This is a genomic window from Pseudomonas sp. GW821-FHT01C01, assembly GCF_059422645.1.
In genome coordinates this window covers 115,344-230,686 of record NZ_JBWKXF010000004.1, presented here as the reverse complement: position 1 = coordinate 230,686, position 115,343 = coordinate 115,344, and the positions used below count along the sequence as shown (strand labels likewise).

At 59.9% G+C, this 115,343-nt stretch carries 96 protein-coding genes, 1 tRNA gene and 1 pseudogene (2 of these 98 cut by a window edge); 53 read left to right on the top strand and 45 right to left on the bottom strand.

Features of this window, described 5'->3' with window-relative positions:
- The 3 genes in view from trpC to AC07XF_RS04720 are tightly spaced (at most 9 nt apart) and all read right to left on the bottom strand, a layout consistent with a single transcriptional unit that may run on beyond the window.
- Positions 1-820: the 5' portion of an indole-3-glycerol phosphate synthase TrpC gene (gene trpC / locus AC07XF_RS04730; protein WP_495025590.1), read on the bottom strand. Its footprint begins 17 nt before the window's first position; only the first 820 of its 837 coding nucleotides appear in the window; the start codon lies at positions 818-820; its stop codon lies beyond the left edge, outside the window.
- Positions 817-1,866 (bottom strand): anthranilate phosphoribosyltransferase, encoded by a 1,050-nt coding sequence (trpD, locus tag AC07XF_RS04725; RefSeq protein WP_495025589.1) that lies wholly within the window; start codon positions 1,864-1,866, stop codon positions 817-819. Before trpD ends, trpC begins: the two co-directional genes overlap by 4 nt.
- Positions 1,867-1,875: 9 nt before the next feature.
- Entirely contained in the window at positions 1,876-2,469 is a 594-nt protein-coding gene (locus tag AC07XF_RS04720; protein WP_007980194.1) for an aminodeoxychorismate/anthranilate synthase component II, read from the bottom strand.
- Between the two features lie 408 nt (positions 2,470-2,877).
- On the opposite strand from AC07XF_RS04720, the gene estP reads away from it, so the two are divergent.
- A complete protein-coding gene (gene estP / locus AC07XF_RS04715) occupies positions 2,878-4,788 on the top strand; it encodes an esterase EstP (protein ID WP_495025588.1) in 1,911 nt (636 codons plus the stop codon).
- Between the two features lie 170 nt (positions 4,789-4,958).
- On the opposite strand, the gene trpE is transcribed toward estP, so the two are convergent.
- From trpE to AC07XF_RS04665, 10 genes are all read right to left on the bottom strand, one after another.
- A complete protein-coding gene (trpE, locus tag AC07XF_RS04710) occupies positions 4,959-6,440 on the bottom strand; it encodes an anthranilate synthase component I (protein WP_495025587.1) in 1,482 nt (493 codons plus the stop codon).
- Between the two features lie 69 nt (positions 6,441-6,509).
- Entirely contained in the window at positions 6,510-7,328 is an 819-nt protein-coding gene (locus AC07XF_RS04705) for a phosphoglycolate phosphatase (RefSeq protein ID WP_495025586.1), read from the bottom strand.
- Positions 7,325-7,999: a ribulose-phosphate 3-epimerase gene (gene rpe / locus AC07XF_RS04700; protein ID WP_150725211.1), complete on the bottom strand. Its 675-nt coding sequence runs from the start codon at positions 7,997-7,999 to the stop codon at positions 7,325-7,327. The genes AC07XF_RS04705 and rpe overlap by 4 nt, the downstream gene beginning before the upstream one ends.
- Positions 8,000-8,114: 115 nt before the next feature.
- Positions 8,115-9,263 carry an iron-containing alcohol dehydrogenase gene (locus AC07XF_RS04695; protein ID WP_495025585.1) on the bottom strand — a complete coding sequence of 383 codons (1,149 nt, stop codon included), beginning with the start codon at positions 9,261-9,263 and terminating at the stop codon, positions 8,115-8,117.
- Positions 9,264-9,484: 221 nt separating this feature from the next.
- Positions 9,485-10,309, bottom strand: a complete 825-nt coding sequence (locus AC07XF_RS04690) for an ABC transporter permease (RefSeq protein WP_008017428.1) — start codon at positions 10,307-10,309, stop codon at positions 9,485-9,487.
- A 12-nt stretch (positions 10,310-10,321) separates the two neighbouring features.
- Entirely contained in the window at positions 10,322-11,569 is a 1,248-nt protein-coding gene (locus AC07XF_RS04685) for an ABC transporter permease (RefSeq protein ID WP_108216892.1), read from the bottom strand.
- Positions 11,570-11,749: 180 nt separating this feature from the next.
- Positions 11,750-12,793 carry an ABC transporter substrate-binding protein gene (locus AC07XF_RS04680; protein WP_495025584.1) on the bottom strand — a complete coding sequence of 348 codons (1,044 nt, stop codon included), beginning with the start codon at positions 12,791-12,793 and terminating at the stop codon, positions 11,750-11,752.
- Positions 12,794-12,840: 47 nt separating this feature from the next.
- Positions 12,841-13,965, bottom strand: coding sequence for an ABC transporter ATP-binding protein (locus tag AC07XF_RS04675; RefSeq protein WP_495025583.1), 1,125 nt, complete (start codon positions 13,963-13,965; stop codon positions 12,841-12,843).
- Positions 13,966-14,308: 343 nt separating this feature from the next.
- A complete protein-coding gene (locus AC07XF_RS04670; protein WP_007993216.1) occupies positions 14,309-14,962 on the bottom strand; it encodes a response regulator in 654 nt (217 codons plus the stop codon).
- Between the two features lie 102 nt (positions 14,963-15,064).
- Positions 15,065-17,461 carry a PAS domain-containing sensor histidine kinase gene (locus AC07XF_RS04665; RefSeq protein WP_495025582.1) on the bottom strand — a complete coding sequence of 799 codons (2,397 nt, stop codon included), beginning with the start codon at positions 17,459-17,461 and terminating at the stop codon, positions 15,065-15,067.
- Positions 17,462-17,534: 73 nt separating this feature from the next.
- Between AC07XF_RS04665 and AC07XF_RS04660 the strand changes: the two genes are divergently transcribed.
- Positions 17,535-18,509 (top strand): alpha/beta hydrolase family protein, encoded by a 975-nt coding sequence (locus tag AC07XF_RS04660; RefSeq protein ID WP_495025581.1) that lies wholly within the window; start codon positions 17,535-17,537, stop codon positions 18,507-18,509.
- 142 nt (positions 18,510-18,651) lie between these two features.
- Here the strand turns inward: AC07XF_RS04660 and AC07XF_RS04655 are convergent, their stop codons facing one another.
- Genes AC07XF_RS04655 through AC07XF_RS04645 form a run of 3 tightly spaced genes read right to left on the bottom strand, consistent with a single transcriptional unit; the run spans position 18,652 to position 21,108 of the window.
- Positions 18,652-19,419, bottom strand: a complete 768-nt coding sequence (locus AC07XF_RS04655) for a TerB family tellurite resistance protein (RefSeq protein WP_495025580.1) — start codon at positions 19,417-19,419, stop codon at positions 18,652-18,654.
- Position 19,420: 1 nt separating this feature from the next.
- A complete protein-coding gene (gene murU, locus AC07XF_RS04650; protein ID WP_495025579.1) occupies positions 19,421-20,092 on the bottom strand; it encodes an N-acetylmuramate alpha-1-phosphate uridylyltransferase MurU in 672 nt (223 codons plus the stop codon).
- Positions 20,089-21,108, bottom strand: coding sequence for an aminoglycoside phosphotransferase family protein (locus AC07XF_RS04645; RefSeq protein WP_495025578.1), 1,020 nt, complete (start codon positions 21,106-21,108; stop codon positions 20,089-20,091). The genes murU and AC07XF_RS04645 overlap by 4 nt, the downstream gene beginning before the upstream one ends.
- A gap of 130 nt (positions 21,109-21,238) precedes the next feature.
- Between AC07XF_RS04645 and AC07XF_RS04640 the strand changes: the two genes are divergently transcribed.
- From AC07XF_RS04640 to AC07XF_RS04590, 11 genes are all read left to right on the top strand, one after another.
- Positions 21,239-24,049: an LPS-assembly protein LptD gene (locus AC07XF_RS04640; RefSeq protein WP_495025577.1), complete on the top strand. Its 2,811-nt coding sequence runs from the start codon at positions 21,239-21,241 to the stop codon at positions 24,047-24,049.
- Positions 24,030-25,346, top strand: coding sequence for a peptidylprolyl isomerase SurA (gene surA, locus AC07XF_RS04635; protein WP_495025576.1), 1,317 nt, complete (start codon positions 24,030-24,032; stop codon positions 25,344-25,346). Before AC07XF_RS04640 ends, surA begins: the two co-directional genes overlap by 20 nt.
- Complete coding sequence (pdxA, locus tag AC07XF_RS04630) at positions 25,343-26,332, top strand: 4-hydroxythreonine-4-phosphate dehydrogenase PdxA (RefSeq protein ID WP_495025575.1); 990 nt, start codon at positions 25,343-25,345, stop codon at positions 26,330-26,332. The genes surA and pdxA overlap by 4 nt, the downstream gene beginning before the upstream one ends.
- Positions 26,329-27,147, top strand: a complete 819-nt coding sequence (rsmA, locus tag AC07XF_RS04625; protein WP_495025574.1) for a 16S rRNA (adenine(1518)-N(6)/adenine(1519)-N(6))-dimethyltransferase RsmA — start codon at positions 26,329-26,331, stop codon at positions 27,145-27,147. The genes pdxA and rsmA overlap by 4 nt, the downstream gene beginning before the upstream one ends.
- Before the next feature lie 115 nt (positions 27,148-27,262).
- A complete protein-coding gene (gene apaG, locus AC07XF_RS04620; protein WP_495025573.1) occupies positions 27,263-27,643 on the top strand; it encodes a Co2+/Mg2+ efflux facilitator ApaG/CorD in 381 nt (126 codons plus the stop codon).
- A complete protein-coding gene (locus AC07XF_RS04615) occupies positions 27,643-28,527 on the top strand; it encodes a symmetrical bis(5'-nucleosyl)-tetraphosphatase (RefSeq protein ID WP_495025572.1) in 885 nt (294 codons plus the stop codon). Before apaG ends, AC07XF_RS04615 begins: the two co-directional genes overlap by 1 nt.
- Before the next feature lie 33 nt (positions 28,528-28,560).
- Complete coding sequence (gene glpE, locus AC07XF_RS04610; protein WP_007982657.1) at positions 28,561-28,890, top strand: thiosulfate sulfurtransferase GlpE; 330 nt, start codon at positions 28,561-28,563, stop codon at positions 28,888-28,890.
- Between the two features lie 297 nt (positions 28,891-29,187).
- Entirely contained in the window at positions 29,188-31,110 is a 1,923-nt protein-coding gene (locus AC07XF_RS04605; RefSeq protein WP_007982655.1) for a PrkA family serine protein kinase, read from the top strand.
- Between the two features lie 204 nt (positions 31,111-31,314).
- Complete coding sequence (locus tag AC07XF_RS04600; RefSeq protein ID WP_008051610.1) at positions 31,315-32,586, top strand: YeaH/YhbH family protein; 1,272 nt, start codon at positions 31,315-31,317, stop codon at positions 32,584-32,586.
- Positions 32,583-34,145 (top strand): SpoVR family protein, encoded by a 1,563-nt coding sequence (locus AC07XF_RS04595; RefSeq protein WP_495025571.1) that lies wholly within the window; start codon positions 32,583-32,585, stop codon positions 34,143-34,145. Before AC07XF_RS04600 ends, AC07XF_RS04595 begins: the two co-directional genes overlap by 4 nt.
- A 63-nt stretch (positions 34,146-34,208) precedes the next feature.
- Positions 34,209-35,438, top strand: a complete 1,230-nt coding sequence (locus AC07XF_RS04590) for a multifunctional CCA addition/repair protein (protein ID WP_495025570.1) — start codon at positions 34,209-34,211, stop codon at positions 35,436-35,438.
- Positions 35,439-35,510: 72 nt separating this feature from the next.
- Here AC07XF_RS04590 and folK read toward each other — a convergent pair whose 3' ends face one another.
- On the bottom strand, positions 35,511-36,038 hold the full coding sequence (gene folK, locus AC07XF_RS04585; RefSeq protein ID WP_495025569.1) for a 2-amino-4-hydroxy-6-hydroxymethyldihydropteridine diphosphokinase: 528 nt from the start codon (positions 36,036-36,038) through the stop codon (positions 35,511-35,513).
- Positions 36,029-36,385 (bottom strand): dihydroneopterin aldolase, encoded by a 357-nt coding sequence (gene folB / locus AC07XF_RS04580; protein WP_008051601.1) that lies wholly within the window; start codon positions 36,383-36,385, stop codon positions 36,029-36,031. Before folB ends, folK begins: the two co-directional genes overlap by 10 nt.
- Before the next feature lie 74 nt (positions 36,386-36,459).
- On the opposite strand from folB, the gene plsY reads away from it, so the two are divergent.
- Positions 36,460-37,029, top strand: a complete 570-nt coding sequence (gene plsY / locus AC07XF_RS04575) for a glycerol-3-phosphate 1-O-acyltransferase PlsY (protein WP_495025568.1) — start codon at positions 36,460-36,462, stop codon at positions 37,027-37,029.
- A gap of 23 nt (positions 37,030-37,052) precedes the next feature.
- Here the strand turns inward: plsY and tsaD are convergent, their stop codons facing one another.
- Positions 37,053-38,078: a tRNA (adenosine(37)-N6)-threonylcarbamoyltransferase complex transferase subunit TsaD gene (tsaD, locus tag AC07XF_RS04570; protein WP_495025567.1), complete on the bottom strand. Its 1,026-nt coding sequence runs from the start codon at positions 38,076-38,078 to the stop codon at positions 37,053-37,055.
- A gap of 199 nt (positions 38,079-38,277) precedes the next feature.
- On the opposite strand from tsaD, the gene rpsU reads away from it, so the two are divergent.
- The 6 genes from rpsU to AC07XF_RS04540 all read left to right on the top strand — a co-directional run bounded on the left by rpsU (position 38,278) and on the right by AC07XF_RS04540 (position 47,443).
- Positions 38,278-38,493: a 30S ribosomal protein S21 gene (gene rpsU / locus AC07XF_RS04565; protein WP_002551877.1), complete on the top strand. Its 216-nt coding sequence runs from the start codon at positions 38,278-38,280 to the stop codon at positions 38,491-38,493.
- Positions 38,494-38,973: 480 nt separating this feature from the next.
- A complete protein-coding gene (gene dnaG / locus AC07XF_RS04560) occupies positions 38,974-40,941 on the top strand; it encodes a DNA primase (RefSeq protein WP_008017402.1) in 1,968 nt (655 codons plus the stop codon).
- Positions 40,942-41,008: 67 nt separating this feature from the next.
- Positions 41,009-42,856 (top strand): RNA polymerase sigma factor RpoD, encoded by a 1,848-nt coding sequence (gene rpoD, locus AC07XF_RS04555; protein WP_495025566.1) that lies wholly within the window; start codon positions 41,009-41,011, stop codon positions 42,854-42,856.
- A gap of 124 nt (positions 42,857-42,980) precedes the next feature.
- Positions 42,981-46,727, top strand: a complete 3,747-nt coding sequence (locus AC07XF_RS04550) for a bifunctional diguanylate cyclase/phosphodiesterase (protein ID WP_495025565.1) — start codon at positions 42,981-42,983, stop codon at positions 46,725-46,727.
- 15 nt (positions 46,728-46,742) lie between these two features.
- A tRNA-Ile gene (locus tag AC07XF_RS04545) sits at positions 46,743-46,819 on the top strand.
- 381 nt (positions 46,820-47,200) lie between these two features.
- Positions 47,201-47,443: a DUF3077 domain-containing protein gene (locus AC07XF_RS04540; protein ID WP_495025564.1), complete on the top strand. Its 243-nt coding sequence runs from the start codon at positions 47,201-47,203 to the stop codon at positions 47,441-47,443.
- Positions 47,444-47,541: 98 nt separating this feature from the next.
- Here the strand turns inward: AC07XF_RS04540 and AC07XF_RS04535 are convergent, their stop codons facing one another.
- Positions 47,542-48,177, bottom strand: coding sequence for a zinc metalloprotease (locus tag AC07XF_RS04535; protein WP_495025563.1), 636 nt, complete (start codon positions 48,175-48,177; stop codon positions 47,542-47,544).
- Positions 48,178-48,349: 172 nt separating this feature from the next.
- Between AC07XF_RS04535 and AC07XF_RS04530 the strand changes: the two genes are divergently transcribed.
- The 10 genes from AC07XF_RS04530 (at position 48,350) to AC07XF_RS04485 (ending at position 59,387) form a co-directional block, all read left to right on the top strand.
- Positions 48,350-48,811 carry an Lrp/AsnC family transcriptional regulator gene (locus AC07XF_RS04530; RefSeq protein ID WP_007980298.1) on the top strand — a complete coding sequence of 154 codons (462 nt, stop codon included), beginning with the start codon at positions 48,350-48,352 and terminating at the stop codon, positions 48,809-48,811.
- Between the two features lie 286 nt (positions 48,812-49,097).
- A complete protein-coding gene (locus tag AC07XF_RS04525; RefSeq protein WP_495025562.1) occupies positions 49,098-50,780 on the top strand; it encodes a flavin monoamine oxidase family protein in 1,683 nt (560 codons plus the stop codon).
- A 12-nt stretch (positions 50,781-50,792) separates the two neighbouring features.
- Entirely contained in the window at positions 50,793-51,587 is a 795-nt protein-coding gene (locus tag AC07XF_RS04520) for a carbon-nitrogen hydrolase family protein (RefSeq protein WP_495025561.1), read from the top strand.
- A 48-nt stretch (positions 51,588-51,635) separates the two neighbouring features.
- The gene (pqqF, locus tag AC07XF_RS04515) at positions 51,636-54,065 is read left to right on the top strand and encodes a pyrroloquinoline quinone biosynthesis protein PqqF (protein ID WP_495025560.1); all 2,430 of its coding nucleotides are present in this window, start codon (positions 51,636-51,638) and stop codon (positions 54,063-54,065) included.
- A 157-nt stretch (positions 54,066-54,222) separates the two neighbouring features.
- Entirely contained in the window at positions 54,223-54,297 is a 75-nt protein-coding gene (pqqA, locus tag AC07XF_RS04510) for a pyrroloquinoline quinone precursor peptide PqqA (protein WP_003444522.1), read from the top strand.
- 81 nt (positions 54,298-54,378) lie between these two features.
- Entirely contained in the window at positions 54,379-55,290 is a 912-nt protein-coding gene (gene pqqB, locus AC07XF_RS04505; RefSeq protein WP_495025559.1) for a pyrroloquinoline quinone biosynthesis protein PqqB, read from the top strand.
- 136 nt (positions 55,291-55,426) lie between these two features.
- Positions 55,427-56,179 (top strand): pyrroloquinoline-quinone synthase PqqC, encoded by a 753-nt coding sequence (gene pqqC, locus AC07XF_RS04500; RefSeq protein ID WP_085586309.1) that lies wholly within the window; start codon positions 55,427-55,429, stop codon positions 56,177-56,179.
- Positions 56,176-56,451, top strand: coding sequence for a pyrroloquinoline quinone biosynthesis peptide chaperone PqqD (pqqD, locus tag AC07XF_RS04495; protein ID WP_015097086.1), 276 nt, complete (start codon positions 56,176-56,178; stop codon positions 56,449-56,451). The genes pqqC and pqqD overlap by 4 nt, the downstream gene beginning before the upstream one ends.
- Positions 56,423-57,595, top strand: coding sequence for a pyrroloquinoline quinone biosynthesis protein PqqE (gene pqqE, locus AC07XF_RS04490; protein ID WP_495025558.1), 1,173 nt, complete (start codon positions 56,423-56,425; stop codon positions 57,593-57,595). Before pqqD ends, pqqE begins: the two co-directional genes overlap by 29 nt.
- Positions 57,561-59,387, top strand: a complete 1,827-nt coding sequence (locus AC07XF_RS04485) for a S9 family peptidase (protein WP_495025557.1) — start codon at positions 57,561-57,563, stop codon at positions 59,385-59,387. Before pqqE ends, AC07XF_RS04485 begins: the two co-directional genes overlap by 35 nt.
- Before the next feature lie 130 nt (positions 59,388-59,517).
- Here AC07XF_RS04485 and AC07XF_RS04480 read toward each other — a convergent pair whose 3' ends face one another.
- Both AC07XF_RS04480 and AC07XF_RS04475 read right to left on the bottom strand, forming a co-directional pair.
- Positions 59,518-59,676 (bottom strand): YqaE/Pmp3 family membrane protein, encoded by a 159-nt coding sequence (locus AC07XF_RS04480; RefSeq protein WP_003228885.1) that lies wholly within the window; start codon positions 59,674-59,676, stop codon positions 59,518-59,520.
- A gap of 204 nt (positions 59,677-59,880) precedes the next feature.
- The gene (locus tag AC07XF_RS04475) at positions 59,881-61,164 is read right to left on the bottom strand and encodes an aspartate aminotransferase family protein (RefSeq protein ID WP_495025556.1); all 1,284 of its coding nucleotides are present in this window, start codon (positions 61,162-61,164) and stop codon (positions 59,881-59,883) included.
- 169 nt (positions 61,165-61,333) lie between these two features.
- Between AC07XF_RS04475 and AC07XF_RS04470 the strand changes: the two genes are divergently transcribed.
- The gene (locus AC07XF_RS04470) at positions 61,334-62,263 is read left to right on the top strand and encodes a LysR family transcriptional regulator (protein WP_495025555.1); all 930 of its coding nucleotides are present in this window, start codon (positions 61,334-61,336) and stop codon (positions 62,261-62,263) included.
- A gap of 228 nt (positions 62,264-62,491) precedes the next feature.
- Here AC07XF_RS04470 and AC07XF_RS04465 read toward each other — a convergent pair whose 3' ends face one another.
- The 4 genes from AC07XF_RS04465 to AC07XF_RS04450 all read right to left on the bottom strand — a co-directional run bounded on the left by AC07XF_RS04465 (position 62,492) and on the right by AC07XF_RS04450 (position 69,913).
- Positions 62,492-64,270 (bottom strand): acyl-CoA dehydrogenase C-terminal domain-containing protein, encoded by a 1,779-nt coding sequence (locus AC07XF_RS04465; protein WP_429490187.1) that lies wholly within the window; start codon positions 64,268-64,270, stop codon positions 62,492-62,494.
- A gap of 175 nt (positions 64,271-64,445) precedes the next feature.
- A complete protein-coding gene (locus tag AC07XF_RS04460; protein ID WP_495025554.1) occupies positions 64,446-66,242 on the bottom strand; it encodes an acyl-CoA dehydrogenase C-terminal domain-containing protein in 1,797 nt (598 codons plus the stop codon).
- 85 nt (positions 66,243-66,327) lie between these two features.
- Positions 66,328-67,620 carry a GGDEF domain-containing protein gene (locus tag AC07XF_RS04455; RefSeq protein ID WP_495025553.1) on the bottom strand — a complete coding sequence of 431 codons (1,293 nt, stop codon included), beginning with the start codon at positions 67,618-67,620 and terminating at the stop codon, positions 66,328-66,330.
- Positions 67,621-67,771: 151 nt separating this feature from the next.
- Positions 67,772-69,913: a cytochrome-c peroxidase gene (locus AC07XF_RS04450; protein WP_495025552.1), complete on the bottom strand. Its 2,142-nt coding sequence runs from the start codon at positions 69,911-69,913 to the stop codon at positions 67,772-67,774.
- Between the two features lie 153 nt (positions 69,914-70,066).
- Here AC07XF_RS04450 and AC07XF_RS04445 point away from each other — a divergent pair, with 153 nt between their 5' ends.
- Positions 70,067-70,366, top strand: a complete 300-nt coding sequence (locus AC07XF_RS04445) for a hypothetical protein (protein WP_495025551.1) — start codon at positions 70,067-70,069, stop codon at positions 70,364-70,366.
- 659 nt (positions 70,367-71,025) lie between these two features.
- Entirely contained in the window at positions 71,026-72,819 is a 1,794-nt protein-coding gene (locus tag AC07XF_RS04440) for a hypothetical protein (protein ID WP_495025550.1), read from the top strand.
- A gap of 72 nt (positions 72,820-72,891) precedes the next feature.
- Here AC07XF_RS04440 and AC07XF_RS04435 read toward each other — a convergent pair whose 3' ends face one another.
- The 7 genes from AC07XF_RS04435 to bioB form a co-directional block, all read right to left on the bottom strand.
- Positions 72,892-74,697, bottom strand: coding sequence for a phenylacyl-CoA dehydrogenase (locus AC07XF_RS04435; RefSeq protein ID WP_495025549.1), 1,806 nt, complete (start codon positions 74,695-74,697; stop codon positions 72,892-72,894).
- 277 nt (positions 74,698-74,974) lie between these two features.
- A complete protein-coding gene (locus tag AC07XF_RS04430) occupies positions 74,975-75,271 on the bottom strand; it encodes a pyrroloquinoline quinone biosynthesis protein PqqE (protein ID WP_495025548.1) in 297 nt (98 codons plus the stop codon).
- Positions 75,272-75,394: 123 nt separating this feature from the next.
- Positions 75,395-76,075: a dethiobiotin synthase gene (bioD, locus tag AC07XF_RS04425; RefSeq protein WP_495025547.1), complete on the bottom strand. Its 681-nt coding sequence runs from the start codon at positions 76,073-76,075 to the stop codon at positions 75,395-75,397.
- Positions 76,072-76,884, bottom strand: coding sequence for a malonyl-ACP O-methyltransferase BioC (gene bioC / locus AC07XF_RS04420; protein ID WP_495025546.1), 813 nt, complete (start codon positions 76,882-76,884; stop codon positions 76,072-76,074). Before bioC ends, bioD begins: the two co-directional genes overlap by 4 nt.
- Positions 76,877-77,608 carry an alpha/beta fold hydrolase gene (locus AC07XF_RS04415; RefSeq protein ID WP_495025545.1) on the bottom strand — a complete coding sequence of 244 codons (732 nt, stop codon included), beginning with the start codon at positions 77,606-77,608 and terminating at the stop codon, positions 76,877-76,879. Before AC07XF_RS04415 ends, bioC begins: the two co-directional genes overlap by 8 nt.
- A complete protein-coding gene (gene bioF / locus AC07XF_RS04410; RefSeq protein WP_495025544.1) occupies positions 77,601-78,779 on the bottom strand; it encodes an 8-amino-7-oxononanoate synthase in 1,179 nt (392 codons plus the stop codon). Before bioF ends, AC07XF_RS04415 begins: the two co-directional genes overlap by 8 nt.
- 176 nt (positions 78,780-78,955) lie before the next feature.
- Positions 78,956-80,011, bottom strand: coding sequence for a biotin synthase BioB (gene bioB / locus AC07XF_RS04405; protein WP_442096194.1), 1,056 nt, complete (start codon positions 80,009-80,011; stop codon positions 78,956-78,958).
- A gap of 93 nt (positions 80,012-80,104) precedes the next feature.
- Between bioB and AC07XF_RS04400 the strand changes: the two genes are divergently transcribed.
- The 5 genes from AC07XF_RS04400 (at position 80,105) to rarD (ending at position 85,890) form a co-directional block, all read left to right on the top strand.
- Positions 80,105-80,845 carry a ComF family protein gene (locus tag AC07XF_RS04400; RefSeq protein ID WP_495025543.1) on the top strand — a complete coding sequence of 247 codons (741 nt, stop codon included), beginning with the start codon at positions 80,105-80,107 and terminating at the stop codon, positions 80,843-80,845.
- 63 nt (positions 80,846-80,908) lie between these two features.
- Entirely contained in the window at positions 80,909-81,673 is a 765-nt protein-coding gene (locus tag AC07XF_RS04395) for a TOBE domain-containing protein (RefSeq protein WP_495025542.1), read from the top strand.
- Positions 81,674-81,740: 67 nt separating this feature from the next.
- Complete coding sequence (locus tag AC07XF_RS04390) at positions 81,741-83,642, top strand: PhoX family protein (protein WP_495025541.1); 1,902 nt, start codon at positions 81,741-81,743, stop codon at positions 83,640-83,642.
- A gap of 180 nt (positions 83,643-83,822) precedes the next feature.
- A complete protein-coding gene (locus AC07XF_RS04385; protein WP_495025540.1) occupies positions 83,823-84,797 on the top strand; it encodes a serine/threonine protein kinase in 975 nt (324 codons plus the stop codon).
- A 205-nt stretch (positions 84,798-85,002) separates the two neighbouring features.
- Positions 85,003-85,890: an EamA family transporter RarD gene (gene rarD, locus AC07XF_RS04380; RefSeq protein ID WP_495025539.1), complete on the top strand. Its 888-nt coding sequence runs from the start codon at positions 85,003-85,005 to the stop codon at positions 85,888-85,890.
- 215 nt (positions 85,891-86,105) lie between these two features.
- Here rarD and AC07XF_RS04375 read toward each other — a convergent pair whose 3' ends face one another.
- A complete protein-coding gene (locus tag AC07XF_RS04375; protein ID WP_150756155.1) occupies positions 86,106-86,624 on the bottom strand; it encodes a glycine cleavage system transcriptional repressor in 519 nt (172 codons plus the stop codon).
- A gap of 568 nt (positions 86,625-87,192) precedes the next feature.
- Between AC07XF_RS04375 and AC07XF_RS04370 the strand changes: the two genes are divergently transcribed.
- A complete protein-coding gene (locus AC07XF_RS04370; RefSeq protein ID WP_495025538.1) occupies positions 87,193-89,382 on the top strand; it encodes a malate synthase G in 2,190 nt (729 codons plus the stop codon).
- Between the two features lie 194 nt (positions 89,383-89,576).
- Here the strand turns inward: AC07XF_RS04370 and AC07XF_RS04365 are convergent, their stop codons facing one another.
- Positions 89,577-90,023, bottom strand: a complete 447-nt coding sequence (locus AC07XF_RS04365) for a response regulator (protein ID WP_495025537.1) — start codon at positions 90,021-90,023, stop codon at positions 89,577-89,579.
- A gap of 252 nt (positions 90,024-90,275) precedes the next feature.
- Here AC07XF_RS04365 and AC07XF_RS04360 point away from each other — a divergent pair, with 252 nt between their 5' ends.
- The 9 genes from AC07XF_RS04360 (at position 90,276) to AC07XF_RS04320 (ending at position 100,608) form a co-directional block, all read left to right on the top strand.
- A complete protein-coding gene (locus AC07XF_RS04360) occupies positions 90,276-92,216 on the top strand; it encodes a putative nucleotidyltransferase substrate binding domain-containing protein (RefSeq protein ID WP_495025536.1) in 1,941 nt (646 codons plus the stop codon).
- A complete protein-coding gene (locus AC07XF_RS04355; protein WP_495025535.1) occupies positions 92,213-92,920 on the top strand; it encodes a 3'-5' exonuclease in 708 nt (235 codons plus the stop codon). The genes AC07XF_RS04360 and AC07XF_RS04355 overlap by 4 nt, the downstream gene beginning before the upstream one ends.
- Before the next feature lie 213 nt (positions 92,921-93,133).
- Entirely contained in the window at positions 93,134-93,652 is a 519-nt protein-coding gene (locus tag AC07XF_RS04350) for an RNA polymerase sigma factor (RefSeq protein WP_495025534.1), read from the top strand.
- On the top strand, positions 93,649-94,623 hold the full coding sequence (locus tag AC07XF_RS04345) for a FecR domain-containing protein (protein ID WP_495025533.1): 975 nt from the start codon (positions 93,649-93,651) through the stop codon (positions 94,621-94,623). The genes AC07XF_RS04350 and AC07XF_RS04345 overlap by 4 nt, the downstream gene beginning before the upstream one ends.
- Positions 94,624-94,848: 225 nt before the next feature.
- Positions 94,849-97,293, top strand: coding sequence for a TonB-dependent siderophore receptor (locus tag AC07XF_RS04340; RefSeq protein WP_495025532.1), 2,445 nt, complete (start codon positions 94,849-94,851; stop codon positions 97,291-97,293).
- A 72-nt stretch (positions 97,294-97,365) separates the two neighbouring features.
- On the top strand, positions 97,366-98,496 hold the full coding sequence (locus AC07XF_RS04335) for a PepSY-associated TM helix domain-containing protein (RefSeq protein ID WP_495025531.1): 1,131 nt from the start codon (positions 97,366-97,368) through the stop codon (positions 98,494-98,496).
- Entirely contained in the window at positions 98,493-98,672 is a 180-nt protein-coding gene (locus tag AC07XF_RS04330; RefSeq protein WP_108231667.1) for a hypothetical protein, read from the top strand. The genes AC07XF_RS04335 and AC07XF_RS04330 overlap by 4 nt, the downstream gene beginning before the upstream one ends.
- Before the next feature lie 176 nt (positions 98,673-98,848).
- A complete protein-coding gene (locus AC07XF_RS04325; protein ID WP_495025603.1) occupies positions 98,849-99,478 on the top strand; it encodes a glutathione S-transferase family protein in 630 nt (209 codons plus the stop codon).
- Positions 99,479-99,570: 92 nt separating this feature from the next.
- A complete protein-coding gene (locus AC07XF_RS04320; protein ID WP_495025530.1) occupies positions 99,571-100,608 on the top strand; it encodes an RHS repeat-associated core domain-containing protein in 1,038 nt (345 codons plus the stop codon).
- Between the two features lie 43 nt (positions 100,609-100,651).
- Here AC07XF_RS04320 and rloA2 read toward each other — a convergent pair whose 3' ends face one another.
- Positions 100,652-101,158 (bottom strand): retropepsin-like aspartic peptidase RloA2, encoded by a 507-nt coding sequence (rloA2, locus tag AC07XF_RS04315; protein WP_495025529.1) that lies wholly within the window; start codon positions 101,156-101,158, stop codon positions 100,652-100,654.
- Positions 101,159-101,464: 306 nt separating this feature from the next.
- Between rloA2 and yihG the strand changes: the two genes are divergently transcribed.
- On the top strand, positions 101,465-102,352 hold the full coding sequence (gene yihG, locus AC07XF_RS04310; protein WP_495025528.1) for a 1-acylglycerol-3-phosphate O-acyltransferase, YihG family: 888 nt from the start codon (positions 101,465-101,467) through the stop codon (positions 102,350-102,352).
- A gap of 1 nt (position 102,353) precedes the next feature.
- On the opposite strand, the gene AC07XF_RS04305 is transcribed toward yihG, so the two are convergent.
- Entirely contained in the window at positions 102,354-102,908 is a 555-nt protein-coding gene (locus tag AC07XF_RS04305; protein WP_495025527.1) for a DUF2780 domain-containing protein, read from the bottom strand.
- Between the two features lie 290 nt (positions 102,909-103,198).
- On the opposite strand from AC07XF_RS04305, the gene AC07XF_RS04300 reads away from it, so the two are divergent.
- Genes AC07XF_RS04300 through AC07XF_RS04290 form a run of 3 tightly spaced genes read left to right on the top strand, consistent with a single transcriptional unit; the run spans position 103,199 to position 105,144 of the window.
- Positions 103,199-103,792, top strand: coding sequence for a fasciclin domain-containing protein (locus AC07XF_RS04300; RefSeq protein WP_495025526.1), 594 nt, complete (start codon positions 103,199-103,201; stop codon positions 103,790-103,792).
- A 54-nt stretch (positions 103,793-103,846) separates the two neighbouring features.
- Positions 103,847-104,473 carry an RNA polymerase sigma factor gene (locus AC07XF_RS04295; RefSeq protein ID WP_495025525.1) on the top strand — a complete coding sequence of 209 codons (627 nt, stop codon included), beginning with the start codon at positions 103,847-103,849 and terminating at the stop codon, positions 104,471-104,473.
- Complete coding sequence (locus tag AC07XF_RS04290; RefSeq protein WP_495025524.1) at positions 104,470-105,144, top strand: anti-sigma factor; 675 nt, start codon at positions 104,470-104,472, stop codon at positions 105,142-105,144. The genes AC07XF_RS04295 and AC07XF_RS04290 overlap by 4 nt, the downstream gene beginning before the upstream one ends.
- A 111-nt stretch (positions 105,145-105,255) precedes the next feature.
- Here AC07XF_RS04290 and AC07XF_RS04285 read toward each other — a convergent pair.
- Positions 105,256-105,570 (bottom strand): annotated as a pseudogene (locus AC07XF_RS04285) (hypothetical protein); the annotation flags it as partial.
- Positions 105,571-105,599: 29 nt separating this feature from the next.
- On the opposite strand from AC07XF_RS04285, the gene AC07XF_RS04280 reads away from it, so the two are divergent.
- Complete coding sequence (locus AC07XF_RS04280; protein ID WP_495025523.1) at positions 105,600-106,619, top strand: RHS repeat-associated core domain-containing protein; 1,020 nt, start codon at positions 105,600-105,602, stop codon at positions 106,617-106,619.
- 97 nt (positions 106,620-106,716) lie between these two features.
- On the opposite strand, the gene fdhA is transcribed toward AC07XF_RS04280, so the two are convergent.
- From fdhA to glyA, 7 genes are all read right to left on the bottom strand, one after another.
- Positions 106,717-107,916, bottom strand: coding sequence for a formaldehyde dehydrogenase, glutathione-independent (gene fdhA / locus AC07XF_RS04275; RefSeq protein WP_495025522.1), 1,200 nt, complete (start codon positions 107,914-107,916; stop codon positions 106,717-106,719).
- A 177-nt stretch (positions 107,917-108,093) separates the two neighbouring features.
- On the bottom strand, positions 108,094-108,951 hold the full coding sequence (gene purU, locus AC07XF_RS04270; protein WP_007981374.1) for a formyltetrahydrofolate deformylase: 858 nt from the start codon (positions 108,949-108,951) through the stop codon (positions 108,094-108,096).
- A 159-nt stretch (positions 108,952-109,110) separates the two neighbouring features.
- Complete coding sequence (locus AC07XF_RS04265; protein WP_116582295.1) at positions 109,111-109,743, bottom strand: sarcosine oxidase subunit gamma; 633 nt, start codon at positions 109,741-109,743, stop codon at positions 109,111-109,113.
- Positions 109,744-109,908: 165 nt separating this feature from the next.
- Positions 109,909-112,926 carry a sarcosine oxidase subunit alpha gene (locus AC07XF_RS04260; RefSeq protein ID WP_495025521.1) on the bottom strand — a complete coding sequence of 1,006 codons (3,018 nt, stop codon included), beginning with the start codon at positions 112,924-112,926 and terminating at the stop codon, positions 109,909-109,911.
- Positions 112,923-113,252, bottom strand: coding sequence for a sarcosine oxidase subunit delta (locus AC07XF_RS04255; protein WP_046039383.1), 330 nt, complete (start codon positions 113,250-113,252; stop codon positions 112,923-112,925). Before AC07XF_RS04255 ends, AC07XF_RS04260 begins: the two co-directional genes overlap by 4 nt.
- A 14-nt stretch (positions 113,253-113,266) precedes the next feature.
- Positions 113,267-114,517 carry a sarcosine oxidase subunit beta gene (locus AC07XF_RS04250; RefSeq protein WP_007947735.1) on the bottom strand — a complete coding sequence of 417 codons (1,251 nt, stop codon included), beginning with the start codon at positions 114,515-114,517 and terminating at the stop codon, positions 113,267-113,269.
- A gap of 23 nt (positions 114,518-114,540) precedes the next feature.
- Positions 114,541-115,343: the 3' portion of a serine hydroxymethyltransferase gene (gene glyA, locus AC07XF_RS04245; protein WP_477777287.1), read on the bottom strand. Its footprint extends 451 nt past the window's final position; the window shows 803 of its 1,254 coding nt (coding positions 452-1,254); its start codon lies beyond the right edge, outside the window — the gene reads right to left on this strand; its stop codon occupies positions 114,541-114,543.

Below are 115,343 nucleotides of genomic sequence, written 5' to 3'. Positions count from 1 at the left end.
CGCTGACAGGCACACCGCGCTCTGGGAAGAACAGACGCTGCAACTCGGTACCCGGGCTTTCGGCGCGCATGAACGCTTCGCCGACCAGGAACGCGTAGACGTCGCTGATTTCCATCAGTTCGACATCGGCGCGGTTGAGAATGCCGCTCTCGGTGATTACCAGACGATCACGCGGGATACGCGGCAACAGGTCGAGGGTGGTTTCCAGGCTGACATCGAAGGTGTGCAGGTTGCGGTTGTTCACGCCAACCAGCGGAGTGTCGAGGGTTTTCAAGGCCCGCTCCAGCTCATCGCCATCGTGGACTTCTACCAGTACGTCGAGGTTGACGCTTTTGGCCACGGCCGCCAGTTCGGCCATTTTCACGTCGTCCAGCGCGGAAACGATCAACAGCACGCAATCGGCCCCCAAGGCCCGGGCTTCGACGATCTGATACGGATCGATCATGAAGTCCTTGCGGATCACCGGCAGCTTGCACGCCGCACGGGCCTGTTGCAAATAGGCATCGGCGCCCTGGAAGTAATCGATATCGGTGAGTACCGACAGGCAGGTCGCGCCGCCCTTCTCGTAGCTTTTAGCGATGTCGGCGGGAATGAAGTTCTCGCGGATCACGCCTTTACTCGGCGAAGCTTTCTTGATTTCGGCAATGACTGCCGGCTGCTTCAGCTTGGCCTGAGCCAGCAATGCCTTGGCAAAACCACGGGGTGCATCGGCCGTCTTGGCCAGACTTTCCAGCTCGGCGAGGCTGACACGAGCGCTACGCTCGGCAACTTCCTCGACCTTGCGCGCCAGAATGTTTTCCAGAACCGTCGGTACACTCATCCTTCATTCTCCACTTTGAATACCGCGGTAAATGCACCCAGCTCCTCAAGCTTTTCTCGAGCGAGGCCGGTGTGCAGCGCATCGTGTGCCAAGGCTACGCCTTCTTTCAGGCTGCTGGCATGGTCGGCCGCGTACAGTGCGGCACCGGCATTGAGCATGATCATCTCGGCCGCTTTCTGACCGTTCTCGGTCTTGCGCTTGCCCAGGGCATCGCGAATCAGCTCAAGGGAAGCCGCCGGGCTATCCACCGCCAGGCCATGCAGGCTCTGGCTCTTCATGCCCAGGTCTTCCGGCTCGACCCAATATTCGGTGACCTGGCCATCCTTCAGCTCAGCGACAAACGTCGGCGCTGCCAGGCTGAATTCGTCCAGGCCATCCTTCGAATGCACCACCAGCACGTGCTTGCTGCCCAGGCGCTGCAACACTTCGGCCAGCGGCCGGCACAAGGCCTGGGTGAATACACCTACCACCTGGTGCTTCACACCGGCCGGATTCGTAAGCGGGCCGAGCATGTTGAACAGCGTTCGCAGCCCCAGATCCTTGCGCGGACCTGCGGCGTGCTTCATGGCGCTGTGGTGAGTCTGGGCAAACATGAAACCAATACCAACGTTGTCAATGCAGCGCGCCACTTGCACCGGGGTCAGATTCAGGTAGATACCGGCCGCCTCCAGCAGGTCGGCACTGCCGCTTTTGCCCGAGACTGCACGGTTGCCATGTTTGGCCACGGTGCAGCCGGCAGCGGAAACGACGAACGCAGCAGCGGTCGAAACGTTGAAGATATTGGCACCGTCGCCGCCGGTACCGACCACATCGACCACACCGTCGAGGGTCTTGAGTTCGACCTTGTCCGCCAACTCGCGCATTACCGACACCGCACCGACGATTTCGTCGATGCTTTCGCTCTTCATGCGCATGGCCATCATGAACGCGCCGATCTGCGCGTCGGTGCATTGACCGGTCATGATCTCGCGCATGACATCGCGCATTTCATCGGTGCTGAGGTCGAGGTGATCGACGATACGGCTCAGGGCTGTCTTGATATTCATGAAAAGTCCTTAGCGCGTGCCGCCGGTTTGTTTGAGGAAGTTGGCGAACAGTTCGTGGCCCTGCTCGGTGAGGATCGATTCCGGGTGAAACTGCACGCCCTCGATGTTCAGGGTCTTGTGACGCAGGCCCATGATTTCATCGACCGAACCGTCTTCGAGCTGGGTCCAGGCGGTCAGCTCGAGGCAATCGGGCAGGGTTTCGCGCTTGACGATCAATGAATGATAGCGCGTGACCGTCAGCGGACGGTTCAGGCCTGCGAACACACCCTTGTCCTCGTGAAATACCGGACTAGTCTTACCGTGCATCACTTGACGGGCGCGCACCACATCACCGCCAAAGGCCTGGCCGATGGATTGGTGACCAAGGCAGACGCCAAGAATCGGCAGTTTGCCGGCGAAATGCTTGATCGCTTCAATCGAGATGCCGGCTTCGGTCGGGGTGCAAGGACCGGGGGACACAACGATGCGCTCAGGGTTGAGGGCTTCGATTTCAGCGATGGTCAGTTCATCGTTGCGCACGACTTTGACCTGGGAGCCGAGCTCGCCCAAGTACTGCACAACGTTGTAGGTAAAGGAGTCGTAGTTATCGATCATCAGCAACATGGCGTTAAAAACCTCTTGAATTCACTGACTTTAAAGATGGCCTTCGAATGATTGACCCGCAGAGCGCTGCGCTTTGTCAGGTGCTGGAGTAGCGCCAGCAAAGCGGCATTTCAAACAGGCAAAGAAGGCAAAGCGGTACAGGTCCGGCAAGGCCGGCAAAAGAATTCAGGCGCGCCAACGCCAGCGGGCGTGTGCCTTGATGACTTGATCCAGGAGTTTACTGATGATCAACACGGGGAAGGTCTCGTTCGTACGTCCGGGCACAGTAACTTAGCTGGGCAGAGCGTGCAATATCGCCGGGGCTACTGCCCGCGAAACTATCAAAGGCTTCGCGACAGATGGCAAAAGGCCGAAAGTTTTTGGTACTGTCGTTTCGTTCACTACAACAATAAATAAACGGACTTGCTCATGATCAAACAGTCGTTGTTTGTACCGCTCGCAGGATGCTTGCTCACGATGGCATGCGCCCAGGCGAACGCCGCACCTAATCCTTATACAAATTTCGTGGTCTTCGGGGACAGCCTCAACGACGCCGGGACTTTTGCCGACACCGGCGGGCCTGCCGGAGCGACGCAGCGTTTTACCAACCGGACGGGGCCGGTATATCTGGATGGCAGCGGCGAAGTCCGCTCGCTCAACTCCACGCAGATACTGGGTGGGAAACTGGGGTTCTCGGCGGACCAGACCGCGTCATCCAATTCGGCCGTGCGCGCCAGCAACGGCCAGCCCGATGGTAACAACTGGGCCGTCGGAGGTTACCGCACCGACGAGATCCTGGACTCGATCGCCACCACTTCCGACACCGGCGAACGTACCCGGGCCGGCTATCTTCCATCCAATAACTTCCGTGCCGACCCGAACGCACTGTATTACCTGTCGGGTGGCGGCAACGACTTCCTGCAAGGTCGCGTCACCAGCCTGCCCCAGGCCAGTGCCGCCGCCGACCGACTGGCCGACAGCGTGCAGACGCTGCAAACCGCCGGCGCCAAATACGTCATGGTCTGGTTGCTGCCCGATATCGGCTTTACTCCGGCGTTCAACGGCACCCCGCTGCAGGCGTTCACGTCCCAACTCAGCGCCCAGTTCAATACTGAACTGGTAAGCCGACTGCAGAACATCAATGCCGAAGTCATCCCGCTCAACATTCCTGTACTGCTCAAAGAGACGTTCGCCAACCCGGCGCAGTTTGGCCTGGCCACCGACCAAAACCTCATCGCCACCTGCTTCAGCGGCAACAGTTGTACCGAGAATGCCCGTTACGGCATCAACAGCGCCACACCGGACCCGACCAAACTGATCTACAACGACTCGGTGCACCCCACCGAAACCGGACAGCGTCTGATTGCCGACTATGCGTATTCCCTGTTGGCCGCGCCGTGGGAGCTGACCTTGCTGCCGGAAATGGCCCAAGGCACCGTGCGCGCGCATCAGGATGAATTGCGCAATCAGTGGCTGGCCGATTGGGAAAACTGGCAAGGCGTCGGCCAATGGCGAGCCATTGTTTCCGGCGGTGGACAGCATCAGGACTTTGACGGTCAGGACAGCGCGGTCAGTGCCGACGGCAACGGAGCCAACCTGAACATCGGTGGCAGCTACCGTCTCGACGATGCCTGGCGCGTCGGCCTGGTGGCCGGTTTCTACAACCAGAAACTCGAAGCCGGCAGCAACGACTCCGACTACAAGCTCAACACCTACCTGGGCACGGCATTCGCCCAGTACCAGCAAAATCGCGTGTGGGCTGACGTGGCGTTGACGGCCGGGCATCTGGATTACGACAGCCTCAAGCGTAAATTCCAGTTGGGCGTCAACGAACGCGGCGAAAAAGGCGATACCAGCGGCTACGTCGAAGCCTTCAGCGCGCGCGTGGGTTACGACATTGCGCAACAAGTCAGCAGCCCTTGGCACCTGTCGCCGTTTGTCAGCGCCGATTTCTCTAAGGTGCAAGTCGACGGTTACTCGGAGGACGGCAACGATTCCACGGCGCTGACCTTCGCCGATCAGGACCGTATTTCCCGACGCCTGGGCGCTGGCCTGCAGGGCAAATACCAGTTCACCCCACAAACCCAGGTATTCGGCGAAGTGGCTTTAGAGCGCGAGTACAACGACGATACCCAGGACGTGAGCATCAACCTCAACAGCCTGCCGAACAATCAGTTCACGCTGCAAGGCTACACCCCGCAATCCCACCTCAGCCGCTTGAACCTGGGTGTGAGCCACAACCTCACCCGGGACCTGACATTGCGCGCCAGCTACAACATTCGCAAGGACGACGACTTCACCCAACAAGGCATCAACGTAGGTGTTGCGCTGGACTTCTGATGTGCGGGCAATAAAAAACGCGGCGCCCTCACCGGCGCCGCGTTTTTTTATTGCTGGTGTACCCCCTGTAGGAGCGAGCTTGCTCGCGATTGCGGTGGGTCAGACAACATCAATGTGACAGTGCCGACCCCATCGCGAGCAAGCTCGCTCCTACAGGGTTTTGCGTGAACTCAGGTGTCCGGGGTTTGTTCGGCCAGGGCAACGGCGCGGAACATCGCGCGGCGCTTGTTCAGGGTTTCTTCCCATTCCAGCGCCGGCACCGAGTCGGCCACAATGCCGCCGCCGGCCTGCACATGCAGTTCGCCGTTCTTGATCACCGCCGTGCGGATCGCAATGGCAGTGTCCATGTTGCCGTTCCAGGCGAAGTAGCCGACCGCACCGCCGTAGACACCACGCTTGACCGGTTCCAGTTCGTCGATGATTTCCATCGCGCGAATCTTCGGTGCACCGGACAAGGTGCCCGCCGGCAGAATCGCTCGCAGCGCATCCATCGCCGTCAGCCCGGCCTTCAATTGTCCGGTGACGTTGGACACGATGTGCATCACGTTGGAGTAACGCTCGATCACCATTTTTTCGGTGAGTTTCACCGAGCCGACTTCCGATACGCGACCGGTGTCGTTTCGGCCCAGGTCGATCAGCATCAAGTGCTCGGCGATTTCCTTGTCATCCGACAGCAGATCTTTTTCCAGTGCCAGATCAGCCTCTTCGTTGGCCCCGCGTGGACGGGTACCGGCAATCGGGCGCACGGTGATCAGGTTGTCTTCGACCCGCACCAGCACTTCCGGCGAACTGCCGACAACGTGGAAGTCGCCAAAATTGAAGAAGTACATGTAAGGCGTCGGATTGAAGCAGCGCAGCGCGCGGTACAGATCGATCGGCGCAGCCTTGAAGTCGATCGACATGCGCTGGGACGGCACGACCTGCATGCAGTCACCGGCCAGGATGTATTCCTTGATGGTGTCGACGGCTTTTTCGTAATCGTCCTGGGTAAAGCTGGAGCGGAACACCGGGTCAGCCGATTGTTGCTTGCTGAAGTCCAGGCCACGGCGCGGCGTGATTGGCTGACGGAGTTTTTCCAACAGTTCTTCCAGGCGTGCCTGGCCTTGCTCGAAGGCGTCGTCCCGGGACGGATCAGCCAGCACGATGGCGTGCATCTTGCCAGCGAGATTGTCGAACACCACCACGGCGTCGGAGACCATCAGCAGAATGTCCGGCACGCCCAGCGGATCCGGGTTCGGGCATTTGCCCAGACGCTTCTCGACATAACGCACGCAGTCATAACCGAAGTAACCCACCAGACCGCCGTTGAAGCGCGGCAGACCGGCGATGGTCGGCACGTTGTAGCGGGCCTTGAAGGATTCGACGAAGGCCAGCGGGTCTTCCACGTCGTGGCTTTCGGTCTCGACGCCATCGACGGTCACGCTGACGTGATAATCGTGAACCCGCAGAACGGTGCGGCACGGCAGGCCGATGATCGAGTAACGGCCCCACTTCTCGCCGCCCTGTACGGACTCCAGCAAGTAGGAATTGGGCTCGTCAGCCAGTTTCAGGTAGATCGACAGCGGCGTGTCGAAGTCGGCCAGGGTTTCGCAGGCAAGCGGAATGCGGTTGTAGCCGGCAGCGGCCAAACGCAGGAATTCTTCGCGGATCATGAGGTGCCTCGTGGCTTGAGGGTCAAACAGTCAGGTATGCAAACGCGCCGGAAACCGGCCAGGATCAGGTCAGGCGCGCCAACGCCAGCGGGCCAGGGCCTTGATGACTTTCATCCAGAGTTTGCGAGTGACCACCACGATGGCGTTTCCAGAAGGGGGTTTGACAGCTTCGGCCAACGTTATCTCAGCGGCCGGATCCAGGCAACCGGGAATTAGCTTGCGCAGGTCGTCGATCACCAGCGCCGGCGACTCTTCGGCGATCGGCCGTCCGTGGTTATAGCCGTAGCTCAGGGCCACGCACTTGACCCCCGCCGCTTTCGCCGCCAGCACATCGCTACGCGAATCGCCGACGAACAACGACTGCGAAGCCGGAATGTTGGCCATTTTCATCACGAAAAACAGCGCAGCCGGATCGGGTTTTTTCTGTGGCAGGGTATCGCCGCCGATGATCCATTTGAAGTAACGGCCGATTTTCATCTGATCCAGCAGCGGTGCGACAAAGCGCTCCGGCTTGTTGGTGATCAGGGCCATTTCCACGCCTTGTTTGTTCAGCCACTTGAGGGTCTCACGCACGCCGGGGTAAACCACCGTCAGCTCGTGACCGTCCTCGTAAAAGCCGTTGAACAACTCCAAGGCATGCTTGGCCTCGACCTCATCGACACCCTCGGCGTCAATATGGTTGGCCAACGCCCGGCACACCAACATGTGCACGCCGTTGCCCACCCAGTCACGCACCGATTCGATGCCGACAGGTTTGCGCCCGAGTTTGAGCAGCATGTTATCCACCGCGGCTGCCAGGTCCGGGACCGAATCGATCAACGTGCCGTCCAGATCGAACATCACCAGCCGCGGCAGTTGCCCCGGGAACAGCTGCTCAAAACCACTCATGGGCGAGCCAGCGCCAGTTCGGAACGCATCTTGTCGATGACTTCCTGATAGTTCGGCGCATTGAAAATGGCCGAGCCCGCGACGAAAGTATCAGCGCCGGCAGCAGCGATTTCACGAATATTGTTCACGTTCACCCCGCCGTCGATTTCCAGGCGGATGTCACGGCCCGACGCATCGATCAGCGCCCGCACTTCACGCAGCTTGTCGAGGGTGCCGGGGATGAACTTCTGCCCACCGAAGCCCGGGTTGACGCTCATCAACAGGATCATGTCGACCTTGTCCATGACGTGCTTGAGCACATCCAGCGGGGTTGCCGGGTTGAACACCAGGCCCGACTTGCAGCCGCCTTCGCGGATCAATTGCAGGGAGCGGTCAATGTGCTGGGTGGCTTCCGGGTGGAAGGTGATGTAAGTAGCGCCGGCTTCGATGAAGTCGCCAACGATGCGGTCCACCGGGCTGACCATCAGGTGCGCGTCGATCGGCGCGGTCACGCCGTACTTGCGCAGTGCCGCACAGACCATCGGGCCGATGGTCAGGTTCGGTACGTAGTGGTTGTCCATGACATCGAAGTGCACGAAGTCGGCGCCGGCGGCCAGGACGTTGTCCACTTCTTCACCCAGGCGGGCGAAGTCGGCGGAGAGAATCGACGGAGCAATTACGAAGGGCTGCATGACGCACCTTTACTGAGCAGAATCACGATGGCGCGCATTGTATACCTCATGCTTTGACGCGCGCACCGTGAGTGCGATGATTGGACCTTGCCATCATCCAATAACAGCAAAGGCTCTAGTACGCCGCGCGATAGATCTTTTCGATATCGGCGGCACTCAGCTTGCGCGGATTGTTGCGCATCAAGCGCTCGATCCCCGCCGCTTCCACGGCCATGGACGGGATAGCTTCCTCGGGAACACCAAAACTGCGCAGGCCCGGGGGAATTTCCACGGCCAGGCACAGCTCGGTCATGGCTTGCACGGCTTTGTCGGCCGCATCGTTGGCACTCAAATGTGCAGCCTTCACGCCCATGGCCTCGGCGATATCCTGCATGCGTTCGATGCAGGCCATCTTGTTCCAGGTCATGACATAGGGCAGTAACAGGGCGTTGCTGACGCCATGGGCTATGTTGAAGCGCCCGCCCAGCGGATACGCCAGCGCATGCACCGCGCCGACCCCGGCATTGCCGAACGCCATGCCGGCCATCAGGCTGGCAGTGGCCATGTCTTCCCGGGCTTGCAGATTCGACGGATTGGCGTAGGCCTTGGGCAAGGCCTTGGCGATCAACTTGATGGCGCCGATGGCCAGGGCATCGGTAATCGGCGAGGCATTGACCGACAGATAGGACTCGATGGCGTGCACCAGCGCATCGACGCCACTGGCCGCCGTGACGCTGCGCGGACAAGTCAGGGTCATTTGCGGACTGACCAGCGCCACGTCCGGCAACAGGTAGTCGCTGATGATGCCCTTCTTCAGTTGCGCGACCTTGTCGGAAAGGATGGCCACGTTGGTCACTTCCGAGCCGGTGCCGGCCGTGGTCGGGATGGCGATCAGCGGCGGGCCTTTGCGCGGGACCTGATCGATACCGAACAGATCCTCCAGCGCACCGTGGTATCCGGCATAGGCTGCAACGCTTTTGGCGATGTCGATGGCACTTCCGCCACCCAGGCCAATCAATCCGTCATGCCCGCCTTCGCGATACACCTGCATGCAATCTTCGACGATGGCGATTTCCGGGTCCGGCAGTACCCGGTCGAAAATCTCGTAGCTGCGTTCGCCCAACTGCGCCAGTGCCAGCTCTACCGTGCCGGACTTGACCAGGGCGGCGTCAGTGACGATCAGCGGGTTGTCGATGTCCAGGCGCGTCAGCTCGGCCGACAGTTGCTCGATGGCACCTGCGCCGGTGATCAGTTTGTGAGCGATTTTGAAAGAGGAAATACTCATGTGCGCAGCCTCTTATAGATAGGGGAGCTGGGCACAATAGTAGCTGGGGATTTGGGGTTGGCTGGTATTCAGACCATGAATGACCAAGGACCCCGAAAGCCACACAAAACAACTGTGGGAGCGGGCTTGCTCGCGAAGGCGGTTTGTCAGTCAGTGTAATGGTCGACTGATCCACCGCTTTCGCGAGCAAGCCCGCTCCCACATTGGAACGATGTGAGGCTTCAGACCTGTGCGGTACGCAGTTTCTCGCTACGGCCACGCAGCCATTCCAGGGTCAGCAGCAGAATCACCGAGAAGGCAATCAGCAGCGTCGCGGCGGCGGCGATGGTCGGACTGAGGTTTTCGCGGATGCCGCTGAACATCTGCCGTGGCAGGGTCGCTTGTTCAGGGCCGGCGAGGAACAGCGTCACCACCACCTCATCGAACGACGTCGCGAAGGCGAACAGCGCCCCGGAGATCACGCCCGGCGCAATCAGTGGCAAAGTCACCCGGCGGAACGTGGTCAGCGGCGAAGCGCCCAGGCTCGCAGCGGCCCGCACCAGGTTGTGGTTGAACCCCTGCAACGTCGCCGACACGGTAATGATCACAAACGGCACACCGAGCACGGCATGCACGACGATCAGCGAGGTATAGCTGTTACCAAATCCCAGTGGAGCGAAGGTCAGGTAACTGGCCACACCAATGATCACCACCGGCACCACCATCGGCGAAATCACTAGCGCCATCACCAGCGCCTTGCCCGGGAAGTCGCCCCGAGTCAGGCCGATCGCCGCCAGCGTACCGAAGATCATCGCCAACACGGTGGCTGCCGGGGCCACGATCATGCTGTTCTTCAACGAACGCATCCATTCCGCCGAGGCAAAGAAATCCTGGTACCAGTGCAGCGAGAAGCCTTGCAGCGGATAAACCAGAAAACTCCCGGAGTTGAACGACAGTGGAATGATCACCAGCACCGGCAGGATCAGGAACAACAGAATCAAGCCGCAGAGAATCCGCAAGCTGTAGAACCACACCCGTTCGATGGGCGACATGTAAGGACTCAGCATTTCGTTCTCCCCTTAGCTCAGGCGCAGGCGGCTCGCGCCCACCAACCAGCTGTAAATCAGATAAAGCACCACGGTCGCCAACAGCAGCAGCCCACCGAGTGCGGTCGCCATGCCCCAGTTGATGCTGGTGTTGGTGTAGAAGGCGACGAAGTAGCTGACCATCTGATCGTTCGGGCTGCCCAGCAATGCCGGGGTGATGTAGTAGCCGATGGCGAGGATGAACACCAACAGGCAACCGGCGCCGACACCGGCGTAGGTCTGCGGGAAGTACACCCGCCAGAAGCTGGCGAACGGGTGGCAGCCGAGGGAAATCGCGGCACGCATATAGGTCGGCGAGATGCCTTTCATCACGCTGTAGATCGGCAGGATCATGAACGGCAGCAGGATGTGCACCATCGAGATGTAGACACCGACGCGGTTGAACACCAGCTCGATCGGCTTATCGATGATGCCCATGGCCATCAGGCCGCTGTTGATCAGGCCACCCGATTGCAGCAACACGATCCACGCCGCGACCCGTACCAGGATCGACGTCCAGAACGGCAACAGCACCAGAATCATCAGCAGGTTGCTCTGGCGCGAAGGCAGGTTCGCCAACAGGTAAGCCAAGGGATACGCCAGCACCAGGCAGATCACGGTGATGATCAGGCCCATCCAGAAGGTGCGGGCGAAGATGTCGAGGTAGATCGCCTGATCCGGGGTGGCCGGGGCGATTTCGCCGAGGTCGTCGATGCGATGATCCACAGCCGCCAGCAGGTAATACGGGGTGATGCTGCTGGTGTTGCGGCGTACCGCTTGCCAGTAGGCCGGGTCGCCCCAACGCTCATCGAGGCCTTCCAGCGCTTCTTTATAAGAAGCCGGCTCAGTGGCGAGCGGCAAGGCGCGGGCGGTTTTGGTCAGCAGGCTGCGGTAACCGGCCAGTTCCATGTTCAGGCGTTTGGACAAATCGCCCAGGGTCTGATTCTTGCGAGCGTCGGCGAGGTCTTCGGCCGCCGCTTTGTAGACCGGTTCAGCGGGCAGGCCGCGGCCGTCCCAACTGGCGATGGCCGTCACGGTGCGCGGCATGCCGCCGACCACCTCCGGGTTGCCAACGCTTTTGTAGAGCAGCGCCACGATCGGCACCAGGAACACCAGCAACAGAAACAGCACCAGCGGCGCGATCAACGCCTGGGCCTTCCAGCGGTTGACCCGCTCGGCGTGCTTGAGCCGCTGCTTCAAGGTGGGGCTGGTGCCCTCGTTCAGGGGAACGGCGATTGCCATGACGTACTCCGGGAATCTTTGATCGTTACAGAGATGGAAATACCACCTCGATCGTTATTGTGGGAGCGGGCTTGCTCGCGAAGGCGTCAGCACATTCAGCATCGCTGTTGACTGACACTCCGTCTTCGCGAGCAAGCCCGCTCCCACAGGTGGGGCAAGCCCACCATCACAAGGTTCTGCTTATTTGGCAGCCCAGGCGTTGAAGCGCTGTTCCAGTTGCTCGCCGTTGTCAGCCCAGAAGCTGACGTCGATCTGCACCTGGTTGGCGATGTTTTCCGGGGTGGTCGGCATGTCTTTCAGAACATCCTTGGACAGCAACGGTACGGCTTGGGTATTGGCCGGGCCGTAGGCGATGTTTTCCGAGTAGGTCTTCTGCTGCTGTGGCATTACCGAGTAGGCGATGAACTTCTTCGCCGCTTCGGCACGCGCCTTGTCCAGGCCCTTTGGAATGGCCCATGCATCGAAGTCGTAGATGCCGCCGTTCCATACCACTTTCAGGTTGCTTTCTTTTTGTACGGCAGCGATCCGGCCGTTGTAGGCCGAGCTCATGACCACGTCACCGGAAGCGAGGTATTGCGGCGGTTGTGCGCCGGCTTCCCACCACTGGATGTTCGGCTTGAGCTCATCGAGTTTCTTGAACGCGCGGTCCTGACCGTCTTTGCCGGCCAGCACTTTGTAGACGTCTTTCGGCGCAACGCCGTCGGCCATCAGTGCGAATTCCAGGGTGTACTTGGCGCCTTTACGCAGGCCACGCTTGCCCGGGAACTGCTTGGTGTCCCAGAAATCCACCCAGCTGGTCGGTGCGGATTTCAGTTTGTCGGCGTTGTAGGCCAGCACGGTCGACCACACGAAGAAACCCACGCCGCAAGGCTGGATGGCGCCCTTGACGTAGTCTTCGGTCTTGCCGAACAACTTCGGATCAAGCTGTTCGAACATGTCTTCGTCGCAACCACGGGACAGTTCCGGCGATTCAACCTCTACCAGATCCCACGACACGCTCTTGGTGTCGACCATGGCCTTGACCTTGGCCATTTCGCCGTTGTACTCGCCGGCCACGATCTTGCCGTTACCTGCCGCTTCCCACGGTGCGTAGAAGGCTTTGACCTGAGCCGCCTTGTTCGCCCCGCCAAAGGACACCACGGTCAGGTCCGGGCCGGCTGCCATCGCGTGTGCCGCGCCCATCATGCCCAGTGCCAAAGCGGTGAATTTCAGGGATCTCAACATTTATTGTTCTCTCCACGTGCAGGGTTGGTGTTGGTATTGCGGGGCGATCAGTTCGCCTCTAGAAGTGGGTCGAGTGCACGAACGTGTTCGACCTGCCAGCCAAGCGGTACCACGTCGCCGACGGCGAGCGAGGGATCAAGCTCGGCAATCGGTTGTTTCACGAAGAAGTCGGTCTTGCCGCAGACTTCCATGCGAACCCGGACGTGGTCGCCCAGATAGATGAATTCCTCGACTCGCCCGGAGAAGCGGTTGACGCATTGGTCGCTGGAGCCATTGAGGCTCACTCGCTCCGGACGAATGGACAGGGTCACCGGCTCGCCGGTCTTGCCAACATTCACCGCCAGGGCTTCAACTTTTTCACCACGCCCCAGTTCGACTACACAGCGGTCGCCGTTCTGACTGTGCAGTCGGCCATTGAGACGGTTGTTCTCGCCGATGAAGTTGGCAACGAAGGTGTTTTTCGGCTCTTCGTAAAGGGTGCGCGGTGGCGCGATCTGCTGGATTTCGCCCTGATGGAACACCGCCACACGGTCGGACATGGTCAGGGCTTCGCCCTGATCGTGGGTCACGTAGACCACGGTGACACCCAGGCGTTGGTGCAGGTGCTTGATTTCCATCTGCATGTGTTCACGCAGTTGTTTGTCGAGTGCCCCGAGGGGTTCGTCCATCAGCACCAGTTGTGGCTCGAACACCAGCGCCCGGGCCAATGCCACACGCTGTTGCTGACCGCCGGAGAGCTGCGCCGGGTAACGCTGGGCGAACGCATCGAGCTGGACCATGCTCAGCACACGCTTGACCCGGGCACTGACGTCGCTCTTGTTCATGCCGCGTACGGTCAGCGGGAACGCCAGGTTCTCGGCCACCGTCATGTGCGGGAACAACGCGTAGTTCTGGAACACCATGCCGATATCGCGCTTGTGCGGCGGCACGTTGTTGATGGCGCGCCCGGCCAACAGGATTTCGCCCGCGGTCGGGGTTTCGAAACCGGCGAGCATCATCAGGCTGGTGGTCTTGCCGGAGCCGGATGGCCCGAGCAACGTGAGGAATTCGCCTTTGCGAATGTCCAGGTTGAGGTCTTTGACGATCAGGTTCTCGCCGTCGTAGCTCTTCTGCACTCCACGAAAGCTGACCAGAACATCATTGGCCCCTGCGCTTGAATCGACCTGGCTCATACCCACACCTTTGTTATTGATGACTGCTGTGGGGTTAAGCCTAGTGGACGCTGGGGGGCACGCAAATCGGGGCGCAAGAGAGATTCGCCTCAGCCGGATGGAAGGCTGGGGGTAGGGATTGCCCTACAAGGATGGCGCGTTTTGGCAAACGCAGTGGCGAGCAGTCGGCTGCAAGCCTCAAGCAAAGGCAAAAGCGGATTTGCAGGATGTCGCAAATGGACATGCCACCACCGGACCTGTGGGAGCGGGCTTGCTCGCGAAAGCGGTGTATCAGGCCCGGATATGTCGACTGACACACTGCTTTCGCGAGCAAGCCCGCTCCCACATTGGATCTTGGTGGGTCTTAGAGGAGCTTGTGCTCCATCGCGTACTTCACCAGTTCCGCCAACGAGGTGATGTTGAGTTTTTGCATCAACCGCGCCTTGTGGGTGCTGATGGTCTTGCTGCTCAGTGCCAGTTGCTGGGCAATGTCGTTGACGTTGGCGCCCTGGGCCAGGCGTTCGAACACGGAAAATTCGCGCTCGGAGAGCAACGAGTGCAATGGACGCGAGTCGGTCAGGCCGACCTCGAAGACCATGCGGTCGGCCAGTTCCGGGTCGATGTAACGCCCGCCTGACGCCACTTTGCGAATGGCCGTCAGCAACAGCGCCGGGTCACTGTCCTTGGTCGCATATCCGGCAGCTCCAACTTTCAGCGCCCTGGCGGCCATCTGCGCTTCGTCGTGCATCGACAACACCAGGATCGCCGGCGGATTGTTCAGGGCGCGAATCCGCGGAATCGCTTCCAGGCCGTTGACGCCCGGCATGGAGATGTCCAGCAACACCACTTCGCAGGGCACATGACGCAAGGTGTCGAGCAACTGCTCGCCATTGCTCGCCTCCCCCACCACCAGCAAGTCCTTGGCCAGGCCGATCAACTGCTTGATGCCTTCGCGGACAATGGTGTGGTCTTCGGCTACCAGTACACGGATCACGTTCTTCTCCAGATTCAAGATCATTCGCGAGCAAGCCCGCTCCCACAGGGGATTTTGTAACCGCCCTAAACCCACTGTGGGAGCGGGGTTGCCCGCGAAGGCGTCAGTACAGACAACATTAAATGATCAGGCCCCATCCAATGGCACTCGCACACTCAGGGTCGTGCCTTCACCCGGCTCACTCTCAAGGGATAACTCACCGCCCAGGATCAACACCCGCTCACGCATACCGACGATCCCAAAGGACGTTGGCCTGCCAGGCACAGCGACAAATCCTACACCGTCATCGCTGACCGTCAGACACAACTCGTCGCCTTCCAGCGCCAGTGTCAGTTCAACAGTATGCGCCTGGGCATGGCGCATGACATTGGTCAGCGCTTCCTGAAGGATCCGGAACAAACCGATCGCCTTGGCATCACTGAGCACCGGCAAGTTGTCCGGCACCTGCACCAGGCACGGAATCTGTGTACGCGCCTCGAATCGCCGGGCCTGCCATTCGATGGCCGAGGCAATACCGGCATCGAGAATCGGCGGGCGCAATGCGGTCGCTACGTCGCGAACCAACTGGAAGAGTTGAGCGATCAGGCGCTTCATGCTGCTCAGGCGCTCATTCAGACCGGGATCAAGTTGCGCGTAAGCCAGTTCGCACATGGAGGTTTCCAGCTTGAGCACGGTCAGCATCTGGCCCAGTTCGTCGTGAACTTCCCGGGCAATGCGCGCTTTTTCTTCTTCGCGCACGCTTTCCAGGTGCGCGGACAACTCACGCAGTTGTTCCCGGGAGCTGGCCAGTTCAAGTTCGATGCGCTTGCTCTCGCTGATGTCCCAGACAATCCCGTCCCAGACATAGGCCCCGTCTTCCAGCTGACGCGTGATGGCCTTGATTTCCGCCCAGCGCTGCTCGCCCTGGCGCGTGAGGATTCGCCCCTGCCACGACCAGTCGCTGTCGGTGTCCAGTGCATGATCCTGGGTCTGGTGATAGCTGGCCTTGTCGTCCGGATGCACGAGGCTGCGCAGGCCTTTATCGCGATGCGCCAGCGTGGCCGGCGAATAACCCACCAGGCTTTCGCTGCCTTCGCTGATGTAGGCAAAGTCGATCTGGCCGGTCACCGGCGCCCGCTCCAGGCGGAAAACCAGGCCCGGAACGTTGGCGGCGATGCCTTGCAGCCGCGCCTCGCTTTCCTGCAAGGCGGCCAGGGCGCGGCGCCGTTCGGTGACGTCGTTGAGGTAAACCACCAGGTATTCGCCATCGCGAAAGCGCAGGAAGCTCAACGAGACATCAGCCGGCAGAATGCTGCCATCGGCGCGCACGCAATTGGTTTCGAAGCTTTGCGGGCCCTCTTCACTGGCCCGGGCGCGCTTCCACAGGCTCAGCCAGCGGTCCATGTGCAGGCCGGGTTCGAAGTCAATCAGGGGCCGATCGATGATCCCCCCGGCCGGATAGCCCAGCATGCTTTCCGCTGCGCGGTTGGCGTAGCGCACATGACTGTCCCAGTTGACCCAGAGGATACCGACGGTGCTCTGATCGATGGAAAACTGAGTGAGCCGCAAGGCCTCTTCGCTGGCGGCGCGCAAGGCAATGTCTTCCTGTGCGGCCAACAAGCGTTGCTCCAGGTTGTGCTGCTGGCGACGTTGCCAGAACACAATGGCCATGCAACTCAATGCCAGCACGGCCAGCAACAAGCAGAGGTTTTGCCAAAACCCCGGAGACTCGGTGAGGCGCGGATACTTGGGTTGCAGCCATTGATTGTGCAGTTGTTCCAGATCCTTGGCCGGGATCGCCCGCAATGCACTTTCGATGATGCCCGCCAGTTCCGGTTTGTCGCGGCGCGTGGCCACCCGCAGCAACTGCGGCAGGCCGACATCCCCCACCACCACCAATCCGGCGAACTCCGGTTCGACGGACAGGCGCCCCAGTTGCGCCTCATCGATCACCGCATAAGTTGCCTGCTGACCCGTCAGTAATTGCAATGCCTGGCGCTCCATCGGTACGCCTTGCAGATTCAGGTGCGGATAATTGCCGCGCAAATAATCGGCAATGGCACTGGGCATGCGCACGGCGACGCGGGTCTGGCTGTCGAGTTTTTCGAGCTCGACCGTGCCGGCGCTTTTCTGGTCGCTGACCACCAACTGCGGCACCCGCATGTAGGGGTCGGAAAACTGCCAGAGACGCAGCCCGCCAGGCGTCTGGGTCAGGCCCGGGGCGATATCGATTTCGCCCTCCCGGGCTGCGGCTTCCAGTTGTTCAAGGTCGGGAAAATTGCGCCAGCTCAGTTCGACATTGAGGTTATTTGCGAGCCACTTCATCAGCTCGACGTTCACCCCGGACAGGCGCTGCAAGCGGCGATCATATTGCGCATAGGGTGCCTGCAACACCACGCCGACCCGCAACTCGCTCTGCTGCGCCAGCCAGTGCTGTTGTTTCGGTGAAAGTTGGGCAACGTGCGCCGGGGGCACGACTGCCGCCCAGCCCATCAAGGGAAACCACAAACAGCCGATAACCCACAGGCAGCGAAAACGCATCATTGAACTCTCACACACTGACAAATACTGACCAACCCATTAGGCTGCCGGAACAACTTCTGGCCTGGAATATCCGATGCCCCCTGTCTACCGCCTGGCACTGCCAGCATTGTGCCTGTCGTTGATCCTGCCTTGCGCTTTTTCCGTCGAGGCGGCCGACCCGGCGCCCGCCACCGAAGAAAAACCACTCGAACGTCAGCCGCTGCCTGAGCGTAGTCAGGAAGAAGCGACTGCACTTGAGCGAAAGATTCCGGCCCAGGAACAGCAACAACTGCAAGCGGGCACCGACACGTTTCTGACCTTGTGGAAACCGGCCAACACCGCCGAACCCAAAGGCGCGGTGATTATCATCCCGGGTGCCGGCGAAACCGTTGACTGGCCGCAAGCGGTCGGCCCTTTGCGGCGCAAATTGCCGGATGCCGAGTGGAGCAGCCTGAGTATCACCTTGCCGGATCTGCAAAGCGATGCCATTGCGCCACGAATTGTGGAAGCGCCGCCGGCCCCCAAGGCCCCCGAAACCGGCAGTAAAGATTCGACCACCGCGGCCCCCATCGAACAGGTGGCCGGTGGCGAGGCCGATGTCGCCGACAAGGCCATCGCCGAAACCACTGAGGAACAGTCCAAGGCCGATGCCGAGCGCATCTTCGCCCGGATTGACGCCGCAATCGCGTTCGCCGAACAGCAAAGCGCCCGCAGTATCGTGCTGCTGGGGCACGGTTCCGGCGCCTATTGGGCCGCGCGCTACCTGAGCGAGAAGCAGCCATCGCAAGTCGAGAAACTGGTGATGGTCGCAGCGCAGGCACCTGTGGTGGCGAAACCCGGGCTGGCAGAGCTGACCCCGACGCTGAAACTGCCGACCGCGGATATTTTCTACAAGGACAAAGCACCGGATCGCAACGCAGCACTGGAACGTCTGCAGGCCAGCAAACGCCTGAAGTCATCGGCATTCAGCCAGGTCGCGCTCAAGGCATTGCCAGACAACAAGGCCGAACAGGAGCAATTGTTCCGCAGGGTGCGGGGCTGGTTGAATCCGCAGCCTGCGACAGACTGACAGACCGCGTCGCCCTCTTCGCGAGCAAGCCCGCTCCCACATTTGTCCTTGGGTGCTCGCAAATTTTGTGATCACTCTGGATCTAATGTGGGAGCGGGCTTGCTCGCGAAGGGGCCATTACAGGCAACACAAAGCTGTTCGACTAGCGAAAATCCCGCCGCTCCCGAATCAGCGTATAGGCGCTATGCAGTTCACGCGTTCTCTCGGTGGCCTCGCGCACCTGCATCGCCGTCGCGCCACTGCCAGCAATTTTGTCCGGATGATGGCGACTGAGCAGACGCCGGTAAGCACGTTTGATCTGCGCCGGTTCAGTGGTGGCCGAGACACCCAGCAGCCGCAAGGCATCCTGATAGCTTGCAACGCTGTTGCCCAATGGCCTTTTCTGCGGCTCATAGTCGTGAGCCAACGCTTGCACCTGGTGCGGCGTCCAGCCCAGCCACTTGCCCCATTGGCCGATCAACTCACGCTCACTGCGGCCGGCACGACCATCGGCCCACACCATTCGCCAGCAGGCGCGCAACACGCCTTCTGCCGCATGGGGCTGGGCACTCAGGCGACGCAGATAACCGTGCAGCCGGTCGCGGCCCGACTTGCCGCGATTGAACGCGGCAATCGCACGACGCTGCGCCAACTCGGACATTTCCAGCGAGCGCATTTCCGCCCGGGCCTGTTCGATGTGCCCGGCCATCACCTGGCCGTCGCACTTGGCCAGGCGTCCCAGCAGGACAAACAGCAACTCATCGTTACGCAGCACCGGGCGGCCGCCCAGCTTTTCCCGCAATTGCCCCCAACTCTGCAGGTGCAAGCGCCGGTCCAGCGCCTGCCCCAACAACGCGCCGAGCATGGCCCCCGGAAGACTGGCTATGGCAAAGCCTGCTCCGGCTCCAATCAGAGTCCCTGGCCACAGCATGTCAGCGGCTCGCTTCTATTAATGATTCAACTTCGGCCAGTCGTTCGTGAGTGCCGACATCGACCCAGTGCCCCTTCAGTTGCTCGCCGGTCACTTGACCGTCAGCCATGGCTTTGCGCAACAGCGGCGCGAGCTTGAAGGCCCCCGCGGTGCAATCGTCGAACAACTGCGGATGCAACACGGCGATGCCACTGTAGGTCAGGGTAGGAGCCTGCGGCTGACCGTCGCGCACCTGGGTTCCGATCAGGCTGAAGTCCCCGGCCGGATGATGGGACGGGTTGCTCGCCAGCACCAGGTGCGCCAGGCCGCTGATGGGCTGATGCAGCACGCTGAAGTCGTAATCGGTCCAGATGTCGCCGTTGACCACGACAAACGCTTCATCCCCCAGCAACGGCAACGCGCGGAAAATCCCGCCGCCGGTTTCCAGCGGCTCGCCTTCCGCCGAGTACTGAATACTCACGCCATAGCGCGAACCATCGCCCAGATAGTCTTCAATCTGCTGACCGAGCCAGGCGTGATTGATCACGATGTCGGTGAACCCGGCGGCGGCCAGCGCTCGCAGGTGATATTCGATCAGCGGGACTCCGCCTGCACGAACCAGTGGTTTTGGCGTGGTCAGGGTCAGCGGGCGCATGCGCTCGCCTTTACCCGCGGCCAGAATCATTGCCTTCATGCTGTCACTCCGGCACGCAGACTGGCCAGCAACACATCCAGCTCGGCCAGTTCAGGACGGCGCGCGATCACGGCGTCTATGTATGCAAAGAAACGCGGCACATCGCCCAGATAACGCGGCTTGCCGTCGCGATGGCAGATACGGGCGAAAATGCCGATGACTTTCAGGTGACGTTGCACGCCCATCAAGTCACTGGCACGCAGGAAATCCTCGAAGTCGGACTGAACCGGAATACCGAGGGCGCCCGCTTGCTGCCAGTAGCTTTCGAGCCAGCCATGCACGCGTTCTTGCGGCCAGCTGAGAAATGCGTCCTTGAACAGGCAGGTCACGTCGTAAGTCACCGGGCCATATACCGCATCCTGGAAATCCAGCACACCAGGGTTGGGCTCGCTGAGCATCAAGTTGCGCGGCATGTAGTCGCGATGCACCAGGACTTTTGGCTGTGCCAGGGCGCTGTCGATCAACAGATCGCTGACCTGCTGCCAGAGCACTTGCTGCGCCGCGTCGAATTCGATGCCCAATTCGCGCTTCACGTACCACTCGGGGAACAGCTCCAGTTCGCGACGCAGCAATGCCACGTCATAGCTCGGCAGAGGCGCAACCATCGGCAACTGCTGGAAAGCCAGCAACGCTTGCAGGGCATCCTTGAACAAATCGTCGGCGTTTTCGCTGTCGATGACATCCAGATAGGTCTTGTTGCCCAGGTCATTGAGCAAAAGAAAACCGCGCTCGAGGTCTTCGGCATAAATTTTCGGCACGTTTATTCCGGATTTCGCCAGCAAAAAGGCGATATCCACGAAGGGTTTGCAATTTTCCTGGGGCGGCGGCGCGTCCATCACGATGAAACTTTTGCCATCGCCTTCCCAACGGAAATACCGCCGGAAACTCGCGTCGCTGCTGGCCGCAGTCAACGTGGCCGGGGGGACGGAACCCCAACCCTGCTCGGCAAAAAGGGTCGCCAATTGTTCATCGAGCCAAACTTTCAGGTGTTGCAAGCGTACATCTTGATCAGGCATTGCAAGGGTCTCCGACGGCGCTAGCCGTCAAGCGGGTCATGCTTTATTATCCAGCATCTTTTTCAGACCATCGAGAGGCGTGCGGCCCACACCGCGGGCAGATGGCACGCAGGAAGCCCGGACTAATAAGATGGCATTGAAATCCCCCGCGTTTCGTAAAAAATTTCCGTTGTTGGTTACCGGCAGTTTGCTGGCGCTGCAACCCCTTGCCACTTCCTACGTGGTCGCCGCGGAACAGTTTGACTGCTCAGTCTCTGCTTCGGGTTCCTGGGACTGTGCGCCAAAGACGCCGGCGGCTGCATTGCCACCGCGTCCCGTCCACGATGGCAGCGCAGTTTCCGCTACTGGCGAAGCCCCGGCCGAGAACGGCTCCAGCGAAGACACTGGCGCCAAGCCGGCACTGGTCACCGAATCCAAAGGCCGTGGCCTGAAGTCGCGTAGCGCAGACTACAGTCACCTCGACTGGGTTCCGCGCGAACAGCTCACCGCCGCACAATTGGCCGAAACCGGTCCTTATTGCTCTGGTTCCTATATCGAACCGATTCGTCCTGGCATGAACGACAAGACGAATAAAAGTGACGCTCCAACCTTTATCGGCGCAAAAGCCTCCCGCTATAAGCAGGACGAGCAGATCGCGACCCTGGCCGGCGACGTTGTCATGCGTCAGGGCAGCATGCAGGTCGAAGCCGACGAAGCCAACCTGTACCAGGCCGAGAGCCGTGGCGACCTGAACGGCAACGTGCGCATTCGCGACAACGGCGCACTGATCGTCGGCGACCACGCCGATGTACAGCTCGACACCGGTGAAGCCAAGGTCGACAACGCCGAATACGTGATGCACAAATCCCGCGTCCGCGGTAATGCGCTGTATGCCAAACGTGCCGAGAACGCGATCATCCGCCTCAAGGATGGTACGTACACCACGTGCGAACCGAACAGCAACGCCTGGCAGCTCAAGGGCAACAACATCACCCTGAACCCCGCCACCGGTTTCGGTACCGCGACCAACGTGACACTGCGGGTCAAAGACATTCCGGTCCTGTACACGCCGTACATCTATTTCCCGATCGACGATCGTCGCCAGTCCGGCTTCCTGCCGCCGAGCATCGGCACCGGCAGCGATACCGGCTTCATGCTGGTCACCCCGTACTACTTCAACCTGGCGCCGAACTACGATGCCACGTTGTACCCGCGCTACATGGAAAAGCACGGCTTGTTGATGGAAGGCGAATTCCGCTACTTGACCAAGTCCAGCGAAGGCCAGTTCGGTGCGGCGTACCTCAACGACGAAAGCAACGAACGCGACAAGCAGACCGACGCTGAAAAAACCCGCTACATGTACAACTGGCAGCACAAGGGCGGTCTCGACTCGCGAGTGCTCACGCAAGTCGACTACACCAAGATCAGCGATCCGTATTACTTCCAGGATTTGCAGACCGACCAGATCGGCGTGAAAAGCAACGACTACGTGAACCAGCAGGGTTCCGTCACCTATCGCGGCGACAGCTATACCGCTCGCGTGAACGCCCAGGCATACCAACTGGCGAGCGTCTCGAACATTACGCCATACGACCGTCTGCCGCAGCTCACCCTCGACGGTATGCTGCCTTATCATCCGGAAGGCCTGGATTTCACCTACAACACCGAGCTCGTGCGGTTTGACCGCGATCTGCAAAACGGCAGTTACACCGACGAAGATGGTAATGTGTCACCTCGCCTTGATACCAACGTTGTAGGCCTGGCCCGCGCCAATGGCGACCGTATGAATCTCGCGCCCGCCATCAGCCTGCCGATGAACACGACGTACGGATTCCTTACACCGAAGCTCAAGTACCAGTACACCCAGTACCAACTGGACCTGGACAGTATCGGCAAAAGTCAAATCGTGCAGCAGGATCAAGCCGCAGCTGCAGCCGGGACTAAAAATTTCAATGGCAATTTTGACAGCAACCAGAACCGCGGCGTACCGATTGCCAGCATCGACAGCGGCCTGTACTTCGACCGCAATACCCAGTATTTCGGCAAGAACTACCGCCAGACCCTCGAACCGCGCCTGTTCTACCTGTACGTACCTGAGGTCGACCAGGAAGACATCCCGGTATTCGATACCAGCGAATACACCTTCAACTATGCGTCGCTGTTCCGTGACAACCGCTTCTCCGGCTCCGACCGTGTCGGTGACGAGAACAAACTGTCCCTGGGCGTGACCAGCCGCTGGATCGAAGACAACGGATTCGAGCGTCAACGCATCAGTGTCGGCCAGGCCTTGTTCTTCAAGGACCGCGAAGTACAGCTGCCGGGCATCAATCCACAAACCCGCGCCGATGCACATTCGAATGTTTCGCCTTATGCGCTGGAATACGAGTATCGCTGGAACCGCGACTGGCGCACCACGGCCGACTACAACTGGGACCCGGACAGCCGCAGCCCTCGTTCGGGCAGCGCGATGTTCCATTACCAGCCTGAAGACAACCCGAACAAGGTCGTCAACGTCGGCTATCGCTATCGTAACGACCAGGTGATCTACAACCAGAACACCGGTCAATGGCAGTTCGGCGGTGACTACGGCACCCCTGGCCAGCCTGGCTTCGTGAAGGATTACTACAAGATCAAACAGCACGACTTCTCGGTGATCTGGCCGATCGTGCCGCAATGGAGCGCTATCAGCCGTTGGCAGTATGACTACAACCGCAACCGTACCCTGGAAGCCTTCGGTGGTTTCGAGTACGACAGCTGCTGCTGGAAACTACGCCTGATCAACCGTTACTTCGTTAATTACGACGAATTCAGCCAGCAAGCACCGCAAAACGAAAAAGGCGACCATGGCGTCTTCCTCCAAATTGTTCTGAAGGGACTCGGCGGCCTCACCGGCGCCAAGGCAGAGAGCTTCCTCGACAAAGGCATTCAAGGTTATCGTGAACGTGAAGACCAAGCTTTCTGATTGTCTGCGCCCGCTGATGCTGGGCGCGCTGTTCCTGAGTACGGCGGCCAGTGCCGCCGTACAGTCCATCGATAAAGTGGTGGCCATCGTCGACAACGACGTGGTCATGCAGAGCCAACTGGACCAACGCGTTCATGAAGTTCAGCAAACCATTGCCAAGCGTGGTTCTGCCGTGCCGCCAGCCAGCGTGCTGCAGCAGCAGGTACTGGAGCGCCTGATCGTCGAAAACCTGCAATTGCAGATCGGCGAGCGCTCCGGCATCCGCATTACCGATGAAGAATTGAACCAGGCTGTCGGCACCATTGCCCAGCGCAACAACATGTCGGTCGAGCAGTTCCGCGCCGCTCTGACTCGCGATGGCCTGTCTTACGACGATGCGCGTGAGCAGATTCGTCGCGAAATGGTCATCAGCCGTGTGCGCCAGCGTCGGGTTGCCGAACGCATTCAGGTCTCCGAGCAGGAAGTGAAGAACTTCCTGGCTTCCGACCTGGGCAAAATGCAGCTGTCCGAAGAGTTTCACCTGGCCAACATCCTGATTCCTACGCCGGAAAGCGCCAACTCCGACGCGATTCAGAATGCAGCCAAACAAGCCGATGCGATTTACCAGCAACTCAAGCAAGGCGCTGACTTCGGTCAATTGGCAATCGCCAAGTCCGCCAGCGAAACCGCACTGGAAGGTGGTGACATGGGCTGGCGTAAAGCCGCTCAATTGCCACCACCGTTCGATCGCCTGCTGAGCACCATGCCGGTGGGCGATGTCACCCAGCCAATGCGCACGCCGGGCGGTTTCATCATCCTGAAGATCCTCGCCAAGCGTGGCGGCGAGACCCAGATGCGCGATGAAGTGCATGTGCGCCACATCCTGGTCAAGCCGAGCCCGATTCGCGATGAAGCCAAGACCAAGGAACTGGCTCAGTCGCTCTACACCCGTATTGAAGCGGGCGAAGACTTCGGTGAACTGGCGAAAAGCTATTCGGAAGACCCGGGTTCTGCCCTCAACGGCGGCGACCTGAACTGGATCGACCCGAACGCGCTGGTGCCCGAGTTCCGCGAAGTGATGGCCAAGACCCCACAAGGTCAGCTGTCCAAGCCGTTCCAGACGCAATACGGCTGGCATGTCCTGGAAGTCCTTGGCCGTCGCGCCACCGACAGCACTACACAGGCTCGCGAGCAGCAAGCAATGACCGTATTGCGTAACCGCAAATACGATGAAGAGCTGCAAACCTGGCTGCGTCAGATCCGTGACGAAGCGTACGTTGAAATCAAACTCCCTGGCGCCGACCAGGCAGCGCAGTGAAACCCCAACGTTTCGCGCTGACACCCGGCGAACCAGCCGGCATAGGTCCCGACCTGTGCCTGCTGCTCGCCTCGCAAGCCCAGCCTCACCCCCTGATTGCCATTACCAGCCGCGACCTGCTCATTGAGCGAGCCGCGCAACTGGGCGTGGCTGTCAACTTGCTGCCGGTCACACCGGACAACTGGCCGGATGCACCCGCGCCAGCCAACAGCCTGTATGTGTGGGATACACCGCTCAACGCCAAAGTCACCGCCGGACAACTGGACAAGGCCAACGCTGCGTTTGTCCTGGAAACCCTGACCCGGGCCGGCCAGGGCTGCCTGAACGGGGATTTTGCCGGCATGATCACCGCGCCGGTACACAAAGGCGTCATCAACGAATCCGGCATCGCCTTTTCCGGGCACACGGAATTCCTCGCCGACCTGACCCACACCGCACAAGTGGTGATGATGCTGGCCACACGCGGCTTGCGCGTAGCCCTGGTGACCACTCACCTGCCCCTTCGCGAGATTGCCGATGCAATCACGCCGGAGCGTCTGGAACGCGTCACGCGAATCCTGCACGCCGACCTGCAAAACAAGTTCGGCATCGCCCGGCCACGCATCCTGGTCTGCGGGCTCAATCCCCATGCCGGCGAAGGCGGACACCTGGGCCATGAAGAAATCGATATCATCGAACCCACATTAGAGCGCTTGCGCGGCGAGGGCATGGACCTTCGAGGCCCCTTGCCCGCCGACACTCTGTTTACCCCCAAATATCTGGAGCACTGCGATGCGGTGCTGGCGATGTACCATGACCAGGGCCTGCCGGTGCTGAAGTACAAAGGCTTCGGCGCGGCAGTCAACGTGACCCTCGGTTTGCCGATCATCCGCACATCGGTGGACCACGGCACTGCCCTGGACCTGGCCGGCAGCGGCAAGATCGACACCGGCAGCCTGCAAGTCGCCCTGGAAACCGCCTACCAGATGGCCGAGACCCGTTTATGACCGAGCAATACCAACACAAGGCGCGCAAACGCTTTGGCCAGAACTTCCTGCACGATGCCGGCGTTATCGACCGCATCCTGCGCTCCATACATGCCAAGACAGAAGACCGCCTGCTGGAAATCGGTCCGGGACAGGGCGCACTGACCCAGGGCCTGCTCAGCAGCGGTGCCCAACTTGACGTGGTGGAGCTGGACAAGGACCTGATCCCGATCCTCAACCAGCAGTTTGCCGGCAAGAGCAACTTCAACCTGCATCAGGGCGATGCACTGAAGTTCGACTTCAACAGCCTGAATGCCGCGCCAGGCAGCCTGCGAGTGGTCGGCAACCTGCCGTACAACATCTCCACGCCACTGATTTTCCACCTCTTGCACAACTCGCACCTGATTCGCGACATGCACTTCATGCTGCAAAAGGAAGTGGTCGAGCGCCTGGCTGCCGGCCCGGGTGGTGGTGACTGGGGCCGCCTGTCGATCATGGTTCAGTACCACTGCCGGGTCGAGCACCTGTTCAACGTCGGCCCGGGCGCGTTCAACCCGCCGCCGAAAGTCGACTCGGCCATCGTGCGCCTGGTGCCCCACGCGGTACTGCCGCACCCGGCCAAGGATCACCGCCTGCTGGAGCGCGTCGTGCGCGAAGCTTTCAACCAGCGCCGCAAAACCCTGCGCAACACCCTCAAGCTGCTGCTGAGCAACGCCGAAATCGAAGCCGCCGGCGTCGATGGCAGCCTGCGTCCCGAGCAACTCGACCTGGCCGCCTTCGTGCGCCTGGCCGACAAGCTCAGCGAGCAAGCACCACAAAAGCCTGCCGCTGACTGACAGGTGATGAGCGCTATCGGGTAGGACGGCACTCTGGTCTACTACCCGATACTTGGCCTAGACTGAACTCCATCAGCTACGCCCCGCGTCCCGCTTCGTTTTTAAGGCCCCTTGCATGTCCGATCCTCGTTATCAGGTCGACGTCAGCGTCGTCACCCGCTATCTGGCAGAACAATCGCAACCCGAGTACGACCGCTTTGCCTTCGCCTACACCATCACCGTGAAAAACAATGGCGAGATACCCGCCAAACTGCTTTCACGGCACTGGGTCATCACCGACGGTGACGGGCATGTAGAAGAAGTGCGCGGCGCAGGCGTGGTAGGCCAGCAGCCGTTGATCGAACCCGGCAAGAGCCACACCTACAGCAGCGGCACGGTCATGACCACCAAGGTCGGCACCATGCAAGGCACCTATCAGATGCTTTCCGACGACGGTAAACATTTCGATGCCATCATCGCGCCCTTCCGCCTGGCGGTGCCCGGAGCCTTGCACTAATGGCGACGTACGCTGTTGGTGACCTGCAGGGCTGCCTTCAAGCCCTGCAATGCCTGCTCAAACAAGTGGCGTTCGACCCACAACGGGATCGTCTGTGGCTGGTGGGCGACCTGGTCAACCGCGGCCCGCAGTCGCTGGAAACCCTGCGCTTCCTCTATAGCATCCGCGAGTCGCTGGTGTGCGTGCTCGGCAACCACGACCTGCACCTGCTGGCGGCAGGACGCAACATCGAACGCCTGAAAAAGGCCGATACCCTGCACGAGATCATTGACGCGCCGGACTGCGCCGAGCTGCTCGAATGGCTGCGCCAGCAAAAACTCATGCACTACGACGAACAGCGCAACGTTGCACTGGTCCATGCCGGCATCCCACCCCAGTGGTCGCTGCGCAAAGCCTTGAAGTGTGCTGCCGAAGTCGAGACTGTCTTGCGTGACGACAACCTGTTGCCGCCCTACCTCGATGGCATGTACGGCAATGATCCGGCGAAATGGGACAACGACCTCAAAGGCGTGACGCGTCTGCGGGTGATCACCAACTATTTCACCCGCATGCGTTTTTGCACCGCCGAAGGCAAACTCGACCTCAAGAGCAAGGAAGGTCTCGATACCGCGCCACCTGGCTACAAGCCCTGGTTCCAACACAAGGAACGCAAGACCAAGGGTCTGAAAATCCTCTTCGGTCACTGGGCTGCACTGGAAGGCAAGTGCGACGAGCCGGGTATCTCGGCCCTCGACACCGGTTGTGTCTGGGGCGGCGCCCTGACCCTGATGAATGTCGACAGCGGCGAGCGCCTGTCCTGCAAATGCGACGAACACGGCCATGCTGCCGTGCCGCCAGTCGCCTCATCCATTCCCCAAACATCACCAGCCAGCGCCCCGCGCTAGACTGCCCATTCAGCCGAGCCACAGGAGCCCGCCATGAGCGAATTCAAACGTATCCCCCCGGAACAGGCCCAGGCCCTGCGCGAACAAGGCGCAGTGGTAGTCGACGTCCGCGACCCAGCCACTTTTGCCGCCCTGCACATCGCAGGCTCGAAGCATCTGGACAATCATTCCCTGCACGCTTTCATCCAGGGCGCCGACCTCGATGCACCCACCGTGGTGGTCTGCTATCACGGCAATTCCAGCCAGGGCGCGGCCGCCTACCTGATCAGCCAGGGCTTCTCCGACGTCTACAGCATGGATGGCGGATTTGAGTTGTGGCGTACGACGTATCCTGCGGAAACGGCGCAAGGCACCTCCGAATAATTTTTTTGTAACGTTGCAGGCCCCGGCTCCCGTGGGCTGGCGCGGTGGCAGACGAACGGTCTGCCACAACTAATTACGTATCTCGCCTTTACCTCCCGAATTCCCAACTATCCTTAAGCCCAGGCCATCCAAAACAGGGGAGAGCCGGTACACCGGCGCACGGGTCATCGGGAGTAGCTTTCGGGGTAGTCAGCTCCGGGAGAGTTCTGGGGGGTAAACAGCAATCGCCTGTTCGGTTGCTGCCAGCATCGACTGAGTGATCCGGCGTCGGCTCCACGTATCGAGCGAGGTGACGTCATGAGTATCTTTAGCCACTTCCAACAACGCTTCGAGTCCACACGCCAGGAAGAACTCTCTCTGCAAGAGTATCTGGAACTGTGCAAAAAAGACCGTAGCGCCTACGCTTCCGCTGCCGAGCGTCTGCTGCTGGCCATCGGTGAGCCGGAACTGCTCGACACCTCGACCAACTCGAGACTGTCACGCATCTTCTCCAACAAGGTGATCCGTCGCTACCCGGCCTTTGAAGACTTCCACGGGATGGAAGAATGCATCGACCAGATCGTGTCGTATTTCCGCCATGCCGCTCAGGGCCTGGAAGAGAAGAAACAGATCCTTTACCTGCTCGGCCCTGTCGGTGGCGGTAAGTCGTCCCTGGCCGAGAAGCTCAAGCAACTGATGGAAAAAGTGCCCTTCTATGCAATCAAGGGCTCGCCGGTTTTCGAGTCGCCCCTGGGTCTGTTCAACTCCACTGAAGATGGAGCGATCCTCGAGGAAGACTTCGGCATTCCACGGCGCTACCTCAACACCATCATGTCGCCATGGGCGACCAAGCGCCTGGCCGAGTTCGGTGGCGACATCAGTCAGTTCCGCGTGGTGAAACTCTACCCGTCGATCCTCAACCAGATCGCCGTGGCCAAGACTGAACCTGGCGACGAAAACAACCAGGACATCTCGGCGCTGGTGGGCAAGGTCGATATCCGCAAACTGGAGGAATTCCCACAGAACGACGCCGATGCCTACAGCTACTCGGGCGCATTGTGCCGGTCCAACCAGGGCCTGATGGAATTCGTCGAAATGTTCAAGGCACCGATCAAGGTGCTGCACCCACTGCTGACCGCCACCCAGGAAGGCAACTACAACAGTACCGAAGGCCTCGGCGCGATTCCGTTCACCGGGATCCTGCTGGCGCACTCCAACGAATCGGAATGGCACACCTTCCGCAACAACAAGAACAACGAAGCCTTCATCGACCGGATCTACATCGTCAAAGTGCCGTACTGCCTGCGGGTCAGTGACGAAGTGAAGATCTACGACAAGCTGCTGTTCAACAGCTCGCTGGCCAAGGCGCATTGCGCACCGGATACCCTGAAGATGCTGGCCCAGTTCACCGTGCTCTCGCGCCTCAAAGAGCCGGAAAACTCCAATATCTACTCGAAGATGCGCGTGTACGACGGCGAGAACCTCAAGGACACCGACCCGAAAGCCAAGTCGATCCAGGAATACCGCGACAACGCCGGTGTCGATGAAGGCATGAACGGTCTTTCCACCCGGTTTGCGTTCAAGATCCTGTCGAAGGTGTTCAACTTCGATCCACACGAAATTGCTGCCAACCCGGTGCATCTGCTCTATGTGCTGGAGCAACAAATCGAACAGGAGCAGTTCCAGGCCGAGACCCGCGAACGCTATCTGCGCTTCCTCAAGGAGTACCTGGCACCGCGCTACATCGAATTCATCGGCAAGGAAATCCAGACCGCTTACCTCGAGTCCTACAGCGAATACGGCCAGAACATCTTCGATCGTTACGTGCTGTACGCCGATTTCTGGATCCAGGACCAGGAATACCGCGACCCGGAAACCGGCGAGATCCTCAATCGCGTAGCCCTGAACGAAGAACTGGAGAAAATTGAAAAACCGGCCGGCATCAGCAATCCGAAGGATTTCCGCAACGAAATCGTCAACTTCGTCCTGCGCGCCCGGGCCAACAACAACGGCAAGAATCCGACCTGGCTCAGTTACGAAAAACTGCGGGTGGTCATCGAGAAGAAAATGTTCTCCAACACCGAGGACCTGCTACCGGTTATCAGCTTCAACGCCAAGGCCAGCAAGGAGGACCAGCAAAAACACAACGACTTCGTCACACGGATGGTAGAGCGGGGCTACACCGACAAACAGGTACGACTGCTGTCCGAGTGGTACCTGCGGGTCAGAAAATCACAATAACCCGCTGCCGGTCAGACCGGTTGTCGTCAGCCAGAGACCTGTGTGCGCTTTTTCTGTTACACAGGCCTCTGGAAGGTGTTCGAAAGTCGGTAGCGAGTTCAGGCAGCATCCAAAGCGCTTGGGGGAGCGTTCAACACCCCTCGGCTCTCGGTTCGATGCTGTATCACCGCTCGCCCCTTTCAGGACAGCTTCTAAGGAGCAGTCATGAGCTATGTGATCGACCGACGTCTCAATGGCAAGAACAAGAGCACGGTGAACCGCCAGCGGTTTCTGCGGCGCTACCGTGATCACATCAAAAAGGCTGTCGAAGAGGCGGTCAGCCGGCGCTCCATTACCGATATGGAACACGGCGAACAAATCAGCATTCCCGGCCGCGACATCGACGAGCCGGTGCTTCATCACGGTCGCGGCGGCAAGCAGACAGTCGTGCACCCGGGCAACAAGGAATTCACCAGCGGCGAACATATCGCCCGTCCACCGGGAGGTGGTGGCGGTCGAGGCCCCGGCAAGGCCGGCAATTCCGGTGAAGGGATGGATGAATTCGTCTTCCAGATCACCCAGGAGGAATTCCTCGAATTCATGTTCGAGGACCTCGAACTGCCAAACCTGGTCAAGCGCAACCTGACCGGCACCGACACCTTCAAGACCGTGCGAGCCGGGATCAGCAACGAGGGCAACCCGTCGCGGATCAATATCATCCGCACCCTGCGTTCAGCCCACGCCCGGCGAATCGCCCTGTCCGGCAGCAGTCGGGCAAAACTGCGCGAAGCCAAGGAAGAACTTCTGCGACTCAAGCAGGAAGAACCAGACAACTTCGGCGATATTCAGGAAATCGAGGCAGAAATCGAAAAACTCAGCGCGCGCATTCACCGGGTGCCGTTTCTCGACACATTCGACCTCAAGTACAACCTGCTCATCAAGCAACCCAACCCCAGTTCCAAGGCCGTAATGTTCTGCCTGATGGACGTGTCCGGTTCGATGACCCAGGCGACCAAGGACATCGCCAAACGCTTCTTTATCCTGCTGTACCTGTTTCTCAAGCGGAACTACGAAAAGATCGACGTCGTGTTCATCCGTCATCACACCAGCGCCCGCGAAGTGGATGAAGAGGAGTTTTTCTACTCCCGGGAAACCGGCGGCACCATCGTCTCCAGCGCCTTGAAACTGATGCAGGAGATCATGGCCGAGCGTTATCCGAGCAACGAGTGGAACATCTACGCCGCCCAGGCTTCCGACGGTGACAACTGGAACGACGACTCTCCGATCTGCCGCGACATCCTGATCAACCAGATCATGCCATTCGTGCAGTACTACACTTACGTTGAGATCACCCCGCGCGAACACCAGGCCCTGTGGTTCGAGTACGAGCGCATCGCCGAAGCCTTTTCCGACACGTTTGCCCAGCAACAACTGGTCTCGGCCGGGGATATTTATCCGGTCTTCCGTGAACTCTTCCAGCGCAGGTTAGTGACATGACCGCCAAAGAGCAGAAGCGCCAACCCATTTCCACCGGCTCCGAATGGACGTTCGAGCTGATCCAGGCGTACGACAAAGAGATCAGTCGTCTGGCGGCTCGATACGCACTCGACACGTACCCCAACCAGATCGAAGTGATCACCGCCGAGCAGATGATGGACGCCTACGCCTCGGTCGGTATGCCGCTGGGTTATCACCACTGGTCCTACGGCAAGCATTTCCTCAGCACTGAAAAATCCTACTCCCGCGGCCAGATGGGTCTGGCGTACGAGATCGTGATCAACTCCGACCCGTGCATCGCCTACCTGATGGAAGAAAACACCATCTGCATGCAGGCGCTGGTAGTCGCCCATGCCTGCTACGGGCACAACAGCTTTTTCAAAGGCAATTACCTGTTCCGCACCTGGACCGACGCCAGTTCGATCATCGATTACCTGGTGTTTGCCAAGCAGTACATCATGCAATGCGAAGAGCGCCACGGTATCGACGCGGTCGAGGACCTGCTCGACTCCTGCCATGCGCTGATGAACTATGGTGTCGATCGCTACAAACGCCCCTATCCGATCTCCGCGGAAGAAGAGCGTCGCCGGCAAAAGGACCGGGAAGAGCATTTACAGAAACAGATCAACGATCTGTGGCGAACCATTCCCAAGGGCGCGGACAAGTACAGCGACAAGGACAACGCACGCTTCCCCGCCGAGCCTCAGGAAAACATCCTGTACTTCATCGAAAAACATGCGCCGCTGCTGGAGCCATGGCAGCGGGAAATCGTGCGCATCGTGCGCAAGATCGCCCAGTATTTTTATCCACAGCGCCAGACCCAGGTGATGAACGAGGGCTGGGCGACGTTCTGGCACTACACCCTGATGAACGACCTGTACGACGAAGGCCTGGTCACCGACGGTTTCATGATGGAGTTCCTGACATCCCACACCAGCGTGGTATTCCAGCCAGGTTTCGACAGCCCTTACTACAGCGGCATCAACCCTTATACGTTGGGTTTTGCCATGTACCGCGACATCCGGCGCATGTGCGAAGAGCCGACGGAAGAAGACCGCCGCTGGTTCCCTGACATTGCGGGTACCGACTGGTTGGCGGCCATCAAGTTCGCCATGAGCAGCTTCAAGGATGAGAGTTTCATCCTGCAGTACCTGTCGCCCAAGGTGATCCGTGACCTGAAGCTGTTCAGCATTCTCGATGACGACCAGAAGGACGACCTGCTGGTGCCCGCCATTCACGACGAAGGTGGCTACCGCATCATCCGTGAAACCCTAGCGGCGCAGTACAACCTCGGCAATCGCGAACCCAACGTGCAGATCTACAGCATCGACCGGCGTGGCGACCGCTCCCTGACCCTGCGTCACCAGCAACACGACCGCAAACCACTGGGGGACTCGACCGAAGAAGTGCTCAAACACCTCCATCGTCTCTGGGGCTTCGATATTCATCTGGAAACCCTGCAAGGGGATCAGGTGATGAAAACCCACCATGTGCCGCCCAGAAGCGAACACAGCGAAGGCGAATACGGCCGGCTGGACTTGGCCGTCATCCATCTTTGAACCGGTTTGTGCCTCCGAAAGCTCGACGCAACGGGTATCCTGTCGAGCTAACGGAGGTTTTTTATGCGGATTTATAAAGTCGGCGGCGCGGTACGTGATCGCTTGCTGGGCAAACCGGTCACCGATATCGATTGGGTTGTGGTCGGCGCCACCACCGAAGAAATGCTCGCCAAGGGCTTTCGCCCGGTGGGCGCGGATTTCCCGGTGTTCCTTCATCCAAAAAGCGGTGAGGAGTACGCCCTCGCCCGAACCGAGCGCAAAAGCGGACGCGGTTACGGCGGGTTCACTTTTCACGCCAGCCCTGAAGTCACCCTCGAAGAAGACCTGATTCGCCGCGACCTGACCATCAATGCCATGGCCGAAGACGATCAGCAGAACCTGACCGATCCGTACCACGGCCAGCGCGATCTCGAAGCGCGCCTGCTCCGCCACGTTTCCCCGGCATTTGCCGAAGATCCACTCCGGGTCTTGCGTGTTGCACGCTTCGCGGCGCGCTACTCGGCACTGGGTTTTACCGTCGCCCCGGAAACCCTGGAGCTGATGCGCCAACTCAGCGAGTCAGGCGAACTTGAAGCACTGACCCCGGAGCGCAGCTGGAAGGAAATTTCCCGCGCCCTGATGGAAGATCAGCCCCAGGTGTTCGTTGAGGTCTTGCGTGCATGCGGCGCACTCAAAGTGCTGATGCCGGAAGTCGACGCGCTGTTCGGCGTACCGCAACCCCCGGCCCATCACCCGGAAATCGATACTGGCGCACATACTCTGGGCGTGCTGCAGCAGACCGCCATACACAAACAGCCACTGACCGTGCGCTGGGCATGCCTGCTGCACGACTTGGGCAAGGGCCTGACGCCAGAGGAGGAATGGCCGCGACACATTGCCCACGAGTTCAAAGGCCTGAAGCTGATCAAAGCGGTCAATGAACGTTTCAAGGTGCCGAGAGACTGCCAGGAACTGGCAGTGTTGGTGGGCGAATATCACACCCACGGCCATCGCGCCCTTGAGCTGAAGCCATCGACACTGCTGGAATTGCTGCAAAGCTTTGACGTTTACCGTCGGCCACAGCGCTTCGAGGAGTTCATTGTGGCCTGTGAAATGGATGCGCGTGGGCGCAAAGGGCTGGAAGATAGAAGTTATCCACAGGCGGATTATCTGCGCGGTGCGGCAACCGCGGCTCGCAGCGTGGCGGTTCAGCCTTTGCTGGAAAAGGGATTCAAGGGACCGGAGCTGGGGGAGGCGATCAAGCGCGAGCGGCTAAAGGCGCTGAAGGCTTACAAGGACGCGGCGTCTGCCTGAAAAGCTTCGCGAGCAAGCCCGCTCCCACAGGTTTACGCTAACCCTGTGGGAGCGGGCTTGCTCGCGAAGGCGTCAGTCAGAGCACAGCAAATCTGAAGGCGTCAATTGCTCACCACGCCACTCAAACACCACCGGCGCCAGCACCTGATCGATCTGCGATTCGGCCCACAATGTGGCGAAACTTTTACCTACGCCCGGATGCACTCGATCCGGCGCTATCAACGACAACGGCCACAGAACGAACGCATTCTTCAGAATTTCTGCGCGCGGCAAGATCAGGCCGTCGAAGTTACCCACCAGATCGCCGAACAACAAAACATCGATATCCAGCGGCAAACCTCGTCGATCCGGCGCATAACGACCGTTATCCGCCTCGATGAACTTCAACCGACGATCGAGCTCCATCAACGGCAGATCGGTATACGCCGACACCACGAAATTGAAGAACGGCCCGCTCTTGATGCCCACTGGCTGGCTTTCGAAAACCGCCGAACAGCGGATATCGACAAGGAACGCCGCCAAAGCATCGAGCCCCGCCTGCAAATGGGTTTCACGCTCGATATTGCTACCGAGCCCGAGGTACACCTGAGTCAGCGACATCCGCGCTCGATCTCCACGCCCACACCGCCGGTGGCAGCCGGGACGGCACCGGGCTTGGTCAGCTTCAGGCGCATCCAGGTGATCTTGAATTCGCTCATCAGCACTTCAACCAGGCGCTCGGCAAAGGTTTCAACCAGCTGGAATTGCGCCTGCTCGGCAAACGCCTGAATGCGCGAGGAAACGCTGGCGTAGTCGAGCGCCAGGGTCAGGTCATCACCGGCTGCGGCCGGGCGATTGTCCCAGGCGAAGCTCAGATCAAGACGCAAGCACTGTCGGATGCCTCGCTCCCAGTCGTAGGCACCAATCACCGTGTCGACTTCCAGGCCCTCGATAAACACTCTGTCCAAGCACTTCTCTCCGCTACACGACAAGGGCGCAATGCGCCGTTAGAATCAGGGCTTCCTCGCCCGGAATAGTTAGCATGTTTTGGTTATTGGCGATCCTCGCCTACCTGCTCGGCTCTCTGTCCTTCGCCATTTTGCTCAGCCGCCTGACCGGTAGCCCCGATCCGCGAATGAGTGGCTCGGGCAATGCCGGCGCCACCAACATGTTGCGCCTGGCCGGCAAGAAACTCGCCATCCTGACTTTGCTCGGCGACCTTTGCAAAGGCCTGCTGCCGGTACTGATTGCGCGTCTTGCGGGCCTTTCACAGCAGGAACAGGCCTGGATCGGCGTCTATGCCGTCATTGGCCATCTGTTTCCATTGTACTTCCGCTTTCGCGGCGGCAAAGGTGTCGCCACCGCTGCGGGCATGCTGCTGGGACTGTACCCGCCCGCCGCACTTCTGGCAGTCTGCGCCTGGCTCTTGACGTTCTACCTGACCCGCACCAGCTCTCTGGCCGCCCTCATCGCCACACCGCTGACCCTGCCATTGCTGGCCTGGCAAGAACCGGCCGCCCTGCTGCCCATGAGTACGCTCACCGGACTGATCGTCTGGCGTCATCGCGGCAATCTACGCGACCTGTTTGCCGGGCGCGAACGGCATTTCTAGCTGCCGGACATGAGCGCCGCTCATCACAATGCCGACAATTGCTCCATCGGCCAGCGTGCCTGCACGCTGATCGCCAGACTTTCCTGCTGACCGGCCTGCAAGCGCTGGCAGCCGGCAAACGCGATCATCGCGCCGTTATCGGTGCAGAACTGCGGACGGGCATAAAACACATCGCCCCTCATGTCGCCGAGCATTTTCTCCAGAGAAGTCCGCAACGCCTTGTTGGCACTGACGCCCCCTGCGATCACCAGGCGCTTCATACCGGCGGCTTTCAGGGCACGCTTGCACTTGATGGTCAAAGTCTCCACCACGGCCTGCTGGAACGCCAGCGCGATGTCGCAACGGGCTTGCTCGCCGTCGTCCCCGGCGCTGACGCATTGCTGCCAGGTGTTCAGGGCAAAGGTTTTCAAGCCACTGAAGCTGAAATCCAGGCCAGGACGGTCGCACATCGGACGCGGAAAGACGAAACGTCCTGCAACGCCCTGCTCTGCGAGGCGAGCGATTTCCGGTCCGCCCGGATAATTGAGGCCCATCATCTTGGCCGTCTTGTCGAAGGCTTCGCCGGCAGCGTCATCCAGGGTCTCGCCCAAGAGCGTGTACTGACCAATTCCGTCGACCTGAACCAGTTGCGTATGACCACCCGACACCAACAAAGCGACGAACGGAAACTCCGGTGGTTGCGGCTCCAGCATCGGCGCCAGCAAGTGGCCTTCCATGTGGTGCACGCCAAGTGCCGGAATACCCCAGGCAAAGGCCAGCGCCTGAGCGCAGGAAGCCCCCACCAGCAATGCGCCCACCAGGCCAGGACCTGCGGTGTAGGCGATCGCATCGATCTCGGTCGGCACGCAGCCGGCTTCGGCCAACACCTGACGAATCAAGGGCAGCATGCGTTTGACGTGATCGCGCGAGGCCAGCTCCGGCACCACGCCGCCATAGGCGCGGTGCAGGTCGATCTGACTGAACAGCGCGTCGGCCAGCAGCCCGCGTTCACTGTCGTAAAGTGCGACACCGGTTTCGTCGCAGGAGGTTTCTAATCCCAGTACTAGCATGGGTTTGCGCCTTGTTTAGGCTGAATTCGAAGGCGCGCATAATAGTCGTCGCGTGATGCCCCGACCAGCGGTTTTCGATCAGAGGCTTTGCATTCCGAGCGTTGAGGGGTTAACATCCGCAACCCTTAAAAACCGACGTCTTCAAGTGCTCTTTTGCCGCGAGGATGTTGACCCCGGTAATGAATGAAGGTAGCTCTGGATGCCAGCCGTCAAAGTAAAAGAGAACGAACCCTTCGACGTAGCTCTGCGTCGTTTCAAGCGCTCCTGCGAAAAAGCCGGTGTACTGGCTGAAGTTCGTAGCCGCGAATTTTACGAGAAGCCAACTTCTGAGCGTAAGCGCAAAGCAGCAGCCGCTGTTAAGCGTCACGCCAAGAAAGTTCAGCGCGAACAGCGCCGCGCCGTTCGTCTGTACTAATACACAGACGATCGTAGCAAGCTTCTGCCAAGCCCGGCCCTCAGCCGGGCTTATGGCATTTGCGGAAAACGCTTGATGCTTCACTGTCGAAGCCGCAGACGCGACCGAGACAAATCTGCTTCACCGCGTCAGACCTGGCTCTTTTGCCAGCGGTGCACGTCTTTTCTGACGAGCCTTCCAAGGCTACTGACGAGCACACCCACTGATTCCTCTCACGACGATCAGCCCAAGGCACCTGCTTGCGTGCCAATTGATGAGCTATCCGAGGCCGGTGATTGGCCGCAGCGGATTCAGCGCAACACTTTCAAACAGTCGAATACTGATTGGCATTAACGTCAGTGGATTTTCGGCAGATACACTTCCCGACAGCGATTACGCAGACGACACTGGTCGAGCCGCTTACTTTGCGCGCCTCAAACAATGACCGCGTTTGCTCGCCGTACGTTTCGGGTTCCTTTCAGCGCAGATGACGAGAACGCCATGGCCGGGCTAATTCCCCAGAGCTTCATTGACGACCTTCTGAACCGCACCGACATCGTCGATGTGGTCAGCTCGCGCCTGCAATTGAAAAAAGCCGGCAAGAACCACACCGCCTGCTGCCCGTTCCACAAAGAAAAAACTCCGTCGTTCAGCGTCAGCCCCGACAAGCAGTTCTATTACTGCTTCGGCTGCGGCGCTGGCGGCAACGCCCTCGGCTTCATCATGGACCACGACAACCTGGATTTCGTCCAGGCTGTCGAAGAACTGGCCAAAGCCGCCGGCATGGAAATCCCCCGCGAAGAAAGCGGCCGCCCGCACAAACCGCGGCAGCCGACCGATTCTCCGCTGTATCCGCTGCTCAGCGCTGCCGCCGACTTTTATCGCCAGGCCCTGAAAAGCCATCCATCGCGCAAGGCGGCCGTGGATTACCTGAAAGGTCGCGGGCTGACCGGCGAAATCGCCCGGGACTTCGGCCTCGGCTTTGCCCCACCCGGCTGGGACAACCTGTTCAAGCACTTGAGCAGCGATACCCTGCAACAAAAAGCCATGATCGATGCTGGCCTGCTGATCGAGAATGCCGAAAGCGGTAAACGTTACGACCGCTTCCGCGACCGCGTGATGTTCCCGATCCGCGACAGTCGCGGGCGTGTCATTGCGTTTGGCGGCCGGGTATTGGGCGACGACAAGCCGAAATACCTGAACTCCCCGGAAACCCCGGTTTTCCATAAAGGCCAGGAACTCTACGGCCTCTACGAAGCGCGCAAGACCAACCGCAACCTCGACGAGATCATCGTCGTCGAGGGTTACATGGACGTCATTGCCCTGGCCCAGCAAGGCCTGCGCAATGCCGTCGCGACCCTGGGCACCGCCACCAGCGAGGAACACCTCAAGCGGCTGTTTCGCGTCGTGCCCAGCGTATTGTTCTGCTTCGACGGCGATCAGGCCGGTCGCAATGCGGCATGGCGGGCGCTGGAGGCGACACTTTCGAGCCTGCAGGACGGTCGCCGCGCACGTTTTCTATTCCTGCCTGAAGGCGAGGACCCGGACACCCTGGTCCGCTCTGAAGGCACCGATGCCTTCCGCGCGCGCATCAACCAGCACGCGCAGCCGCTGGCCGATTACTTCTTCCAGCAACTGACGGAAGAAGCCGACCCGCGCTCGCTTGAGGGCAAGGCCCACATGGCCACCCTCGCCGCGCCGTTGATCGACAAAGTCCCGGGTGCCAACCTGCGCACCTTGATGCGCCAGCGCCTGAGCGAAATCACCGGCCTTAGCGGCGAAGCGGTGAGTCAGCTGGCACAAAGCGCCCCGCAAGAAGCCCCGCCGGCCTACGACCCGGGCATCGATTACGACGCGATGCCCGATTACAGCGACTATCATCAGCCGCAGGCACAGGAAATGTATGTGCCGCAGCAGGAATGGACGCCGAAGAAACCCGGTGCAGGAGGCAAGAAATGGGACAAGAAACCGTGGGACAAGAATGGCAAACGGGGCGGTGATCGCGATCAACCCCGCGCGCCACGGGTGCCCGCCGCCGTAGAACCGCCGACCCTCGCCGCCTTGCGCACGTTGCTGCATCACCCGCAACTGGCCGAAAAAGTCGAGGATGCCGGACACTTCGCCGCCGAGGATCACACCAACACACAATTGCTGGTGGCGCTGCTCGAAGCCGTACAGAAGAATCCCAAGCTAAACTCAATTCAGCTGATTGCGCGCTGGCACGGCACAGAACAAGGCCGGCTGCTCAAGGCGCTGGCGGAAAAGGAATGGCTGATTGATGGAGATAACCTTGAACAACAGTTTTTCGACACCATTACTAGCTTGTCAGCCCGCCAACGCGAGCGAAACCTGGAACAACTTCTCAGAAAAGCACGTCAAAGCGAATTGACCAGCGAAGAGAAAAATCAACTGCGCGACCTCTTGAGTCGCAATGTTTCCGCATCAAACCCGACCTCAACTGGCGCGTGAGGTCATAGCTCAGGTATAATCCTCGGCTTGTTTTTTGCCCGCCAAGACCTTCAGTGGATAGGGTGTTATGTCCGGAAAAGCGCAACAGCAGTCTCGTATCAAAGAGTTGATCACACTTGGTCGTGAGCAGGGCTACCTGACTTACGCGGAGGTCAACGACCACCTGCCGGAGGATATTTCAGATCCGGAACAGGTGGAAGACATCATCCGCATGATCAATGACATGGGGATCAACGTATTCGAGGTTGCGCCAGATAAGGATTCCCTTATGCTGGCCGACGCCGATACCGACGAAGCCGCAGCCGAAGAGGCCGCTGCAGCGTTGGCTGCGGTCGAGACCGACATTGGTCGCACTACCGACCCGGTGCGCATGTACATGCGCGAAATGGGTACGGTCGAGCTCCTCACACGTGAAGGCGAAATTGAAATCGCCAAGCGTATTGAAGAGGGCATCCGTGAAGTGATGAGCGCAATCGCGCACTTCCCTGGCACGGTTGATCATATTCTCTCCGAGTACACCCGCGTCACCACCGAAGGTGGCCGCCTGTCCGACGTCCTGAGCGGTTATATCGACCCGGACGACGGCATCGCGCCGCCTGCGGCAGAAGTGCCGCCGCCGATTGACGCGAAAGCCGTCAAAGCGGATGACGATTCCGACGATGAAGACGGTGAAGCCTCGGATGACGAGGAAGAAGCCGAAAGCGGTCCGGATCCGATCATCGCCGCTCAGCGTTTTGGCGCTGTTGCCGATCAGATGGAAATCACTCGCAAGGCGTTGAAAAAGCACGGTCGTCACAACAAGGCAGCGATTGCCGAGTTGCTGGCCCTGGCCGAACTGTTCATGCCGATCAAACTGGTGCCGAAGCAATTCGAAGGCCTGGTCGAGCGTGTTCGCAGCGCCCTGGATCGCCTGCGTCAGCAAGAGCGCGCAATCATGCAGCTCTGCGTTCGTGATGCACGCATGCCGCGTGCAGACTTCCTGCGCCAGTTCCCGGGCAACGAAGTCGACGAAAGCTGGAGTGATGCCCTGGCCAAAGGCAAAAGCAAATACGCTGAAGCCATTGGTCGTCTGCAGCCGGACATCGTCCGTTGCCAGCAGAAGCTGACCGCGCTGGAAACCGAAACCGGTTTGACCATCGCCGAGATCAAGGACATCAACCGTCGCATGTCGATCGGTGAGGCCAAGGCCCGCCGCGCGAAGAAAGAGATGGTCGAAGCCAACTTGCGTCTGGTGATCTCGATCGCCAAGAAGTACACCAACCGTGGCCTGCAATTCCTCGATCTGATCCAGGAAGGCAACATCGGCTTGATGAAAGCGGTAGACAAGTTTGAATACCGCCGTGGCTACAAATTCTCGACTTATGCCACCTGGTGGATCCGTCAGGCGATCACTCGCTCGATCGCCGACCAGGCCCGCACCATCCGTATTCCGGTGCACATGATCGAGACGATCAACAAGCTCAACCGCATTTCCCGGCAGATGCTGCAGGAAATGGGTCGCGAACCGACCCCGGAAGAGCTGGGCGAACGCATGGAAATGCCTGAGGACAAGATCCGCAAGGTATTGAAGATCGCAAAAGAGCCGATCTCCATGGAAACCCCGATCGGTGATGACGAAGACTCCCATCTGGGTGACTTCATCGAAGACTCGACCATGCAGTCGCCAATCGATGTTGCAACCGTTGAGAGCCTTAAAGAAGCGACTCGCGAAGTGCTGTCCGGCCTCACTGCCCGTGAAGCCAAGGTACTGCGCATGCGCTTCGGTATCGACATGAATACCGACCACACCCTCGAAGAGGTTGGTAAGCAGTTCGACGTGACCCGTGAGCGGATTCGTCAGATCGAAGCCAAGGCGCTGCGCAAGCTGCGCCACCCGACGAGAAGCGAGCATCTGCGCTCCTTCCTCGACGAGTGATCACAAAACCCCCGGCCCAGGCCGGGGGTTTTGTTTTGTACAGATTAAATCCCCCCGCATCTCCCCTTCCGCTCTATAGCCCGTCTACACTCGAAACATTCCCCCGAGCCATAACGAGACCGTTATGCCCAGACTGCCGACCGTGCTTTTTTTGCTGTCGCTGATGACCTGGACCGCAACGGCTGGCGCTCTGACTCTCACTGACGATGAACGTAGCTGGCTGGCGGCTCACCCGAACTTGCGCCTGGGTGTCGATGCGTCGTGGCCGCCCTTCGAGTTCCGCGACGATGAGGGCCGCTACCAGGGCCTTGCCGCGGATTACATCGAGATTATTCGCAAAAGGCTGGCAACCCGACTCACGCCCATCGAGCCGGTGAGCTGGACCGCTGTCCTGGAACAAGCCAAAAAGGGCAAAATTGACCTGCTGCCGGGCATCATGTCGACCCCGGAACGCCAGAACTACCTGTCGTTCACCCGCCCCTACCTGGATTTTCCGATTGTCATCCTGGCCCATGTCGGGGGCCCCCAGCCACACAACCTGCAAGACCTGTACGGTCTGAAAATCGCCGTGGTGGAAAACTACGCCCCCCACGAACTGCTGCGCACGCACAATCCCGACCTGAATCTGGTGGCGATGCCCAACGTCAGCTCGGCCTTGCAGGCACTGGCCACCGACGCAGTGGACGCAGTGGTGGGCGATCTGGCTTCCAGCGTCTGGAGCCTGCGTCAACTCAAGCTCGATGGGTTGTATGTCAGCGGTGAAACCCCCTATCGCTATCAACTGGCCATGGCAGTACCTCGCGACAACAAAATGCTTGTCGGTATTCTCGACAAAGTCCTGGCGGACATGAGCCCCGCCGAAATCAGCGCCATTCAGGAGCATTGGGTCGGCAACGTCCTCGATCATCGAACGTTCTGGAAGGATCTGTTGATGTATGGCCTGCCCGGATTGTTGCTGCTGAGCATCGTGCTGGCTTCGGTTATCCGCATCAACCGCCGCTTGAGTTCGGAAATCACCCGCCGGGTCGACCTTGAACAGGAACTGCGCAGCAGCGAGTACCACTACCGTGGCCTGGTGGAGAGCCTGTCGGCCATCGCCTGGGAAGCAAAAGTCACCGATTTCACCTACAGCTATGTATCGCCCCATGCCGAAGACCTTCTCGGTTATCCCCTGTCCCATTGGCTGATTCCGGGCTTCTGGCGCAACATCATTCACCCTGCCGACCTGACCCGCGCCCAGACCTTCTGCGATCACGAAGTGCTGGCCGGGCGCGATCACCGCCTCGACTACCGAGTGATCACCGCCGACGGCCGTTGCCTGTGGGTACGCGATATCGTCAGTTTGATCGAACACGGGCATGAACCGGTGTTGCGCGGCTTGATGATCGACATTACCGACGCCAAGCGCACCGAAGAAGCGTTGCGCCTGTCGGAACAGAAATTCGCGTCCGTGTTCCAGCAATGCCCGGACATTCTGGTGATCGCGCGCCTGAGCGACGGTTGCCTGCTGGAAGTCAACGAAGCGTTCGAAGAGCAGATCGGCCTCAAGGCCGAGGACGTCATTGGCCAGACCGCCACCAACCTGAACATCTGGGGCATTCCTGGCGTTGGGCCAGGCCTGTTGCAACGTTTGCAGGCCGGCAGCATCCGCAACCTGGAAATGCCCTTTCGTCGCAGCAACGGCCAGGTGTTTACCGGCCTGATCTCCGCCGAGCCGTTCGATCTCGACATGACGCCAGCGCTGGTGGTCGTCGTGCGGGACATCACCCAGCTCAAGGAAACCCAGCAACAGCTGCAAACTTCCGAAGAAAAATTCGCCAAGGCCTTCCATGCCTCTCCCGACGGCTTGCTGCTGTCACGGCAAAGTGATGGCTTGCTGCTGGAGGTCAACGAGGGTTTCAGCCGCATCACCGGGTTCAACAGCGCAATGTCGGTGGATCGTTCGGCGCTGGACCTGGGGATCTGGGTCAACCTCAATGAACGCAAGCAAATGCTCGACCTGCTGCACCGGGACGGTTTTGTCCGTGACTTCAGCTGCCATATCCGCCGCAGCGACGGGCAGATCCGCCTCTGCGAAGTGTCCAGCCGTCCACTGCCGATTGGCGATGAAGACTGCATGCTGACCATCGCCCGGGACATCACCGAGCGGCATCTGATGCAGGAAAAACTGCAACAGGCCGCCACCGTGTTCGAAAGCACCGCCGAAGGCGTGTTGATCACCGATACCCAACAGCACATCAGTGCGGTGAACCGTGCGTTCACCGAAATCACCGGCTACAGCGAAAACGAAGCACTGGGGCACACGCCACGCCTGCTCGCCTCGGGCCTGCATGACAGCGCGTTCTACGCGGCCATGTGGCATCAATTGACCGCCGAAGGTCATTGGCAAGGCGAGATTTCCAATCGGCGCAAGAATGGCGAGTTGTATCCGAGCTGGCTGACCATCAGTGCCGTGCGCAACCGCGACAAGTTCATCACCCACTTTGTCGCAGTGTTCGCCGACATCTCCAGCCTCAAGCATGCCCAGGCCAAACTCGACTACCAGGCGCACCACGACCCGCTGACTGGCTTGCCGAACCGCACACTGTTCGAAAGCCGCTTGCTGACGGCACTCAACAACCAGCAGGAAAACGGCAAGCAGGGCGCTGTGTTGTTCCTCGACCTTGACCGCTTCAAGCACATCAACGACAGCCTCGGCCACCCGGTCGGCGACCTGCTGCTCAAGGGCATCGCCATACGCCTCAAGGAGCAGCTGCGTGACATCGACACCGTGGCGCGCCTGGGTGGTGACGAATTCATCATTCTGTTGCCAGGCCTGCAACAACCCAGCGATGCCGACCACCTAGCCACTAAATTGCTCAATTGTTTCACCGCCCCCTTCCAGGCCGGCGAACACGAGTTTTTCATCAGCGCCAGCATCGGCACCAGCCTCTATCCCAGGGATGGCTGCGACGTTGCCACACTGATCAAGAACGCCGACGCCGCGATGTACTGCTCCAAGGCCAAGGGCCGCAACCGGGTCGAAAGCTACACCCGCGACCTCACCGCCCAGGCCAGCGAACGCGTAGCGCTGGAACACGAACTGCGCCGCGCCATCGAACGCAACGAGTTGCACCTGTGCTACCAACCGAAAATCAGCCTCGACGACTACAGCCTGGTCGGCGCCGAAGCCCTGATCCGCTGGCGCCATCCGACCTTTGGCGACGTGCCGAGGGAACACTTCATCCCGCTGGCCGAAGAAAACGGCATGATCCTGCAAATCGGTGACTGGGTTCTGGAAACCGCCTGCCGGCAGATGTCCGAATGGCACCAGTTGTACGAAGGTCTCGGCCCGCTGTCGGTCAACCTGGCCGGCGCCCAATTGCGCCAACCCAACCTGCTGGGCCGTATCGAACAGTTGCTCAAGGACAACGGCCTCAACCCTGGTTTCCTGCAACTGGAGATCACCGAAAACTTCATCATGAGCCAGGCCGAAGAAGCGCTGGCGGTGCTGCATCAACTCAAACAATTGGGCGTGCAATTGGCCATCGACGACTTCGGCACCGGCTACTCGTCCTTGAGCTACCTCAAACGTCTGCCGCTGGACATTCTCAAGATCGATCAATCCTTCGTCCGTGGCCTGCCGGACGATCCCCACGATGCGGCGATCGTACGCGCCATCATCGCGCTCGGACGCAGCATGCAATTCACCGTGATTGCCGAAGGGGTCGAGACCCTGGCGCAACAGCAATTCCTCGCCGCCGAGGGTTGCGAGCAAATCCAGGGCTACATCGTCAGCCTGCCCCTCCCCGCGGACGAATTTGCCGCGACATTTCTTCGTACAACCGTAATGGCTTTTTCGGATGGCACAGTAGCGAAACCGTCGTTATAATCCGCGGCCTACTGAGGGCCTATAGCTCAGTTGGTTAGAGCAGAGGACTCATAATCCTTTGGTCCACGGTTCAAGTCCGTGTGGGCCCACCAAACAAGAAAGCCGCGTTTTTACGCGGCTTTTTCGTGTCCGACGTTTAGTTTTGTTTACTTATGGTCTCGCTTTATCGGATGACGCCCGCAGACCTTGTAGGCAAACTCCGAATCTTGCGCTTGGGTACTTTGCCGCCTTGTTGTGCTTTTCTTTGAGGGGATAGTCTCCCGTGTCGCTGACCATTCAGCGATCGGGCTTGGAAACCCGACGAAATTAGACGCAACAGATGCCCACCTCAATTTCGAGTTATGGCGGCTGTGCGTGGGACGTCCCTGGGCGTGCCGGTTTCCTAGTTTCCCGGTTTTCCAACCTGCGCACAGCTGCCACCCATTCGCTTGGAAACGAATGTGACAGCTCCTTAAAAAATTAGGAGTTTGAACATGAGCATATCTGCACCTTCAGAACTAAAAACCGTCGGCTTCACACCCTTCCTGTATCTCTCAGACCAACCGCTGTTCCACGTCTGCCGAGACGTCCCCATCGCCGACGCCCTCGCCCAAGATTCCGACCGCCACGCCTGGGCCGCGCATTACCTGACGTCGATGAGCAAAGCGGTGATTGATGATGTGGTGAAGGTGCTGACGCGTCGGCCTGCCGGAGCAAGCAAGGACGCGAACCGATGAACCTGTAGGAGCGAGCTTGCTCGCGAAGAAATCACAGGCGACGCTAACTGTCTGGTTTCTCGCGTTATCGTTCACGACCTTCGCGAGCAAGCTCGCTCCTACAATGTATGCACGCGCTGCTCGGGCCACATCCGCTCAAGCGCCTCCCCCGTCAACACCACCTCGTACGTATCCGCCGGCCGTCCCCATTGCTCGACGATGATCATGCCGTCCACCAGCGCCCCTGCCAGTTCCGCAATCGTCTCGGCCTGATCCTCTATGATTTTTTGAGTTCGGCCCCACACCCGATCAGTCATCGCTTTAAGCTCTGCCGTTACTCGCTCACCCGACGCTGGATCGGTATCTGGGTAGGCGATGTTGCGCAGCAGATGCTGAAGCTCCCTGATTTTTGCGTAATCCTGTTCCGCCCCCTGCTCGCCTTTGAGGATGGCTGTGGTTTTGGGCTTGTCGACGCGTTTTGCAGCTGAAGGTTTTGAAGGCAGTGTCTGTGCCATTGCGCCAGCCAGGAGCACCATCATCCGGGCTTCCAGATGTTCCTTCATGGCTTCTATCGACGAAATTGGGCGCACCAACGTAATGCAAGCCCCACCCTGGTGACGCAAATCCATGGTCACCGTCAGGGTGACGCCGCCCGTGGCAAAGCCCAAGGCGCGGGCCACCACGTAGTGCCCCATTTCGTGATGGGCGATCTGCAATGCATGGTTCCGTACAGCGGCAGGCAGCTTCGTCGTCATGTCCTTCCCTCGCACCCTCGACTGCATTAATCCTAGCCGAATTGCGCACACCCTCTTTCGGCCTTTCAACAGCAAAAAGCCGCGCAATCCGTCCGCTCGACGACCACAAGCGCCCCGTCGAGCGAGCCTGTAACATGCTGCACCATTGATCCGCGCCAATGGAGATACCCCTTTGCCTGACACTCGCCCACCCGTCCTCGATGAAATCGACCGCCAGTTGATCGCGGCCCTGCAGATCAATGCCCGCGAGAGCGTAGCCATGCTTGCCCGGCAACTGGGCATCGCCCGCACCACCGTCACTTCGCGCCTGGCGCGGCTGGAAAAAGCCAAGGTGATTACCGGTTACGGCGTGCGCCTCGGTCAGCGGGTAGTGGATGGCGGGTTGCAGGCGTATGTGGGGATCACTGTGCAGCCGCGTTCCGGCAAGGAAGTGTTGCGACGGTTGAGCGCCATGGCGCAGGTGCAGCAGTTGTGTGCGGTCAGTGGCGAATTTGATTATGTGGCGTGGTTGCGCACCGATTCGCCGGAGCAGCTGGATCAGCTGCTGGATCAGATTGGCAGTGTGGATGGGGTGGAGAAGACCACGACGTCGATCATCTTGAGCAGCAAGATTGATCGGGGGCAGCCGGTTTGAGGTTTTCCCGGTGGTTTTGGTGTCTGACAGGCCTGCAAAGACCTGTAGGAGCTGACTTGCCAGCGAAGGCGTCTGGACCATCAACACAAAACTCAACGGCCTCTTCGCTGGCAAGCCAGCCCCTACAGTGGGCAGTGTGCGCAACCATATCGTCATATCGACCAATAAAATGGCAAAACGACGACACTTTGCGTCTTATTAACGTGTTCTGTGCTCTCTAGAATGGCTGGCATCTTTTCCTATACTCAGATGCGCATTCCGCGTCGGGTCGCCAGCAAGGTCAGCCATGAACAAGAACAATCGCCATCCTGCAGACGGTAAAAAACCAATCACCATTTTCGGCCCGGACTTTCCCTTCGCCTTCGACGACTGGATCGAACACCCGGCTGGCCTGGGCAGCATTCCCGAGCACAATCATGGTGCCGAAGTGGCGATTGTCGGGGGCGGAATTGCCGGCCTGGTGGCCGCGTATGAACTGATGAAGCTGGGTCTGAAACCGGTCGTCTACGAAGCTTCGAAAATGGGTGGCCGTTTGCGCTCCCAGGCATTCAACGGGGCCGAAGGTATTGTTGCCGAGCTCGGTGGCATGCGTTTTCCGGTGTCCTCTACCGCGTTTTATCACTACGTCGACAAGCTCGGTCTGGAAACCAAACCGTTCCCCAACCCGCTGACACCCGCATCGGGCAGCACGGTGATCGACCTCGAAGGCCAGACTCATTACGCACAGAAGTTGTCGGATCTTCCCGCACTGTTCCAGGAAGTGGCTGACGCGTGGGCTGACGCTCTGGAAGCCGGCTCGCAGTTCTCCGATATCCAGCAAGCCATTCGCGACCGCGACGTGCCGCGCCTCAAGGAACTGTGGAACACCCTGGTGCCGCTGTGGGACGACCGCACCTTCTACGACTTCGTCGCCACCTCCAAGGCGTTCGCCAAGCTCTCGTTCCACCATCGCGAAGTGTTTGGTCAGGTCGGCTTCGGTACCGGCGGCTGGGACTCGGACTTCCCCAACTCGATGCTGGAAATCTTCCGCGTGGTGATGACCAACTGCGACGATCACCAGCACTTGGTGGTCGGCGGTGTGGAACAAGTGCCACAGGGCATCTGGCGCCATGTGCCGGAGCGTTGCGTGCACTGGCCCGAAGGTACCAGCCTCAGCTCTCTGCACAACGGCGCACCGCGTACCGGCGTGAAGAAGATTGCCCATGCACCGGGTGGCCGTTTCGCCGTCACCGACAACTGGGGCGACACCCGCGAATACGCCGCGGTGCTGACCACCTGCCAGAGCTGGCTGCTGACCACCCAGATCGAATGCGATGAGACCCTGTTCTCGCAAAAGATGTGGATGGCCCTGGACCGCACCCGCTACATGCAATCGTCGAAAACCTTCGTGATGGTCGATCGCCCGTTCTGGAAGGACAAGGACCCGGAAACCGGCCGCGACCTGATGAGCATGACCCTTACCGACCGCCTGACCCGTGGCACCTATCTGTTCGACAACGGTGACGACAAGCCGGGGGTAATTTGCCTGTCGTACTCGTGGATGAGCGACGCGCTGAAAATGCTCCCGCACCCAGTGGAAAAACGCGTGAAACTGGCGCTGGATGCACTGAAAAAGATCTACCCGAAAGTCGACATCGCCGCACGGATCATTGGTGATCCGATCACCGTTTCCTGGGAAGCCGACCCGCATTTCCTCGGCGCGTTCAAAGGCGCGTTGCCTGGCCACTACCGCTACAACCAGCGCATGTACGCGCACTTCATGCAGGATGACATGCCGGCCGAGCAGCGCGGGATCTTCATCGCTGGCGACGACGTCTCGTGGACGCCAGCCTGGGTTGAGGGCGCTGTGCAGACCTCGCTCAACGCAGTGTGGGGGATCATGAAACACTTCGGCGGTGCAACTCATGCCGAGAATCCGGGTCCAGGTGATGTGTTCAACGAGATCGGACCGATCGCCCTGCCCGAGTAAGAGGAATCCGAAATGCGCGTAGCCCTTTACCAATGTCCACCGCTGCCTCTGGATGTCGCCGGCAACCTGCAACGCGTGCAGCAGCTTGCGCTGGAGGCCAAAGGTGCGGACCTGCTGGTGCTGCCGGAGATGTTCCTGACCGGCTACAACATCGGCGTCGATGCTGTCAGCGTCCTCGCGGAGGTGCATAACGGTGAATCGGCGCAGCAGATTGCGCGCATAGCCAAGGCTGCCGGGATCGCCATTTTGTATGGCTATCCCGAGCGCACCGCCGACGGGCAGATCTACAACGCCGTGCAGTTGATCGACGCCAATGGCGAGCGCGTCTGCAACTACCGCAAGACCCATCTGTTCGGCGACCTCGATCACTCGATGTTCAGCGCCGGTGCGGACGAGTTTCCCATCGTTGAGCTCAACGGCTGGAAGCTCGGTTTCCTGATCTGCTACGACCTGGAGTTTCCGGAAAACGCCCGACGCCTGGCCCTGGCCGGTGCCGAGCTGATTCTGGTGCCGACCGCCAACATGATTCCCTATGACTTCATCGCTGACGTCACCGTCCGCGCCCGGGCCTTTGAAAACCAGTGTTACGTGGCCTACGCCAACTATTGCGGGCACGAAGGCGACATCCACTACTGCGGCCAGAGCAGCATTGCCGCGCCGGATGGTAGCCGCATCGCACAGGCTGGCCTTGATGAAGCACTGATTGTCGGAGAGCTGGATCGTCAGTTGATGCTCGACTCGCGCGCCGCCAATCGCTACTTCCTCGATCGCCGCCCTGAGCTTTACGGCGCGCTACACAAGCGCTGATCCATCGTTATCCGCTAGCATTGGCACTTCACTGTTCTGGAAGTGCCCATGCCCGCGCTGAATCACCCTCGCCCCCTCACTGAAACCCTGGCCAACGGCTTGCGGGTGACGCTGCGTCATGCGCCGAATTTGAAGCGTTGCGCTGCGGCATTGCGCGTCGCGACCGGCAGCCATGACGTGCCGATGGCCTGGCCGGGGCTGGCGCACTTTCTTGAGCATTTGCTGTTTCTCGGCACCGTGCGTTTTCCCGCCGATCAAGGGTTGATGGCCTACGTACAACGGCATGGTGGACAGTTGAATGCACGCACTAGCGAGCGCGCCACGGATTACTTTTTCGAATTGCCAGCGCAGGCTTTTGCCGGTGGGTTGGAGCGTCTGTCAGACATGCTCGCTCATCCGCGTATGAATCCGGACGATCAGCAGCGGGAACGGGAAGTGCTACATGCTGAATTTGTCGCCTGGTCCCAGGATGCGGCCGCGCAACAGCAATTTTCGCTGTTCGATGGACTGTCAGAATTGCATCCGCTTCGCGGTTTCCATGCGGGTAATCGCGACAGTCTGGCGGTGGAGCAACCCGGGTTTCAGCAGGCTTTGCAGGATTTTCATCAGCGGTTTTATCAGACCGGGCAGATGACCTTGAGCCTGGCTGGGCCGCAGAGTCTCGAAGAGCTGAGGGCGCTGGCTGAAGCGTTTGGCAACGTCATCACCAAGGGAGAAAACGTCGAGCAACAAGCTCCTGTGCCACTGATGTCGACGTCAGAAAAAAGTTATCAACAGGCTGGAGAACGGCGTCTGGATTGGCTGTTCGCACTCGAAGCACTGCCCGATTTCTCTGCGCAAGCGCTGGCGTTCCTGTGCCACTGGCTGAATCTGGCAAAACCCGGCGGCTTGTTGGCAAACCTGCGCGAGCGCGGGCTGGCCGATAACCTGAAAGCCCAACCGCTGTACCAGTTCGCCGGGCAAGCTTTGCTGCATATCGAATTCACCCTGCCCGCCGCAGCCTCGGCAACAGGCATCCGCGAACGCCTGATGGACTGGCTCGGTTTTTTTGCCGAACAAGACTGGAACCGATTGCGTGAAGAATACGCAACCCTGCTCCAGCGTCAGCAGCAAGTCAGCAGTGCCTTGCAACTGGCCCGACTGGACAGCGAACAGCGCGAAGTCGTGTTATCCGACAAAGGCGCTACAGCCCTCAAGCAAATCCTCCAACAAATCGGAGCTGTGGATAACTTCAGCGGCCCATGGCAATTGCCCGCCCCAAATCCTTTCCTGCGCTGCGAAGCACCGGCACCCAACGCCGGATTGATTCGCGGCCAGACCAGCGCCCACCGCGGCCTGCGCACTTTTGCCCAGGATCGCTCGCGCAGCCGTCGTGAACGTTCGCCGATGCAATTCAGCCAGGCATTCCCGGACAACGGTGCTGAAGGTGCGATCTATCTGCGTTGGCGTCTGGACTCGACTCCCGGCAGCAACCTTCAATCACGGCTGGAAAATAACCTGCAATCGTTGCGAGAAGACGCGCGCCAGGCCGGCGTGGACTTTTCCTTCAGTGCGTCGGGCAACGAATGGCTGCTGAAACTGAACGGGCTACAGGAGCCGATGCCCTCCGTCCTGGAGCATGTGCTGAAAGAACTGACAAGACCTGATGCCGTTCTCTCACCATCAGAATCGACGAGCGTTGCGTTAATGCCGATTCGACAACTGCTCAAGGTATTGCCCGATCACTGTCTTGGGCACACCGCGAACTCGGATGACGTGCAGCAACTCTGGTCAAGTGCGCGCTGGGATGGGCTGGCCATCGGATTGTCAGCTCAGACTCAAGCGGCCATGGGTCTGGCTTTGAGCCGTATACCCGGTACGCCGGACAATCAACTGACGGCGCCAGCTTCGATCCATTCACAACGTCTGTGGAGCAATGTCGATACCGCCTCCAGCGAGCACGCGCTGCTGCTGTTCTGTCCGACAGCCACCCAGGAAATGGCCGACGAAGCCGCGTGGCGTTTGCTCGCGCATGTCTGTCAGACGCCGTTCTACCAGCGCTTGCGGGTGGACCTGCAACTCGGCTATGCGGTGTTCAGCGCCCTGCGGCAGATTCACGGGCAAACCGGGCTGCTGTTCGGTGTGCAATCGCCAAGTGTTGCGCCGATGGACCTGCTGCAACACATCGAGCAATTCCTGAATCGATTGCCGGAACTGATCAACGCACTCGACGACACCACCTTCACCGCTCAACGCAAGGCCCTGGCGGATCAGTTTTCCAGCGCCACGCTCGCCACGGCCCAGGCGGCCGAATTGCTCTGGCAGGGCAAACTGGCTGGCCGCTCGTCGGATTATCTGACGCAATTACCCGAGGCCATTTTGCAGATCGACCGGGCCGCGCTATTGGCTGCGACCCGGCGCCTGAATCAGGCCGAGGGCGGCTGGTGCTGCCTGGCCAGCGCCGCCAGCCCTGGTGAGCCATGGCAAGCGGCAAAATGATCATTACCGGCGCGGTAAGGAGCTTTCTCAAAGTTTCACGGGCAATCTCTTTGAAATTTTGAGTAACATAGCAACCTAACTATCTGGAACATCTCTGACTTGAGGTGGACTATATCTATAGATAGCGCTGTCCCACCCACCTGAAGGAGTTCAATTTATGGCCTGGACCAAACCTGCCTACACCGACCTGCGTATCGGCTTTGAAGTCACCATGTACTTCGCAAGCCGCTAATCTCTACCTTGGTAGACGTGCAGCACAACGCCTCGGTTATCCGAGGCGTTTTATTTTCAGCGTTGAAACGATGGAGTGTCCATGTTTGTCCAGATTCTAGGTTCCGCTGCCGGCGGCGGCTTCCCCCAGTGGAACTGCAACTGCGCGAACTGCGCAGGCTTTCGCAACGGCAGCCTGCGGGCCAAGGCGCGGACGCAATCGTCTATCGCGATTTCCGATGACGGCGTGAACTGGGTGCTGTGCAATACCTCCCCGGACATTCGTGCCCAACTCCAGAGCTTCGCCCCGATGCAGCCTGGCCGCGCCCTGCGCGATACCGGGATCAGCGCGATCATCCTGATGGACAGCCAGATCGACCACACCACCGGCCTGCTCATGCTGCGCGAGGGTTGCCCGCATCAGGTCTGGTGCACGGACATGGTTCACGAAGACCTGAGCAGCGGCTTTCCGCTGTTCACCATGCTGACCCACTGGAACGGCGGGCTGAACTGGAACCGGATTGAGCTCGATCAAAGCTTCACCATCCCCGCCTGCCCGAACCTGCGCTTCACCCCGCTGCCTTTGCGCAGTGCCGCACCGCCATATTCGCCGCACCGCTTCGACCCGCATCCGGGCGACAACATCGGCCTCATCGTCGAGGACCGCGGCACTGGCGGCAAGCTGTTCTATGCGCCGGGACTGGGCAAAGTGGATGAGCCGCTACTGGAGATCATGGCGGGCAGCGATTGCCTGCTGGTCGACGGCACGTTGTGGGACGACGATGAAATGCAGCGTCGTGGCGTCGGCACCCGCACCGGGCGCGAGATGGGCCACCTGGCACAAAACGGCCCCGGCGGCATGCTCGAAGTGCTGGAGCAACTGCCCACGCAGCGCAAGGTGCTAATCCACATCAACAACACCAACCCGATTCTCGATGAGGATTCGCCGGAACGGGCGGAGCTGGATCGGCGCCAGGTTGAAGTGGCGTATGACGGCATGAGTATTGTGCTGTAGCAAAGGGCCCCTTCGCGGGCAAGCCCGCTCCCACATTGGACTTGTGGTGTACACACCCCCTGTGGGAGCGGGCTTGCCCGCGAAGGTGTCCGACCAGACACCAAAGATTTCAACGGTTGTGCACCGGAGAACCGCAATGACCGACACCCCGATGTCCCCCGCCGAATTCGAAGCGGCCCTGCGCGCCAAGGGCGCCTATTACCACATCCATCATCCCTACCACGTGGCGATGTACGAAGGCCGGGCCACCCGCGAACAGATTCAGGGTTGGGTCGCCAACCGCTTTTACTATCAGGTGAACATCCCGCTGAAGGACGCCGCGATCCTCGCCAACTGCCCTGACCGCGAGATCCGCCGCGAGTGGATTCAGCGCCTGCTCGACCACGACGGCGCGCCCGGTGAAGACGGTGGCATCGAAGCCTGGCTGCGTCTGGGCCAGGCCGTCGGCCTCGACCCGGACCAGTTGCGCTCCCAGGAACTGGTGCTGCCCGGCGTGCGCTTCGCCGTGGACGCGTACGTCAACTTCGCCCGCCGCGCCAGTTGGCAGGAGGCCGCGAGCAGCTCCCTGACCGAGCTGTTCGCCCCGCAAATCCACCAATCGCGCCTGGACAGTTGGCCGCAGCATTACCCATGGATCGACCCGGCCGGATACGAGTATTTCCGCACCCGCCTGGGTCAGGCACGGCGTGATGTCGAGCATGGTCTGGCGATCACGCTTGAGCACTACAAGACCCGGGAAGGCCAGGAGCGCATGCTGGAAATTCTCCAGTTCAAACTGGACATTCTTTGGAGCATGCTCGATGCCATGAGCATGGCCTACGAACTGAATCGCCCGCCATATCACAGCGTGACCGGGGAACGGGTCTGGCACAAAGGAATCACCTTATGAGTTTCGATCGCAGCAAGACCCCGACCTGGCGTCCCGGCTACCGCTTCCAGTACGAACCGGCGCAGAAAGGCCACGTGCTGCTGTACCCGGAAGGCATGATCAAGCTCAACGAAAGTGCCGCACTGATCGGCGGCTTGATTGACGGTGAACGGGATGTCGCGGCGATCATCAATGAGCTCGACCAACAGTTCCCCGGCGTGCCCGAGCTCGGTGACGACATCGAGCAATTCATGGAGGTTGCCCGTGCGCAGCACTGGATCGAACTTGCCTGATTCATCGGTGCAAGTGCCGCCCAAACCTGAAGTCGGCCTGCCGCTGTGGCTGCTGGCCGAGCTGACCTATCGCTGCCCGCTGCAATGCCCGTACTGCTCCAATCCGCTGGATTTCGCCGAACAGGGCAAAGAGCTGAGCACCGAACAGTGGATCAAGGTGTTCCGTGAGGCGCGGGAAATGGGCGCGGCGCAACTGGGCTTTTCCGGTGGTGAACCGCTGGTACGCCAGGACCTCGCCGAGCTGATTACCGAAGCGCGCAAACTGGGTTTCTACACCAACCTGATCACCTCCGGCATCGGCCTGACCGAGCAGAAAATCAGCGACTTCAAGAAGGCCGGTCTCGATCATATCCAGATCAGTTTCCAGGCCAGCGACGAGCAGGTGAACAATCTGCTGGCCGGTTCGAAAAAGGCCTTTGCGCAGAAACTGGAAATGGCCCGGGCGGTGAAGGCCCACGGTTATCCGATGGTGCTGAATTTTGTGACCCATCGGCACAACATCGACCAGATCGACCGCATCATCGAGCTGTGCATCGCACTGGAAGCGGACTTCGTCGAGCTCGCCACTTGCCAGTTCTACGGTTGGGCTCAGCTCAATCGCGTCGGGCTATTGCCAACCAAAGAGCAACTGGTGCGCGCCGAACGCATCACTAATGAATACCGCGCCAAGCTGGAAGCCGAAGGGCATCCGTGCAAGCTGATTTTCGTCACCCCGGACTACTACGAAGAACGCCCGAAAGCCTGCATGAATGGCTGGGGCAGTATTTTTCTGACGGTCACGCCGGACGGAACCGCCCTGCCCTGTCACGGCGCCCGACAGATGCCGGTGCAGTTTCCCAATGTGCGCGAGCACAGCATGCAGCACATTTGGTACAACTCGTTCGGCTTCAATCGCTTTCGCGGTTATGACTGGATGCCCGAACCGTGCCGCTCCTGTGACGAGAAAGAAAAGGACTTCGGCGGCTGCCGCTGCCAGGCGTTCATGCTCACCGGTGATGCCAGCAACGCCGACCCGGTGTGCAGCAAGTCGCCACAACACGGCGTGATCCTCAAGGCTCGCGAAGAAGCCGAACACGCGACCCAGACCATCGACCAATTGGCCTTTCGCAATGAACGAAACTCACGCCTCATCGCCAAAAGCTGAACTTTTCAGCGCTGCCAAAGCCGTAGCCGCCGGTATCGACTTTGCCGAGCTGCAGGTCGGTCGACAGGGCCTGTTCTGGAACGAGTACCGCCCCGAAGACGCGGCGTGCCGAATCTGGCATTGGCGCGACGGTGCAGCGAAATGTCTGACGCCACCGGGGTTCAGCGTGCGCAGTCGGGTGTACGAATATGGCGGCGGAGCGTTTTGTCTGACGGACGACGGTATCGTTTTCGTCAACGAGGCAGACCAGCAGCTGTATCGGCAAGCACTGCAAGACGAACCGCCCGAAAGGCTCACGTTCGGTGTGTGCCGTTATGGCGATTTACAGTTCGCCAACGGGCAAGTGCTGGCAGTCGAGGAGCATCGCGATCAACACCGACTGGTGGCAATCGATCTGTTGGATGGCGCACGTCACCTGCTGGCCGAAGGTGCTGATTTCTACGCGGCACCGACGCTGAGCCCTGATGCCCGGCGTCTGGCCTGGATCGAATGGGATCACCCGGACCAGCCATGGACAGCGACCCGTTTGATGGTTGCCGAACGCCTCGCCAATGGCGGGTTTGCCGAGGCTCGTTGTGTGGCGGGCGACGGCACTCAAGAGTCTGTGCAACAACCGCGGTTTGATGCCGGCGGTCGCTTGTATTGCCTGACGGATCGCGCGGGGTACTGGCAGCCCTGGATGGAATCTGACAAAGGCCTGAGCCCATTGCCAAGTGCCACCGCGGACCATGGCCCAGCGCCCTGGCAACTCGGCGGAAGCACCTGGTTGCCGCTGAGCGACAATAGTTATCTGGCCAGCTGGACCGAAGGTGGGTTTGGCCGATTGGGCGTATGCGGCGATTCCAGCTCAGACTTTACCGGCGACTACAGCCGTTTCCGCCATCTTGCCGTGGATGAGCAGTTCATCTATTGCATCGCCGCGTCGCCGGTCAGTTCAACCGCAGTCATCGCCATCGACCGGCAGAGCCGGCAAGTGAAAGTACTGGCCGGCGGCATCACCCCCCTTCCTCCCGAACAAATCAGCAGCCCACAAACCTTGCGCTACCCGAGTGGCTCCGGCGAAGCACACGGCTTCTTCTACCCGGCGATGACCGGCGAGGAAAAACCGCCATTGGTAGTGTTCATCCATGGCGGCCCGACGTCGGCGTGCTACCCGATGCTCGATCCACGCATCCAGTTCTGGGCTCAGCGGGGCTTCGCCGTGGCCGACCTCAACTATCGCGGCAGCAGCGGTTATGGCCGGGCCTATCGTCAGGCGCTTCATTTGAGTTGGGGCGATGTTGATGTGCAAGACGCCTGTGCCGTGGTCAGTTACCTCAACCAGAGAGGCTTGATCGACGGCGACAAGGCTTTCATCCGCGGCGGCAGCGCCGGCGGCTACACCACCCTTTGCGCCTTGGCCTTTCACAACGTGTTCCGCGCCGGTGCCAGCCTGTATGGGGTCAGCGACCCGGTGGCGCTGGGTCGCGCCACCCATAAATTCGAAAGCGACTATCTGGATTGGTTAATCGGCGATCCGGTGCAGGATGCCGAACGCTACGCCGCCCGCACACCGCTGCTGCATGCAAGCAACATCCGCGTGCCGATGATCTTCTTTCAAGGGGAACTGGATGCCGTGGTCGTCCCGCAGCAGACCCGCGACATGGTCGCGGCGCTGCGGGACAACGGTATTCTGGTCGAAGCGCATTACTACGCGGACGAACGCCATGGCTTTCGCAAGGCCGGCAATCAGGCTCATGCGCTGGAACAGGAATGGTTGTTTTATCGAAGGGTGATGGGTTCAGTAGACTGAGGTCTGCGCACAGAGCTGAAACAATGGCGCCCCCTTCGCGGGCAAGCCCGCTCCCACAGAATTTGTGCACACCACAGAACCTGTGGGAGCGGGCTTGCCCGCGAAGGCTGCCGACCTGCCGACGCTCAGCTCAACGCTTGGCGATGATGTAAACCGCATGCACGATCCCCGGAATGTAACCGCACAACGTCAGCAGAATATTCAGCCAGAACGCTCCACCGAATCCTACTTGCAGAAACACACCCAGCGGCGGTAACAGGATGGCGATGATGATGCGAATAAAATCCATGGGGCAGCTCCTGATTGGGTCGACTCGTTCGAGCCCTACAGCTAATCGACCCGTGCCGTTTATCAGGGTTCAGTCCCGCTGCTCCCGAGTTCTGCCCCTTCGTTGAATTTCGCAGACAAAAAAACGCCCCACGCCAAAAGAATCAGGCGTGGGGCGTGCGTTTTACCGCGAGACGGTTCGGGAATGTGTGTAGGGCGCGTCTGATCAGACGGCAATCCCTTTACGGCACTGCAATTGCGCGGTGCGTACTCGGGAGAAGGCGCGCGCCAGGCGCAGGAGCATTTCGTCGATGTTGGCGTTGCTGACATTAAGCGCAGGGGTAAAGCGCAGGCAGTCGGGTTGCGGGGCATTGAGCAGCAGGCCTTCGTACAGCGCAGCCTTGACTACCGCGCCGGCAGAATCGTCCGACAGCGTCAGCCCCCAGAGCAGCCCTTGTCCGCGCAACTCGCCGTGACCGTAACGATGGGCCAAACGCCCCAAACCTTCACGCAGGTGTTGACCGGTTTCTGCGACGTGTTTGAGGAAACCCTTGTCCTGCACCGTATCGAGCACCGAAAGTCCCGCAGCGGTCATCAGCGCATTGCCGTGATGAGTGCCTGTCACCTCGCCCGTGTCAAAACAACAAGCCTTGCCACGCGCCAGCAACGCGGCCAATGGCACACCGCCGCCCAGCCCTTTGCCGAGCACGACGATATCCGCCGTTACGCCGTAGGACTGTTCTGCGAGCAAGGTGCCACAACGGCCGATGCCGGTTTGCACTTCGTCGAAGATCAGCAAAATGCCGAGTTCACGGCACAAGCGTTCGACACCCTTGAGGTAATGCGCGGTGGCCGGGTTCACGCCGGCTTCGCTCTGGATCGGTTCGAGCATGATCGCTACGGTCCGCTCATCCACGGCCGCATGCAACGCTGGCAGATCATTGAATGGAACACGGCTGAAGCCTGGCAATTGCGGCTCGAAACGGTTGATCAATGCCGAACTGTCCGACGCCGAAATCGTCCCCAGGCTACGACCGTGGCAACCGTTGTTGGCCACAATGATTCGCGACGCACCACCGCGATGCTGCTGACCCCATTTGCGCGCCAGTTTGATCGCCGCCTCACAGGCTTCACTGCCGGTGTTGAGCAGGTAAGCCTGATCACTGCCGGTGCTGGCACACAGTTGCCCGGCGAGGCTGAGCATGCCGCGGTTATGCAGGCCGAAGCCCGGATTGATCAGCGATTGCGCCTGGGCGGTGATGGCGTTGACCAGTACCGAAGGGCTGTGACCAAGGCTGTTGGCCCCGCCTCCCTGGGAAAAATCCAGATACGCACGGTCATCGCTGTCCCACAACCACGAACCCTGGCCACGCACAAACACCTGTTTCGGCCGCTCGACACTGGGCATCAAGTACTCGCTGGAAAGGTTACTGCCTTGGGTTGGCAGGGAGGCGTCCATGACCAGATCATCAAGGCTGGGAGGACTGCGACGCAGACTGAACAGATTCAACTGAAAAAACCTCTTTTGAGGTTTTTTGCCTTACCTATGTAAACACCATCGAAGCAAACGGTATTCATCGCGCTCTGTGGCCCTGTAAGCCCTGTGAATGCGGTTAGACTAGGCTCAGACGAGGCGTTCAGCCATTTCGATTTCCCAGCATTTTCGATAAGTAATACTTATGGATTTCAAGCAACTGCGTTATTTCGTCGCGGTCTATGAAGAAGGCCACGTGGGCCGGGCCGCCGAGCGCCTGTCCATCTCCCAGCCGGCGCTGTCCCAGCAAATCCGCCACCTCGAACAAAACCTCGATGTGAGCCTGTTCGAACGCAGTAGCAAACGCCTGCTGCCGACCCTCGCGGCGCACACGCTGTACAACCACGCCCAGCCTTTGCTCGATGGCTTGCAACGAGCACGGGAAGCGCTCGGCAACTTCAAGGGTCAGGCGCTGCGCACCTTGGCCATTGGTGTGTTGCAAACCGTGCATACCAGCCTCGTTCCGCAAATGCTCGAGCGGGTGCGCAAGGCGCAGCCGCATCTGGTGGTGCAGATCTATGAACTGACCGGCCTGGAAATCGAGCGGCGGCTGCTCAACGGTTCTCTGGATATTGGCATCAGCTACCTGCCGCCCCGTCAGCCTGGCTTGCATGGCGTGATGCTGTACGAAGATGAACTGACCCTGGTCATCCCGGCGGAGCATCCGCTGCGTGAATTCAAGAAAGTGTCCATGAGCCAGGCCGCCGAACTGCCGATGTTGCTGTTGGGCGAGGAATTTCAAATAAGGCAGATCTGGCGGGCACAACTGGCAAACCTCGGACGACGCCCGCAGGTGCAAGCCGAACTGAACAATATGGCCGGGATCCTCGACAGCTTGCCGCACACGCGTCTGGCAACAGTGCTGCCCGGGCGCTCGCAAAAGACTCACGGCAACCACGAGTTGCTATGGAAGCCCCTGAGCGAACCACGAGTGCCGCTGAAAGTCGGTTTGGTGTGTCGGGATGTGCAACGGCAGCAGGCCTCGCTGGAATTGCTGCGGACCTTGCTGGAGGAAGTGATGAATGGCCCGGATGAACGCTTGAACAGCGCGCAGGCTCTGGATGGACCGCGCTGACAACTTTTCTCCGGGCAAAAGAAAACCCCGCCGAAGCGGGGTTTTTGCAGACTGTTTCCCTGACATCCATTTCACTCCGCCGTCCTGGCAGAATCCTACGTGTCCCTGTTGTTGCTTTGCGCTTCCTGCGCTACGTCCATGTGAAGTAGATTAGCTGTGGATCCAATTTGCATCTATGGGAGAACAGCAGCACGTTATGTAAGAGAATGCTTACATAACGCTACTTCATCAGAATTGTCCTGCATCCAGCAGGAACAACGATTCGCTACCGGCCTTCACCGACGCGCTCAATGAATGAATGCGCGGCAGCAGGCGGGCAAAATAGAACCGTGCCGTACCCAGTTTGCTGGCGTAGAAATCGTCTTGCGCTTCCTTGCCGAAAGCAGCCTTGGCCATCAGTGCCCACATGTAGGCGTAAGCCGTGTAACCGAACACTTGCAGATACTCGACCGACGCCGCGCCGATTTCGTTCGGATTGGTCTTCGCTCGGTCAAGCAACCACGCGGTCAGTTCATCAAGGGTGGTCACTGCGTCGTTCAGTGGCTTGGTGAACTCTGCGAGGTCCGCACTGGCGGTGGCCGTGAAGTGACGAATCTCGTCAGCGAACAGATTGTAGAACGCCCCGCCGCTACCCACGATCTTGCGCCCGACCAGGTCCAGCGCCTGAATGCCGTTGGTGCCTTCGTAGATCTGGGTGATGCGCACGTCACGTACCAGTTGCTCCTGGCCCCACTCACGGATGTAACCGTGGCCGCCGAAGACCTGTTGGCCGTGAACGGTGGTTTCCAGGCCCAGGTCGGTCAGGAACGCCTTGGCCACCGGGGTCAGCAACGCCACCAGATCTTCCGCACGCTTGCGGGTGGCGGCGTCTTCGCTGAACTTGGCGGTGTCCAGTTGCATGGCCACGTAAGTGGAAAACGCTCGGCCACCTTCGTTCGAGGCTTTCATGGTCAGCAACATGCGACGCACGTCCGGGTGGACGATGATCGGGTCAGCCACTTTGTCCTTGTTCTGCGCGCCAGTCGGCGAACGGCTTTGCAGACGGTCACGGGCGTATTCCACGGCGTTCTGATACGAACGCTCGCCAGTGGCCAGGCCCTGAATACCGACGCCCAGTCGCTCATAGTTCATCATGGTGAACATGGCCGCCAGGCCTTTGTTCGGCTCACCGACCAGGTAGCCCACGGCCTCATCGAAGTTCATCACGCAGGTCGCCGACGCCTGGATACCCATCTTGTGTTCGATCGAACCGCAGTTCGCAGGGTTGCGCGCGCCCAGGCTGCCATCGGCATTGACCATGAACTTCGGCACCAGGAACAGCGAAATGCCTTTCGGCCCCGCCGGGGCATCCGGCAGCTTGGCCAGCACCAGGTGGATGATGTTTTCGGTGAGGTCGTGTTCGCCACCGGTGATGAAGATCTTGGTGCCGCTGACCTTGTAGGAGCCGTCGGCCTGAGGCTCGGCCTTGGTGCGAATGATCCCCAGGTCGGTACCGGCGTGTGGCTCTGTCAGGCACATGGAACCGGCCCAGATGCCGGCGTACATGTTCGGCAGGTACGCCGCTTTCAGCTCTTCGCTGGCGTGGGCATTGATCGACAGGCAAGCGCCGGCGGTCAGCATCGGGTACAGACCGAACGACAGGCTGGCGGAGTTGACCATTTCTTCGACCTGGGCCGAAACGGCTTTGGGCATGCCCATGCCGCCGTAGGCAGGATCACCGCCGACACCGACCCAACCGCCTTCAGCGTAGGTCTGATAGGCCTGTGGGAAACCTGCCGGCGTGGTGACGGCACCGTCCGCCCAATGGCAACCTTCCTCGTCCGCTGCACGACTCAGCGGCGCGATGCTTTTGCTGGTGACTTTGCCGGCTTCTTCCAGGATGGCCTCGACCGTTTCTGCATCGACGGTTTCAGCCAGTGCAGGCAGTTCGGCCCAGAGTTTGGCGACCTCGAAAACTTCATTGAGGACGAAGCGCATATCGCGCAGGGGCGCTTTGTAGTCAGCCATGGCAAACCTCGCAAGATCTATACAGGTGATTCACAGGAAGAGTGTTTTCGTTGGGTCGGAGTGTACCCCAACAACTTTTGTGACACATAGGGTCAGCTCATGACCGTTTTGTAATTTTTAGTCATCGACAAAAAAGCCCGCACAAGGCGAGCTTCTTTGTAACGGATTTACATGACTAAAGCGCGAACAGCTCCGCCGGCAGTTGCATCAGACAATCGCTCCCTGCTTCGATGGCCGCCCGATGAGCGGCAGTGCGTGGCAACAGGCGCTTGAAGTAAAACTCGTTGGTCGCCAGTTTGGCCCGACAGAAGTCGCCATCACCACTGCCAGCATCAAGCTGCGCCTGAGCCACGAGCGCCATGCGCAGCCACAGGTAGCCGAGGATGATGTAACCGCTGTACATCAGGTAATCCACCGACGCGGCACCGACTTCGTCCGGGTTTTTCATTGCTGCCATGCCGACCTTGGCGGTCAACTCACCCCACTGCTGATTCAGTTGATTGAGCTGCGCCACATACCCGGCCAATTGTGGATGTTCGTGGTTCGCCGCGCAGAACTTGTGGACGATTTTGGTGAAACCGCGCAACAACTTGCCCTGACTGCCGAGTACCTTGCGCCCGAGCAAGTCCAGCGCCTGAATGCCGTTGGTGCCCTCATAGATCGGCGCGATCCGGCAGTCGCGTACCAGTTGCTCCATTCCCCATTCGCGAATGAACCCGTGGCCACCAAATACCTGCATGCCATGGTTGGTCACCTCCAGGCCGGTGTCAGTCATGAAGGCTTTGCAGATCGGTGTGAGGAACGCCAGCAAGTCTTCGGCATCCTGACGCGCCGTTTCATCCGGACTCAGGTGCGCCACGTCCAGTAACTGCGCGGTGAAGTAGGTCAGTGCGCGGTTGCCCTCGTTGAAGGCTTTCATGGTCAGCAACATCCGTCGCACATCGGGGTGCACGATAATCGGATCAGCGACTTTCTCCGGCGCTTTCGGGCCGGTCAGCGCGCGCATCTGCAAACGGTCGTTGGCGTATTTGATCGCGCCCTGGAAGCTCGCCTCGCCCAGACACAGCCCTTGCATGCCGGTACCCAGCCGCGCGTGGTTCATCATGGTGAACATGCAGTTCAGGCCCTTGTTCGGCTCGCCGATCAAGAAGCCCTTGGCCGCGTCGAAGTTCAGCACGCAGGTGGCCGAGGCCTTGATGCCCATTTTGTGTTCGATCGAGCCACAGGACACACCGTTGCGATCACCCGCTTCGCCCGTCGCGTCGGGCAGGAACTTGGGCACGATGAACAGTGAAATGCCCTTGGTCCCGGACGGTGCGTCCGGCAATTTCGCCAGCACCAGATGAATGATGTTGGCGCTCATGTCGTGCTCGCCGGCCGAGATGAAGATCTTGCTGCCGGAGATCGCATAGCTGCCATCGGCCGCAGGCACGGCCCGGGTCTTGATGATGCCCAGGTCGGTGCCGCAATGAGCTTCGGTCAGGCACATGGTGCCGGTCCATTGACCAGCGGTGAGCTTCTTCAAATAGGTCTGTTTTTGCGCCTCAGTGCCATGGGCGTGGATCGCCGACATCGCACCGTGGGTCAGGCCGGGGTACATGCCCCACGAGGTGTTGCTGGAACCCACCATCTCGCTGATGACCAGGCCCAGAGAGATCGGCAACCCTTGACCGCCGTACACCGGGTCCGCCGCCAAGCCATGCCAGCCACCCTCGACATATTGGGCGAAGGCCTGCTTGAAGCCCGTCGGCGTGGTGACCACGCCGTTGTCGAAATGGCAGCCTTCTTCATCGCCGCTGCGGTTGAGCGGCGACAATACGTTTTCGCAGAACTTCGCGCCTTCTTCGAGGATCGCATTGACCATGTCCGGGCTGGCATCGGTGGCCCCCAGCGCGGCGTAGTTACGGTGAAAGTCGAAGACGTGGTCGATCAGAAAGCGCATGTCGCGCAAGGGAGCTTTGTACTCGGGCATGGTCATTCTCCGTCGGCAGATTTCTCCAACCTACTGCCGTCGACCCTACCTCACAATCACTTTCCGCTCGCTGAATGCGCCATCATCACTCAACCATAGCGGCGTCCATGCGCACGGCACCACGGCGGTTCTGCCCGAATGCCATCACACAGTTGCGCCCGGCGCCCTTGGCGCTATAGAGCGCCTGATCAGCGGACTTGAGCACCTCTTCGGGGGTGCGTTGATCGATCCGTTCGGCAACGCCGATACTGACCGTGACCGATACACTCGACGCACCGGAACCGGCACGCCGCTGGCGCCCCTGGTTGTCGTCCTGCGGGCGGTTTTCCTGATTACGCAGCTGAATGTTGTAAGTGGCGATGGACTCGCGGATAACTTCCAGGTGCGGCATGCACTCTTCTAGGGTCTTGCCTGCAAACACCAGGGCAAATTCCTCGCCGCCATAGCGATACGCCTTACCGCCACCGCCGATTTTCGACAGCTTGCTGGCCACCAGCCGCAGCACCTGGTCGCCGACGTCGTGACCGTGGGTGTCGTTGAATTTCTTGAAGTGGTCGACGTCGCTCATGGCCAACACGTAGTTGCGCCCCAGCCGTTGCATGCGCTCATTCAGCGCACGACGGCCCGGCAGCCCGGTCAGTTCGTCGCGGAAGGCCATTTGATAAGCCTCGTGGGCGACCGCCGCGGCGATCATCAACATCACCTGGCTGCACATGATGTTGAGGGTGAAGGGCAGGATGAAGGTTTTCGGCAACATCCAGAACAGGCCGAGCAATCCCACCAGTTGCGCGGCGTGCAGCGGTCTCGGATTGCGCCAATATTGGTAGGCCAGCAATAAAAATGCGGCGATGAATACCGGATAGGACAGCTGAATCAGGCTCATCCACGCACCATGCAACGCGGGCCAGCGAATCTCCGACAGCCAGATCAGCAACGCATGGGGATAACTCTGCTCGAGCGCCAATGCAACGCTGCCCACCGCCAGCAGCACAGCGAAACGCGCGACCATATCCTGGAACAGGTGCGTACGCTCCTGCCACGCCGCAAACACCCCAAACAACAGCGGCAGCAGCAGGCAACACAAATGAAAGACCACGGCGGCATCGTCACGCACCTTGCCGTTGTCGCGGTAATAGTCGGTCTGGGTGTCGAGCAGGAAGTAGGCGATGTACACCGTGACCATCAGAAACAGTTCACGCTGGCGTCGGTACACCGCGCAATAGGCACCACCGAGCAACAACACCAGGGTGGGCAGCACGTTGAACAGCGACGTAAAGAAGACGTTCAGATCCTTGATGTACGCAGCCGCAAGCCCCGCCAGCAACAGCAGTAATGACGGCAGGAAATGACTGAAACGCACAGCGGAAGAACGCAGCAAGGGTAAAGCTCCGACCCGTCAGTTCAAAAGATGGCATTGTGCCCACCACTTTAACGGCAGCCCCCCCGATTTGCTGAGTGAAATACTGAGGTATTTGTAAAAGGTCGTCACTGGCGTCCATCAGCCGCCAGTGACGCAAGGGCAAATACAGTTACAGGTCGTTGTTGAACGGTTGCAGCGGCCCTTCCAGCGCCGTGCGACCTTCGGCACCGACCGGTCTGAGCTCGATTTCGGCATCCTTCGCTTGCCGGGTAGTGATCTTCGGACTGGCCGGTTTTTGCCCGACGGAGTTTTCATCACCCTTTTCGCCCTGTACCAGCACCAGCGACGGATGGTCAAACGGTGCCCGTTCCCACGCGACCCGAGGATCGGTCAGCCCGACTTCCATGAACTTGACCAGCGCATTCACCTCATCCGGAGTCAGGTTCAGCCGGGTCATGTCCGGATCAAGATTGGAGCCGTTGTGCTGATTGACTGCCGGGTGTTCGAATCCGCTGGTGTTGCTGGCATCTTCGCCACGCCGGTCGCCACCACGGTTGTAGAACTCCATGACCTGTTGCAGCGTTGCGCGACTGCCGTTGTGGAAGTACGGACCGGTCAATGCGATGTTGCGCAAGGTCGGTGTCTTGAAGGCGCCATCGACCGCGTCGCGGAAATCGACATTGGGCTTGAGCGTCGCATCACAAGGGATGGCCGGGCTCAAACGCGCTTCGAAAGTGCACACATCGACATCCAGCGGGTCAGGGATCGTGCCGCCCTTCAGTACGGTGTTGTACTGACGGGTGAAAGACAACGGATTACCCCAGGCATCCGAGCCACCGAGTGCCAGGTCTTCCGAGGTTGGACGCACCCCGGTGTTGTAGAAGCCGTTGTCATACAACGTGATCAAGTTGTCGGCCATGACCATCCGTTCGATGCGCTCACGGGGATGGAACAGCAACCGACTGCCGGCGTTGGTCAACTCCGCGCCACCATGGCAACTGATGCACTTGCCCTTGCCCAGGAACAGGTTCATGCCCTGGACCTGCTGGTTATTCATGGCGGTGTGATCACCCTGTAAATAGGCATCCAGCGGCGCCTGGTCCGAGATCAGCGTGGACTCGTACATCTGAATCGCCAGCCCGAAGAACAACGGGAAGTTTGCTTCCATCTGGGTGTATGGCGCGCCGCCCAGCGAGACCTCCTGCGTGGCATTCCACAGACGCGGCTGGAACGCGTTCTTGATCAGTTCACGGTAAGTCGGCCGATGGCCGCCGGATACCGGCCCCAGTACCGAATCGGTGGACGAGATCCGTTGTTGCTTGAGCATCAAGGTGTCGAGCATGCGCCGGCCAATGTCGGCGAAGGTACGTCCGCCGCAGGACATTTCCACCGGGCTGCCGGGAGGCCCTACCGCTTGCGAGGCGGCGGAAGCATCGTTGAGTGCCAGCCTGACTTTGGTCGCCACGCCACTGCGATCGCTGGTCACGAAAATCCCGGCATCCGGGTCGCGATTGCCGAATGGAGAGAAGCCATTGAAGACGTTATTGGCCCGGCCATCCCAGAAGTTACGCACGTTGAACGCGGCGTTGATCACCGTCGGTGCGTTACGCCCGGTGCTACGGCGCACATTGATACCGCCCACCTGGAAGATGCCGTCCGGTTGCTGAATGCACTTGTCGAAACGCGACTGATGGGGCTTGACGAAGTTGGCGTCGAACACGCCTTGCGAGCCGATCACATCGTCGCTTGAATAGAGAATCGCCGAGTTGCGATCCAGCGGATCGGCCAGCACATGGGTCGGGAAGTCGCTTTTCTTCAGCAGATAGTTCGGACCGCCCTTGCCTCCTGATTTGGTGGTGTAGCTCGGCACGTCGCCCGGGATGTCCGAGGCGGTGAACGGCTTGTTGAAGATCGACGAGACGTTCGCGTTGGTGTTGGCCAGTCCAGGGTTGATCTGGTTGGTAGTCCGATGATCGGCGCCCGCGTGAAAGTGGCAGGACGCGCAAGCGGTGGAGCCGTCACTGCCGATCTCCATGTCCCAGAACAGTGCCTTGCCCAGGAGAACCGCCGCCGAACGATTGAGCACGTAGTCGGTCATGAGGTCGACTTTGCGCCCGCCTTCGGTTCCCGACGGGTCGGGCGGAAGCAGCCCACGCAGCGATTGCAGAGTGGGCACGTCCAGTACGGGCGGATCGACCGCTACCGCGTCTGCGGCCCAAACGTTCATGACGGGCAGGCCAATGGCGAACAGTGTCATCACCATCGCACGGGGCAAGCAGGTGGTTCGGAAGATGCTCAAATACTTAAACATGACGACGTTCCCGATTCAGTACGGAGTAGTCAGGCTCCGCGGTTACCCTGTTGCGAGATGAGCTCATCGCCATGAATCTTGCTGCTCGCTCGAGTAACCACATCAACTTTAAGTTACATGGGTAATGCGAGACCTAACTGGCAAAGCACTCTCGTGACTCAGGCATTTTTAAAAAATGATATTTCGCACCACTGGGTAGCGCTTGACGTAACTCTAGCCGTAACAAAACATTTCAACATGAAAATTTCAATATTTTTTACATTTAAGCCAAATCAAGAAACCCTACTAATAACAGCAACTGCGCACTATTCCTCAGTTGTGGTTAAACTTCACCCATTACTGGGTGTCATTCCCCAAACAGCCCGCACCAAGCGATCACCAGCGACCTATAAGCGCTGGATTTTAAAGGATATAACGCCACCAGACTGCGTTTTATTGAAGTTGGCAGAGTAATTGCTCTTCCAAACACCGCGGTGAAAACGGCACTTTAGAAAACTCCTGAAAATCCGCACCGCCAGCCAATAGAAACATCCATCAGACATATAAAACCCATTCGTGCGCAAGTTGTACTGCGCCAGCTATTGTCTTTTTTATTTATACCTCCCATACAAGACTATTTTCTCGCCACCCTCTTCAACACCCTCTCTTGCACACCTACGACCTTAGTAGTATTTAACAGACAACACTTCTCAACTACCACTGATGGAGAGACACTTACCTAAAGTTTTCACAGAGCTCCAAACTTGGGCATATACCCCCACCCACTTTGGTGTTAACCACATAACATATAACTATGTGTATACCACCAACTTCAGCGCAGCCCGCATTTTTGCTGGCAAACAAGCGACTTTGCCAATCAGGCACGACTACTGCTAGGTGACCCTCAGGCTCAAGGAAATGTCTCTCGCGCTTGCGTCCCTAACCGGCCAACGCAACGCAGGTGAAAGCATCCGAACGGCAAGTGTCGACCGTACACAGGCACTTATCCCGCTGGATCGAGCCCCAATTCGACAATCACGGATTTTCGTTTTTCTTGCGCAGGATTCAGCGCATCAGCAGATCCGCGATCTCGATCGGCCGGCAATTGGTCCTGCAAGATTCTGGAGTGAGCCATGAGCTTATCTTTGTACGAAAAAACGCTCGCCATACCGCTGCTGCCTCACAAACGATTCAACGGCATCTTCAGTCGCCATGCTCTGCTCGCCAGTGCCGTCGCTATCGCACTGGTCATTGGTGGTGGTGGAGATGCATTTGCCAAAAACGGAGTTGGCGGTGGCGGTGGAGGTGGAGGTGGCGGTGGTGGCGGGACAGCCAAGCCCCCGGGTTTGCCCTCGCCGTTCACGACACCCACACTGCCCGATCCGGTTTTTACAAACCCGACTGCGATTCATGGGTTTGACGTTACCGGGTTTATCCAAAACATGACCCTGGACACCACCAATGCGAATTGCCCCAATACCAGCGACCCTGGCCGCTTTGGGGGGACCGTCCAGTTGAACGGCGTCACGATTGTTGTCCCTTGCAACACCGTTATGCAGATGCCGGCCAACACTCTGACCTGGGCCGACTTCGTCAGGGGTGGAACCCTGGCGCTCGGAAAATCACCGGCGGCCTATCCCTCGTTCGAGATCCATGTGGTAGGCAATACCGTCTCCGACAAGCCAATCGCCGGGCTGATCTTTGTCTCCCAGCAATCAGTCAACGCGGGCAGCGGTGTCATCACCCGGATCGACTACACCAACGGCAACCTCGAAGTCGACAGCGGGAACCCGACGCAACCCACGATCATTCAGATCAACGATCCGAATGGCCGTTTTGGCCGCGCCCAAAGCCCCGACCCACGCTTCTCCGTCGATGATGCCAACCCGACCATCCATGCCGCCACCGGCTACCCGATGTGCGTGCCACGCACGATCTCCGGAGACGATGCGCTCTGCCCGCAGAAAAACCGGCCAAAAGTGGTCGCCCCGACCACGACCAACAACTGCCGCAACTTCAGCCAGGCCGGCGTCACGCCTCCGGCCAGCGGGGAGCTCTCGGGTCCAGCGCTGGGGCAGGTCTATTGCAGCCAGTACGTCATGAAGAGATTCAGCGATGCTACACGCACGGCGACGGACCCCGATCCGACACAACAGGCACCCTTCGAAGTCGGCGACTTCATCAGCTGGTCCGGTACTCTGTTCAAGTCAGCAACAACGGGCCTCCCGGACTTCATCTCTGCACACACGATCGAGGCGAATGTCGGGATCTACACTCAGCCTGGTACGCAGCCCAGCTACCTGGCTATCGGGGAATTTGGCATCGGTACGGCCGACCCGGCCGCAACGGCCATCAACGGAGTAGCCCAGGAGACGCAGGACCGGATTTTCCTTGAAGCTTCGACCACCGACATCAAGACCCCGGTCGACATCTATCTGATTGATGTCAATCCATCGACGGGCGTGCAAACCAATCGCTGGATTACACCCTATGAGATGACAGGTGAGTGCAACCCTGGGCTGGGCCTTGCGGCCAGTTGCCTGGGAGCCTCGGGAGGTATCACCACACAAAACACTGGTCCTCAGCCACAACGCGCCAGACTACGCGCGACCAAAGCGCCCACTGGGCTACTTAGCCAGCCGACACGTACTTTGCGCGTCGTTGCGCGGTCACTTTGCGTTCCACAGCAAAGCCTATCCCAGGCCGGCGTGGACGGTTGCATCCAGAATGCGGGCATTCTGACCGTCGCCAATGGACTGACTGCCGGACAGTATGTGGCGCCGGTGTTCGAGTTCATCTTTCCGGAAGGCGTCAAGCCTGGCGATCCGGTGGTGCCTAACGACTTCTGGCACCTGCCGTTCATACGTAACGGCGAAGGCGTGACCACTCCGACTGGCGTCGGCCCTCTGGATCCGACGCCTTGGTGAGCAAGGCCTGACGACAGCGCAAAAAAAACCGCCGCTCCCGGAGGAAGCGGCGGTTTCTTTTGAAGGACTGCGTTAGTAGCCCAGGTCGAAGTTCTCTTCTTTCATGTCCATCAGGTTGTTGGCACCCGACAGCATGGTTGCAACGTGAGTGCGGGTACGCGGCAGAATGCGCTGGAAGTAGAAACGCGCAGTCTGCAGCTTGGCGGTGTAGAAGGCCTCTTCGGAAGTGCCGGCAGCCAGTTTCTCGGCAGCCAGACGCGCCATGTCAGCCCAGAAGTAAGCCAGACAGGCGTAACCCGAGTACATCAGGTAGTCCACAGAGGCCGCGCCGACTTCTTCGCGATCTTTCATGGCGGCCATACCGACCTTCATGGTCAGCTCGCCCCATTCCTTGTTCAGTGCAGCCAGCGGAGCGACGAATTCTTGAACCGCTTCGTTGCCTTCGTTGGTCTGGCAGAACTTGTGGACGATCTTGGTGAAGCCTTTGAGGGCCTCGCCTTGAGTCATCAGCACTTTACGGCCCAGCAGGTCGAGTGCCTGGATACCGGTGGTGCCTTCGTACAGCATTGAGATGCGGCTGTCGCGAACGTTCTGCTCCATGCCCCACTCGGCGATGAAGCCGTGGCCGCCGTAGATCTGCACGCCGTGGTTGGCCGACTCAAAACCGACTTCGGTCATGAAGGCTTTGGCGATCGGCGTCATGAAGGCCAACAGCGCGTCGGCTTTCTTCTTCTCTTCTTCGTCCACGCCGTACTTGACGATGTCGACCTGCTTGGCGGTGAAGTAAACCATTGCACGGTTGCCTTCGGCGAATGCCTTCATGGTCAACAGCATGCGGCGTACATCAGGGTGGACGATGATCGGGTCAGCGGCCTTGTCCGGCGCTTTCGGGCCAGTCAGCGAGCGCATTTGCAGACGGTCGCGAGCGTATTTCAGGCCACCCTGGAAGCCGACTTCGGCGTGAGCCAGACCTTGCAGAGCGGTACCCAGACGAGCGGTGTTCATGAAGGTGAACATGCAGTTCAGGCCTTTGTTCGCCGGGCCGATCAAGAAACCGGTGGCGCCGTCGAAGTTCATCACGCAGGTGGCGTTGCCGTGGATGCCCATCTTGTGTTCCAGCGAACCGCAAGACACGGCGTTACGCGTGCCAACCGAGCCATCGGCGTTCGGCAGGAACTTCGGCACGATGAACAGGGAGATGCCTTTGGTGCCAGCCGGTGCATCCGGCAGGCGGGCCAGTACGATGTGGACGATGTTGTCGGCCATGTCGTGTTCACCGGCCGAGATGAAGATCTTGGTGCCGGAAACCTTGTAGGAACCGTCGGCCTGAGGCTCGGCCTTGGTGCGCAACATGCCCAGGTCGGTGCCGCAGTGCGGTTCGGTCAGGCACATGGTGCCGGTCCATTCGCCGGAAACCAGTTTGGTCAGGTAAGCCTCTTGCTGCTCAGGAGTGCCGTGCTCGGAAATGGTGTTCATCGCGCCATGGGACAGACCCGGGTACATGCCCCACGACCAGTTGGATTCACCGACCATTTCGCTGATCGCCAGACCCAGGGACTCCGGCAGGCCCTGGCCGCCGTGTTCTACGTCGTGGGCCAGGCTTGGCCAGCCGCCTTCGACGAATTGCTTGTAGGCCTCTTTGAAGCCAGTCGGGGTCTTGACGCCGGACTCGCTCCAGGTGCAACCCTCGATGTCGCCCACGCGGTTCAGCGGAGCCAGCACCTGCTCACAAAACTTGGCGCCTTCCTCAAGAATGGCGTCAACCATGTCCGGAGTTGCGTCGGCACACGACGGAAGGCTCTGATAGTGCGCTTCGTAGCCGAGCAGTTCGTCACGAACGAAGCGAATATCACGCAAGGGGGCCTTGTAGTCAGGCATAGCGATAAACCTCTGCTGATGTAACCGGGAATGAACGACCGCGTTGATTTGTTGTGACGGTCAAACAGTTGTTTGAAACATACGTTTACGCCCAAATCTTGTCAAGCGTCGTTCTTTTGCCGTTCGTCATCGCAGGATCGGACACACGGGTACACGACAACGCAACTGCGCTTTCGAAGCAGCCCGCCGCACTGAAAAGATTAGTTGAGGAAGAAAGACTTACGCAGAAAAACGCCGCGAACAGACGCGGCGTTGAGGGTGCGGTATCGGCGAGGAATCAAGCGTAGGTATCGATCAATGTTCCGAGCACTTCATCGGCTGCCTTGGCGACTTTCACGCCCAGCTCCGCCTGAATCTTGCCTTGGGCCATTTCGACCACGTTGCTGGCCAGGTCCGATTGCTGGCTGCGATCAACCGACCGCAAACGATCGACTTGCGCCTCGGAGGACTGGCTGGTGACCGAACGTTCGATCGTCGTGTTGGCGATCTGCCCGGCGGCTAGATCGACGCGGTTCTGCCCAGCCTGAAGAGTGCTCAGACCGGCATAAAAAGCGGTGCTTCCTGAGATTTCCATGGGAGAACTCGTCCTTTCAAAGGATCAACAGTGGCCATTGAAGCAGAGTGGCCGACAAAACACCCGACAAAAACAATAATGGCACAATGCCTTGTCATAGACAAAGCCCGCATTGCGAAAACGTCAGTCCAACAGGTCCAGTTGCAAGTGCTCGGCCACTGCTTCGGCCGTAACGGCCTTGAGTTTAGGCACACGCCCCAGGCACGGCGCCGGGAGGCGCTCGGCGAGGGTGGCCAGGTTTTCTTCCAGTCGCGAGGTCTTCGGGTCGATGATGTTGGCCACCCATCCCGCCAGTTGCAAACCGTCCCGGGCAATCGCTTCGGCGGTCAACAAGGCATGGCTGATACACCCCAGCCGCACGCCGACCACCAGGATCACCGGCAACCGCAACGCAATGGCGAGGTCCGACAGATTGTCCTGATCCGCCAGCGGTACACGCCAGCCGCCGGCGCCTTCGATCAGGGTGAAGTCCGCCTGCATGCCCAGAATCTGCCGCATCGGCGCCAGCAACGACTGCACCGTCAGCGCCACGCCCGCCTCTCGCGCCGCCAGATGCGGAGCAATGGCCGGTTCGAAGGCTACCGGGTTGACCTGTGCATACGTCAGCGGCAGCGAACACTCTGCCAGCAACGCCAGCGCATCGGCGTTGCGCAGGCCTTTGGGCGTCACATCGCAACCGGAAGCGACCGGCTTGCCCGCCGCCGTGCTCAAACCCGCCGAACGCGCCGCATGCAACAGCCCGGCGGCGACTGTGGTTTTACCGACATCGGTATCCGTACCGGTGATGAAATAGGCTGCGCTCATAAGGGTTTCTCCAAAACGGCGTACACCACTTGATAAGTCGCCGGCAGGCCCTGTGCCTGACGAAACTGCTCATAAGCCTCAATCAAACCCAATATCCGCGCCCGGCCGGTCAAGCCACCCGGGCGCCCGGGATTGAGGTTGTGCGCACCCAGCGCCTTGAGCTCATGGGTCAGGCTGCGCACATCGGGGTAATGCAGCACATGCGGAAGGTTTTGCAGACTGACCCCCCTCAAGCCGCTGGCCGCACACAACTGCTGATAAACACCAAACTCCCGGAAGCGGTTGACGTGCACCATGCCATCGACCTGTCGCCAGCTGTCGCGCAGTTCAAACAACGTCCCCACACAAAGACTAGCAAACGCAAAAATGCCACCCGGTTTCAGCACTCGACAGGCTTCACTGAGCACCGAGTCGAAGTCCGCACACCACTGCACCGCCAGGCTGGAGAAGATCAGGTCGCAGGTCGAATCCTGCAGTGGCAAACGCTCGGCATCGCCGGCCACGAAATGCGTGGCACCGCCCAATGGCCGGGCGTGATTGAGCATGCCCTCGGCGATATCCAGCGCCACACCGTGACTGCTCGGAAACTGCTCACCCAAGGCACGACTGAAATGCCCGGTGCCGCAGCCCAGATCCAGCCAACGCTGCGGTACAAAATCCTGCGGCAAGCGCCTGAGTAATTGGCTGCCCACATCACGTTGCAACTCGGCCACGCTGTCGTAGCTTTGCGCCGCGCGGGAGAATGATGCAGCTACCTGGCGTTTGTCGGGCAAGCCGCCGGGCAGGTTGGGAAGGGATAAATCAGTCATCGCCGGACTCATGCAAAAAGGCCTGGATCGCCCCCGCCACACCGTGGGGATCCTCCAGGAGAAACGCGTGGCTGGCCTGTTCAATCAGACCGATTTCGACATCTGGCAGCAATGTCAACAACTCGCCCGCCGCTTCCGCCGGCACCAGCCCGTCGAGGCCGGCGAACAAATGCAGTTGCGGACCGCGGAACGATTGCAGTGCCTGTCGTGTATCCAGTTGCGCGAGCACTTGCAGACCACTCAGCAGCACCGGCGCGGTGGTATTCGGCGCGCCACCGAGCAACAACCGCGACAACCCGCGCGGGTCTTCGGCACCTTGGGCGCAGAGCAGCGAAAAGCGTTTCAACGTCGTGCGCGGATCGGCTGCACATCCCGCCAGAAACGCATCGAAGGTTTCCCCGGACATGGCGCTTGACCATTGTTCATGTGCGACAAAAGAAACGTTGCTGGCCAGGGTGAACAGACCACAGCAGCGATCGCCACGCCGGGCCGCCAGTTCGCAGGCGAGCATGCCGCCCAATGACCAACCGCCAAGCCAGGCGTCTTGCGGCAGTGTCGAATCAAGCTCTTCGAGCCATTCTTCAGGATCGCTCGACTCCAGCTCCGGAAACGGCTCGATCTCGACGTGCAGGTGCTCATCCAGGCCGCGCAAGGCCGCCGCCAAAGGCTCCAGCGGTGAAACACCAAGGCCCCAGCCGGGCAGCAGAATCAGTCGATCACGCATGCTTCGGCTCCGGTCCCAGTTGTTGAAAACAATCGGCCAGTCCATCTAACAATAGCTGTACCTGGGCCTCGCTGTGGGCAGCACTTAGCGTGACCCGCAGCCGGGCGCTACCGGCGGGTACGGTAGGCGGACGAATCGCGGTCACCATCAACCCGCGCTCGCGCAGCATTTGCGAAAGGCGTACCGCACGCCCGGCATCGCCGATCATGATCGGCTGGATCGGCGTGAAGCTGTCCATGAGTTCCAGGCCAATCTGCTCGGCACCTTCGCGGAACTGGCGGATCAGCGTCTGCAAATGCTCGCGGCGCCAGTGCTCGCTGTGCAGCAGTTCCAGGCTTTTCAACGTGGCGCAGGCCAGCGCAGGTGGCTGGCTGGTGGTGTAGATGTAGGGACGGGCAAACTGGATCAGACTTTCGATCAGCTCTTCGCTGCCAGCCACAAAGGCACCCGCCGTACCAAAAGCTTTGCCGAGCGTGCCGACCAACACCGGAACGTCATCCTGGCTCAAACCGAAATGCTCGACGATGCCGCCACCGTTGGCACCCAGCGGTCCAAAACCATGAGCATCGTCGACCATCAACCAGGCGCCTTTGGCCTTGGCCTCTCGGGCCAGCGCTGGCAAGTCGGCGATATCGCCGTCCATGCTGAACACGCCGTCGGTGACCACCAGCGTATTGCCGGTGGCTTTTTCCAGGCGTTTGGCCAGGCTCACCGGGTCGTTGTGCAGATAACGATTGAACCGCGCGCCGGACAACAGCCCCGCGTCGAGCAGCGACGCATGATTGAGCCGGTCTTCGAGTACCGTATCACCCTGCCCCACCAGCGCCGTGACCGCGCCGAGGTTGGCCATGTAGCCGGTGGTGAACAGCAACGCACGCGGGCGACCGGTCAGGTCGGCCAACGCTTCTTCCAGGGCATGATGCGGGGCGCTATGGCCGATGACCAAATGTGACGCGCCTCCGCCCACCCCCCACTTCGAAGCGCCTGCACGCCAGGCCTCGATCACTTGCGGATGATTGGCCAGGCCCAGGTAGTCGTTGTTACAGAACGCCAGCAGCGGCTGGCCATCGACCACCACTTGCGGCCCTTGCGGGCTTTCGAGCAGCGGGCGCTGACGGTAGAGGTTTTCGGCACGACGGGCAGCAAGGCGTGCGGCGAGATCGAAAGACATGCAGGCCTCGAACAGTCAGATCACATAAATCAGAATTGAACCCAATCCAAAGTGGGAGCGGGCTTGCTCGCGATGGCGGTGTGTCAGTCGACATCAATGTTGAATGTCAGTCCGCATTCGCGAGCAAGCCCGCTCCCACAGTGTTTTGCATTCCTTCAGAGGAATCGGGCGAAGACTCAAACCGCCGCGTTATAGAACTGCTCGCTGCTCTTCTGCTCCACCAGCGCCTGCTCGATAGCCGCCTGATGCACTTCGTCGGCGTGCTCTTCGCGGGCTTCCGGCAGGATGCCCAGACGCGAGAACAGTTGCATGTCCTTGTCGGCCTGCGGGTTGGCGGTGGTCAGCAGTTTTTCACCGTAGAAAATCGAGTTGGCACCGGCGAAGAACGCCAGGGCCTGCATCTGTTCGTTCATGGCTTCGCGGCCGGCGGACAGGCGCACATGGGATTGCGGCATCAGGATGCGGGCAACGGCGAGCATGCGGATGAAATCGAACGGGTCGACGTCGTCGGCATTTTCCAGCGGCGTACCGGCGACTTTCACCAGCATGTTGATCGGCACCGACTCTGGATGCTCCGGCAGGTTGGCCAGCTGGATCAGCAGGTTGGCGCGGTCGTCCAGCGACTCGCCCATGCCGAGAATGCCACCGGAGCAGATCTTCATCCCCGACTCACGCACGTAGGCCAGGGTTTGCAGGCGCTCGCTGTAAGTGCGGGTGGTGATGATGCTGCCGTAGAACTCCGGCGATGTATCGAGGTTGTGGTTGTAGTAGTCGAGGCCGGCCTTGGCCAGCGCTTCGGTCTGCTCCTGATCCAGGCGACCGAGGGTCATGCAGGTTTCCAGGCCCAGGGCTTTCACGCCTTCGACCATTTTCAGTACGTAGGGCATGTCCTTGGCCGACGGATGTTTCCACGCCGCGCCCATGCAGAAGCGGGTCGAACCGATGGCTTTGGCGCGAGCGGCCTCTTCGAGAACCTTCTGCACTTCCATCAGCTTTTCTTTTTCCAGGCCGGTGTTGTAGTGACCGGACTGCGGACAATATTTGCAATCTTCCGGGCAGGCGCCGGTTTTGATCGACAGCAGGGTCGATACCTGGACGCGGTTGGCGTCGAAATGCGCACGGTGCACCGTCTGCGCCTGGAACAGCAGGTCATTGAATGGTTGAACGAAGAGTGCTTTGACTTCGGCCAAAGTCCAGTCATGACGCAGGGTTGCAGTGGTGCTGGCACTCATGGGCGTTTCCTTTGATTTATGCTTGGTACGCGGCTGGGTAATGGAATGCCCACAGTCGCTTCACAGATGTTTCGGCATATTTAAGGAAGAGCGATGCGCTGTCAACCGCGATACGAAGGGCCGGTTTACATCTGGTTAAAAAACAAACAATCCTGTCTTCTTTGCGATCAAACTGCCGACAACACCCTCCCCGCCTGCATGGACTGCGAAACCGAGTTGCCCTGGCTCGGTGAGCACTGCCAGACCTGCGCCCTGCCCCTCCCGGCGGCGGGCCTGACCTGCGGACATTGTTTGAAGCAGCCACCGGCCTTCGAACAGGTGATTGCCCCCTGGACCTACAGCTTTCCGATCGACAGCCTGATCACCCGCTTCAAGCACAGTGCAAAATGGCCGTTTGGCCGCCTGCTCGCCGAACTCCTCGCTCAGTATCTGCAACATCGCTTCGAAGACGATCTGCAGCGACCCGATGCGCTGATCCCGGTGCCGCTGGCCAACCGGCGCCTGCGCAAGCGTGGGTTCAATCAGGCTGCAATGCTGGCTCACTGGCTGGGTGCACGTCTCGATATCCCTTGCGCCGAACGCTTGCTGCTACGAACCCAGGATACCGACGCTCAACAGGCATTGAACGCCGAAGCACGCCGAAACAACCTGCGCAACGCTTTCGCCCTGACGCCCGGCGCCGTCGTCAAGGGCCAGCACCTGGCCTTGGTCGACGACGTACTGACCACCGGTGCCACCGCTCAAGCCCTTGCCCGTCTGTTGATGGACGCCGGTGCGGCGAGGGTCGATGTCTATTGCCTGGCCCGTACACCCAAACCCGGCGAGACACCCTGACTTGACTCGCGCCCCCCAAGCAGCCAACGTCCTCACCATCGTCACCACCCAAAGCGACTTGCCATGTCCTTGCCAACCTTGTTGTCCCAGCACATTGTCCGCCGTCCGCAGCGCATCGCCCTGCTGCAGCACATCGCCGAACAAGGCTCGATCACCCGCGCGGCAAAAAGCGCGGGCCTGAGCTACAAGGCCGCCTGGGATGCGATCGATGAGCTGAACAACCTGGCGCAGAAGCCGCTGGTGGAGCGGATTGTCGGTGGCAAGGGTGGTGGCGGTGCGCGCCTGTCCAACGAAGGCGAGCGGGTGTTGCGGCTGTACCAGAAGCTGCAAGCCTTACAGGCCCAGGTGCTGGAAGCCGCTGAAGACGCGAGCGACCTCGACCTGCTCGGACGCTTGATGCTGCGCACCAGCGCACGCAATCAGTTGCACGGCAAGGTGATGGCGATCGAACCTCAGGGGCGCAATGACCTGATTCGCCTGGAAGTCGCCGAAGGCTTGATCGTCGATGCGCAAATCACCCACGACAGCACCGAGCGCCTGGAGCTGCAAATCGGCACCGAAGTCGTGGCATTGATCAAGGCCGGCTGGCTCGACGTGCTGGACATCGACTCCAATGAAACGCTTGGAAACAATTGCCTCAGCGGCATCATCGAAAAAATTCTCGACGCCGACGATGGCCCCAGCGAAGTGCGCATCACCCTGCCCAACGGCCTGACACTGTGCGCCTTGGCCGAGCCAAGGCATCTGCAGGCCTTGGGGCTGACGTGCGGTAAACCGGTGCGCGTCGAGTTCTCGCCGTCCAGAGTTCTGCTGGGCACGCCGCTTTAAGCAAAACTGCAACAAAAGTTTCATTACTCATCATTAAGGTGTCTGCAATAACCGCAGGGAGCCTGAAATGAGCCTATTAGAAGAAAACCAGTCCACCGACCTCGAAAACATGGTCGGCCTCAGCCGTCGCGGCTTCATCAGTGCAGGTGCCCTGTGCGGCGCCGCGATGTTCCTCGGCGGCAACCTGCTGAGCCGCAGTGTGATGGCCGCCAGTGTCAGCGCCGGTAACAGCCAGTTGCTGGGCTTCTACAGTATTCCCGCCGCCACCAGCGATTCCATCACCCTGCCACCGGGCTACAAGTCCTCGGTGCTGATCAGCTGGGGCCAGCCTCTGCACAAGGACGGCCCGGCGTTCGACCCGAGCGGCAACGGCAGCGCCGAACATCAGGAAGCCCAGTTCGGCGACAACAACGACGGCATGAGCCTGTTCGAATTTCCGGGCGAAAAAGACCGGGCGCTGATGGCGATCAACAACGAATACACCAACTACCGCTACCTCTACGCCCACGGCGGCATGCCGCAATCGGCGGAAGATGTGCGCAAGGCACTGGCCTGCGAAGGTGTGTCGGTGATTGAAGTGCAGCGCAAGAACGGCCAATGGCACTTCGTCCAGGGCTCGCGCTACAACCGGCGGATTCACGGCAACGCACCCATCAGCCTGAGCGGCCCGGCCGCCGGACATGCCCTGCTGAAAACCGGCGCCGATCCGCACGGCAAGAACGTCCTCGGCACTTTCCAGAACTGTGCCAACGGCAAGACACCGTGGGGCACCTATCTGACCTGTGAAGAGAACTTCACCGACTGCTTCGGCAGCAGCAACGCCGAGCAGAAATTCGACCCGGCGCAAAAACGCTATGGCGCGGTGGTGACCAGCAAAGAGATCAACTGGCATCAACACGACGAGCGCTTCGACCTGGCCAAGAACCCCAACGAACTCAACCGTCACGGCTGGGTGGTGGAGATCGATCCATTCGATCCGCAGTCGACGCCGGTCAAACGCACGGCCCTCGGCCGCTTCAAACACGAAAACGCAGCCCTGGCCGAAACCGGCGATGGTCATGCCGTGGTGTACATGGGCGACGACGAGCGCGGCGAGTTCATCTACAAATTCGTCAGCCGCGACAAGATCGACCACAAGAACCCCAAGGCCAACCGCGACATTCTCGATCACGGCACGCTGTACGTAGCGCGCTTCGATGCGGGCGACGGCAACGCCGATCACCCGAAAGGCCAGGGTGAATGGATCGAACTGACCCACGGCAAAAACGGCATCGATGCCAGCAGCGGCTTTGCCGATCAGGCCGAAGTGCTGATCCACGCCCGTCTCGCCGCCAGTTTGGTGAAAGCCACGCGCATGGATCGCCCGGAATGGATCGTGGTCAGCCCTAAGGATGGCCAGGTTTACTGCACGTTGACCAACAACGCCAAACGTGGCGAAGACGGGCAACCGGTGGGCGGGCCGAACCCGCGCGAGAAGAACGTCTACGGGCAGATCCTGCGCTGGCGCACCGAGCGCGACGATCACGCCTCGCACACCTTTGCCTGGGATCTGTTTGTGGTGGCCGGCAACCCGGGCGCGCATGCCGGTACGCCAAAGGCCGGGTCGTCGAACATCACACCGCAGAACATGTTCAACAGCCCGGACGGCTTGGGTTTCGACAAGGCCGGACGCTTGTGGATTCTGACCGACGGCGATGTGAGCAACGCCGGAGACTTTGCCGGCATGGGCAATAACCAGATGCTCTGCGCTGATCCTGCGACCGGCGAGATTCGCCGTTTCATGGTCGGACCGGTGGGCTGCGAGGTGACCGGGATCAGCTTCTCGCCGGACCAGAAAACCCTGTTTGTCGGGATCCAGCATCCGGGCGAAAACGGCGGTTCGACCTTCCCCGAGCATTTGCCCAATGGCAAGCCGCGGTCTTCGGTGATGGCCATCTCGCGTGAAGATGGCGGGATCGTCGGCGCCTGATCCGGCCTCTTCGCGGGCAAGCCCGCTCCCACAGGGATTTATGTAGTCCTTGTGGGAGCGGGCTTGCCCGCGAAGGCGTCAGCCCGGACACCACACATCTCAAGCCCAACCACTAAAACCGCGCCGTCTGCGCTACCATGCCTGGCCGGACGCAGCAGCCTGCTGCGCGCAGGAGTCAGCATGGCCCACCCGTTTGAAACCCTCACACCAGACCTCGTGCTCGATGCCGTCGAAAGCATCGGCTTTCTCAGCGACGCGCGTATCCTGGCGCTCAACAGCTACGAGAACCGCGTCTATCAAGTTGGTATCGAAGACGCCGAGCCACTGATCGCCAAGTTCTACCGGCCACAACGCTGGACCAACGAAGCGATTCTGGAAGAGCACCAGTTCACCGCCGAACTCGCCGACTGCGAGGTGCCGGTCGTGGCGCCGTTGATCCACAACGGTGAAACCCTGCACGAACACAACGGTTTTCGTTTCACCCTGTTTCCCCGCCGTGGTGGCCGCGCACCGGAGCCAGGCAACCTCGATCAGCTGTATCGTCTGGGCCAATTGCTCGGACGCCTGCATGCGGTCGGCTCGACCCGACCGTTCGAGCACCGTGAAGCGCTGGCGGTGAAAAATTTCGGCCATGACTCGCTGGCCACGTTGCTTGACGGCAACTTCATCCCCCGCAGCCTGCTGCCGGCCTACGAATCGGTGGCTCGCGACCTGCTCAAGCGTGTGGAAGATGCCTACAGCAACACCCCGCACCAGAACATCCGCATGCACGGTGACTGCCACCCCGGCAACATGATGTGCCGCGACGAGATGTTCCATATCGTCGACCTCGACGACTGCCGCATGGGCCCGGCGGTTCAGGACATCTGGATGATGCTCGCCGGCGATCGTCAGGATTGCCTGAGCCAGTTGTCGGAACTGATGGATGGCTACAACGAATTCCACGACTTCAACCCGCGTGAACTGGCCTTGATCGAGCCGCTGCGCGCCTTGCGCCTAATGCATTACAGCGCCTGGCTCGCCCGCCGCTGGGAAGATCCGGCATTCCCCCGCAGTTTTCCGTGGTTCGGCACCGAGCGTTATTGGGGTGATCAGGTGCTGGCATTGCGCGAACAGTTGGCCGCGCTCAATGAAGAGCCACTGAAGCTCTTCTGACGAATACAGACCCCATGTGGGAGCGGGCTTGCTCGCGAAAGCGGTCTATCAGTTAAAACATGCAGTGACTGACACCACGTATTCGCGAGCAAGCCCGCTCCCACAGGTACTGTGTTCACAATTGCCCAACCTATTCAGTCAGGACATTCGCAGACAAATCTCCTTACAATCCCTTCTTTGTTAGCTGCCTAAGCAAGGATTCTGCATGCAAGCCGCCAACCCGCGTCGCGGGTACATTCTGGGCCTGAGTGCCTACATCATCTGGGGACTTTTCCCACTCTATTTCAAAGCCATCGCCAGCGTGCCCGCCGTGGAAATCATCATCCACCGGGTGCTGTGGTCGGCACTGTTCGGCGCCTTGCTGCTGATGGTCTGGAAGCATCCCGGCTGGTGGCGCGAGTTGCGGGAGAACCCGCGACGGCTGGCGATCCTGGCCTTGAGCGGTTCGCTGATCGCGGCCAACTGGCTGACTTACGTCTGGTCGGTGAACAACGGACGCATGCTGGAGGCAAGCCTCGGTTACTACATCAACCCGTTAGTGAACGTGTTGCTGGGCATGCTGATTCTTGGCGAACGGCTGCGACGCATGCAGTGGATTGCCGTCGGTCTGGCGGCTGTGGGTGTGGCGCAGCAGGTCTGGCAAGTCGGCAGCCTGCCGTGGGTGTCGCTGGTGCTGGCACTGACCTTTGGTTTCTATGGTTTGATTCGCAAGCAGGCACCCGTCAAGGCGCTGCCGGGGCTGGTGGTGGAAACCTGGATGCTGGTGCCGATTGCCCTCGGCTGGTTGCTGCTCAATCCGACGGCCAGTAGTGCCCAGGCCGAGTTCTGGACCACCTCCGAAGCCTGGTGGCTGGTGGCCGCCGGTCCGATCACACTGGTACCGCTGGTGTGTTTCAACGCTGCCGCACGGCATTTGCCCTACACGACACTGGGGTTTCTTCAGTACCTGGCACCGACCCTGGTGCTGCTGCAAGCCGTACTGCTGTTTGGCGAACACCTGTCGTCCAGCACCTTGGTAGCGTTCATATTTATCTGGGCCGGTCTGGCGGTTTACAGCGTCGATGCGTGGATAAGTTTGCGCCGCCGCAACTGATCAAAAAACATACAAGCATCTGCAGGCCACGTCTTCCGTGGCCTGCATCATTCCTTCCCAAGGTTATCCACAGCGTGATCCCCGCCGTTTGTGCGCAAGTGGCTGAAACTGCTGGTTTTTTGATCAGTTTCTGGCGAGCCCCGGTCGGCGTGGCCTGGCGGGGTGTCTCTACAGGTTATCCACAGGCGGGTGCACGTTTAACTTGGATAACCTGATCAGGGTTCACTGCGCAGTACCAACTCGACCATCAGGTCGTCAGCCAGGGTTTCCAGGCGTGATTGCAGCACGTCCAGCGACAGCGTCAGCGGGACGGCAAGAATCGCTTCGGCGTGGAACAGCGGCTCGCTACTCATCGGTGCCGGGCGCACTTCGGTGACCAGCCGTTCCAGGTTTACCCCCTGCTCACTCAACAAGCGTGTGATGTCACGCACGATTCCCGGGCGATCATTGCCCACCAGTTCCATGGCGATCGGCTTCCAGGTGCAGGATTGTTCGATGCCGCTTTCGGCGATCAACACGCGAATGCCTTGGACGGACAAGCCCTGTAGGGCATCGACCAATTCGTCGTAGGCCTCGGCCGGCACACCCACTCGAAGAATCCCGGCGAATTGTCCGGCCATGCGCGACATGCGGCTTTCCAGCCAGTTGCCACCGTGCTCGGCAATGCATTGGGCAATGCGCTCGACCTGGCCTGGCTTGTCCGGTGCGAAAACGGTGAGTACGAGGTGGTCCATGGCGCAGCCCTCTTGTTATGACTTTTGTTATCGAGAACCAAGTATAGGCAAGGGATGGGAGGTGCCTGGGCAGATCCGGAATCAAAGGTGTATCGACTGGCCTCTTCGCGAGCAAGCCCGCTCCCACAGGGTCATGCGCAGTCCTTGTGGGAGCGGGCTTGCTCGCGAATGAAGGCACCGCCGATCCGGCAGGCTCAACAAATCGTGTACAAGTTTTGATATTTAACTGGAACAATCCAATAGTTTTTTGAGAACATCACGCTCCCCGACGTGACCGCAATGCGTCATGGGGTCGCAGAACGACGTAATTAGTCTAATTTTCACAACCGCAATTCATCATGTAGTATGCCGCAGCGCGCACTACATAATGTTGGATCGATGTCTGCCGCAGGCACGTTCGCAACCCTGAAAGCCCTGTCAGCAAGGCCCCAAGCCGTTGATTGGTCCCAACCCAGCCGCCTGTCATGGGCATGTACTGGTAGAGGGGTTTGTGGTTTAAATGGCCAGAGGCTTCATTGTTAATTTGAAGAGCTGAAAAGCGAAATAGCTGAGCAGAGTGAGGCAAGCAATGACTGAACACGTTCAAGTCGGTGGCCTGCAGGTCGCCAAAGTCCTGTTCGACTTCGTGAACAACGAAGCCATTCCCGGTACCGGCCTCACCGCCGATAAGTTCTGGGCCGGTGCCGACAAGGTTATTCATGACCTGGCGCCGAAGAACAAAGCCCTACTCGCCAAACGCGATGATTTCCAGGCTCGTATCGATGGCTGGCACCAGTCCCGCCAAGCTCTTGGGTCAGCCCAGCCGCACGACGCGAAGGCCTATAAAGCCTTCCTGCAAGACATCGGTTATCTGCTGCCAGAAGCGGCCGATTTCCAGGCAACGACGCAAAACGTCGATGACGAAATCGCCCGCATGGCCGGCCCACAGCTCGTGGTGCCGGTGATGAACGCCCGCTTCGCGCTCAATGCCTCGAACGCCCGCTGGGGGTCGCTGTACGATGCGCTCTACGGCACCGACGCCATCAGCGAAGCCGACGGCGCGGAAAAAGGCAAAGGCTACAACAAGGTTCGCGGCGACAAGGTCATTGCCTTCGCCCGCGCCTTCCTCGACGAATCGGCGCCTTTGGCGGCCGGCTCCCACGTCGATTCCACCGGCTACAAGATCGTCGACGGCAAACTGGTGGTCGCCCTTAAAGGTGGCAGCAACACCGGCCTGCGCAACGACGCCCAACTGATCGGCTTCCAGGGCGATGCTTCGGCACCGACCGCGATCCTGCTGAAAAACAACGGCCTGCATTTCGAAATCCAGGTCGACGCCAGCACCCCGGTCGGCCAGACCGACGCGGCCGGCGTCAAAGACATCCTGATGGAAGCGGCGCTGACCACCATCATGGACTGCGAAGACTCCGTCGCCGCCGTCGATGCCGATGACAAAGTGGTGATCTACCGCAACTGGCTCGGCCTGATGAAGGGCGATCTGTCGGAAAGCGTCGCCAAGGGCGGTCAGACTTTTACCCGTACCATGAACGCCGACCGCACCTACACCGCTGTCGATGGCAGTGAATTGAGCCTGCACGGTCGTTCGTTGCTGTTCGTGCGCAACGTTGGTCACCTGATGACCATCGACGCCATCCTCGACAGTCAAGGCAACGAAGTGCCGGAAGGCATTCTCGACGGCCTGGTGACCTGTCTGTCGGCAATCCACAACCTCAATGGCAACAGCTCGCGCAAGAATAGCCGCACCGGCTCGGTCTATATCGTGAAGCCGAAGATGCACGGCCCTGAAGAAGCGGCGTTCACCAACGAGCTGTTCGGTCGCATCGAAGACGTGCTGGGCCTGCCACGCAACACCCTCAAAGTCGGGATCATGGATGAGGAGCGTCGTACCACGATCAACCTCAAGGCCTGCATCAAGGCGGCGAGCGAGCGTGTGGTGTTCATCAACACCGGTTTCCTCGACCGCACGGGCGATGAAATCCACACCTCCATGGAAGCCGGCCCGATGGTGCGCAAGGCGGACATGAAGGCGGAAAAATGGATCGGCGCCTACGAGAACTCCAACGTCGATATCGGTTTGAGTACCGGCCTGCAAGGTCGCGCGCAGATCGGTAAAGGCATGTGGGCGATGCCGGACCTGATGGCTGCAATGCTCGAACAGAAAATCGCTCACCCGCTGGCCGGTGCCAACACCGCCTGGGTACCGTCGCCGACCGCTGCTGCGCTGCACGCGCTGCACTACCACAAGGTTGACGTGTTCGCCCGTCAGGCCGAACTGGCCAAACGTGCCCACGCTTCGGTGGACGACATCCTGACCATCCCGCTGGCGGTGAACCCGCAGTGGACCGCCGAACAGATCAAGAACGAACTGGACAACAATAGCCAGGGCATTCTCGGTTACGTGGTGCGCTGGATCGACCAGGGCGTCGGCTGTTCGAAAGTACCGGACATCAACGACGTCGGCCTGATGGAAGACCGTGCAACGCTGCGTATTTCCAGCCAGCACATCGCCAACTGGCTGCGTCATGGCATCGTCACCGAAGATCAGGTCATGGAAAGCCTCAAGCGCATGGCGCCAGTGGTTGACCGCCAGAACGCCGGTGATGCGCTGTATCGTCCGCTGGCCCCGAACTTCGACAGCAACATTGCCTTCCAGGCAGCCGTCGAACTGGTGGTCGAAGGCACCAAGCAGCCGAACGGCTACACCGAGCCTGTTCTGCACCGTCGTCGTCGCGAGTTCAAGGCTGCCAATGGCCTGTAACTGAGCGTTTACACTGGACATGAAAAAGCCCTGATCGAAAGATCAGGGCTTTTTTTATGCAATGATTTTTTGCTCTTTGTGGGAGCGGGCTTGCTCGCGAAAGCGGTGCATCTGCCAAAAAATACTCGACTGACACTACGTATTCGCGAGCAAGCCCGCTCCCACAGGGATTGTGCAGGGTTTACTGGTTTGGACTAAGGCGCCATCCCAAGCTCATGCTTGACCAACCCCAGCAACTTGTCGGAATCAATGGGTTTGAGCAGGAAATCCACCACGCTCAAATGCATCGCGGCAATGGCGTCCTTCACGGACGCGTCGCCGGAAACAATAATGATCGGCATCGCGGCCCGCACCGATTCACGCACCCGGCGAATCAGCTCCAGGCCATCGATATGCCCCATCCGCAGATCGGTAATCACCAAGCCAATCGAGGGTTTCTCTTCCAGCATCTTGAGAGCGGTTTCGCCACTGGCCGCCGTCATGCAGCGAATGCCGTCCAGCGCCAGAATTTCCGACAGCAGATCCCGGGCATCTTTATCGTCATCGACGACCAGCACCCGTTGCGGTGGCAGATCAGGTTCCAGCATGACGGCACTGAGCGCCTCGCGCTCGGCATCACTCAAAATATCGTGGTCGGACATGGCTTTCTCTACATGTTCAATTCAATTCCCTAGCACAGTGGAGAGACATCGCTAAGCAGACCATCAATGTGCACTTCGTTGGATAATTTTCCAATAGCAGAATAGAGAGGTTTTTCTCACAGTTGCGTAGGGTTTTTCCGACATTCCATCACACTGACTGCCTACCTAGACTTACGTCCAATGGGCACCTCGACCGCAGGGGTCGACCATGGGTGAGTCATCCGACAACAAATCCAAAAAAAGACTGCGGTAATGGTTATGAGTAAAGCGGACGCCTTCACACAGGCAGGGAAAACCGCCGTGTTGCAGAACATCCAGGGCACGTTGCAATTCCTTCAGCGTTTCCCGCCCTTCAACCAGATGGAACACGCACACCTGGCGTATCTGGTCGAGCAATGTCAGCTGCGTTTTTACGCTCCCGGCGAGAGCATCATCAAACCCGCCGACGGCCCGGTCGAGCACTTCTATATCGTCAAGCAAGGCCGGGTCGTGGGCGAGCGTCCGCATACGGCAAAAGGTGGTACCGAAACGGTGTTCGAAATCACCACTGGCGAGTGTTTTCCCCTCGCGGCGTTGCTGGGTGAACGGGCGACGCGCACCGAGCACCTTGCCGGCGAAGACACCTTCTGCCTGCAACTGAACAAAGCGGCGTTCATCCGCCTGTTTTCGCTGTCGGACACCTTCCGCAACTTCGCCCTGCGCTGCGTCAGCAGCCTGCTGGATCAGGTCAACCAGCAAGTGCAGCAAAAAGCCGTGGAAACCCTTGGCACCCAATATTCGCTCAATACCCGACTGGGCGAATTGGCCATGCGCCACCCGGTAACATGCAGCCCGCAGACACCGTTGCGTGAAGCCGTGACGCTGATGCATGAACAGCAAGTCGGCAGCATCGTGGTGGTCGATGAACACAAGGCGCCATTAGGGATTTTCACCCTGCGCGACCTGCGCCAGGCCGTGGCCAACGGTAGCAGTGATTTTAACGAAGCCATCGAAGGGCACATGACCCGGGCGCCGTTTTTCCTGTCGCCGGATCACAGCGCCTTCGACGCGGCGATTGCCATGACCGAGCGGCATATCGCCCATGTCTGCCTGGTCAAGGACCAACGCTTGTGCGGCGTAGTTTCGGAGCGCGATCTGTTTTCCCTGCAGCGGGTCGACCTGGTGCACCTGGCGCGCACTATCCGCAATGCCCAAAAGGTGGAAAACCTGGTGGCACTGCGGGGCGAAATCGGTCAACTGGTCGAGCGCATGCTGGCCCACGGCGCGTCTTCGACGCAGATCACCCACATCATCACCTTGCTCAACGACCACACCGTGTGCCGGGTGATCGAACTGACCCTCGCCGAAAAAGGCGACCCCGGCGTGCCGTTCAGCTGGCTGTGTTTCGGCAGCGAGGGCCGTCGCGAGCAGACCCTGCATACCGATCAGGACAACGGCATTCTGTTCGAAGCCAGGGATGCGGCCCATGCTGCCGAGATTCGCGGCAAGTTGTTGCCCATCGCCCAGCAGATCAACCAGAGCCTGGCGCTGTGCGGCTTCACCTTGTGCAAGGGCAATATCATGGCCGGCAACCCCGATCTGTGCCTGTCCCGGGCCGAATGGGCGCGGCGCTTTGCGGCGTTTATCCGCGAGGCAACCCCGGAGAACCTACTGGGCTCGAGCATCTATTTCGATTTGCGCGTGGTCTGGGGCTGCGAGCAAAGCTGCGAGCAGTTGCGTCGGGGCATTCTCGATCAGGTCGGCGACAACCGTTTGTTCCAGCGCATGATGGCCGAGAATGCGCTGCGCAATCGCCCGCCCGTAGGGCGCTTCCGCGAATTCGTACTGGCGCGCAAAAATGGCGAGAAGGCCACCCTGGATTTGAAAGTCCAGGGTCTGACCCCATTTGTCGACGGCGCCCGATTGCTGGCCCTGGCCCATGGCATCGAGGCCAACAACACGCTGGAGCGTTTTCGCCAACTGGTCGCCAAAGAGGTCATCGAACCCCTGGACGGTGCCGCGTACGAAGAGGCCTATCACTTCATCCAGCAAACCCGCATGCAGCAACATCAACTACAGACCCGGGAGAATTTTCCCTACTCAAATCGGGTCGATCCCGACAGCCTCAATCATCTGGACCGGCGCATCCTGCGTGAGTCCTTGCGCCAGGCACAACGCCTGCAAAGCAGCCTGACCTTGCGGTATCAGCTATGAGCCTGTTTTCCTGGCTGCGCCCGGCAAGCCTCGCCCTGCCCGCCGACCTGCAACAACGGCTGGAACGCTTGCCCGCCGCTGCCGCCCTGAGCGAATGCAGCCTGCGCGAACAGCGTTGGGTGGTGCTCGACCTGGAAACCACCGGGTTGAACCTGAACAAGGACCGCGTGTTGTCCATCGGCGCGGTGGTGATCGAGGACGGGGCCATCGACTTTCGCCAGCAGTTCGAACGCACCCTGCAATATCCGCAAGTAAATCTCGGCCCCAGCGTGCTGATCCACGGTATCGGCCCCAGCGCCATTGCAGCGGGCAGCGACCCGGCGCAAGCGCTGCTCGACTTGATGGAGTACATCGGTGACAGTCCGGTGCTGGCCTTCCACGCGCCGTTTGACCAGCACATGCTCGGACGTGCGCTGAAAGATCATCTGGGTTTCAAGTGGCAGCATCCGTTTCTGGATGTGGCGGACATTGCACCGCTGCTATGCCCCCAAGCGCACATTCGCGAGGCAGGGCTGGACGATTGGATCGACTGGTTCAAGCTCGAAGTCTTCGAACGCCACCACGCCAGCGCCGACGCCCTGGCCACCGCTGAACTGGCGCTGATCCTGTTCAGCCGCGCGCGGCAGCAGCAGATTCATAGCCCGTTGAATCTGCAGCAGCGGTTGAGTCAGTGGAAGCGTCGGCGGCTGGCGCCGTCCTTCTGACCTTTACGCCCCCTGTAGGAGCGAGCTTGCTCGCGAAGGCGGTGTGTCAGGCGCCACCGATGTTGAATGGGCTGGCCCCTTCGCGAGCAAGCCCGCTCCCACAGGGGTATCGCCAAATTCCCATCCGACCAACGCCAATTGCTTACCTCCCCCGCGCCTGCCACAATCGCGAACAGTTCTCGTTAGTTAATATTTCCCAATCGGTGATGCGGCGTGTCGTCAGTTCCAAGCCCTCAAAGTGAGATCGTTGGTGCGTTATATCGCGACCATCGCGGTTGGCTATTGGCCTGGCTTCGACGCAACGTCGCCTGCCCGCAGCGGGCCGAAGACCTGAGCCAGGACACTTTCGTGCGCTTGCTGGGCCGTGAGGAACTGAAGGAACCGCGCGAGCCGCGGGCGTTTCTGGTGGCGATTGCCAAGGGCTTGCTGTTCGATTACTTCCGTCGCGCCGCGCTGGAACAGGCCTACCTCACCGAGCTGATGCTGATTCCCGAAGCCGAACAACCGTCGGCGGAAGAACAGCAAATGATCCTCGAAGACCTGAAAAACATCGACCGTTTGCTCGGCAAGCTTTCCAGCAAGGCCCGGGCGGCGTTTCTCTACAACCGTCTCGACGGCCTCGGCCATGCGGAAATCGCCGAGCGCCTGGGGGTGTCTGTGCCGCGGGTGCGCCAGTACCTGGCCCAAGGTATTCGCCAGTGCTACATCGCGCTGTACGGTGAGCCGACATGAACCCGGTCAGTTCCAAACCGGTATCGGCCAACGTACTGGACGCGGCGATTGCCTGGCAGTTGTCCATGGATTGCGCCAACCCGATAGAGCGCGAAGAGTTCGCCAAATGGCACGCAGCCCACGAAGAGCACGCCCGCGCATGGCGCCAGTTAGGCATGCTCGACCAGCGTTTCAGCGTGGCCAGCGGCCCGGCCCGCACTGCCCTGCTGCAATCGCGCGAAGGCATTCGCCGGCGGATGCGCAAGCTCGGCAACAGTGTCGCCAGTGTCGTTGCCGTGATCGGCCTGGCCCTGTTCGCCGGGGAACGTTACCTGCCGATCGACTATTGGTTGGCCGACCAGCGCACCGCCGTGGGCGAGCAGCGCACCCTGCGCCTGGCCGATGGCACGCTGATCAATCTCAACACCCACAGTGCCCTGGATGTGCGCTTCGATGAAAAGCAGCGACGCATCGTGCTTCAGGAAGGCGAAATCCTCGTTGAAACCGGCCATGGCGATCCCCGGCCATTCATCGTCGAAACCCGTGAAGGCAGCATGCGCGCGCTGGGTACGCGGTTTCTGGTCAAGCGCGAAGAACAAGGCACGCGCCTGAGCGTGTTGCAGTCGGCGGTGGCGGTTCACCCTGAGTCCAGCCCTGACGAACAGATTCTGCGCGAAGGCCAGCAGGTGCTGATCCGCGACAATGGCCTGGGTCCGATTCTGGCCGTCAACCTCGGCGCGGATGCCTGGACCCGCGGCATGCTGGTGGTGGACAACACGCGACTGGAAGATCTGGTGCATGAAATCGGCCGCTATCGACCCGGTTACGTCGGGGTCGCGCCGCAAGTGGCCGACCTGCGCATCACCGGCAGCTTCCCGCTGCGCGACACCGACCTGGCGCTCAATGCCCTGTTGCCGACCTTGCCTGTGCAGATTGAACAGCACACGCAATGGTGGGTGAAGGTGGTGGCCAAGGCCGATACCAAGCCCTGAGCGAGCATAGGCACCGTCGTCTGTAGGAGCTGGCTTGCCAGCGAATGTCGTCAACGATAACGCGTATCCACTGGATAGTTGCAGTGCTTTTGAGGGCATCGCTGGCAAGCCAGCTCCTACAAAAGCGAATACTGAATCGAAATAATTTTCATCCTGCCCTATCACTTTTTGATTTTCGTTCGGCACACAGGCAATTGAGAAATATTTCCATTCAGGAGCCGCTGTATGCCCCGTTCGCTAGACTCCCTGATACGCCGCAGTTTGCTGGCGGTCGCCATTGCCCTTTGTACCCCTTTGGCCAGCAGCCAACTGGTCGCCGCTGAACAGGCGTCCAGCGTCCGCGCCTACAACCTGCCGGCCGCACCACTGGTCAACACCCTGAACCAGATCGCCAGCCAGGCCGGTTTGGCCCTGTCGTTGAATCCATCTCTGGCGGCAGGCAAGACCTCGGCGCCGGTCAAAGGCCAGTTCGACGCGGCCGATGCTCTGCGTGAAGCCCTGCGTGGCACTGGCCTGCAACTGGAGCAAAGCAGTGCGGGCACCTACAGCCTGGTAGCCGTGCCCGAAGACGTGATGGCCCTGCCGGCAACCAGCGTGATCGGCGTGGAAGACTCTGAAAGTGCCTGGGGCCCGGTGCAAGGCTACACGGCCAAGCGCACCGCCGCCGGCACCAAGACCGACACCGCGCTGGTCGAAGTGCCGCGTTCGATTTCGGTCGTCACTCGCCAACAGATGGACGACCGCAACGTACACACCCTCGATGATGCCGTGCGCTACCTGCCGGGCATCACCGCCAGCAGCTTCGGCAGCGACACCCGCGCCGACTGGTTGCGCGTGCGGGGTTTCGAACCGACTCAATTCCTCGACGGCCTGCCACTGCCAAAAGGTGTGTACTCCAACCCGAAACAGGAAACCTGGAACCTCGACCGCCTGGCGCTGTTGCGCGGCCCGGCCTCGTCCGTGTACGGCCAGACCCCGCCGGGCGGCCTGCTGGACATGGTCAGCCGTCGCCCAAGCGCCGAAGCCAGTAGCGAGATCCAGTTGCAATACGGCAGCGACAACCATCGCCAGATCAACTTCGCCAGCACCGGCAAGATCGACGACGAAGGCCAGTTCCTGTACAGCATCAGCGGCGTGCTGCGCGACGGCGGCACGCCCATCGATCACATCGATGACAAGCGCTACAACATTGCGCCGAGCCTGACCTGGAACATCGACGAAGACACCAGGTTCACCCTGCTCACGCAATTCACCCGTGACGATACCGGTATCACCAGTCAGTTCTATCCGATCCAGGGCACCAAGATCGACATGCCGTTCGGCGAGATTTCCCACCACAAGAACCTGGGTGATCCGAACTACGACTTCTACGACCGCACCTACTACGCGCTGGGTTATGCCTTCGAACATCGCCTGAACGATGTCTGGCAGTTCCGGCAGAACCTGCGCTACACCAAGTCGGAGCTGTCGTTCCAGGCCGTGACCGTCAACAGCTACAACCCTGACCTTGCCAACCTCGGGTTTGTCGTCGACGATCAAGGCAACACCGGCCGCGGCACCTCCAATGTCGACGAAGACATCGCCCAATTCGCCGTGGACAACAACTTCCAGGGCGACTTCGTCACTGGTGACGTCAGTCACACCTTGCTGATCGGCCTGGACCACCAGCGCAACACCACCAACTACCTGTCGATCTTCGGTACCGCGCCGGGCATCAACGTCAACAATCCGATTTATGGTTTGCCAATCACCCGTCCGCCACGCTCCACGGCGTTCTACGACTACGAACAGAAGACCCAGCAGACCGGCCTGTACATCCAGGACCAGATGGCCCTCGACCAATGGCGCCTGACCCTCGGTGGTCGTGAAGACTGGGTCCACACCGGAACCACGTTCTTCAACAAGGGCGATGCCACCAACACCGAACGCGACAAGAACTTCAGCGGCAACGCGGCGATCAGCTACGTGTTCGACTCGGGCTTCGTGCCCTACCTGTCCTACGCCGAATCGTTCCAGCCGACCAGCAATGCCGTCGCCTCGCCGACCGAGTCGTTCAAGCCGACCGAAGGCAAGCAATGGGAACTGGGTATCAAGTACCAGCCACCGGGCAGCAACACGCTGCTGACGGCGGCTGTGTATGACCTGACCCAGAAAAACGTTTCCGTCACCCACAACGTGGGCAACGTGACAGTCACCAGCCAGACCGGCGAAGTGAAAGTCAAAGGCCTGGAGCTGGAAGCCGTTTCCGACGTGACCGAAAACCTCAAGGTCACCGCTGCGTACACCCTGGCCAAATCCGAAGTGCAAGATGGCATTTACAAGGGTAATCGCCTGCAACTGATGCCTAACCAGCAAGCGTCGGTGTGGGGCGACTACACCTGGCACAACGGCGTGCTGGACGGCTTCGGCATCGGCGCCGGCGCGCGCTACACCGGCAACACCTACGGCGACCAGGCCAACACCTGGCTGGGCAAGGCCGGCGCCTACACGGTGTTCGACGCAGTGGTTCACTACGACCTCGGTCGCCTGGACAACAGCCTCAAAGGCGCTTCGCTGGCCGTTAACGCGACCAACCTGTTCGACAAGGACTACATCGCGACTTGCGACAGCTTCTACTGCTACTACGGCGACCAACGCAGTGTCGTCGCCAGTGCAACGTACAAGTGGTAATGGTTTGAGCCGGCACGCCCAATGACCAGGCCGTCCTTTGTGGACGGCTTTGGTTTTTCCGAAGGCTATGAAATGAAAAGTAAAATAATTCGCCGCTGGTCCGCGGTTCATACCTGGACCAGCCTGATTTGCACGGTGTTCCTGTTACTGCTGGCACTGACCGGCCTGCCGTTGATCTTTCATCACGAGATCGACCGCTTGCTGGGCGATGCACCTGAAGTGAAGGAAATGCCGGCGGACACCCCGCACCTGAATTTGCAGCAGTTGGTAGAAGCGGCCGAGAAACACCGTCCCGGTGAAGTCATGCAGTATTTCGGCTTCGAGGACGATGAGCCCAACGCCGTGCTGACCATCATGGCCGCGACCGCAGGCACCGAGCCGAATTCGTCTCACACCTTCATGCTCGACGCGCGTACCGGCGAAGCGCTGGAAACGCCATCCGCCAACGGCGGCTTCATGATGACCATGCTGCGCCTGCACGTGGATATGTTTGCGGGGCTGCCGGGAAAGCTGCTGCTGGCGTTCATGGGGATATTGTTCGTGGTGGCGATCGTTTCCGGCACGGTGTTGTACCTGCCGTTCATGCGTCGCTTGAAATTCGCCACTGTGCGCCAGGACAAATCCACGCGCCTGCGCTGGCTCGACCTGCATAACCTGATCGGTGTGGTGACGTTGACCTGGGCCCTGGTGGTCGGCGTGACCGGCGTGATCAGTGCCTGCACCGACCTGATTATTGCCGCCTGGCGCAACGACAGCCTGAGCGCGATGGTCGCGCCGTACCGCGATGCGCCACCGCTGACGCAATTGGCACCGGCCACTGGTTTGCTCGACATCGCCGGGGAGGTGGCGCCAGACATGCAACCGGACTTCATCGCCTTCCCCGGCACGCGGTTTTCCAGTGAGCACCATTACGCCGTGTTCATGAAAGGCAGCACGCACCTGACCTCGCACTTGTTAACCCCGGTACTGATCGACGCCAGCACCCTGCAAGTCACTGCCGTGGCCGAACGACCGTGGTACATGGACGCCATGGGCATGTCGCAGCCGCTGCACTTCGGTGACTACGGCGGCATGCCAATGAAGATCCTCTGGGCGACCCTGGATGTGCTGACCATCATCGTGCTCGGTAGCGGGGTCTACCTGTGGGTGGTGCGGCGCAAGGCTGCCAGGCCAGTGCTGGAAAAAGCGGAGAGCGTGGCATGAAACCCCGGCAGTCGAACTTCTGGAAGGTCTTCTCGACGCCCACGGTAATCGCCCTGTTCAGCGCAGCCGGGCTGTTTTCCGCGCTGCTGGGGGATGGCGTTTGGGACGCCCTGAGTTGGGTTGGCCTGGGCATCCCGGCTGTCCTTGCCTTGCGCGGTCTGCTGCAACGCCGCTAAACCCTGTGGGAGCGGGCTTGCTCGCGAAGGCGGATTGTCAGGCAACATCTGATGCGACTGATACACCGCTTTCGCGAGCAAGCCCGCTCCCACAGAGGATCTGTGTTTTTTGTGGTCTTGAGCTATCAAGTCAACGCGCTATGCTGCTCGACACCGCCACCGACCGAGACGTCGCCATGTCCGCCCCGAGCATGACCCTGTACCACAACCCGCTCTCCCCCTTCGTTCGCAAAGTCATGGTGCTGTTGCACGAAACCGGTCAACAGAACCGCGTGGCGTTGCAAACCAGCGTACTCACCCCGGTCAACCCGGACCTGACCCTGATCGACGACAACCCCCTGAGCAAAATCCCGGCCCTGCGCCTGGCCGACGGCAACATCATCCACGACAGCCGGGTAATCCTCGATTACCTCGATCATCAGCACGTCGGCAACCCGCTGATTCCCCGCGAAGGCTCGGCGCGCTGGCGGCGCCTGACCCTCGCGTCGCTGGCCGACGGGATCATGGACGCGGCCGTGCTGGTGCGTTACGAAGTCGCCCTGCGCGCGCCGGAGAAACACTGGGACGAATGGCTCGACGGCCAGCGCGACAAAATCCGCCGCAGCTTGGCGCTGCTGGAGAAAGACGCCATTGCCGAACTGACCTGCCACTTCGATGTGGCGGCGATCAGCGTGGCGTGTGCGTTGGGATATCTGGACCTGCGCCATCCGGATCTGGATTGGCGCGAGGCTAACCCGCAGTTGGCGGGGTGGTATTTCGAGGTGAGTCAGAGGGCTTCGATGATTGCGACGATGCCGAAGGTTTGAAGCGGCCACTATCAGTTCTGCTAGTAGGCAGCCCCTGAAAAAACTCCGATGCTCAAGGTCCTGCCATCCGGACCTTGCACGGAGTTCAGTCCATGCCCAATACATCCCGTGACACCGTACTGTGTCGCTACCACTACGACCCACTGGATCGCCAGAATGGCTGCACGGTACTAGAGCAACCCGTCATTCAGCGTTTTCATTGCAAAGACCGACTGGCCACTGAAATTCAGGGCTTCGCTAGGTGGAGCATCCTTCAGCACGACGACCAGTTGCTGGCCCAGCAAAATCACCTCGACACCAAGGTGAGCACCACACTGCTGGCTACCGACCAACAACGCTCGATACTCAACGCCCTGGACGCCGCTCAACCCAATCCCCTCGCCTACACACCCTTCGGCCATCGTTCGGCGGAAAGCGGTTTGCTCAGTTTGCTCGGGTTCAACGGCGAACGGCCGGACCCGGTGACCGGGCATTATCATTTGGGCAATGGTTATCGGCAGTTCAATCCGGTGTTGATGCGGTTTAACAGTCCGGATAGTTGGAGTCCGTTTGGGGAGGGTGGGGTGAATGCTTATGCGTATTGTGGAGGGGACCCAGGCAATCGGGTAGATCCGACGGGCCATTCCTTTCTAGGCAGCCTTTTCAAAGGAGCAAAAAACCTCATCGGCGTCAGGCACCCAAGTAAATTCCATAAGCAAAACATCGATAACATCTTGAATGGCGCGCAACTTAACTACGGTAAAAACGTTATCGTAGATAGTCTGAAGCCTGCAACATTACAACCGATCAACTTGGAAAAAACTTCAAAAAACAAGATTACTCAATACATCGGAGCAATCAACGCGGACAGTAGCCCCATCTACGACACTATCAAGCAACACCTTTACAGTATGGAAGTGTCATCAACACTATCCAATAAACTACAAGAGCTAACATCACACCATAGAGTTCTCACGCATGCTCAAATTATGGATGTGCCAAAACACAAACTAGCTATCGAGCTAGCCAAATCAGTTGAATTCAATAAAAATATTAAAACTGCAAAAAATCTACTCCCTAAAAAAGCAGCCCGTACTTCAAACGCCGATAATGCATTGTCCAGTCAGAACACCGATGTACGAAGCTCGTAAACTTATTCTCTACGATCAATCAAATTTGGCTTTACAACACCAATCAGCAATCCGGCTTATCCGCCGTAAAACGCCGCGCCGGGTTCACCGCCGCACCGAACTCGCGCAACGCCTTGGCGCCGATCAGCAACGGGTAGTTGAAGCTGCTGCGGTCGGTGAGATTGACCTCCACGGTGCGCTTGACGCTGCCCAGGCACAGCTCCAGATCGACCACTGGACGCTTCGAGGGAGCGATGACTTCGCTGTCATCTTCTTCCTCTTCGGAGCGAGTTTTGATCTTGCTGATCCGGGCAATCTTGTGTTCGTAGACCTGGTTGCCCGCATTCTTGGTGCCGAGGCGGAAACGCACCCAGTCTTCGCCGTCACGCTTGAAGGTTTCGATGTCCTTGGCCGACAGCGACGCGGTCAGTGCGCCGGTGTCCATTTTCGCCTTGAGCACTTCTCCGCCGATTTCCGGCAGGGCGATGTATTCGTAACGCCCATAGAGGGTCGGTTCGGCGGCCAGGGCCGGCAGGGCGATGAGGGAAAGCAGTGCAAGGAGGGATTTCACGTCTAGGGCTTCCTTGGAAAATGGGGGCGTCGGGTGCGCGGTTTTAGACAGTCGCTGAGCCATTCGTTCGCCCCTGAGATCGCTTCGCAGGCAAGCCAGCTCCCACAGGTTTTTGCATTGTTCGCAGGTTTCGCACTCGACACGAACACTGTGGGAGCGGGCTTGCCCGCGAAGAGGCCAGCATATTCAATACAACTTCAGCGTCGAGCATAGCCATGCGAAGGTGAAACATTCGTCATCAGCCGATTTGGCCTGTCGCCCCAAGCTGCTTATCATGGCGCGCCCAAACGCTTCCAAGAGTTGCCTATGCGCCGTCTGCTCACCGGCTGTTTCGTCACCCTGCTGCTTCTGCTCAACACCCTGGTCCTGATCGGACCATTGATGGTGTTTGCCCTGCTCAAACTGGTCCTGCCTGGCCGTATTCGCGATTACGCCTCATGGTCGGTGATGTGGATTGCCGAGACCTGGTCCGAGATCGACAAGCTGATCTTCCGCCTGTGTATCCCCACCCAATGGGACATTCGTGGCGGTGACGATCTGCGTCGCGATACTTCGTATCTGGTGATCAGCAACCATCAATCCTGGGTCGACATCCCGGCGTTGATCCAGACGCTGAACCGGCGGACGCCGTTCTTCAAATTCTTCCTCAAGAAAGAGCTGATCTGGGTGCCCTTCCTGGGCCTGGCGTGGTGGGCGCTGGATTACCCGTTCATGAAGCGCTACAGCAAAGCGTTCCTGGCCAGGCATCCGGAACTGGCTGGCAAGGATCTGGAGATCACCAAACAGGCCTGCGAACTGTTCAAGCGCCAGCCGGTGACGGTGGTCAACTATCTGGAAGGTACGCGCTTCACCGCAGCGAAAAGCGCTCAACAGCAGTCGCCATTCACTCACCTGCTCAAACCCAAGGCCGGCGGAGTGGCATTCGTGCTGGCGGCAATGGGTGAACAACTGGACGCGATTCTCGATGTGACGGTGGTTTACCCGCAGCAGAAGATTCCGGGGTTCTGGGACTTGATCAGCGGCAATGTACCAAGGGTCATCATCGATATCCGGACCCGCGAACTCGACCCGGCGCTGTGGCAGGGCGATTACGAAAACGATCCGCTGTTTCGCGAAAAAATCCAGAACTGGGTCAACCAGCTCTGGATCGAGAAGGATCAGCGCATTGACGCCTTGCGCGCCGAGCGCCGCTGAATCAACTACCGGTGCCGCCACCCCAGATCCCGCCCAGGCTGCTCAGCAGCGAACCGCCGACGCCCTGCTGACCGAGGTATTGCAGGAGCACCGGGGTAAACAGGCCGATCATGCCGCTGTCCATGCCCAGGGCGCTGAAGGCGTTGTTCAGGTCATCGGTGTTCTTGACGTTGCCCAGGGCGTTATTCAGCCCTGCAGCTTTGCCGCTGGAGCCAAGCAGACCGGCCAGCGCACCCAACTCACCGCCGCCCGAGAGCATGTCGATGCCCGGCACGCTTTTGGCCAGTTCCGAGTAGTCGTTCGAACTCAACTGATTCTTCGCCAGCCCCAGCATCGCCCCCGCACCACCGAGGGCTTGCTGTGGGGTGATGTTCAATTGACTGAGGGTGCTCAGCAGGTCTGCTGTCTCCGAGGTCGGCGCGGCATCGGTCGCCGCATTGCCGCCCTTCATGCCGGAAATGGCATTGGCCGCATCGCTCAGGTTGAACTGTGCAAAGGCCGGGCTGACCGCCAGGGTCAAGAGCGATGCCAGGGCAAAACCGCGTGAAATCTTCATTCAGACATCCTCTATGAACACCGCCCGGCAATGGGCGGCGCAAAACTGTGCGTTTGACTGATATCCCCCGACATTGTTCCCGCCCTCCATTGTAGGAGCGAGCTTGCTCGCGATGAACTCCAGGGCACTGCGTTTATCCAGGCAGTCCCCGTCTTCGTTAACCTCCATCGCGAGCAAGCTCGCTCCTACAGGAAAAAAAACCCCACGCACTGCATCCAGCCTGCCACCACGCACGTATATCAAGCACGGACAGACACTCCTGGCCGATTCCCATCACAAGGATCATCACCATGAAACGCACTTCGATCAAAACGCCATTGATTGCCAGCCTGCTGACCCTGGCCCTTGGTGGCGGACTCGCCTTGAACACCGTGCAAGCGGCGGACATGGGCCACGACACCGTCACGGTCGGCGGCCAGACCATGCTGCCAAGCAAGGACATCGTCGATAACGCAGTGAACTCCGCCGATCACACCACCCTGGTCGCCGCGGTAAAAGCCGCCGGCCTGGTTGACACCCTCAAGGGCAAAGGCCCGTTCACCGTGTTCGCCCCGGTCAATTCGGCCTTCACCGCCCTGCCCGCGGGCACCGTCGACACCCTGCTCAAACCGGCCAACAAGGCCACATTGGCCCACATCCTCACCTACCACGTGGTCGCCGGAAAACTCGACATGATGACCCTGGCCGAGAAGATCAGGGCCGGTGGCGGCAAGGCCGAACTGACCACAGTTGCCGGCGGCAAACTGTGGGCAATGATGAACGGCCCGCACAACATCACCATCAAGGACGAAAAGGGTGATGTCGCTGACATCACCACCTACGATGTGTACCAGTCCAATGGGGTCATTCAGGTCATCGACAAGGTGCTGATGCCGAAAAGCTGAGCCGTGCCGCCGCCCTCGCGCATCGGGGGCGGCGGTCCGCCCGAGGTGTTCACCGTGAATGGAACAACCGCACGCTGTGAACTAACCTCTGCCTGCTACTGGCACCCTGCCCCACTTTCCGGGAGAACCGCCATTCCCATCGTCGAAGCCGATCAGCTCAGGCAACTGCTGGCCCAGTGTTCACTGGGCGACCGCCGCGCGTTCGAGACGCTGTACCGCAGTGTCGGCCCGCGCCTGCATGGGGTAGCGCTGCGCTTCATGGGCCGGCCGGACCTGGCTGAAGAGGTACTGCAAGAGAGCTTCGTGCGCATCTGGAACAATGCATCGCGCTACGAAGCGCATCTGTCGGCGCCGCTGACCTGGATGATCAACATCACCCGTCATCAGGCCATCGACCAGTTGCGCAAACACCGCGATCGGCCATTGAGCGATCTCGAAGAACAGATGCTCGTGGATGAAAGCCCATCGGCTCACGAGCAACTGGACAGTGCCCGTGAAGCCAGCGCCTTGAACCGCTGCCTGGACAGCCTCGAAGGCATGCAGCGCCAGTCGATTACCGTCGCCTATTTCCAGGGACTGTCGTGCTCCGAGCTGGCCGAACACCTGGCCGCGCCGCTGGGCTCGGTGAAGTCCTGGATCCGCCGCGGCATGGAGCGTCTGCGCAGGTGCCTTGAATCATGAACTATCGAACCCCGACCCTGCGTCGCGCCCTCGCCGCCGACTATGCCATTGGCCTGATGCCCGCTACCGCGCGCCGGCGTTTCGATCAGCTGTTGCTGGAAGATGCGGCCTTGCGCGCAGAACTGGCACAGTGGCAGGAAAGCCTGCTCAGCCTGACCCAAGCCCTGCCGGAGCAGCCGGTGCCGGATCGCGTCTGGCAAGGCATTACCGCGCGGATCGAACCGCAAGTGCTGCACGTGCCAGAGAAGCGTCCGTTCTGGAATTGGCTACGAGTAACGGCGGCGGTTTGCTCGCTGCTGATCGCAGTGACTCTCGGCGTGCTCTACCTCCCCGACGACGCCCGCTACAGCGCCACACTGGTCAACGCCGACGCGCAACCCGCGATGCGCGTACAGGCCCACGAGAATTACCTTCAAGTCGAGCCGCTGACGCTGGCGGCAGTCGAACCCGGACAAAGTCTGGAGCTGTGGGCGATTCCGGCGGACGGCAAGCCGATTTCCCTCGGCGTGATTCCGACGGGAGGCAAAGGCAGGGTCGCATTGAGCGAGACGCAGAAAGCGCTGATCGGCAAGCCGATTGCGCTGGCGGTCAGCCTTGAACCGAAGGGCGGCTCACCGACCGGGCAACCGACAGGGCCGGTGCTGTACCAAGGGGCGTTGGCCGCACTGTGAAAACACTGATCCGCTTTTGCGAGTGTGCTTTTGTGGCGAGGGAGCTTGCTCCCGCTCGGCGGCGCAGCCGTCGCAAACCACCCACCACGGTATAACTGATAGACCCCACGCTCATGATTCAGGGCCGCTTCGCAGCCCAGCGGGAGCAAGCTCCCTCGCCACAAAGTGGATACACCGCCCAAACTTCTTCGGCACGCCGGCATCGAACTCGCCATAACCCTGTGGTGCCTGATCCAGGCTGATCACCTGAACGCCCACCACCTCGGCGATGTTTATACGGTCCCACATGATCGCCTGCATCAGCTGGCGGTTGTACTTCATCACCGGGGTCTGGCTCCCAAGGAACGTGAACGCGCCTGCGTCCGTTCGAACTATCAGTTCTGCTAGTAGGCAGCCCTGACCGATTGCGCCACAGTAAAACCCTGGATCGAAGCACTCATTCAGGAAATCTGGCCATGCTGCCCAATCGCGAAACGTTGCTCTGCCGCTACCACTACGATCCGCTGGATCGGCTGATTGATTGCACTCCCTCTGCGCATGGCACCACCCGGCGCTTTTACCTGAAAGATCGTCTGACCACCGAAATTCAAGGCGCGGTGCAGCGCTCGATCATGCAGCACGACGATCAACTATTGGCTCAGCAGCAGCGTCAGAGCGGTGTGGTGGACACGCGCTTGCTTGCCACCGATCAACAGCGTTCAGTGTTGAACGTACTCGACGCGACTCGTCTCAATCCTCTCGCCTACTCACCCTATGGTCATCGCCCACCGGAGAATGGCTTACTCAGCCTGCTCGGCTTCAATGGCGAACGGCCTGATCCGGTGACGGGGTGTTATTTGCTGGGGAACGGGTATCGGGCGTTTAACCCGGTGTTGATGCGATTTAACAGCCCGGACAGTTGGAGTCCATTTGGGAAGGGTGGGCTGAATGCGTATGCGTATTGCGTGGGGGATCCGGTGAATCGGATGGATCCGACCGGGCGTGCAGGGTTCATGGGGAAGCTGAAATTTATAGGAAGAAAGCTTGGATTCAGACAATCATCGCGCGCAACGCGTGCCAATCAGACTTATGAGGCTGCGACCTCATCACCCGAAAGCTCCGTACCCACTACAGGTAACCGGGAGTCTGTTGAGCCGCCAACTGCTTATTCAGACGAAACTCCTGCGAATGTTTCTGGCAGTAGGGCTTCACAGGAGTACGAAGCTCCAGCACCCTATTCCCGAAACGAATTTCATCGGGAGCCGCCATCTTTTTCCCCAGGGAACGGTGTAACTCCCTTGGCCGCGTCAGTCCCACCCCCTCCGAGTTACTTTATGGATCAACGAGGACTAGTCGACTCGTCCCAAATTGATACATTGTGGGAAAACCGTCGGGGACTTCTGGAACTTTCGGGAATATTTCCAAACGACAGAAACCTACTAATTAAGATTGATAATATGACAAGGCAGATAAATGCGCTTCGGTGGGGCCAGTAGCACCATCCTCAAGGCACTTAACAATGCCTTTACTCAGAGTTGACCAAGTAAATCAGAAGGGCGACATCACGTCGCCCTTCTCTTACATCAAACGCCCTTACGCCGCACTAAACATCTTATGCGGATCAATCACAAACTTCTTCGGCACGCCCGCATCGAACTCGCCATACCCCTGCGGTGCCTGATCCAGGCTGATCACCTGAACGCCCACCACTTCGGCGATGTTGATACGGTCCCACATGATCGCTTGCATGAGCGCGCGGTTGTACTTCATCACTGGGGTCTGGCCGGTGTGGAAGCTGTGGGATTTGGCCCAGCCCAGGCCGAAGCGGATGCTCAGGCTGCCCATTTTCGCGGCAGCGTCGACAGCGCCCGGGTCTTCGGTCACGTAGAGGCCAGGGATGCCGATCTTGCCTGCCACACGCACCACGCCCATCAGCGAGTTGAGTACGGTGGCCGGGGCTTCGTGTTTCACGCCGTCATGGCCATGGCCACGGGCTTCGAAGCCAACGGCGTCGATGGCGCAGTCAACTTCCGGTTCGCCGAGCAGTGCAGCGATCTGTTCGTGCAGTGGTGTATCCAGGGACAGGTCGGCGATTTCGAAACCCTGGGCCTTGGCGTGGGCCAGGCGGATGGTGTTGACGTCACCGACAATCACCACGGCAGCACCCAGCAGGCGAGCCGAAGCGGCAGCGGCCAGGCCGACCGGGCCGGCGCCCGCGATATACACGGTGCTGCCCGGGCCTACACCGGCAGTTACGGCGCCGTGGTAACCGGTTGGCAGGATGTCGGAGAGGCAGGTCAGGTCGCGGATTTTTTCCATGGCCCGGTCGCGATCCGGCAGTTTCAGCAGGTTGAAGTCGGCGTACGGCACCATGGCGTATTCGGCCTGGCCACCGGTCCAGTCGCCCATGTCGACGTAACCATAAGCACCGCCCGGACGTGCCGGGTTGACGCTCAGGCACACGCCGGTGTGCATTTCCTTGCAGGAACGGCAGCGCCCGCAAGCCACGTTGAACGGTACCGAGACCAGGTCGCCGATTTGCAGGTTCTCGACGTCACTGCCCTTCTCGATCACTTCACCGGTGATCTCGTGACCCAGCACCAGGCCGGTTTGAGCGGTGGTACGACCGCGCACCATGTGCTGGTCGGAACCACAGATATTGGTGGAAACCACACGCAGGATGACGGCGTGGTTTATCTTCCTGCCACGCGGGTCCTGCATTTTCGGATAGTCAATCTTCTGTACTTCGACCTTGCCAGCGCCGAGATACACCACACCACGATTGCCAGACATGCTTTCACCTCGCTGTTGTTTTTATGGAACCGCGTTGCCCAGGCAGGCAGCGCGTTAAGTGCTCGGGTTATTGCCTGTGTGTCTTGTGTTGTCTGTTATGCCGCCTTCGCTGGCAAGCCAGCTCCTACAGAGACGCGCGATCAACTGTAGGAGCTGGCTTGCCAGCGAAAGCGTCCGTCAAAGCACAACTGTTCTGTTGGCGTTCAGGAAAACTCTACGTTCAATGTGATACCCCACGGCCCGCGCCAGCGTCAGCCCTTCGATATCCCGCCCCTTGGCGATCAAATCTTCCGGGTAATGGCTGTGGTCCACTGCTTCCACACCCTGGGCAATGATCGGGCCTTCGTCGAGATCGTTGTTGATGTAATGCGCGGTGGCACCGACCAGTTTCACGCCCTTGTTGTAGGCCTGGTGATAGGGCTTGGCGCCCTTGAATCCGGGCAGCAGGGAGTGATGGATGTTGATCGCCTTGCCATCGAGCTTGCGGCACAACTCCGGCGACAGCACTTGCATGTAGCGCGCAAGGATCACCAGTTCCGCACCGGACTCTTCGATGACCTGCCATACCTGACGTTCCTGGGACGGCTTGTCGTTCGGGTCCAGCGGGAAGTGGTAGTAGGGAATCTGGTGCCAGTCGGCGAGTGGCTTGAGGTCCGGGTGGTTGGAGACCACGGCGGCGACGTCCATCGACAATTGGCCGATGCGTTGGCGATAGAGCAAGTCGTTGAGGCAGTGGTCGGCCTTGGAAACCATGATCACCACTTTTGGCCGGTAGTTCGGCGCAGTCAGTTCGAAGATCATGCCGAAGGCTTCGCCACGCTCGGCCAGCCCCGCGCGGAACGACTGTTCGTCGAAACCATCGGGTTGGCGAAATTCCACGCGAATGAAGAAACGGCCCGAGAGCCGGTCATCGAAGGAGTGGTGTTCAGTGACGTAGCATCCCTGCTCGAACAGAAAGCGGGTCACCGCGTCCACGGTGCCGAGCACACTGGGGCAGTCGGCGGTCAGAATCCATGTGTCTGGGGCGCGGCTCATAATGCGTGACTCCTGTTCGAAAGTAGCAGCTGCCGAAGGCTGCGTTCGGCGGCGAAGCCGTCGTAAAACCTGAATCCCGGATCAGTCTGAAAGAAAGCCGTCGCAGGTTCGACGACGACTTCGTCGTCGAACGCAGCCTTCGGCAGCTGCTACAGGGATTCAGGCCTGGACGCTGAGGCCGTATTCGGCAGAAGCATCCTGCAACCACAACCACCAGTAATCCGAGAAGCTGCGGCGAATCAGCAGTTCCCAGGTGTCTTCGGCGGTGTGACGGATCATCAGTTGCGACTTGGCGAACACCGTGCCGACAGCTTTGCCCACCGGGAAGTTGTTCGGGTGCACGTCATAGCTGGTGGACTTCATCAGCACCTGGCGCACGTTCGGGCCGCTCAGTTCGAGGAGTTGCTGGCCGCCGCTGACATTGACGATTGCAATGTGCAGATCGCCCAGTGCTTCGCGCAGTTTTTGTTCGGCGGCAAGTTCTTCACCGGTCGGCACGATCAGCAGCCACTCATCCGGCCCCATCCATTGCAAACTGGTCTCGCCTTTGACGATGACGCTCAGCGCGCCCGGCAATTCAATGCCCAGGGCCTTGTGCACGCCCGCGGCAAACGCGGCATCGTGGCCATCGCCACGGATGGTCAGGTGGCCGAGGAGTTTTTTCTCACGCACGGTCACGCCGGCGTTCTTGCGGCCCTTGCCCACCAGGCTGGCGAGGTCGGCGTGATGCAGCGACGACTCGGCCTTGGCCCCGGAGGTTGGGCGTTGTTGGTAAACATTGGCTGCGGTCATAAAGCACCTTTCCTGAATTCTGTTGGTTCCGGCCCTTGTGGTGGCTGTTCCGCCGCCTTCGCGAGCAAGCCCGCTCCCACATTCGACCGCATTCCCCTGTGGGAGCGGGCTTGCTCGCGAATGGGCCGACTCGGTGTCATTGCCCACTCACAAGTCTTGAAGCCATCAAACGTTCTGGCGTTCGCCTTTCGGATCGAAGAACACCGAAGAAACGATTTCCGCCTCGATCACGCTGCCATCGGCCAGCGGTGCGAACACTCGCTCGCCCATCCGCTGCAACCCGCCCTTGACCACACCCATGGCAAACGAATAGCCCAAGGAGTTGTGCAAGTAACTGGAAGTCACGTGACCCACCATGGTCATCGGGATGGCTTGCTTGGTGTTGAACACCAGTTGCGCACCTTCCGGCAGCCATTTGGTCGGATCGATCGGCTTCAGGCCAACCAGCTGTTTGCGCTGATCACGCACACAGTCTTCACGGTTCATGCCACGCCAGCCGATCCACGAGAACGGTTTGGTGCGACCGACACACCAGCCCATATTCAGGTCGTCCGGGGTCATCGAGCTGTCAGTGTCCTGACCGACGATGATGAAGCCCTTCTCGGCCCGCAGCACGTGCATGGTTTCAGTGCCGTACGGCGTCAGGTTGTACTTCTTTCCGGCGTCGACGATTTTTTCCAGCACGCCCATCGCATAGTCGGCTTGCACGTTGACTTCGTACGACAGTTCACCGGTAAACGAAATCCGGAACACCCGCGCTGGCACACCGCCGACCAGACCTTCTTTCCAGGTCATGAACGGGAAGGCTTCGCTGCTCAAGTCGATGTCGGTGACTTCGCTGAGCAGCTTGCGGCTGTTCGGCCCGGACAGAGTCATGGTCGCCCAGTGGTCGGTCACGGAGGTGAAGTACACCTTCATGTCCGGCCATTCGGTCTGGTGGTACAGCTCCAGCCACTGCAGCACACGAGCCGCACCGCCAGTGGTGGTAGTCATGACGAAATGGTTGTCGGCCAGGCAAGCCGTCACGCCGTCGTCGAACACCATGCCGTCTTCTTTGCACATCAGGCCGTAACGCGCCTTGCCCACATCGAGCTTGGTCCAGGCGTTGGTGTAGACGCGGTTGAGGAACTCGCGGGCGTCCGGGCCCTGGATATCGATCTTGCCCAGGGTCGAAGCATCGAGCAGACCGACGCTGTCGCGCACGGCTTTGCATTCGCGCTTCACCGCGGCGTGCAGGTCTTCACCGGATTTCGGGAAGTACCAAGGACGTTTCCACTGGCCGACGTCTTCGAATTCGGCGCCGTTTTTCAGGTGCCATTGATGCAGTGCGGTGTAACGCACCGGCTCGAAGATGTGCCCACAGTGACGACCGGCCACGGCGCCGAAAGTCACCGGCGTGTAGTTCGGGCGGAACATGGTGGTGCCCATCTGCGGGATGGTCACGTTCAGCGAGCGGGCGGCGATGGCCAGGCCGTTGACGTTGCCGAGCTTGCCCTGATCGGTGCCGAAGCCCAGGGCGGTGTAGCGCTTGACGTGCTCGACCGATTCGAAGCCCTCGCGGGTCGCCAGTTCGATGGCGGCGGCGGTGACGTCGTTTTGCAGGTCGACGAATTGCTTCGGCGCCCGTGCGGTGTTCTTTTCGTGCGGCACCTGGAACAGCGCCAGGGTCGGCTCTTCGAGACGGCTCAGGGCTTTCGGCAGTACGCCTTCGACCGATTGGAAGCCGGCTTCGGCAGCAGCGCGCACACCACCTTCAAAACCATCGGCCAGGGAATCGCCAAGGCCGTAGACGCCGTTGATGCCACCGACGCACACGCGTTTCTGCGGTGCTTCGCCCGGTACGAAACCGAGGATGTCTTCGCGCCAGATCGGCTTGCCACCCAGGTGCGAAGCCAGGTGAACCACCGGGCTGTAGCCACCGGAGCTGGCCACCACGTCGCATTCAAGCCATTCGCCTGGGCTGGTCACGGTGTGGGCTTTGACGTCGATGGCGGCCACACGGGCAGCGGTCACACGCTTGCTGCCACGGGCCTCGATCACGGCGCTGCCGGTGAGGATGCGGATGCCTTTGGCGCGGGCTTCTTCCACCAGCGCACCACGCGGATTGCTGCGGGCGTCGGCGATGGCCACCACTTGCAGGCTGGCATCGAGCCAATCCAGGGCAACGCGATAGGCGTGGTCGTTGTTAGTCGACAGCACCAGTTTTTTGCCCGGTGCCACGCCGTAACGACGCACGTAGGTCGAAATGGCGCCGGCGAGCATGTTGCCCGGTACGTCGTTGTTGCCGTAGACCAGTGGACGCTCGTGAGCGCCGGTCGCCAGCACCACACGCTTGGCACGAACCCGGTGAATACGCTGACGCACCTGGCCAATCGGGGCGCGGTCGCCGAGGTGATCGGTCAGGCGCTCGTGAATGGTCAGGAAGTTGTGGTCGTGATAGCCATTGACGGTGGCGCGCGGCAACAGCAGCACGTCAGGGGTGTTCTTCAGTTCGTCGATGACGCTGGCCACCCACTCCATCGCCGGTTTGCCGTCGAGGCTTTCGCGGGAATCGAGCAGGCTGCCGCCGAACTCTTCCTGCTCATCGGCGAGGATCACGCGGGCACCGCTGCGCGCAGCCGCCAGTGCAGCGGCCAGGCCAGCAGGGCCAGCGCCAACGATCAGCACGTCGCAGTGCTGGTTCATGTAGTCGTAGGTGTCCGGATCGTTCTCGGTCGGCGAGCGGCCAAGACCGGCAGCCTTGCGGATGTACTTCTCGTAAGTCATCCAGAACGATTGCGGGTACATGAAGGTTTTGTAGTAGAAGCCCGGCGGCATCAGCTTGCCGCCGACCTTGCCGAGAATCCCCATCATGTCGTTGTTCACGCTCGGCCAGCCGTTGGTGCTGGTGGCGACCAGGCCTTGATACAGCGCCTGTTGCGTGGCGCGCACGTTCGGGATTTGCGTGGCTTCGGTGGCGCCGATCTGCAGCACCGCGTTCGGCTCTTCGGCACCGGCGGCGAAGATGCCGCGCGGACGGGAATACTTGAAGCTGCGACCGATGATGTCGACGCCGTTGGCCAGCAGTGCAGCGGCCAGGGAATCGCCTTCGAAGCCTTTGTAGTTCTGGCCGTTGAAGGTGAAGCTCAAGACTTTGTTGCGGTCGATCCGTCCGCCGTTGGACAGGCGATTGATCTGGCTCATACCTTCTCTCCCAGAGCCGTGCTGGCCGCTTTCGGGCTATCGGTCTTGTCGGTGAATTGTGGCTTGGTGCCGATCTTGTAGGTTTCGAGAATCTCGTAAGTCACGGTGTCGCGGGTGACGTTGAAGTACTGACGGCAACCGGCGACGTGATCCCACAGCTCGTGGTGCAGACCGCGCGGGTTGTCGCGGAAGAACATGTAGTCGCCCCACTCCTCGTCGGTACAGGTGTTCGGGTCCAGTGGGCGCGGGATGTGCGCCTGGCCGGATGCATGGAATTCCTCTTCGGAGCGCAGTTCGCCGCAGTGAGGACAGAAGATATGCAACATGGGGATTTCTCCTGTTAGTGGGCAACCGCAGCAGCGCCGTGTTCATCGATCAACGCACCGTTGTGGAAACGGTCGATGGAGAAAGGTGCGGCCAATGGGTGCATTTCACCCTTGGCCAGGCTCGCGGCAAACACGTTGCCCGAACCAGGTGTAGCCTTGAAGCCGCCGGTGCCCCAACCGCAGTTGAAGAACATGTTCGGTACCGGGGTTTTCGAAATGATCGGGCAGGCATCCGGCGTGGTGTCGACGATGCCGCCCCACTGACGGTTCATGCGTACGCGCGACAGCACCGGGAACATCTCGACGATGGCCTGGATGGTGTGTTCGATCACCGGGTACGAACCACGCTGGCCGTAGCCGTTGTAGCCGTCGATACCGGCGCCGATCACCAGGTCGCCCTTGTCGGACTGGCTGATGTAGCCGTGCACGGCGTTGGACATGATCACGCTGTCGATAATCGGTTTGATCGGCTCGGACACCAGCGCTTGCAGCGGGTGGGATTCGATTGGCAAACGGAAACCGGCGAGCTTGGCCATGTGCCCGGAGTTACCGGCCGTGACCACGCCGACGCGCTTGGCGCCGATGAAGCCTTTGTTGGTTTCAACACCGATGCACACGCCGTTTTCCTTGCGGAAACCGATCACTTCGGTCTGCTGGATCAGGTCCACGCCGAGGGCATCGGCGGCACGGGCAAAGCCCCAGGCCACGGCATCGTGACGGGCCACGCCGCCGCGACGCTGGACGGTCGCGCCCATCACCGGGTAGCGGGTGTTTTTCGAGCAGTCGAGGTACGGGATCTCGTCGGCCACTTGCTTGGCATCGAGCAGTTCACCGTCTACGCCATTGAGGCGGTTGGCGCTGACCCGACGCTCGGAATCACGGATGTCCTGCAGGGTGTGGCACAGGTTGTAGACGCCGCGCTGGGAGAACATCACGTTGTAGTTCAGGTCCTGGGACAGGCCTTCCCACAGTTTCATCGCGTGCTCGTACAGGTGCGCCGACTCGTCCCACAGGTAGTTGGAACGCACGATCGTGGTGTTGCGTGCGGTGTTACCGCCGCCCAGCCAGCCTTTCTCGACCACGGCCACGTTGGTGATGCCGTGTTCCTTGGCCAGGTAGTAAGCCGTGGCGAGACCATGCCCGCCACCGCCGACGATGACCACGTCGTAGACCTTTTTAGGGGTCGGCGTGCGCCACATTTTCTGCCAGTTTTCATGATGGCTGAGAGAGTGTTTGAAGAGGCCGAAGCCCGAGTAGCGTTGCATAGTCATTTACTCCAAAACCGCACTCAGCGATAAACCGGGAAGTCCGCGCACAGCGCTGCCACTTGCTCGGCGACATTGGCCTCGACATCGGCATCGCCGAGGTTGTCGAGGATGTCGCAGATCCAGCCGGCCAGCGTGACGCACTGGGTCACCTTGAAGCCGCGCGTGGTGACCGCCGGGGTGCCGATGCGCAGGCCGGAGGTGACGAACGGCGACTGTGGATCGTTCGGGACAGCGTTCTTGTTCACAGTGATGTGGGCGCGACCGAGGGCTGCATCCGCCTCTTTGCCGGTCAGGCCCTGACGGATCAGGCTGACCAGGAACAGGTGGTTGTCGGTACCGCCGGACACTACATCGTAGCCGCGTTTGATAAATACGCCGGCCATGGCTTGGGCGTTGTCGATCACTTGTTGCTGGTAAGCCTTGAAGCCTGGCTCCAGCGCTTCCTTGAAGCACACCGCCTTACCGGCGATCACGTGCATCAACGGGCCGCCCTGGGCACCGGGGAACACTGCGGCGTTGAGTTTCTTCTCGATTTCTTCGTTGGCCTTGGCCAGGATCAGGCCGCCACGCGGACCGCGCAGGGTCTTGTGGGTGGTGGTGGTGACCACATCGGCGTAAGGCAGCGGGTTCGGGTACAGACCGGCAGCGACCAGACCGGCGACGTGGGCCATGTCGACGAACAGCAGGGCACCGACCTTATCGGCGATCTGGCGGAAGCGCGGGAAGTCGAGGGTCTTGGAGTAGGCCGAGAAACCGGCGACGATCATCTTCGGCTTGCACTCGACGGCCAGGCGCTCGACTTCGTCGTAGTCGATCAGGCCGG

Excerpts from the sequence above, each read along its gene's own strand:
- AC07XF_RS04395 (WP_495025542.1), top strand. The coding sequence starts at position 80,909 with ATGTCCTTGCCAACCTTGTTGTCCCAGCACATTGTCCGCCGTCCGCAG.
- dnaG (WP_008017402.1), top strand. The coding sequence starts at position 38,974 with ATGGCCGGGCTAATTCCCCAGAGCTTCATTGACGACCTTCTGAACCGC.
- AC07XF_RS04720 (WP_007980194.1), bottom strand. The coding sequence starts at position 2,469 with ATGTTGCTGATGATCGATAACTACGACTCCTTTACCTACAACGTTGTG.
- AC07XF_RS04260 (WP_495025521.1), bottom strand. The coding sequence starts at position 112,926 with ATGAGCCAGATCAATCGCCTGTCCAACGGCGGACGGATCGACCGCAAC.
- AC07XF_RS04430 (WP_495025548.1), bottom strand. The coding sequence starts at position 75,271 with ATGGAAATCTCAGGAAGCACCGCTTTTTATGCCGGTCTGAGCACTCTT.
- trpE (WP_495025587.1), bottom strand. The coding sequence starts at position 6,440 with ATGATCCGCGAAGAATTCCTGCGTTTGGCCGCTGCCGGCTACAACCGC.
- folK (WP_495025569.1), bottom strand. The coding sequence starts at position 36,038 with ATGTCGCTGACTCAGGTGTACCTCGGGCTCGGTAGCAATATCGAGCGT.
- AC07XF_RS04540 (WP_495025564.1), top strand. The coding sequence starts at position 47,201 with ATGAGCATATCTGCACCTTCAGAACTAAAAACCGTCGGCTTCACACCC.
- fdhA (WP_495025522.1), bottom strand. The coding sequence starts at position 107,916 with ATGTCTGGCAATCGTGGTGTGGTGTATCTCGGCGCTGGCAAGGTCGAA.
- AC07XF_RS04470 (WP_495025555.1), top strand. The coding sequence starts at position 61,334 with ATGGATTTCAAGCAACTGCGTTATTTCGTCGCGGTCTATGAAGAAGGC.
- bioC (WP_495025546.1), bottom strand. The coding sequence starts at position 76,884 with ATGACTGATTTATCCCTTCCCAACCTGCCCGGCGGCTTGCCCGACAAA.
- murU (WP_495025579.1), bottom strand. The coding sequence starts at position 20,092 with ATGAAGGCAATGATTCTGGCCGCGGGTAAAGGCGAGCGCATGCGCCCG.
- plsY (WP_495025568.1), top strand. The coding sequence starts at position 36,460 with ATGTTTTGGTTATTGGCGATCCTCGCCTACCTGCTCGGCTCTCTGTCC.
- AC07XF_RS04675 (WP_495025583.1), bottom strand. The coding sequence starts at position 13,965 with ATGAGCCAGGTCGATTCAAGCGCAGGGGCCAATGATGTTCTGGTCAGC.
- AC07XF_RS04590 (WP_495025570.1), top strand. The coding sequence starts at position 34,209 with ATGCGGATTTATAAAGTCGGCGGCGCGGTACGTGATCGCTTGCTGGGC.
- estP (WP_495025588.1), top strand. The coding sequence starts at position 2,878 with ATGATCAAACAGTCGTTGTTTGTACCGCTCGCAGGATGCTTGCTCACG.
- tsaD (WP_495025567.1), bottom strand. The coding sequence starts at position 38,078 with ATGCTAGTACTGGGATTAGAAACCTCCTGCGACGAAACCGGTGTCGCA.
- AC07XF_RS04305 (WP_495025527.1), bottom strand. The coding sequence starts at position 102,908 with ATGAAGATTTCACGCGGTTTTGCCCTGGCATCGCTCTTGACCCTGGCG.
- AC07XF_RS04705 (WP_495025586.1), bottom strand. The coding sequence starts at position 7,328 with ATGAGTGGTTTTGAGCAGCTGTTCCCGGGGCAACTGCCGCGGCTGGTG.
- bioB (WP_442096194.1), bottom strand. The coding sequence starts at position 80,011 with ATGAGTGCCAGCACCACTGCAACCCTGCGTCATGACTGGACTTTGGCC.
- AC07XF_RS04355 (WP_495025535.1), top strand. The coding sequence starts at position 92,213 with ATGAGCCTGTTTTCCTGGCTGCGCCCGGCAAGCCTCGCCCTGCCCGCC.
- AC07XF_RS04680 (WP_495025584.1), bottom strand. The coding sequence starts at position 12,793 with ATGTTGAGATCCCTGAAATTCACCGCTTTGGCACTGGGCATGATGGGC.
- AC07XF_RS04335 (WP_495025531.1), top strand. The coding sequence starts at position 97,366 with ATGAAAAGTAAAATAATTCGCCGCTGGTCCGCGGTTCATACCTGGACC.
- AC07XF_RS04300 (WP_495025526.1), top strand. The coding sequence starts at position 103,199 with ATGAAACGCACTTCGATCAAAACGCCATTGATTGCCAGCCTGCTGACC.
- AC07XF_RS04670 (WP_007993216.1), bottom strand. The coding sequence starts at position 14,962 with ATGATCTTGAATCTGGAGAAGAACGTGATCCGTGTACTGGTAGCCGAA.
- AC07XF_RS04645 (WP_495025578.1), bottom strand. The coding sequence starts at position 21,108 with ATGCCTGATCAAGATGTACGCTTGCAACACCTGAAAGTTTGGCTCGAT.
- AC07XF_RS04485 (WP_495025557.1), top strand. The coding sequence starts at position 57,561 with ATGAACGAAACTCACGCCTCATCGCCAAAAGCTGAACTTTTCAGCGCT.
- purU (WP_007981374.1), bottom strand. The coding sequence starts at position 108,951 with ATGAGCCGCGCCCCAGACACATGGATTCTGACCGCCGACTGCCCCAGT.
- rsmA (WP_495025574.1), top strand. The coding sequence starts at position 26,329 with ATGACCGAGCAATACCAACACAAGGCGCGCAAACGCTTTGGCCAGAAC.
- AC07XF_RS04390 (WP_495025541.1), top strand. The coding sequence starts at position 81,741 with ATGAGCCTATTAGAAGAAAACCAGTCCACCGACCTCGAAAACATGGTC.
- AC07XF_RS04360 (WP_495025536.1), top strand. The coding sequence starts at position 90,276 with ATGGTTATGAGTAAAGCGGACGCCTTCACACAGGCAGGGAAAACCGCC.
- AC07XF_RS04255 (WP_046039383.1), bottom strand. The coding sequence starts at position 113,252 with ATGTTGCATATCTTCTGTCCTCACTGCGGCGAACTGCGCTCCGAAGAG.
- pqqD (WP_015097086.1), top strand. The coding sequence starts at position 56,176 with ATGAGTTTCGATCGCAGCAAGACCCCGACCTGGCGTCCCGGCTACCGC.
- AC07XF_RS04365 (WP_495025537.1), bottom strand. The coding sequence starts at position 90,023 with ATGTCCGACCACGATATTTTGAGTGATGCCGAGCGCGAGGCGCTCAGT.
- AC07XF_RS04330 (WP_108231667.1), top strand. The coding sequence starts at position 98,493 with ATGAAACCCCGGCAGTCGAACTTCTGGAAGGTCTTCTCGACGCCCACG.
- AC07XF_RS04345 (WP_495025533.1), top strand. The coding sequence starts at position 93,649 with ATGAACCCGGTCAGTTCCAAACCGGTATCGGCCAACGTACTGGACGCG.
- bioD (WP_495025547.1), bottom strand. The coding sequence starts at position 76,075 with ATGAGCGCAGCCTATTTCATCACCGGTACGGATACCGATGTCGGTAAA.
- AC07XF_RS04250 (WP_007947735.1), bottom strand. The coding sequence starts at position 114,517 with ATGCAACGCTACTCGGGCTTCGGCCTCTTCAAACACTCTCTCAGCCAT.
- AC07XF_RS04325 (WP_495025603.1), top strand. The coding sequence starts at position 98,849 with ATGTCCGCCCCGAGCATGACCCTGTACCACAACCCGCTCTCCCCCTTC.
- AC07XF_RS04340 (WP_495025532.1), top strand. The coding sequence starts at position 94,849 with ATGCCCCGTTCGCTAGACTCCCTGATACGCCGCAGTTTGCTGGCGGTC.
- yihG (WP_495025528.1), top strand. The coding sequence starts at position 101,465 with ATGCGCCGTCTGCTCACCGGCTGTTTCGTCACCCTGCTGCTTCTGCTC.
- AC07XF_RS04685 (WP_108216892.1), bottom strand. The coding sequence starts at position 11,569 with ATGGCAATCGCCGTTCCCCTGAACGAGGGCACCAGCCCCACCTTGAAG.
- rpoD (WP_495025566.1), top strand. The coding sequence starts at position 41,009 with ATGTCCGGAAAAGCGCAACAGCAGTCTCGTATCAAAGAGTTGATCACA.
- bioF (WP_495025544.1), bottom strand. The coding sequence starts at position 78,779 with ATGTCTTTCGATCTCGCCGCACGCCTTGCTGCCCGTCGTGCCGAAAAC.
- AC07XF_RS04435 (WP_495025549.1), bottom strand. The coding sequence starts at position 74,697 with ATGCCTGACTACAAGGCCCCCTTGCGTGATATTCGCTTCGTTCGTGAC.
- rarD (WP_495025539.1), top strand. The coding sequence starts at position 85,003 with ATGCAAGCCGCCAACCCGCGTCGCGGGTACATTCTGGGCCTGAGTGCC.
- AC07XF_RS04665 (WP_495025582.1), bottom strand. The coding sequence starts at position 17,461 with ATGATGCGTTTTCGCTGCCTGTGGGTTATCGGCTGTTTGTGGTTTCCC.
- AC07XF_RS04320 (WP_495025530.1), top strand. The coding sequence starts at position 99,571 with ATGCCCAATACATCCCGTGACACCGTACTGTGTCGCTACCACTACGAC.
- AC07XF_RS04375 (WP_150756155.1), bottom strand. The coding sequence starts at position 86,624 with ATGGACCACCTCGTACTCACCGTTTTCGCACCGGACAAGCCAGGCCAG.
- pqqB (WP_495025559.1), top strand. The coding sequence starts at position 54,379 with ATGTTTGTCCAGATTCTAGGTTCCGCTGCCGGCGGCGGCTTCCCCCAG.
- AC07XF_RS04370 (WP_495025538.1), top strand. The coding sequence starts at position 87,193 with ATGACTGAACACGTTCAAGTCGGTGGCCTGCAGGTCGCCAAAGTCCTG.
- AC07XF_RS04550 (WP_495025565.1), top strand. The coding sequence starts at position 42,981 with ATGCCCAGACTGCCGACCGTGCTTTTTTTGCTGTCGCTGATGACCTGG.
- AC07XF_RS04400 (WP_495025543.1), top strand. The coding sequence starts at position 80,105 with ATGCGCTGTCAACCGCGATACGAAGGGCCGGTTTACATCTGGTTAAAA.
- AC07XF_RS04695 (WP_495025585.1), bottom strand. The coding sequence starts at position 9,263 with ATGAGTATTTCCTCTTTCAAAATCGCTCACAAACTGATCACCGGCGCA.
- AC07XF_RS04480 (WP_003228885.1), bottom strand. The coding sequence starts at position 59,676 with ATGGATTTTATTCGCATCATCATCGCCATCCTGTTACCGCCGCTGGGT.
- pqqC (WP_085586309.1), top strand. The coding sequence starts at position 55,427 with ATGACCGACACCCCGATGTCCCCCGCCGAATTCGAAGCGGCCCTGCGC.
- AC07XF_RS04660 (WP_495025581.1), top strand. The coding sequence starts at position 17,535 with ATGCCCCCTGTCTACCGCCTGGCACTGCCAGCATTGTGCCTGTCGTTG.
- AC07XF_RS04640 (WP_495025577.1), top strand. The coding sequence starts at position 21,239 with ATGGCATTGAAATCCCCCGCGTTTCGTAAAAAATTTCCGTTGTTGGTT.
- AC07XF_RS04535 (WP_495025563.1), bottom strand. The coding sequence starts at position 48,177 with ATGACGACGAAGCTGCCTGCCGCTGTACGGAACCATGCATTGCAGATC.
- AC07XF_RS04280 (WP_495025523.1), top strand. The coding sequence starts at position 105,600 with ATGCTGCCCAATCGCGAAACGTTGCTCTGCCGCTACCACTACGATCCG.
- glpE (WP_007982657.1), top strand. The coding sequence starts at position 28,561 with ATGAGCGAATTCAAACGTATCCCCCCGGAACAGGCCCAGGCCCTGCGC.
- AC07XF_RS04415 (WP_495025545.1), bottom strand. The coding sequence starts at position 77,608 with ATGCGTGATCGACTGATTCTGCTGCCCGGCTGGGGCCTTGGTGTTTCA.
- AC07XF_RS04460 (WP_495025554.1), bottom strand. The coding sequence starts at position 66,242 with ATGCCCGAGTACAAAGCTCCCTTGCGCGACATGCGCTTTCTGATCGAC.
- AC07XF_RS04440 (WP_495025550.1), top strand. The coding sequence starts at position 71,026 with ATGAGCTTATCTTTGTACGAAAAAACGCTCGCCATACCGCTGCTGCCT.
- AC07XF_RS04450 (WP_495025552.1), bottom strand. The coding sequence starts at position 69,913 with ATGTTTAAGTATTTGAGCATCTTCCGAACCACCTGCTTGCCCCGTGCG.
- AC07XF_RS04605 (WP_007982655.1), top strand. The coding sequence starts at position 29,188 with ATGAGTATCTTTAGCCACTTCCAACAACGCTTCGAGTCCACACGCCAG.
- AC07XF_RS04600 (WP_008051610.1), top strand. The coding sequence starts at position 31,315 with ATGAGCTATGTGATCGACCGACGTCTCAATGGCAAGAACAAGAGCACG.
- AC07XF_RS04465 (WP_429490187.1), bottom strand. The coding sequence starts at position 64,270 with ATGGCTGACTACAAAGCGCCCCTGCGCGATATGCGCTTCGTCCTCAAT.
- trpD (WP_495025589.1), bottom strand. The coding sequence starts at position 1,866 with ATGAATATCAAGACAGCCCTGAGCCGTATCGTCGATCACCTCGACCTC.
- AC07XF_RS04615 (WP_495025572.1), top strand. The coding sequence starts at position 27,643 with ATGGCGACGTACGCTGTTGGTGACCTGCAGGGCTGCCTTCAAGCCCTG.
- AC07XF_RS04290 (WP_495025524.1), top strand. The coding sequence starts at position 104,470 with ATGAACTATCGAACCCCGACCCTGCGTCGCGCCCTCGCCGCCGACTAT.
- AC07XF_RS04265 (WP_116582295.1), bottom strand. The coding sequence starts at position 109,743 with ATGACCGCAGCCAATGTTTACCAACAACGCCCAACCTCCGGGGCCAAG.
- rpe (WP_150725211.1), bottom strand. The coding sequence starts at position 7,999 with ATGCAGCCCTTCGTAATTGCTCCGTCGATTCTCTCCGCCGACTTCGCC.
- AC07XF_RS04690 (WP_008017428.1), bottom strand. The coding sequence starts at position 10,309 with ATGCTGAGTCCTTACATGTCGCCCATCGAACGGGTGTGGTTCTACAGC.
- AC07XF_RS04595 (WP_495025571.1), top strand. The coding sequence starts at position 32,583 with ATGACCGCCAAAGAGCAGAAGCGCCAACCCATTTCCACCGGCTCCGAA.
- AC07XF_RS04525 (WP_495025562.1), top strand. The coding sequence starts at position 49,098 with ATGAACAAGAACAATCGCCATCCTGCAGACGGTAAAAAACCAATCACC.
- pqqF (WP_495025560.1), top strand. The coding sequence starts at position 51,636 with ATGCCCGCGCTGAATCACCCTCGCCCCCTCACTGAAACCCTGGCCAAC.
- AC07XF_RS04385 (WP_495025540.1), top strand. The coding sequence starts at position 83,823 with ATGGCCCACCCGTTTGAAACCCTCACACCAGACCTCGTGCTCGATGCC.
- apaG (WP_495025573.1), top strand. The coding sequence starts at position 27,263 with ATGTCCGATCCTCGTTATCAGGTCGACGTCAGCGTCGTCACCCGCTAT.
- AC07XF_RS04655 (WP_495025580.1), bottom strand. The coding sequence starts at position 19,419 with ATGCTGTGGCCAGGGACTCTGATTGGAGCCGGAGCAGGCTTTGCCATA.
- AC07XF_RS04520 (WP_495025561.1), top strand. The coding sequence starts at position 50,793 with ATGCGCGTAGCCCTTTACCAATGTCCACCGCTGCCTCTGGATGTCGCC.
- rpsU (WP_002551877.1), top strand. The coding sequence starts at position 38,278 with ATGCCAGCCGTCAAAGTAAAAGAGAACGAACCCTTCGACGTAGCTCTG.